Source organism: Streptomyces sp. NPDC028368, assembly GCF_055565615.1.
In genome coordinates, this window is sequence record NZ_JBVHTY010000006.1 from 341,058 (window position 1) to 452,839 (window position 111,782).

A 111,782-nucleotide genomic window follows, 5' to 3' on the forward strand; every position below is an offset into this window, starting at 1 on the left:
TCCGCTGGGAGCGCCGCCGCTATCAGGACGGCGACCTCGCCGACGCCTGGTACGCGCTGATCTCCACCGACGACCCGCAGGCCAACGCCGCCGCCTCCCAGGAGGCCGAGAACCGCCGGGTGTGGTGCGTACGCTCCGACGACGCCGCGGCCGCCACCGCCTGGACCCCGGCCACCGGCCGCAGCGAGGGCGTCACCGTCGCCGTCCTCACCGGCCAGGACCCGCGCCGCTCAGCCGCCGTACGCGACGCCATCGTCGAGGGCCTGCGCGACGGCAGCCTCGCCGCCCCGCACCACCGCCGCCCGCACACCCCGGGCGTGGCCCTGGTGGGCGGCGGACCCGGCGACCCCGACCTGATCACCGTCCGCGGCCGCCGCCTGCTCGCCGAGGCGGACGTCGTCATCGCCGACCGGCTCGGCCCCCGAGACCTGCTCGCCGAGCTCCCGCCGCATGTCGAGGTCATCGACGCTGCGAAGATCCCCTACGGCCGCTTCATGGCCCAGGAAGCGATCAACAACGCCCTGATCGAGCACGCCAAGGCCGGCAAGGCCGTGGTCCGCCTCAAGGGCGGCGACCCGTTCGTCTTCGGCCGCGGCATGGAAGAGGCCCAGGCGCTCGCCGAGGCCGGCATCCCCTGCACGGTCGTCCCCGGCATCTCCAGCACCATCTCCGTCCCCGGCGCCGCCGGCATCCCCGTCACCCACCGGGGCGTCGCCCATGAATTCACCGTCGTCAGCGGCCATGTCGCCCCCGACGACGAGCGTTCGCTGGTCGACTGGCCCGCGCTCGCCAAGCTGCGCGGCACCCTCGTCGTCCTGATGGGCGTGGAGAACAGCGGAGCCATCGCCGCCAAGCTCATCGAGCACGGCCGCGCCGCCGACACCCCCGCGGCCGTCATCCAGGAAGGCACCACCGCCACCCAGCGCCGCGTCGACGCCACCCTGGCGACCCTGGGCGAAACCGTACGGGCCGAGGGCGTCCGTCCCCCCGCGGTCATCGTCGTCGGCGACGTCGTCACCGTAGGACCGTCCGCCACCCCCGCTACCCCCAGGTAACCGAGCCCCTCCCCACCCTTGGCACCTCGACACCGACAAGGCACGATCTCCCCGTGGCAGAAATCATCACCGTCGATGACCCGGACGACCCGCGGCTGCGCGACTACACCGGCCTCACCGACGTAGAGCTGCGGCGCCGGCGCGAGCCCGCCGAAGGGCTCTTCATCGCCGAGGGCGAGAAGGTCATCCGGCGCGCCAAGCACGCCGGGTACGAGATGCGCTCCATGCTGCTCTCGGCCAAGTGGGTCGACGTCATGCGCGATGTCATCGACGAGGTCCCGGCCCCGGTCTACGCCGTCACCCCGGACCTCGCCGAGCGGGTGACGGGCTATCACGTGCACCGCGGCGCGCTCGCCTCCATGCAGCGCAAACCGCTGCCCGACGCCACCGAACTGCTCCGCACCACCCGCCGCATCGTGGTCATGGAAGCCGTCAACGACCACACCAACATCGGCGCGATCTTCCGCAGTGCCGCGGCACTGGGCATGGACGCGGTACTGCTCTCCCCGGACTGCGCGGACCCGCTCTACCGCCGATCGGTGAAGGTCTCCATGGGCGCGGTGTTCTCCGTCCCGTACGCCCGTCTGGAGAGCTGGCCCCGGGACCTGGCGGCCGTACGGGAAGCGGGCTTCAAACTGCTCGCGCTGACCCCGTCCGACAAGGCCACCGCCATCGACGAGGCCGCCCCGCACACCCTGGAACGGGCGGCCCTGATGCTCGGTGCGGAGGGCGACGGCCTGACGACGGGCGCCCTGCGGGCCGCCGACGAATGGGTCCGTATCCCGATGGCGCACGGTGTGGACTCGCTGAACGTCGGAGCGGCCGCCGCGGTCGCCTTCTACGCGGTCGCCACCGGCCGTCCCGCCTAGGCGACGCCTTCGCCTGCGCACCGCCTACGCGGCGCCTTGCCCGTGCGTCGCCGAGGTGGCGTCTCGTCCATGCGCCGTCTCGGCGGCGCCGTGCCGATCACGCGGTGCGCCATGGAAATCCGGTGAGCCCCGCGGGAATACCACCCGGCCCCCGCCCCGTTGAGGCCCCGAAGGGGGCGCTCGCATCCCCTACGGGATCTGTTCGCCCACCCCCTAGGGTGCGCAACCGCCCCGAAGGTGCCTAACCGGCCTTAAGGCGCGTAACCGCTCCCGTACGGGGCGACCGGCACCGTCCGCCCCACGCTCAGCCCGCGGGCCGGGCCCTGGCAGCCCTGCGCCGCCGCGATACCGAGCGCCACCAGCAGCGTCACCACCACGAACACGATGACCCGCTGCCGCAGCAGCCGGCGGTCGGGACCGGGGCGGCGGCCGCCCGATGCCGTACGGACCGGGGTACGCGAACCGTTTCGTCCCGCGGGCCGCGCCGCCGGGACCCGGCCCGTACCGCGCCCGCCGGTCCGCGGATTCGTGCCGGAAGCCGCGGCCGAGCCGGACGACCGGGAGGTCGCCTCGCGCGGGGCCGGAGGCCGGGAGGCGTGCGGACGCGGCGTGGGCGTACCCGCCGTCCCCCGCTCGGTGCGCTGCCGCGCGTACTCCTCGGCCCGCTGCCCCGTGGGCCGCCCCGACGGGCGGTGCTCCGGATGCCCCCAACCCGCCCCGCTCTCCGCGGGATCGCCCGACAGACCGTGCGCCTCACGGGCCGCGATCTCCTTGAGCCGCAGCGACAGCGACAGCGTGCTCGGGCGGTCCGCCGGGTCCTTGGCGAGACAGGTCGCCAGCAGCGGCGCCAGCGCGTCCGGCACCCCGGCCAGGTGGGCCTCCTCGTGCACCACGCGGTAGAGCATGACCTCCGAACTGCCCTGGCCGAAGGGCGAGTCCGCGGTGCAGGCGTACGCGAGGGTGGCGCCCAGCGCGAAGATGTCGGTCGCGGGGGTCACCGCGGCGCCGCGCACCTGCTCCGGCGCCAGGAAGCCCGGCGAGCCGACGGCCGTACCGACATGCGTCAGCGTGCTGGCACCGGTCGCCCAGGCGATACCGAAGTCGATGATCCGCGGGCCCTTGGGCGACAGCAGGATGTTGGACGGCTTCAGATCGCGGTGCACCACGCCCGCGTCATGGACGGCGAGCAGCCCCTCCGACAGCGCGGCGCCGACGGAGGCGACCTGTGCGGGAGACAGCGGCCCTTCTTCATTGACCTTGTCGTGCAGTGAGGGGCCGGGGACGTACTGCGTGGCGAACCAGGGGCGGTCCGCATCCAGATCGGCCGCCACCAGCCGGGCCGTACAGCCGCCGCGGATCCGCCGGGCCGCCGACACCTCGCGGGCGAACCGCGAACGGAACTCCTGATCCTCCGCCAGATCCGGCCGGATCACCTTCAGCGCCACCCGCTGCCCGCGCTTGTCCGAGCCGAGATAGACCACGCCCATCCCGCCCGCGCCGAGCCGGCGGTGCAGCCGGAACGTCCCGACGACACGCGGGTCCTCGCGTCGGAGCCGCATCATCGCCATGTCCGTCGTCCCCTACCTGCGGTGGGGGAGGCCCCACTCCGCTGCCAACCGTCTGACGTGGCACAGCTTACGGATTGACGGCTCGCTGTGCTGAGAGGCCGCGCATGCGTCGGCAACCGGATTGTCAGTGGCGGGTGGGATCCTTCAAGAGCGGGACGGAACCGGCCGCCGTGCGGCCCGACTTCCCGTGCGAGATCTCAATGATCCGTCACAGAAGGGGGTTTGACGCGATGAAAGGTGATCGGGTCGAGATAGTCGTGGATGCCGGAGACACGACCAGGGCGTATGACGTGGTGGCGAGCAGAGCGGGACGCAGGGTGGAGACGGCGGTGCGCAGAGGAGTGGTCGAAGTGAGCGAAGTCACCCGGGGAGGATCGGTGGTGCGTACGGCCCGGTTCATGGCCAACAGGGTGGTGGCGCTCGTCGAACATCCGGTGGCGCGGGCCGAGGAATCCGAGCGCCCCCTCGGGGATGTCCCCAGGTCCTAGACCCGGACTCTCCACCCAGGGGAGTACGTCGGGCACTGTGCCGTCATCCTCCTGGAGGCCACGGAATCGGTACGACGGCATGACGTCCGGCGCCCGCGGCTTGCCTACTGTTGTCTCCAAGCGGCGGGTGCCAGCACTCGTCCCCCGAGGTCAGACGCCCGCCGCTCCCACACGACAGGAGCGGTGCGATGGCGGACACCTCAGGGCGGACGGCCCTTCGGGCACAGGGGCGCCGCGTCGCCTCGGCGCTCGGCGGCCGGCAGTCCTCCGGAACCCGCCATCCGCTGGTGGCCGTGGCCATGGTGGTGCCGCTGGCGATACTCCTGTCCGTGGTCTTCGGCGGCTGGGAAGCCGTCGTCACACAGGCGTCGTCCGTGGCCGGAATGCTGGGGCGCTGAGCGGCGCCCCGGTCCCGGGAGAGCGGCCCGGGACGGGGGACCTCCGGCCAAAACCCCGTGGGGACGGGGGTGCGGCGGACGGCACGAATGGCCGGGCATCTGGGGAGATGCCCGGCCATCGAGCTTTTCCCGGCGGCCGCCGCCCGCAGAGCCCGCGCCGCGCGTACGATCCCAGGCCGGGCCGTCCACGGTCCGGCCGCACGACGCGTACCACCGGCCCGCCCGGCACCGCTCGCAGGACTCGGGGGCATCATGACCACCACCACACCGTTGCTGCGCCGCCTCGCCACCCTGTCCGCGACGCCCGGCCCGCCCTCCCGGACCGCCCCCGAAGTGCTGGCGGACCGCCCCGACGGCACCGTCGTCCGCAGCGGCTGCACCGTTGCCAAGGCCCACGCCCCCGACTGCGACCCGCACGACCTGGCCACCCGGCTCCGTATCGCCGCGCACCCCCTCCTGCACGGCACCCTGCTGCCCCCGCTCCCCGTCACCGCCCCCGACGGCTTCCTCACCCTCGCCGACGACGGCCGCGCCCTGACCCGCTGGCCCTACGGCAGCCCCGTCCCGCCCGACGACCCGGACGCCGCCCCCTGGGAGGACGCCGCGCGCCTGCTCGCGCGACTGCACGCCGTGGACGTACGCCAACTTCCCGGCCCCCTCCCGCCGATGCGCGGCCCCGCGAAGGCCGCCCGAGCCCTGACCCGCCTGCGCACCGCGCTCGCCCCCGGCACCCACGCCGCGCCGCTCGCCTCGGCCGCCGCCGCCGTCGAACGCGCCTGGACCCTGCTCCCGCCCTGGGCCCGCGCCGCCGCGCCGCCGCCCCGTACGGACCTCCTCTGCCACGGCGACCTGCACCTCGGCCAGCTCGTCCGCCATCCGGCCACCGACGGCCGCTGGCTCCTGATAGACATCGACGACCTGGGCCTGGGCGACGGCGCCTGGGACCTGGCCCGCCCCGCCGCCTGGTTCGCCACCGGCCTGCTCGCCCCGGACATCTGGTCCCGTTTCCTGGCCGCCTACCGTGCCGCCGGCGGCCGCGCGGTACGCCCCGACGGCGATCCCTGGCCCGCCCTGGAGGTTCCCGCCCGCGCCCTGGCCGTACAGACCGCCGCACTCGCCGTCGCCAAGGCCGCCACCGCCTCCCGCCCCCTGGACGAGATCGAGACCGCGGTCATAGATGCCTGTGCCCGGATGACTTCCCTGCCGGACCAGTTGGCGCCCGCCGCGCCCGTCGTAGGGTGAACACCGCATCGCCGGGAGGCCGTTCCGGCGGTGCCGCAGTGAGCCGCAGCCAATGACAGGAGCTGAGCCGACGATGCAGTGCCCCAAGTGCCATGCGCCGATGCATACGTACAACCGCAATGGCGTCCAGATCGAGCAGTGCGCCGGCTGCCGGGGGATCTTCCTGGACTACGGCGAGCTGGAGTCGCTGAGCCGCCTCGAGTCCCAGTGGATGCAGCAGGCCCCGCCGCCGCCCGCCCCGCAGGCCTACCCCGCGGCCCCCGCCTGGGGCGCCCCGCACCAAGGTCATCACGGCCATCACGGACACCACGGCCATCACCGCAGCTTCGGCCACATGCTGTTCTCTTCCTGAACAAGGCCCCCACAAGGACCGCCGGAACAACGCCGAAGGGCCGGAGCGATCGCTCCGGCCCTTCGGCTCATGTGGACGATACTGGGATTGAACCAGTGACCTCTTCCGTGTCAGGGAAGCGCTCTCCCGCTGAGCTAATCGTCCTCGGGACCACGGCCCAGGAGCCGCGGAGTGCTGCGTGCGCGATACTGGGATTGAACCAGTGACCTCTTCCGTGTCAGGGAAGCGCTCTCCCGCTGAGCTAATCGCGCGGGTGCCCGGTGAAGCCGGGCCAGTGGACGATACTGGGATTGAACCAGTGACCTCTTCCGTGTCAGGGAAGCGCTCTCCCGCTGAGCTAATCGTCCTTGGAGGTGGAGACGGGATTTGAACCCGTGTAGACGGCTTTGCAGGCCGTTGCCTCGCCTCTCGGCCACTCCACCAGGAGTGAGGGGGTTCGGGAAGATCCCCCACATCGAGCGGACGACGAGACTCGAACTCGCGACATCCACCTTGGCAAGGTGGTGCTCTACCAACTGAGCTACGTCCGCAGGTGTCTCTCCCAGACTACGTCCGGGAGCTACTTGGCCTCCGGGGCGCTTCCGCGTCCCGGCGACGTGTTGAACTCTAGCGGATTCCGGGGCCAGTACAAAAACGCGTTTGTGCAGCGTGCTGCGCTGCACGCTCGGCCGAGGCGGCCGTCGGGCCCCCGCCATAGACTCACTGACGTGCGCGACTTCCCTCCCATGGCCCGCTTCGGCGGCCTGATAGCCACCGACCTGCGCGATGTCACCACGGATCCCGCCGCCCTGGACTCCACGGGCTGGTGGGCCGTGGTCGCCGGCTTCGAAGGGGACATGGTCTGTGCCCGCTTCGGCGACGTACGCCCCGCCACCGCCGCCGACGAGCCCGCCCCGGGCGACTGGCGCGGCCCCGCGCACGGCCACTGGCGCAGCAGCATGGACCGCGACGCCTATACCGCCGGCGTGCGGCGAGTGCGTGAACACATCGCCGCGGGCACGGTCTACCAGGTGAACCTCTGCCGGGTGCTGTCCGCGCCGCTGCCCGACCCCGCCCACAGCGATGTCGACGCGCTGTCCGCGGTGCTGGCCCGTGGCAACCCCGCCCCGTACGCGGGCACGATCCGGCTGCCCGCCCATGGCGTCGAGGTCGCCACCGCCTCGCCGGAGCTGTTTCTGCGGCGCGACGGCCGTACGGTCGAGTCAGGGCCCATCAAGGGGACCGGCAGGACGGCGGAGGACCTCTCCGAGAAGGACCGGGCGGAGAACGTGATGATCGTGGACCTGGTGCGCAACGATCTCGGCCGGGTCTGTGCCACCGGCACGGTGAGCGTCCCGGCACTGTGCGCCGTCGAACCGCACCCCGGCCTCGTCCACCTCGTCTCCACGGTCCGCGGCGAACTGGCCGAGGCGCACGAGCGGACGGCCTGGGCGGATCTGCTGGACGCCACATTCCCGCCCGGCTCGATCACCGGCGCCCCCAAATCCAGCGCGCTGCGGATCATCGATGAGCTGGAGACCGCGCCCCGCGGCCCGTACTGCGGCGGCATCGGCTGGGTCGACGCGGACCGCCGCACCGGCGAGCTCAATGTCGGCATCCGTACGTTCTGGATCGACCGCGTCGCGCCCGGCGGACCGGTGCTGAGGTTCGGCGCCGGGGCGGGGATCATCTGGGACTCCGACCCGGAGCGGGAGTGGGCCGAGACCGAGCTGAAGGCGAGCCGGCTGCTCGCGGTAGCGTCGGGTGTGCACGAAGTGAGTGGAGGAAAGCGACGATGAAGATCTGGCTCGACGGGACGCTGACGGACGCCGACGGCGCCCGCGTCTCGGTCTTCGACCATGGGCTGACGGTCGGCGACGGGGTCTTCGAGACCGTCAAGGCCGACCGCGGACGCGCCTTCGCCCTCACCCGCCACCTGGAGCGCCTGGCCACCTCCGCCCGCGGGCTCGGCCTGCCCGAACCCGATCTCGACGAGGTGCGGCGCGGCTGCGTGGCCGTCCTGGACGCCAACCCGATGGCGCTCGGCCGGCTGCGGATCACCTACACCGGCGGCGTCTCCCCGCTCGGCTCGGAGCGCGGCGACAAGGGCACGACGCTGGTCATCGCGGCCTCCGAGGCCCACCGCCGCCCCGACGCCACCGCCGCCGTCACCGTCCCCTGGACGCGTAACGAGCGCGGTGCGCTCAGCGGGCTGAAGACCACCTCGTACGGCGAGAACGTCGTCGCGCTCGCCCGCGCCCGTGAACTGGGCGCCTCCGAGGCGCTGTTCGCCAACAGCGTGGGCGCGCTGTGCGAGGGCACCGGCTCCAATGTCTTCGTCGTCCTGAACGGCGAACTGCACACCCCGCCGCTGCACTCCGGCTGTCTGGCCGGCATCACCCGTGCCCTGACGGCCACCTGGGCGGGAGCCAAGGAGACCGATCTGCCGCTGGACGTCCTGGAGCGGGCCGAGGAGATCTTCCTGACCTCCACGCTGCGCGACGTCCAGGCCGTGACCCGTATCGACGGCCGCCAACTGGCCGACGGGCCGGGCCCGGTGACGGCGGCGGCCATGCGGATCTTCGACGAGCAGGCGGCCGCGGACTTCGATCCCCGGTGATGCGCCTGTGGTGACCGGCCCGCGCGGCAGGGTAGGAAGTCCCCGTGACCACTACGCTGCGCCCCGCGGGAGCGGAAGAACGCCATGACGACGGGCGCCGGGCCCGTTCGTACGACGTCTGTGTCAACAGCCGCCGCGTCGGCGGGATCCGGCTGACCACCGATGCCCGCTTCGGGCCGGTCGCCGGCCGGATCGAGGCGCTGGACATCGACCGGCCGGACCGGCACCGCGGCCGCGCCACCGTCGCCGCCCTCGCCGCCGAGGAAGTGCTGCGCGGCTGGGGCTGCAAACAGATCGAGGTGACCGTCCCCTCCGACGCCGAGCCCGCCGTACGCCTGGCCGCGGCCCTGGGCTACACCGAGCGCAGCCGCAAGATGGCCAAGGCCCTGGACACCCCGCCTGAGCTCCCCGAAGGCAGCCATGAACGCCGGATGAGCGCGGCGGAGTACCCGGCCTGGCGCGAGGCGGCGCTCGCCGAGCACACCCGGGTGCAGACGGGCCTGGGCGTGCCCCGGGAGCGGGCCGAGCGGGCGTCGTACGACGGGCATGCCGCGATGCTGCCGGACGGCGCGGCGACGCCTGGCCACGCCCTGCGGATTCTTTCCCACCACGGGGTGGACGTCGGCACGCTCTGGGTCGCGGTGGAGATCCCCGGACATCCCGGCGGCTATGTCGTCGATGTGGCGGTGCACCCCGAGCACCGCGGCCGGGGCCATGGCCGCACGCTGATGCTCGTCGCCGAGCGGGTGTGCCTGGCGGCGGGCCGGCCGGTGCTGCGGCTCAATGTGTACGCGGACAACGCACCGGCGCTCGGGCTCTACGGTTCGCTGGGCTACCGGCCCACCGCGTACGAGCTGGGGAAGCGCATCCTGTAGCCCGCGGCCGGGGGGCGGTGGCTCAGGCCTGTTCGGCCCCGGTAACTCAGGCCTGCTCGGCCAGCAGCCGGTCGGCGATCTCCTCGATCCGGGCGCGCAGCCCCTCCTGGCTCTTGCCGCCGTCCAGCCGCTCGCCGCCGATCACATACGTCGGGGTGCCGGTCACGCCGATCGCCTTGCCCTCCGCCTGGTCCGCGTCGACGATCAGCAGATGCCGCCCGTCGATCAGCGCGGTGTCCATCTCCTCGGCGTCCAGCCCCAGCTCCCCGGCCACCCTCAGCAGCAGCTTCTCGCCGCCCTTGGCCAGCTCGTCGGTGCGTCCCAGTACGGCCTCGATGTAGGGCCAGCCCCGGCCCTGTTCGGTGGCCTCCTCGGCGGCCTGGGCCGCGACGTACGCGTGCTTGTGCTTCTCCAGGGGGAAGTGACGCAGCTGGATGTCCAGGCGGTCGCCGTAGTGCTCGCGCAGCGCCCGCAGATCGTCCAGGGCGGCATGGCAGTCCGGACACTGCAGCTCGCACCACACGTCGAGGACGGGGCGCGGGGGACGGGCGGGGCCGGAGGCGGTGGCGTCGTTCATGGGGCCAGTCTCCCAGCCCGTACACCGGAGCCCGAACCGGCACCTTCGGAGGACGCTGACCCCGAGATGTCCCTGAGGCCGGACCGGAACATGTCCGTTCGCGGGCCGGACAGGGCAGGATGGAGGGGAGCACATCGAGCACTGCGCGGAACGCCCTGCGCGCTCGACCATCCACCGGCAGGAGGACCGGATGCTGACCTCGACCGTCTGTGCCGCGGTGTCGGCGGCGGGCCTGGGCATCGCCGCGCTGACGGCTTACCGCAAGCGGTTCCTGGCCGCGACCCGCATCGCGGCGTTTTCCCTGATCCCCATCGGCCTGGTGATGACGGGCGTCATCGACTGGGTCACCAACATCGTCTTCAAGCCCACGGTCTGGGCCGGGTTCGGCGTGCTCGCCATCTCGGCACTGCTGTTCATGATCAGCAGGATGGCGGAGCGCCGCAGGGGCGGCACAGGCGGCCGCAAGGAGCGCAAGGCCGCCGCGGCGGCCGGGCACGACGTGGTGGCGCCGGCGGCTTCGGCGCCCTCCCTCACCGCCGGCCGGAGCGCGGCTCAGCCGGCTGCGAAGACGAAGACCAAGGCCAAGGGCGGTGCACCGAAGGATGACTTCTCGGACATCGAAGCGATCCTGAAAAAGCACGGGATCTGATGAACTACCGCTGCTGAGGCGGATATTGGGAGCAGGAAGACGATCATCTGCGCCATGATGCGCGCGAGATGAACGATGAGTGCGCCCTGGCCCGGGAGGACGCCCCGGCCCCCGAAACGCGCGGCTGTCTTTTCGCGCTGTCCCAGCCACCGCTGATGCTCTTCCTCGGCATCATCGGCTTTCTGCTCCTTCTCGGCGCCGTACACGACCTCTACATCCTGTGAGCCGCCGGTGCCGGCCGACGCGCCGTCGGCCCGTCGCGCTGTCCCTCAGCTCGCCGCATCCCGCTGCCGGGCCCGGTACGCCGCGACATGCAGACGGTTGCCGCAGGTGCGGCTGTCGCAGTAGCGGCGGGAGCGGTTACGGGAGAGGTCGACGAAGGCATGCCGGCAGTCCGGTGCCTCGCAGTGCCGCAGCCGCTCGCGCTCCCCGGCGACGACGATGAAGGCCAGCGCCATCCCGCCGTCGGCGGCCAGGTGCTCGGCGACCGAGGCGCCCGGCGCGAAGTAGTGGACATGCCAGTTGTAGCCGTCGTGATCGGTCAGCTGCGGGGTGGTGCCGGCCGAGGCGACCAGCGCATTGAGCAGCTTGGCGGCGTCGCGGTCGTCTTCGGCCGCGAAGACCTGGGCGAGCCCTGCGCGGAGGTCTCGTACGGCCGCCAGATCGGCCTCCCCGAGGACGCCGACATCGCTGATGTTGTTGCGCAGCACGAACTCTTCGAGCGCCGCGAGACCGGTCAGGCTGTCCGGTGCTCCGGGCGCCTCGCCCTCCGGAGCGGTGTTGAGCAGATCGACGACCGCGTCGAGCGAGCACCGGGTGTCATGGGTGATCAGCACGGTTCCGCTCCCTGGCCGAGTGGGGAGCGGGCGGGCGCCGCCCCCGGTGTCGTTGCCGAATGGTCGCCGACTCTAGCGCCTGGAACAAGCCTCGGCGCCGTCTCCGCGGTGGGTCCGCGGCGACGGCGCCGAAGTGTGCCGTATGAACTTGTCGGTCCTGCGCCGTCTCCCCGAGTCGGACGGTCGCAAGTGTGAGCGGGTGGTTGCGGTGGGTGGCTGTAGTGCGTCTCAGCTCTCCGCCAGGATGTGGGAGAGCTCGGTGTCGAGATCGAAATGCCGGTGTTCCGTACCGGGTGGTACGGCGGCGTCGGTCCTCTTGAGGAAGGATTCGAGAGCCCGTGCCGGGGCTTCCAGCAGGGCTTCGCCTTCCGGGGAGCTCAGGGCGATGCAGACAACACCCTGACCGTGGCTCCGGGACGGCCATACACGGACGTCTCCGGTGCCTGTGGGCCGGTGCAGGCCCTCGGCGAGGAGGTCGCGGGCGAAAACCCACTCGACGGTCTCCTCGGCTCCGGTGTGGAAGGTGGCATGCACGGCATAGGGATCGGCCGTGTCATACCGCAGGCCCGCGGGTACAGGCAGTGAGGACTCGCTCGACACAACGAGGCGCAGGTGCAGCTCGCAGCTGACCGTGGTGTTCATAAGCGCCAGGGCCTTTCGCTCAGTGTGCGCTCGGGGATTCGCACGTCGGCGAAATCGACATGCCACCTACGGTGCCGTTGTAAACCCCTCTGACGGTTTTGGGTGGCTTCACGTACCTCTTACGGCGGATTGCGGGATCGTCCTCGGCGGTAATTCCGGCGGAGGGATCACGTCCGGTAAGTTGGGCCTTATGAATGCGGAGAGTGACGGGGGGCCGGAAAGCACCGAGGGGAGTGCCGGGCCGGCCGAGCAACCGCTCGGTTCGCGGGCGCCGCACTTCATCAAACGCTCCCGGCCGCTGCATCTGAGCTGGCAGGTCGGAGTCTTCCTGGTCGGCCTCGCGGTGGTGGTCGTCGGAGTGATCATGCTGCCGCTGCCGGGACCCGGCTGGCTGGTGATCTTTGCCGGAATGGCGATCTGGGCGACCGAATTCGTTTGGGCCCAGCTGGTGCTGCGGTGGACCAAGCGGAAGGTCACCGAGGCGGCCAAGAAGGCGCTGGACCCGAAGGTGCGGCGGCGCAACATCATTCTCACGAGCATCGGAGTGGTGATCATCGCCGCGCTGCTCGCGGTCTATGTGTGGAAGTTCGGGTTCGCGATGCCGTGGAACGTCGGGCAGTGACCGTGGCCGGCGAGCGACCGGGAAATGGTCAGGAGCCCCCGCCGACGTGCGGTAATGTTGGCGGTGCGCCGGGCGATTAGCTCAGTGGGAGAGCGCTTCGTTCACACCGAAGAGGTCACTGGTTCGAACCCAGTATCGCCCACCCCGGACGACGGCCCGGAGACACGAAGTCTCCGGGCCGTCGCGGTATTTGGGCACCCTGAGCCCCGTCGGGGCGCACACTGGGATCATGCCCGACTGGTCCAGCCGACTGCACCGCCACCGCTTTCACAGCGAATGGCTCCTCAACGCCCCGCCCGCCGTCGTCTATGCCGTGCTCGAACGCGGCGAGGCCTATCCGCGCTGGTGGCCCCAGGTGCGCGAGGTGACATCGATCGATGAACACAGCGGGCTGGCCCGGTTCCGGTCCTGGCTTCCGTACGAGCTGACGGTCGTGGCGACCGAGCGGATACGGGATCCCGGGACGGGCGTGCTGGAGATAACGCTGCGCGGGGACATGGGCGGCTGGGCGCGCTGGACGATCCGGCCGGGCCACGGCGGGACGCGGGTCGTCTTCGAGCAGGACGTCGAGGTCTGCAAGCCGCTGCTGCGGCGGCTCGCGCTGCTGGGGCGGCCGCTGTTCCGGCTCAATCACGCGCTGATGATGCGGTCCGGGCGGCGGGGGCTGGCCGCCTGGCTGGCCAGGGGGTGAGGCGGCCGGGAACAGGAATTTGATGGAAGGCCGTGGCGGGCTGTATTGTTCTGCTCGTTCGCGAGGGAAACCCGCAGACACCCGGGCGATTAGCTCAGTGGGAGAGCGCTTCGTTCACACCGAAGAGGTCACTGGTTCGAACCCAGTATCGCCCACCGGGATCAAGGACCGGGCCGCCAATTGGCGGCCCGGTCCTTTTTGTTGGAGTGCCTGTCGGGGCGCGTGGTGAGAACTCCCAGGAATGCCGTTCCGGCCGCCATTCCTGGAATGGCCGGGAATTGCTGATGCGCTATCAGGCCACGGCGGGGAGTTCCGGCCGCAGCGGCCAGTGGGGATCGACCGCCTCGGGGGTGCCGCTGCGGGCGAACCACGCCTGGAGCCCGCGGGCCTGGGCGGCGTACCAGACCGCCTGGCGGGTGTGCAGCTCGCCCGGCTGCAGTCCCTCCAGCCGCTCGGCGAAGCGGTTGCCCAGCGCCCGGACGACGTGCAGCGCGGCGAGCGCGTCGGCGGCCGCCTCGTGGGCGTCGGCCAGCTCGACCTCGTAATGGGCGCACAGATCGGTCAGGGTACGGCGGCCCTTGCGGTAGCGGTCGAGGTGCTTGTCCAGCACCCGGGGATCGAGGACGCACAGCGCATGGCCGCCCAGATAGGCCGCGAGGGAGCTGGCGCGATGGCGCTTCAACTCGCGGTCCAGGAGGGTCAGATCGAAGGGGGCGTTCATCACGACCAGCGGGCGGCCGGCCACCGACTGGGCGGCCAGGGCGCGCGCGACCTCCTCCAGCACCGGCGCCGGCCAGCGGCCGTGCAGGGCGAGATGGTCGGCGGTCAGGCCGTGCACCGCGGTCGCCGCCTCGGGTATGGCGACGCCGGGGTTGACCAGCCAGCGGGTGATACGGGGGGTGGAGCGCGGGGTCTCCTGGACCACCAGGGCCGCGGAGACGATGCGATCGTGCTCGACGTCGATCCCCGTCGTCTCGGTGTCGAAGGAAGCAAGTGGCCCGTCGTACCAGGGCGGCATCATCCCAACTCCTCGGGTTCGTGGGGCGGATGACGACGCGGGCCATCCGAGCTGGTGATACCCGAGCCGCGAGGTTCTCGAACCGGTCTTTGTTTGACAGGTACTTGACGCGGAGACAACCAGAGGGACGGGCCGCCTCGTCCTGTGTGCGGCCGCCCCGTCAGCCAGACGCATCGATCGGCACAGCCCGGAAGGCAACCCCGCGATGACGCTCGCGCAGCCCGAACCGGGCGGGCTCCTGCCTCAGCGGACCACCCCGGCGCGCGGCGGACTCGCCACGACTGCCTGCATGGAGACCCTCCAGGTGGGCTATCTGCACGCGATCGCCGCCGCCTCCGGGTGCTCCCTGGCGCAGCCCTTCCCGGACAACGGAATCGACTGGCACGTCAGCCACGCCGCGCCAGGCCACACCGTCGACGACGAGGTCACCATCAAGGTGCAGCTCAAGTGCACCTACCAGATCGCCCCCCACCCACCGGGTCCGACCTTCGCCTTCACGCTCGACAACGACCATCTGGTGAAGCTGGCCCGTACGCCCGTATCGGTGCACAAGATCCTGGTCGTGATGCTGGTGCCACGGACCCAGGACGACTGGCTGCGGGCGAGCCACGACCGTCTCGAACTGCGCCACTGCTGCTACTGGATCAATCTGGCCGGCCACCCGGTGACCGGCCGGCGCAGGACCACTGTGCGGATCCCGACCACGCGGATCTTCGACGACCGCGCGCTCTGCGAGATCATGACGCGGGTCGGGGCGGGAGGGAGACCCTGATGGACCGGCCAACCCATGGATACGCCGAATACGATGCCCGGCTGCTCGATCCCGCGCAGCTCGACCCCAGGGTGCTCAGCGCGCTGCTGGCCCGGCACGGCTGGCGGCGCAGGGGCGGGGCCGCCGGCCACTTCGTCCGGTGGACGCCGCCCGGCGGAGGCGGTGGCACCAGCCTGCTGGTGCCGCACGACCGCCGGTTCCCCGACAGCGGGGAGCTGATCGCCGAGGCGCTGGCGGCGCTGGCGCAGAGCGCCGTACCGTCCGCCCGCGAGGTGCTGGTGGGGCTCGCGGTGCCCAGCGACGAGGTGCGCTGGGAGCGCGAGATCCCGGACGACGGGTCGGGAGCCGTGCACTGGGTGGCGCAGGAGCAGCTGCGCGGCGCGGCCCGCTCGATGCTGCTGGCCGGGGCGCTGGGCACGTACGCCCGTGCCGGTTATTACGGCGCGCGGCACAAACGGCAGGCCGAGGCGTTCCTGGGCGAGGTGCTGGTCGGGCCGGTGTCGGCCGGGAGCCGGCTGACCGCGTTCGTCCCCGTGCACGGCGGGCGCGCCGCCGTCTCCGGGCTGCAGCGGGCGCTGCACGCGATCCGCGACGCCACCGACTACCAGCGCGCCACCGGCCGGATGGAGGCCTTCGACGCCGCCGTCGAGCTGGGCGTCTGCCACGAGCTGGCGCAGGCGCTGATCGCGCTGGTGCGGGACGCGGAGGGGGTCCGTATCGCGGTGGAGTGGTCGCCCGCCGCCGGTACCCCGGTCGGCTTCGCGGCACGCCCGGAGCCGGTGGAGTTCTCGCCCGGCGATCTGCCCGCGCTGCAGCAGGCCGCCCAGCGGTATGTGCGGGACGAGCCCTCGTTGCCGGTACGGGTGACCGGCACGGTCGTACGGCTGCGCAGGGAGCGGCCGGGCGGTCCCGGCACGGTGCGGCTGCGGGTGATCACCGGGGCGGATGTGGTGCAGGTGCGCGTCGCGCTGGGGGAGGAGGACTACCGGATCGCCGGGCACGCCCACCTGGTGGGGCTGCCGATCCGGGTGAGCGGGCGGCTGGAGAGCCGGGGCGGGTTCCGGCGGATCACCGGCGGCCGCGATGTCACCCCCGTACAGGTCGACGAGGCGGAGCGGGACCGGCTGCTCAAGTCGCTCCAGGAGAATCTCGACTTCTTCGAGGAGGCGTGCGGCGCGGAGGAATGACGGCCTTCGGGCCGCCGGCGATGAATCCGTTTCGCGGTCGGGTCCGGTGGCTCGGTACGATTCGGCTGCGCAGCAATTGCTGACGTGAAAGAGACATGAGTCAGGAGAGACCGGTGTCAGACGTCCGTGTGACCGTCCAACGCGATTCCGAGCGGGAAGAACGCGTGGTGACCACGGGCACTACGGCCGCCGACCTCTTCCAGGGCGAGCGCAGCGTCGTCGCCGCGCGGGTGGCCGGAGAGCTGAAGGACCTCGCGTACGAGATCGCCGACGGGGATGCGGTCGAGCCCGTCGAGATCACCTCCGAGGACGGTCTGAACATCCTGCGGCACTCCACCGCGCATGTGCTGGCGCAGGCCGTGCAGGAGCTGTTCCCGGAGGCGAAGCTCGGCATCGGCCCGCCCATCAAGGACGGCTTCTACTACGACTTCGACGTCGAGACCCCTTTCCACCCGGACGATCTCAAGCGCATCGAGAAGAAGATGCAGGAGATCCAGAAGCGCGGGCAGAAGTTCGCGCGCCGTGCGGTCAGCGATGACGATGCGCGCGAGGAGCTGGCGGACGAGCCGTACAAGATCGAGCTGATCGGGCTCAAGGGCTCCGCCGCGGACGCCGCCGAGGGTGCCTCCGCCGAGGTGGGCGCCGGCCAGCTGACCATCTACGACAACCTCGACGCCAAGACCGGCGAGCTGTGCTGGAAGGACCTGTGCCGCGGCCCGCACCTGCCCAGCACCCGCGCCATCCCGGCGTTCAAGCTGATGCGCTCGGCCGCCGCGTACTGGCGCGGCAGCGAGAAGAACAAGCAGCTGCAGCGGATCTACGGCACCGCCTGGCCGACCAAGGACGAGCTCAAGGCGTACCTGGAGTTCCTCGCCGAGGCCGAGAAGCGCGATCACCGCAAGCTCGGTGCGGAGCTCGATCTGTTCTCCATCCCCGAGGACATCGGCTCCGGCCTGGCGGTCTTCCACCCCAAGGGCGGGATCATCCGCCGGGTCATGGAGGACTACTCCCGGCGGCGGCACGAGGAGTCGGGCTACGAGTTCGTCTACACTCCGCACGCCACCAAGGGGAAGCTGTTCGAGAAGTCGGGCCACCTGGACTGGTACGCCGACGGTATGTACCCGCCCATGGAGCTCGACGAGGGCACGGACTACTACCTCAAGCCCATGAACTGCCCGATGCACAACCTGATCTTCGACGCGCGCGGCCGCTCGTACCGCGAACTGCCGCTGCGTCTCTTCGAGTTCGGGACCGTGTACCGCTACGAGAAGTCCGGCGTGGTGCACGGCCTGACCCGTGCCCGCGGCTTCACCCAGGACGACGCGCACATCTACTGCACCAAGGAGCAGATGGCGGACGAGCTCGACTCGACGCTCACCTTCGTCCTGGACCTGCTGCGCGACTACGGTCTGACCGACTTCTACCTGGAGCTGTCCACCAAGGACCCGGAGAAGTTCGTCGGCTCGGACGAGGTCTGGGAAGAGGCCACCGAGACGCTGCGCCAGGTGGCCGAGAAGCAGGGGCTGCCGCTGGTCCCGGACCCGGGCGGCGCCGCGTTCTACGGCCCGAAGATCTCGGTGCAGACCAAGGACGCCATCGGCCGTACCTGGCAGATGTCCACCGTCCAGCTGGACTTCAACCTGCCCGAGCGGTTCGACCTGGAGTACACCGCGCCGGACGGTTCCAAGCAGCGGCCCGTCATGATCCACCGGGCGCTCTTCGGTTCGATCGAGCGGTTCTTCGCGGTCCTGCTCGAGCACTACGCGGGGGCGTTCCCGGTCTGGCTGGCGCCGGTGCAGGCGACCTGCATCCCGATCGGTGACGCGCACGTTCCGTACCTGGAGGAGTTCGCCGCGCAGGCGAAGGCCAAGGGGCTGCGGGTCGAGGTGGACTCCTCGTCGGACCGGATGCAGAAGAAGATCCGGAACGCGCAGAAGGCCAAGGTCCCGTTCATGATCATCGCTGGTGACGAGGACATGGCGGCCGGTGCCGTCTCGTTCCGCTACCGCGACGGGTCGCAGAAGAACGGCATTCCGCGCGACGAGGCGATCGCCGAGATCCTGGACATCGTGGAGCGCCGCGTCCAGGTGTGACACCCGCTGTCTGAGCGCGAGGCCCCGGAGAGCGACCCGCTCTCCGGGGCCTCCTCATGTCCTTGTGCCGTGTCCTTATCTCTCCCCGTCCAGCCGGAACCGCCGCAGCAGCCAGGACGAGAACGAGCCCACCACCGCGCCCACCAGGGCCACCCCGACGAACATCAGGCCCACCCCCGTCACCCGGCCGCGTCCGGTGACGGGGGTGGCGTCGCCGTAGCCCGTCGTCGTCAGGGTCGAGGCCGCCCACCACACCGCGTCGCCGAAGCTGCGGATGGTGGCATGCGGGGCGGAGTGCTCGTCGTGGTAGACGGCCAGGCTGGCGGCGAAGCCCAGGAGGAGCGAGGTCAGACCGGCGTAGGCCATGACGCGGGCCTCCAGGGCGAGCCGCGGATGATCTCTGCGGCGCTGCATCCGCTCGTGCATTTCGACGATCCGCAGCGGCCGCAGCAGGGGCAGTACGGTCACCACCAGGTCCAGCCAGCGGGTGCGCAGGAAGCGCCGGCGGTCGTCGCTGAGCAGCAGCCGGGTCAGATATTCGACGACGAAGATCCCCCAGGTCACCACGGTGACGAGCGCCCAGAAGGTGTGCCAGCCGGGGGAGAGGCCGGGGACGAGGACCCGGACCGCGTAGGAGGTGAGGAAGAGCAGCGAGGCGACCAGGAGGCAGGGCTCGGCAGTGCGCCCCCACTCCCGCAGCCGCTGTTGCCCGTCCATCGGTTCAGCATCGCGGAGCGGCCGGTGAGGTCCGCCCCAACGACACGCTGCCAATGGGCGAAGCAATATGCTGGCCCGTATGACAAGCGAGCCGGAACAGCAGATCGGAGTCGGCACACAGGACGCCTTCCAGCGCCTGTGGACGCCCCACCGGATGGCTTACATCCAGGGCGAGAACAAGCCGAGCGGCCCGGGGGCCGACGACGGCTGTCCGTTCTGCACGATCCCCGCGAAGTCGGACGAGGACGGCCTCGTGATCGCGCGCGGCGAGCAGGTCTATGCGGTGCTGAATCTGTATCCGTACAACGGCGGGCACCTGATGGTGGTCCCGTTCCGGCATGTCGCGGACTACACCGAGCTGGACGACGCGGAGACCGCGGAGCTCGCGGAGTTCACGAAGCGGGCGATGACGGCGCTGCGTACGGCGTCCGGGGCGCACGGGTTCAACATCGGGATGAACCAGGGCACCGTCGCCGGCGCCGGGATCGCGGCCCATCTCCACCAGCACGTCGTACCGCGCTGGGGCGGCGACACCAACTTCATGCCGGTGGTCGGCCACACCAAGGTGCTGCCCCAACTCCTCGCCGACACCCGGACGATGCTCGCGGAGGCCTGGCCCGCCTAGGGCCTGTCCGGCGGTGCCTCGGGCGACACGCGACCGGGTAAATCGGATAGATCGCCACAAATTCGGATGATTGCCACTCTAATGATGTGGTGACCTTCCCAGACCGTCGCACCGTGCTGCGCGCGGCCACCTCGGCCGCGGCCGCCGGTGCGCTCGCCTCGGGCTGTGCCCCGGCCCGTACGGACGCCTCGGCCGTACGGGCCCCCACCTCCCCGCACTCCGGCGGGCCCAGCGCACCGAATCCGGTCCCGGCGCATGCCGCCCGGCCGCCGACCAGGGCGCCCGGCCGGCCCGTACAGATCGAGCACGGGCCGCGGGACGGCCATGCGGTCGCGCTGACCTTCCACGGCCGGGGCGACCCCAAGCTGGCGACCGCCCTGCTGAGCGAGGCCGAGCGGGCCGGTGCCCGGGTGACCGTGCTCGCCGTCGGCGACTGGCTGGACGAGCAGCCCGCGATGGCCCGCCGGATCCTCGACGGCGGCCACGAGCTGGGCAATCACACGCTGCACCACCGCAATATCTGCGCCCTGCCGGAGGCCGAGGCGTACGCGGAGATCAGCGGGTGCGCCGACCGGCTGCGGCGGCTGACCGGCAGCATCGGCAGCTGGTTCCGCCCCTCGCAGACCCGGCGGGCATCGGACCTGGTGACCCGGCTGGCACGCAAGGCCGGCTATCCGCACGTCCTGTCCTACGACCTGGACTCCCTCGACTCCAACGACCCCGGTGCCCCGGCCGTCCGGCGCACGGTCCTGGACGGGGTCGGGCCGGGCTCGGTCGTGAGCCTCCACCTCGGGCACGCCGGCACGGTGGCCGCGCTGCCCTCGATCCTCGACGGACTGAGCCGGCGCGGGCTGCGCGCGGTGACGACAACGGAGCTAGTGACCTGATGGCTGACCGGAACCGTACCCCCGTCCGCAGATCCCCCCGGCCCGGCCGCCGGGAGGCCGCGCTGCTCGCCGTGGCATGCGTCCTGGCGGCGGCTGGCTGCTCCAGCGGCCGCGCGACCAAGGCCGCCGAGAACAGCCCGCGCCCCGCCAGGCCCTCGGAGGCCAGGGCCGTCAAGCCGGGCCTGCCCGGAATGCCGCCGCTGGTGGACGAGAGCGACCTCTACGCCGCGGACCGGCCCAACAGGCTGGCGCGGCAGGTGCGGGACTTCCCCTCACGGGTGTACGTGCCCAACACCGGCTCCGATTCGGTCAGCGTCATCGACCCGAAGACGTACAAGGTGATCGAGACGATCCCGGTGGGCGTCCAGCCGCAGCACGTGGTGCCGTCGTGGGACATGAAAACGCTCTGGGTCAACAACAACCGGGGGCACGACCTCACCCCGATCGACGCCGCCACGGGCAAGGCCGGCAAGCCCGTCAAGGTCCATGACCCGTACAACCTCTACTTCACGCCCAACGGGAAGTACGCGGTCGTGATGGCCTCGATGGACCGGCAGCTGGTCTTCCGGGACCCGCACACCATGGCGGTCCGCAAGACCCTTCCGGTGAACTGCGCCGGCGTCAATCATGCCGACTTCTCACCGGACGGGCGGTACTTCATCGTCTCCTGTGAGTTCTCCGGCGAGCTGCTCAAGGTCGACACCGAGAAGATGAAGGTGATCGGCCAGGAGAAGCTGCCGTTCGAGGGCGCGATGCCGCAGGACGTGAAGATCTCGCCGGACGGCAAGACCTGGTACATCGCCGACATGATGGCCGACGGGGTGTGGGTCCTGGACGGCGACCGGTTCACCAAGCCGCGGCTGCTGCCCACGGGCAAGGGCACCCACGGCCTCTACGTCAGCCGCGACTCGAAGAAGATGTACATCTCCAACCGGGGCGAGGGCTCCATCTCGCTCCTCGACTTCAAGACCGGCGACCTCGTCGGCAAATGGCACATCCGCGGCGGCGGCAGCCCGGACATGGGCGGTGTCTCGGCGGACGGACGGGTGCTGTGGCTGTCCGGGCGCTACAACTCGGAGGTGTACGCACTGGACACCCGTAGCGGCAAGACGCTCGCGAAGATCCCCGTGGGCCAGGGGCCGCACGGACTGGCGGTGTATCCGCAGCCGGGACGGTACTCGCTGGGCCACACGGGGATCTTCCGCTAGGAGGACGTTCCACCACCGGACAGGCCCTGGAACAGCCCTAGGCCTGGTACTCGTCGGCCTTCCTCGGCTCCACGCTCTGGACCATCCCGCTCAGCACCAGCGAGCGGTTGTCGAAGCGCTCGGTGTCCACGCCGTTCTCCTTCAGGACGCTCATGGCGGCGGCGTGCACGACCCGCAGCACCGGGGTCGCGGCGCGCAGCGCGTCGTCGGCCATGAAGCGGTGCCGCCAGGGCTTGTCGGCCCAGACATGGCGCAGACCGAACGGCTCGGGGAGGGTGAGCTTGCCGCCGAGGAAGTCCAGGACCGGCGGGAACCACGTCAGCGGGGCGCGGGCGGCGAGCCGGACGACCTCGCCCGCGTCGATGAGCGGGAGCGTGATCTTCTTGGTCTCCCAGAACCGGACGGTCTTCGCGACGTCCTTGGTCTTGGGCTCCGGCTTGGTCGTGAAGAGGCCGTGGACCGGGCCGAGGGCGTGACCGGTCACCTCGATGCGCAGCGTCTCGTGCAGGACCGTGACGGTGATCATCAGCGTGAGCACCAGCTGGCCGTCCCACAGGACGAACTGGACGCCCAGATAGTGGCGGTTGCCGGCGCCGAACTGCTGCTCGTTGCAGATGCGCTCTATCTCGTGCCCGCGGATCTGGTACGCGTCGGTGTCCGTGCCGTCCGGGCGGGAGACCGAGCCGGCTTTCTCGCCGACCGGCGCGACGATCCAGTGGCGCACCGACGGGGCCGGGAAGCCACCGGTGTGCAGCGGCGAGCGCTCCAGCAGACGCAGCCGGTCGTGGATCACCCGGACGACGTCCCAGCTGCGGAAGGGGTGGATCTCGACGCCTTCCTGCGCGGGCCTGAGCTCCTCGGCGAGCTGCCAGCTGCCCCAGCGCGTCCCCATGCCGAGTATCCCTTTGGGGCCGGCGTAGAAGACGACGTTGCTGCTCTGCTCGGCGCTGACTTTGGCGAGATTCTGCCGGAGGGTCTCGGCGGCGACCTGGTTGGGATCCTGCGGTACCGCCTCCGGGATCTTCGCGGCCACGCCACCGCCCTCGAGCAGGCCTTTCCACGCCTCCCGCATGGCCACGGCGGACGTCTCGCAGATCTGCTTGGCCCACCACCACCCGACCACCGGGGCGATGACCATGGCGCGGACGTACAGCGGCCAGAAGCCGTTCAGCGGCAGCTTGACCATGAAGAACACGGCGACACCGGCCAGCACCACCAGCAGCGCCCCGCCGAGCAGGGAGACGCCGCTGCCCTCGCCGTCCTTGGAGAGCATCTTCTTGAGCTGGAAGGCGCCCAGCCACAGCAGCACACCGGGCAGGAACAGCAGCCCGAACAGCACCATGATCAGCGTGAGTTTGGCGTCCCGCTGCTTGCGGACCCGGGTGGCGGACAGGCAGTGCTCGACGATGGTCTGCGGTTCCGTCCCGAAGGACTGGATGAGGGCCTTGCGGCCGCCGCCGAGCATCCGTACCTGGACGGCGCGCGAGAACGCCTCGCCGAGGTTGGGGGCGAACAGCGACAGCTTCGGCTTCTTGATCTCGGACTTGTGGGCATCGGAGTCGGCCTTGGCGATGTCGGCGAGCGGGCTGTCGCGATAGGCGGCCGAGGCCAGCGCCTGGGTCGCGGCCGTCTGGCCGGCGCCCCCGGAGACCGGCACCTGCGCCCCCGGACTGAAGTCAAAGCCGTCTGCCACTACCGCCCCCATCACCGCACGCATCCGATGATGCGGCTCTTTCCCGACTACCGCTCACGGCACACCTGCTGAGCCTGTGACCTCCGCTCTCAGCGTACAGCCGCCGTCCAGCCCAAGGGAGTTGAGCCGGACAGCGGCTGATGCACCGTTCACTATGCGCCGTTCGACTAGGCGTCGTTCTCCGTCTCTTCGCGCACCTTGTCGGCGAGCTGCGGCGGCATCGGTTCATGCCGTGCGTAGCCGCGGGTGAAGCGGCCGGTGCCGTGCGAGAGGGAGCGCAGATCGACGGCGTAGCGGCCGAGCTCGGTCTCGGGGACCTCGGCGCGGATGAGGGTGCGGCCCGCCCCGGACTGCTCGGTGCCCACCACCCGGCCGCGGCGGCCCGACAGATCGCTCATCACCGGGCCGACGAAATCGTCCGGAACCAGCACGCTCACCTCGGCGACCGGCTCCAGCAGATCGATCCGGATGTCGGCGGCGGCCTCGCGCAGCGCCAGCGCACCGGACTTCTGGAACGCGGCGTCCGAGGAGTCGACAGAGTGCGCCTTGCCGTCCAGCAGCGTGACGCGGATGTCGACGAGGGGATGCCCGGCGGCGACCCCGCGCGCGGCCTGGGCGCGTACGCCCTTCTCCACGGACGGGATGAACTGCCGGGGCACCGCGCCGCCCACGACCTTGTCGACGAACTCGATGCCGGAGCCGCCCGGCAGCGGTTCGACCATGATCTCGCAGATCGCGAACTGGCCGTGGCCGCCGGACTGTTTGACATGGCGGCCGCGCCCGGACGCGGCGGAGCCGAAGGTCTCCCGCAGCGCCACCTTGTGCGGCACGGTGTCGACCTGGACGCCGTAGCGGGAACGCAGCCGCTCCAGCGCCACATCGACATGGGCCTCGCCCAGGCACCACAGCACCATCTGATGGGTGTCCGGATTGTGTTCCAGACGCAGCGTCGGATCCTCCGCCACCAGGCGGGCCAGGCCGATGGAGAGCTTGTCCTCGTCGGCCTTGCTGTGTGCCTCGATGGCGACCGGCAGCAGCGGGTCCGGCATCGTCCAGGGCTCCATCAGCAGCGGAGCGTCCTTGGCCGAGAGGGTGTCGCCGGTCTCGGCACGGGTCAGCTTCGCCACGCACGCCAGATCCCCCGCGATCGCCTGGGACAGCGGGCGCTGCTGTTTGCCGAACGGGGCGGACAGTGCGCCGATCCGCTCGTCGACGTCATGGTCCTCGTGCCCGCGGTCCTCCAGACCGTGCCCCGAGACATGCACCGTCTCGTCGGGGCGCAGGGTGCCGGAGAAGACCCGGACCAGCGAGATCCGGCCGACGTACGGGTCGGAGGAGGTCTTGACCACCTCGGCCGCGAGCGGGCCGTCGGGATCGCAGGCCAGCGCCGTGCACGGAGTGCCGTCGGTACCGGTCACGGCCGGTGCCTCACGCTCCGCGGGCGTCGGGAAACCGCCGGTGATCAGCTCCAGCAGCTCGACGGTGCCCAGCCCCTGCTTGGCGCCGTCGGAGGCCGGGGCGGCGGCCAGTACGGGGTGAAAGGTGCCCCGGGCGACCGCCGTCTCCAAGTCCCCGATGAGCGTCTTGATATCGATCTCCTCGCCGCCGAGATACCGGTCCATGAGCGACTCGTCCTCGCTCTCCGCGATGATCCCCTCGATGAGGCGGTTACGGGCCTGCTCGATCAGCGGCAGCTCGTCCGCCGTCGGCGCACGCTCCGCGCGCTCGCCGGAGGAGTGGTCGAAGACCCGCTGGGAGAGCAGACCGATCAGGCCGTGCACGGGGGCGTGGCCGTCGGCGCCCGGCGTGCCGTACAGCGGGAGATACAGGGGCAGTACGGCGTCAGGATCCTCGCCGCCGAAGGTGTCGCGGCACAGCTGGGTCATCTCGTCGAAGTCGGACCGGGCCGCCTCCAGGTGCGTGACGACCAGTGCGCGCGGCATGCCGACCGCCGCGCACTCGTCCCAGACCATCCGGGTCGAGCCGTCCACCCCGTCCGCCGCCGAAACGACGAAGAGGGCCGCGTCCGCTGCCCGCAGACCGGCCCTCAGCTCCCCGACGAAATCGGCGTATCCGGGGGTATCCAGGAGATTGATCTTGATGTCGCCCCAGTCGACCGGGACCAGGGAGAGCTGTACGGAACGCTGCTGGCGGTGCTCGATCTCGTCGTAGTCCGACAGACAGCCGCCGTCCTCTACCCGGCCCGCCCGATTGACCGCGCCGGATGCCAGCGCGAGCGCCTCGACCAGGGTGGTCTTGCCCGAGCCGCTGTGGCCGACCAGCACCACATTCCGCAGGGCGGTGGGCCGGTCGGCCGTCGATGCGCCTCCGGCGGCTCCCGGGCGTGTACTCGATTTCTCGCTCATGTGTCTCGCCTCCAGGTCGACACTTTGCGGTGATTCGAGCTTTCCACCGAGGTCACCATGCGTCCATACATGGCGCAACGGGGGGCGGGGGATCGGGCCGGTGATCCGGCCCGGGAATGCGCCGGGAGGCGTGCGGCAAGGGGCCTGCGCCGTGCGTTGCACCCGGCGCCGCGATGCGTTCGTGGTCGCCCGTGGCCGCCTGGCTACGATGGGCCAGCCGGTGGCCCCTTGACCGCGCGGCCCGTATCGACCTCCGGGAAGGCCATGCTGAACAAGTACGCGCGTGCTTTCTTCACGCGTGTTCTCACGCCGTTCGCCGCCCTGCTCATTCGCCTCGGGGTCAGCCCGGACGCGGTCACCCTCGTCGGGACCGGCGGCGTGGTGGCCGGCGCGCTGATCTTCTATCCGGAGGGCGAGTTCTTCTGGGGCACGGTCGTCATCACCCTCTTCGTCTTCTCCGACCTGGTCGACGGCAACATGGCGCGCCAGCTGGGCCGCTCCAGCCGCTGGGGGGCCTTTCTGGACTCCACCCTCGACCGGGTCGCCGACTCGGCGATCTTCGGCGGGCTGGCCCTGTGGTACGCCGGGGGCGGCAACGACCTGGTGCTCTGTGCGATGGCGATCTTCTGCCTCGCCAGCGGCCAGGTGGTCTCGTACACCAAGGCGCGCGGCGAGGCCATCGGACTGCCGGTGAACGTCAACGGCCTGGTGGAGCGCGCCGAGCGGCTGGTCATCACGCTGGTGGCCTGCGGCCTGGCGGGTCTGCGCACGTTCGGGGTGCCCGGCGTCGAAATCCTGCTGCCGATCGCGCTGTGGATCGTCGGCGTCGGCAGCGCCGTCACCCTGGGCCAGCGCGTGGTGACGGTACGCCGGGAGTCGGCCGAGGCCGACGCCATCGCACAAGGGGGGAACGGCGTATGAGCCGCAAGCCGGTCATCGACACCGGGAAGCTGGCCGACAGGCTCTACGGCCTGGGCTGGAGCACCGTCAAGAAGCTGCCCGAAGGGGTCGCCGTACGGCTCGGGCAGCGGATCGCCGACACCGTCTGGAAGCGCCGCGGCAAGGGCATCCGCCGCCTGGAGTCGAACCTCGCCAGGGTCGTCCCGGACGCCTCGCCGCAGCGCCTGGCCGAGCTCTCCCGGGCCGGGATGCGCTCGTACATGCGCTACTGGATGGAATCCTTCCGCCTGCCGGCCTGGAGCAAGGACCGCATAAGGAACGGCTTCGTGGCCGAGGACGTCCACCACCTGACCGACGGCCTGGCAAGCGACCGCGGCGTCATCCTCGCCCTGCCCCACATGGGCAACTACGACCTCGCCGGCGTCTGGGTCACCACCAAGCTGAACACCCCCTTCACCACCGTCGCCGAACGCCTCAAGCCCGAATCCCTCTACGACCGTTTCGTCGGCTACCGCGAGGGCCTGGGCATGGAGGTCCTGCCGCACACCGGCGGCGCCGCCTTCGGCACCCTCGCGCGCCGGCTCCGGGCCGGCGGGCTGGTCTGCCTCGTCGCCGACCGCGACCTCTCCAGTTCCGGCATACCGGTCAAGTTCTTCGGCGAGGAGGCCAAGATGCCGGCCGGCCCCGCGATGCTCGCCGTACAGACCGGCGCGATGCTGCTGCCCGTCACTCTCTGGTACGACGAGACTCCCGTCATGCGCGGCCGGGTCCATTCGGAGATCGAGGTCCCGCAGACCGGCACCCGCACCGAAAAGGCCGCTCAGATGACCCAGGCGCTCGCCGACGCCTTCGCCTCCGGCATCGCCGACCACCCCGAGGACTGGCACATGCTGCAGCGCCTGTGGCTCGCCGACCTGGAACCGCGCGACGAGCCCGGCGCCCCGTCCTCCCGAACGGAGACGCCGTGAAGATCGGCATCGTCTGCCCGTACGCCTGGGACGTCCCCGGCGGCGTCCAGTTCCACATCCGCGACCTGGCCGAACATCTCATCCGGCTCGGCCATGAGGTCTCCGTCCTCGCCCCCGCCGACGACGAGACCCCGCTGCCCCCGTACGTCGTCTCCGCGGGCCGCGCCGTACCCGTCCCCTACAACGGCTCGGTGGCCCGCCTCAACTTCGGCTTCCTCTCCGCCGCCCGGGTCCGCCGCTGGCTGCAGAACGGCGCCTTCGACGTCATCCACATCCACGAACCGGCCTCCCCCTCGCTCGGCCTGCTCTCCTGCTGGGCGGCCCAGGGCCCGATCGTGGCGACCTTCCACACCTCCAACCCGCGCTCCCGGGCCATGATCGCGGCCTATCCGATCCTCCAGCCCGCCCTGGAGAAGATCAGCGCCCGCATCGCGGTCAGCGAATACGCCCGCCGCACCCTCGTGGAGCACCTCGGCGGCGACGCGGTGGTCATCCCCAACGGCGTGGACGTCGACTTCTTCGCCCGCGCCGAGCCCAAGCGCGAGTGGCAGGGACGGACCATCGGCTTCATCGGCCGCATCGACGAGCCGCGCAAGGGCCTGCCCGTGCTGATGAAGGCGCTCCCCGACATTCTCGCCGAGGTCCCCGACGCCCGGCTCCTGGTGGCGGGCCGCGGCGACGAGGAAGAGGCGGTCGCGACCCTGCCCCCCGCCCTGCGTTCCCGCGTCGAATTCCTCGGCATGGTCACGGACGAGGACAAGGCCCGCCTGCTGCGCAGCGTGGACGTCTACGTCGCCCCCAACACCGGCGGCGAATCCTTCGGCATCATCCTGGTGGAGGCCCTGTCGGCCGGCGCCCCCGTCCTGGCCAGCGACCTGGATGCCTTCGCACAGGTCCTCGACCAGGGCGAGGCCGGTGAACTCTTCACCAACGAGGACGCACAAGCCCTGGCCACCGCCGCCGTACGCCTCCTGGGCGACCCGGCCCGCCTCGCCGAACTCCGCGACCGCGGCATCAAGCACGTACGCCGCTTCGACTGGTCGACGGTAGGCGCCGACATCCTCGCCGTCTACGAAACGGTGACCGCAGGCGCCGCCTCGGTGGCCACCGACGAACGGGTAGGCCTGAGGGCACGCTGGGGCCTGGCCCGCGACTAGCCCAAACCCGCACCACACCACCCAGGCGAGCCCCCCGCACCCGCTTTTTCACCCACCCCCCACGGAAGGCGCCGGGCCGCAGCGGCGAAGCCGCGGAGGCCCGGCACCGCAGCCGAAAAGCCCCGCGCAGCGGACACAGCCCGCCGCAGGCGAACGGCGGCGCAGCCGAACAGCCCCGCGCAGCGAAATCGGCGCCGCAGGCGAAACGGCGCCGCGCTGAACCACGTACGGCCAAGGCACAGCGCAGCGACCCGGCAGGCGAAACGGCGCCGCACCCGACCACGTACGGCCAAGGCACAGCGCAGCGCATCGGCGCCCCCGCCGGATACCGGTAACGTCGCCCTGCGTGACCACCCTCATCTGGATCGCCGTCGCGATCGTCCTCATCGGTATCTACCTGAGCTGGACGGCCGGCCGTCTGGACCGTTTGCACGCGCGGATCGACGCGGCCAAGGCGGCCCTGGACGCCCAGCTCCTGCGCCGCGCCTCGGTTGCCCAGGAGGTGGGCACGTCGGGGGTTCTCGACCCCGCCGCTTCCATCGTTCTCTACCAGGCCGCCCACGAGGCCCGGCAGGCCCAGGACGATCACCGCGAGGTCGCGGAGAGCGAACTGAGCCAGGCGCTGCGCGCGATCTTCGCCGAAGACGCCCAGCTGGAAGCCGTACGGCAGGCCCCCGGCGGCGAGCAGACGGTTACCGAACTCACTGCGGCCGTACGCCGTGTCCCGATGGCCCGCCGCTTCCACAACGACGCCGTACGGGCCGCACGAGCGGTCCGCCGGCACCGGGTCGTGCGCTACCTCCGCCTCGCGGGCCACGCCCCGTTCCCCCTGGCCTTCGAGATGGATGATGAGCCGCCGGCGGTGCTGGACGACCGCTCGGCGGGTGGCTGACAATGGAGACCGAAGGTAAAAGAGGGTAAAACGGGCAGAGATCGTCGGACGGGAGGTCCGACGCGCGACTCCCGGCCATGTGACGCGATGTCGTAACGAGCCACCCGCCTTGAATTGGCCCTTTCCTCTGCCCCCACGCAAACGGTTGTGTGGGCGACACGCACAACCACCCGCAAAGAGTGAGGTCAACCGTGTCCAGCACGCCCACCACGCCCCAGCACCCCGAGACCGGAACCGCGCGCGTCAAGCGCGGTATGGCCGAGCAGCTCAAGGGCGGCGTGATCATGGACGTCGTCACGCCGGAAGAGGCGAAGATCGCCGAGGACGCGGGCGCCGTCGCCGTCATGGCCCTGGAGCGGGTCCCCGCCGACATCCGCAAGGACGGCGGCGTGGCCCGGATGTCCGACCCTGACATGATCGACGGGATCATCAACGCCGTCTCCATCCCGGTCATGGCCAAGTCCCGCATCGGCCACTTCGTCGAGGCCCAGGTCCTGCAGTCGCTCGGTGTCGACTACATCGACGAGTCCGAGGTCCTCACCCCGGCCGACGAGGTCAACCACTCCGACAAGTGGGCCTTCACCACCCCCTTCGTCTGTGGTGCCACCAACCTGGGCGAGGCGCTGCGCCGGATCGCCGAGGGTGCCGCCATGATCCGCTCGAAGGGCGAGGCCGGCACCGGCAACGTCGTCGAGGCGGTCCGCCACCTGCGTCAGATCAAGGCCGAGATCGCCAAGCTGCGCGGCTGTGACAACAACGAGCTGTTCGCCGCCGCCAAGGAGCTGCGCGCCCCGTACGAGATCGTCAAGGAGGTCGCCGAGCTCGGCAAGCTGCCGGTCGTGCTGTTCTCCGCCGGTGGTGTGGCCACCCCGGCCGACGCCGCACTGATGCGTCAGCTCGGCGCCGAGGGCGTGTTCGTCGGCTCCGGCATCTTCAAGTCCGGCGACCCCGCCAAGCGCGCCGCCGCGATCGTGAAGGCCACCACCTTCTACGACGACCCCAAGGTCATCGCGGATGTCTCCCGCAACCTGGGCGAGGCCATGGTCGGCATCAACTGCGACACCCTCCCCGAGGCCGAGCGCTACGCCAACCGCGGCTGGTAAGGACAGGGACGTACAGGCAGATGAGCACCCCCATCATCGGTGTGCTGGCGCTCCAGGGTGACGTCCGCGAGCACGTCAAGGCGCTCGCGGACGCCGACGCCCAGGCGCGGCCGATCCGCCGCCCCGAGGAGCTGGACGAGGTCGACGGCCTGGTCATACCGGGCGGCGAGTCCACCACCATGTCCAAGCTGGCCGTTTCCTTCGGCATGCTCGAGCCGCTGCGCGCGTTCGTCCGGGCGGGCAAGCCGGTCTACGGCACCTGCGCCGGCATGATCATGGTCGCGGACAAGCTGCTGGACGCCCGGGAGGACCAGGAGACGCTCGGCGGCGTCGACATGATCGTGCGCCGTAACGCCTTCGGACGGCAGAACGAGTCCTTCGAGGCGGCCATCGACGTGGCCGGCATCCCCGGCGGACCGGTTGAGGGCGTCTTCATCCGGGCGCCCTGGGTCGAGTCGGTCGGTGCCGCGGTCGAGGTGCTGGCGACGTACAACGGGCACACCGTGGCCGTGCGACAAGGTAACGTCCTCGCCACGTCGTTCCACCCGGAGCTCACCGGCGACCACCGGGTCCACGCCCTGTTCGTGGACATGGTGCGTCACACCGTGTGACGTGACCCCGGTAGGATCCAAGGCGTTCGTTTCAGAAGTGGGTTACGCGAAGGAGACAGGCGGATGTCCGGCCACTCTAAATGGGCTACGACGAAGCACAAGAAGGCCGTGATCGATGCCAAGCGCGGCAAGCTCTTCGCGAAGCTGATCAAGAACATCGAGGTTGCGGCGCGCACCGGTGGCGCCGACATCGACGGCAACCCGACCCTCTTCGACGCCATCCAGAAGGCGAAGAAGAGCTCGGTGCCCAACAAGAACATCGACTCCGCGGTCAAGCGCGGTGCCGGTCTCGAGGCGGGCGGCGCCGACTACGAAACCATCATGTACGAGGGTTACGGCCCCAACGGTGTCGCAGTCCTCATCGAGTGCCTCACCGACAACCGCAACCGCGCCGCCTCCGACGTCCGCGTCGCGATGACCCGTAACGGCGGTTCGATGGCCGACCCGGGCTCGGTGTCCTACCTGTTCAACCGCAAGGGCGTGGTGATCGTCCCCAAGGGCGAGCTGGCCGAGGACGACGTGCTCGGCGCCGTCCTGGACGCGGGTGCCGAGGAGGTCAACGACCTCGGTGAGTCCTTCGAGGTGCTCAGCGAGGCCACCGACCTGGTCGCGGTCCGTTCCGCGCTCCAGGGGGCCGGCATCGACTACGACTCGGCCGACGCCAACTTCGTCCCGACCATGCAGGTCGAGCTCGAGGAAGAGGGCGCGCGCAAGATCTTCAAGCTGATCGACGCGCTGGAGGACAGCGACGACGTGCAGAACGTCTTCGCCAACTTCGACGTCTCGGACGACGTCATGGCCAAGGTCGACGCCTGAGGCGGCCACACCACGGCTGACGCGGACGGGCCGACGGGGAACACACCCCGTCGGCCCGTCGCGTTGTCAGTGCCACCCGATACTGTGCTGAGCAGGGGATCTCCGTCCCCCCATGGGGGAGCGGCGGGCCGAAACGGTACGGCAGGTGCGGCAGGCAGGTGCGGCATCAGGTACGGCATGAGGGGAGGGGCACCGTGAAGGTGCTCGGGGTGGACCCGGGGCTGACGCGCTGCGGCGTCGGCGTGGTCGAAGGGATGGCCGGCCGGCCGCTGACGATGGCCGGGGTCGGCGTCGTGCGGACGCCCGCGGACGCCGATATCGCGCACCGCCTCGTGCTCATCGAGCGCGGCATCGAGGAGTGGCTGGACACGCACCGCCCCGAATACGTCGCCGTGGAGCGGGTGTTCAGCCAGCACAACGTCCGCACGGTCATGGGCACCGCCCAGGCCAGCGCGGTCGCCATGCTCTGCGCCGCCCGCCGCGGACTGCCGGTGGCGCTGCACACCCCCAGCGAGGTCAAGGCCGCCGTGACCGGATCGGGCCGCGCCGACAAGGCGCAGGTCGGCGCGATGGTCACCCGGCTGCTGCGGCTCGACGCGCCGCCCAAACCTGCCGACGCCGCGGACGCCCTGGCGCTGGCCATCTGTCACATCTGGCGCGCTCCCGCGGTCAACCGCCTCCAGCAGGCGCATGCCGCGGCCCGCCGCGCCGCTCCCGTACGCACGCTGAAGGGCACCCGATGATCGCTTTTGTCTCCGGCCCGGTCGCGGCCCTGGCCCCCGACTCCGCCGTGGTCGAGGTCGGCGGTATCGGCATGGCCGTCCAGTGCACGCCCAACACCCTGTCCGGGCTGCGCATCGGTCAGCAGGCCAAGATCGCCACGTCCCTCGTCGTCCGCGAGGATTCCCTGACGCTGTACGGGTTCGCCGACGACGACGAGCGCCAGACCTTCGAGCTGCTGCAGACCGCCAGCGGCGTCGGCCCCCGGCTCGCGCAGGCCATGCTGGCCGTGCACGCCCCGGACACCCTGCGGCTGGCGGTCGCCAACGGCGATGAGAAGACCCTCACCGCCGTGCCCGGCATCGGCAAGAAGGGCGCGCAGAAGCTGCTCCTGGAGCTCAAGGACCGGCTCGGCGCGCCCATGGGCACGAGCCGCGCGGCCATCGGCAGCCCCGTCACGGCCGGCTGGCGCGACCAGCTGCACGCCGCGCTGATCGGACTCGGCTATGCCACCCGCGAGGCGGACGAAGCGCTGGACGCGGTCGCCCCGCAGGCGGAGGCGGCCGTCGCCGACGGCGCGCAGCCGAAGGTGCCGCAGCTACTCAAGGCGGCCCTGCAGACGCTGAACCGCGCGCGATGACCGGCGCCGGACGGGCCGCGCGCCCCCGACCGTACGACTCCACCGGCGGCCCGGCCGCCCCGACCCCGCGAGGCAACCCGCAGTGAACTGGGACGACACCGCACCCTCCACCGCCGACGACCTGCCCGCCGACGCGCCCGACCGGTTGGTGGCGGCCGATGCCGACGGCGAGGACACCGCCGTCGAGGCCGCGCTGCGCCCCAAGGACCTGGAGGAGTTCGTCGGCCAGGAGCGGGTGCGTGAACAGCTCGACCTGGTGCTGCGGGCCGCCCGCGCCCGTGGCGCCACCGCCGATCACGTCCTGCTCTCCGGAGCCCCGGGGCTGGGCAAGACGACCCTCTCGATGATCATCGCGGCCGAGATGGGCGCCCCGATCCGGATCACCTCCGGCCCCGCCATCCAGCACGCCGGCGATCTCGCCGCGATCCTCTCCTCCCTCCAGGAGGGCGAGGTCCTCTTCCTCGACGAGATCCACCGGATGTCCCGGCCCGCCGAGGAAATGCTCTACATGGCGATGGAGGATTTCCGCGTCGATGTGATCGTGGGGAAGGGGCCGGGGGCCACCGCCATTCCGCTGGAGCTTCCCCCGTTCACGCTGGTCGGGGCGACGACCCGGGCCGGTCTGCTGCCGCCCCCGCTGCGCGATCGCTTCGGGTTCACCGGCCATATGGAGTTCTACGCCCCGGCCGAGCTGGAGCGGGTCATCCACCGCTCGGCCGGCCTGCTGGATGTCGACATAGCGGCAGCGGGCGCCGCCGAGATCGCCGGCCGGTCGCGCGGCACGCCCCGTATCGCCAACCGCCTGCTGCGCCGCGTCCGCGACTACGCCCAGGTCAAGGCGGACGGCGTGATCACCCGCGAGATCGCCTCTCAGGCCCTGGCCGTCTACGAGGTCGACGGCCGCGGCCTGGACCGCCTGGACCGCGCCGTGCTCACGGCCCTGCTCAAGCTGTTCGGCGGCGGCCCGGTGGGTCTGTCGACGCTGGCGGTCGCGGTGGGGGAGGAGCGCGAGACGGTCGAGGAGGTGGCCGAGCCGTTCCTCGTACGGGAAGGACTGCTGGCCAGGACGCCGCGGGGCCGGATCGCGACGCCGGCGGCGTGGGCCCACATGGGGCTGGTCCCGCCGCAGCAGCAAGCGGGTGCCGGCGGGCAGCAGGGCCTGTTCGGGCCGTGACGGCGCGGAGACTCGCCCGGTCAGGAACTGCGGTGCGATGCTGGGCGTTGTTCCACTGGTGGGGACTCGCTTAGACTCCGCCGATGCCGTCCGCATGGACGGTATACCCACCCCCGTATATGAGACCGCGCAGCTGCGGTCGTGCGAAGGATTCCCGTCCCGTGAGTATCGTGACTCTCCTCCCCTTCATCGTCCTCATCGGGGCCATGTTCCTGATGACCCGGTCTGCCAAGAAGAAGCAGCAGGCGGCGCAGCAGATGCGCAACGAAATGCAGCCCGGCACCGGCATCCGGACGATCGGGGGCATGTACGCCACCGTCAAGGAAATCCACGAGGAATCGGTCCTCCTGGAGGTCGCACCGGGCGTGCACGCCATCTACGCCAAGAACGCCATCGGCGCCGTGCTGGCCGATGACGAGTACAACCGCATCCTGGACGGCGCGGACCCGATCAAGTCCGGCGAGCCGGTCGTTCCGGACGACGCCTCGTCGCTGACCGGCGACGCCGCCGATGAGGACACCGACAAGGGTGACCAGGCCGAGAAGATCGACCTCGGCAAGGACGCCCCCAAGGCCGACGCCGACAAGCCGGCCGCCGAGGACGCCAAGACCGACGAGGACGCCGCCGAGGCCGTTGACGCGAAGGACGCCGACAAGGCCGACGCGGATTCCGCCGAGGAGGACAAGAAGTCCGGCGGCGCCGACGCGAAGTAGTCCGCCCCCGACGGAGCCGTGGTGCGCCGCGCGTTCGGCGCGCCGCGGCTCCTCGACGGTCTAGGCTCCGGCGGGGGGCACGTCCCCACAACACTTCGTGGCCGCTCGGCGACACCCGAAGCCGAGGGGTTGGACAGGGAGATACGAGAAGGTGGCAGCACCGAATAAGGGCCGCAGGGCGCCCGCGGGCCAGGGTCATCCGGGCCGCACCCTGGTCCTGATCCTGATCGCGATGATCGGGCTGGTCGGCGGGATGTTCTACTACGGGCATCTGACGCCCCGGCTGGGCATCGACCTGGCGGGCGGCACCAGCTTCACGCTGGCGGCCCAGAACCAGCCGGGCAAGCCCAACGCGATCAACGAGACCAACATGAACACCGCCGCCGGGATCATGGAGCGACGGGTCAACGGTCTCGGTGTGTCCGAGACCGAGGTCCAGACGCAGGGCAGCGACCACATCATCGTGAACATCCCCAAGGGGACAGACGCGAAGCAGGCCCGCCAGCAGGTCGGCACCACCGCCCAGCTCGGATTCCGGCCGGTGCTGATCACCACCGCGGGCGCCAAGACCCCCGCGCCCAAGCCCACGCCCTCCAAGAACACCGGCAAGGGCGGCCAGGGCAAGAACGCCCAGGGCGACGGCGAGAAGGTCACCGGCAAGCCGGGCACCCAGCAGAACGCCTCGGCGACGCCCAGCACCAAGCCCACCACGCAGGGCCGCGCCGTCACGGACTCGCTGAAGAAGGCACCGTCCGCCAAGCCCAGCCCCTCCGGCTCGGCCAAGCCGTCCACGCCGCCGGTGCCGCCCACGGGTGGCGCCGACCAGATCTCGCCGGCCCTGCAGAAGCAGCTCGCCGCGCTGGACTGCGCCACTCCGCAGGGCCGCGCGGTGGCAGGCCAGAAGGCCGCCGGCGCCAAGCCGTCCGAGTCGGTCGTCGCCTGTAAGGACGACGGCTCGCAGAAGTACGTGCTGGGCCCGGTCGCCGTCGAGGGCATGGACGTCAAGGACGCCAAGGCGGTCTTCGACAGCCAGCAGGGCCAGGGCTGGATCGTCCAGATGGACTTCACCTCCGATGGTGGCAAGAAGTTCGCGGACATCACCGGCAAGCTCGCCACCAAGACGGAGCCGCAGAACCAGTTCGCGATCGTCCTGGACGGCGCGGTGGTCTCCGACCCGCGGGTCAGGGAGCAGCTCAACGGCGGCAGCGCCACCATCTCCGGCGGTTTCACCCAGCAGTCCGCCGAGGACCTGGGCAACATGCTGTCGTACGGCGCCCTGCCGCTCTCCTTCAAGATCGACGACGAGACCACGGTCACCGCGGCGCTCGGCGGTGAGCAGCTGCACGCCGGTCTGATCGCCGGCGCGATCGGCCTCGCACTGGTCGTCCTCTACCTCGTCGCCTACTACCGGGGGCTGGCGCTGGTCGCGCTGGCGAGCCTGTTGGTCTCGGCGATACTGACGTACGCGATCATGACGTTGCTCGGGCCGGCCATCGGGTTCGCGCTGAACCTCCCGGCCGTCTGCGGCGCCATCGTCGCCATCGGTATCACCGCCGACTCGTTCATCGTCTACTTCGAACGCATCCGGGACGAGATCCGCGAGGGCCGCACCCTGCGTCCGGCCGTCGAGCGCGGCTGGCCGCGGGCCCGCCGCACGATTCTGGTCTCCGACTTCGTGTCGTTCCTGGCCGCCGCGGTGCTGTTCATCGTCACCGTCGGCAAGGTGAAGGGCTTCGCGTTCACGCTCGGCCTGACCACCGTCCTCGACGTCGTCGTGGTCTTCTTGTTCACCAAGCCGCTGATGACGCTCCTGGCCCGGCGGAAGTTCTTCGCCAACGGCCATCCCTGGTCGGGCCTCGATCCCAAGCGCCTGGGAGCCAAGCCGCCGCTGCGCCGCCGTCGCGGCAGCGCCCCCACCCAGACGAAGGAGGCGTGAGATGTCCAAGCTCGGAAGCATCGGCGCCCGGCTCTACCGCGGCGAGGTCGGCTACGACTTCATCGGCAAGCGGAAGATCTGGTACGGCGTCTCGATCCTCATCACCATCACGGCCCTCGTCGGCCTGGCGGTGCGCGGTCTGAACTTCGGTATCGAGTTCTCCGGCGGCGCGGTCTTCGCCACCCCCAACACCTCGGTGTCCGCCACCCAGGCGCAGCACCAGGCCGAGTCCGCGGCCAGTGGCCACCAGGCCGTGGTGCAAAAGCTCGGCGACGGCTCGCTGCGCATCCAGATCAGCGGCCTGGACACCAAGCAGGCGCTGCCGGTCCAGGAAGAGCTCGCCAAGGACCTGAAGGTCCCGGTCAAGGACATCAACACCCAGCTGGTCGGCCCGAGTTGGGGCGAGCAGATCGCCGACAAGGCGTGGCTGGGTCTGGGCATCTTCATGGCCCTGGTGGTGCTCTATCTGGCCATCGCCTTCGAGTGGCGGATGGCGCTGGCGGCCCTGGTCGCGCTGATCCACGACCTCACGATCACCGTCGGCATCTACGCCCTGGTCGGCTTCGAGGTCACCCCGGGCACGGTCATCGGTCTGCTGACGATCCTCGGTTACTCCTTGTACGACACGGTCGTCGTCTTCGACAGCCTCAAGGAAGCGTCCAAGGACATCACCAAGCAGACCCGCTTCACCTACAGCGACATCGCCAACCGCAGCATCAACAGCACCCTGGTGCGGTCCATCAACACCACGGTGGTGGCGCTGCTCCCGGTCGCCGGTCTGCTGTTCGTCGGCGGCGGTGTGCTGGGCGCGGGCATGCTCAACGACATCTCGCTGGCGCTGTTCGTCGGTCTGGCCGCCGGTGCGTACTCCTCGATCTTCATCGCCACTCCGCTGGTCGCCGACCTCAAGGAGCGCGAGCCGCAGATGAAGGCGCTGGCCAAGCGGGTGAAGGCGAAGCGCGCCTCGGCCGCGGCCAAGGAGGGGAGCGAGGACGACCCGCAGGATGCGGCCCCCGGCACGCAGGATTCCGAGGACGACCCCGCGGTCGTCGGACCGCGCAACCAGCCCGCCTCCCGTAACCGCGGACGCGGCCGCCCGTCGGGCAAGCGCCGATGAAGGCCGCCGCGGAGCTGCGTGAGCTGCTGCTGAGCCGGATCGCGGACGTCCCGGACCACCCCCAGCCGGGCGTGATGTTCAAGGACATCACCCCGCTGCTGGCCGACCCGGCCGCCTTCGGCGCGCTGACCGAGGCGTTCGCGGACCTGTGCCGGCTGCATCGCACGGACAAGGTCGTCGGGCTGGAGGCGCGCGGTTTCATCCTCGCCGCCCCCGTCGCCGTACAGGCGGGCATCGGTTTCGTCCCCGTACGCAAGGCGGGCAAGCTGCCCGGTGCGACGCTCGGGCAGGCCTACGAGCTGGAGTACGGCACCGCCGAGATCGAGATCCACGCCGATGCGCTGGCCCCGGGGGACCGGGTCCTGGTGATCGACGACGTACTGGCCACCGGCGGCACCGCCGATGCGTCGCTGCAGCTCATCCGCCGTGCCGGCGCCGAGGTCGCGGGCGTCGCGGTGCTGCTGGAGCTCGGTTTCCTCGCCGGCCGGCAGCGGCTGGAGCCGGGCCTGAAGGGCGCCCCGCTGGAGGCGCTGATCACGGTCTGAGCGACCGCACCCGCCAGATGAGGCAGCAGGGGCACCCGGAATCTTCCGGGTGCCCCTGCTGCTGTGTCATGTACGGAGCCATGGCCGCGCGAGAGCGGCGGCCGTGGGGTCGATACCATGGCACCCCGGCCTGTTTGTGGTCTCGGGGTCCGGAACCGCTTGAGGAGTGCTCTTGCCAGACGAGGCCCAGCCGCTCTCCCCCGGACTGCGTCCGAAGGGATCCCCCGACGCGCGCCCGGACGAGACGAAGCCCAAGGACGCGGCTTCCGCGGCCACGCCCCGGCCCGAGAAGAGCGGCGCCGAGGGCAGTGACCGGCCCCGTCCCGAGTCCCGGCCGAAGCCGGGCGCCGCCGCATCCGAGCCCAAGCCCGGCGCGGGTGCCGCCCCCAAGCCGCCCGCCAAGGCCGACCCGCCCGGCGCGCATGCCTCCTCGGCACCCAAGCCCGCCCCGTCCGGCTCCGCGGGCCGCTCCGGCACCCCCAACCGTGTACGGGCCCGCCTCGCCCGACTGGGCGTACAGCGCTCCAGCCCGTACAACCCGGTTCTCGAACCGCTGCTGCGCGCCGTCCGCGGCAATGATCCCAAGATCGAGACCGCGACGCTGCGCCAGGTCGAGCGCGCCTATCAGGTCGCCGAGCGCTGGCACCGCGGCCAGAAGCGCAAGAGCGGCGACCCGTACATCACCCACCCGCTCGCGGTCACCACCATCCTCGCCGAGCTGGGCATGGACCCGGCCACCCTGATGGCGGGCCTGCTGCACGACACCGTCGAGGACACCGAGTACGGCCTGGACACCCTGCGCCGCGACTTCGGCGACCAGGTGGCGCTGCTGGTCGACGGCGTCACCAAGCTCGACCGGGTCAAGTTCGGTGAGGCCGCACAGGCCGAAACCGTACGCAAGATGGTCGTCGCGATGGCCAAGGACCCCCGCGTCCTGGTGATCAAGCTCGCCGACCGGCTGCACAACATGCGCACGATGCGCTATCTCAAGCGGGAAAAGCAGGAGAAGAAGGCCCGCGAGACCCTCGAGATCTACGCGCCCCTGGCCCACCGCCTGGGCATGAACACCATCAAGTGGGAGCTGGAGGACCTCGCCTTCGCGATCCTCTACCCCAAGATGTACGACGAGATCGTGCGGCTGGTCGCCGAGCGGGCCCCCAAGCGCGACGAGTATCTGGCGATAGTGACCGACGAGGTCCAGGCCGATCTGCGCGCCGCCCGTATCAAGGCCACGGTCACCGGGCGCCCGAAGCACTACTACAGCGTCTACCAGAAGATGATCGTGCGCGGCCGCGACTTCGCCGAGATCTACGACCTGGTGGGCATCCGCGTCCTGGTCGACACGGTCCGCGACTGCTACGCCGCCCTCGGCACCATCCACGCGCGATGGAATCCGGTCCCCGGCCGGTTCAAGGACTACATCGCGATGCCCAAGTTCAACATGTACCAGTCGCTGCACACGACGGTGATCGGCCCCAGCGGCAAGCCCGTTGAGCTCCAGATCCGTACCTTCGACATGCACCGCCGCGCCGAGTACGGCATCGCCGCCCACTGGAAGTACAAGCAGGAGGCGGTGGCCGGCGCCTCCAAGATCCGTACGGACATCCCCAAGGGCGTCGGCAAGGGCTCGGGCCAGGACACCGTCAACGACATGGCCTGGCTGCGGCAGCTGCTCGACTGGCAGAAGGAGACCGAGGACCCCGGCGAGTTCCTCGAATCGCTGCGCTTCGACCTCTCCCGCAACGAAGTCTTCGTCTTCACGCCGAAGGGCGATGTCATAGCGCTGCCGGCCGGCGCCACGCCTGTCGACTTCGCGTACGCGGTGCACACCGAGGTCGGCCACCGCACGATAGGAGCGCGGGTCAACGGACGGCTCGTACCGCTCGAATCGACCCTGGACAACGGCGACTTGGTGGAGGTCTTCACCTCCAAGGCGCCCGGCGCCGGACCGTCCCGCGACTGGCTCGGCTTCGTCAAGTCCCCGCGCGCCCGCAACAAGATCCGCGGCTGGTTCTCCAAGGAGCGCCGCGACGAGGCGATCGAGCAGGGCAAGGACGCCATCGCGCGCGCGATGCGCAAGCAGAATCTGCCCATCCAGCGGATCCTGACCGGCGACTCCCTGGTGACCCTCGCGCACGAGATGCGCTACCCCGACATCTCCTCCCTCTACGCCGCCATCGGCGAGGGCCATGTCGCGGCGCAGGGCGTCGTCCAGAAGCTGGTACAGGCGCTCGGCGGCCAGGACGAGGCCACCGAGGACATCGCCGAGTCCACCCCGATCCGGCCGCGCTCCAAGCGCCGCTCCAGCGCCGACCCGGGCGTGGTCGTCAAGGGCGTCGACGATGTGTGGGTCAAGCTCGCCCGCTGCTGTACGCCGGTGCCGGGCGACCCCATCATCGGCTTCGTCACCCGCGGCAACGGCGTCTCGGTGCACCGCGCCGACTGCGTCAACGTCGACTCGCTGTCCAAGCAGCCGGAGCGGATCCTCGACGTCGAGTGGGCGCCCACCCAGTCCTCGGTCTTCCTGGTCGCCATCCAGGTCGAGGCGCTGGACCGCTCCCGCCTCCTGTCGGACGTCACCCGCATCCTGTCCGACCAGCATGTCAACATCCTCTCCGCCGCCGTCCAGACCTCCCGCGACCGGGTCGCCACCTCCCGCTTCACCTTCGAGATGGGCGACCCCAAGCATCTGGGGCATGTGCTCAAGGCCGTACGGGGTGTGGAGGGCGTGTACGACGTGTACCGCGTGACGTCGGCCCGCCGGCCGTAACGGCGCAACGAGAAGGCGGCCCCGGTACGAGATCCGTACCGGGGCCGCCTTCTCGGCTTGTTCGGCTTGTTCAGCCGCCGAACTCCTCAAGGCCCTTCAGCGCCTGGTCCAGCAGCGCCTTGCGGCCTTCCAGCTCGCGGCCGAGCTTGTCGGCCTTGGCGTTGTTGCCGGCCGCCCGCGCCGTCTCGATCTGCTTCTCCAGCTTGTCGACGGCGTCCTGGAGCTGACCGGTCAGCCCCGCGGCACGGGCCCGCGCCTCGGGGTTCGTCCGCCGCCACTCGGCTTCCTCGGCCTCCTGGATCGCGCGCTCGACGGCATGCATCCGGCCCTCGATCTTGGGGCGGGCGTCCCGCGGGACGTGGCCGATGGCCTCCCACCGCTCGTTGATCGACCGGAACGCGGCCCGCGCGCTCTTCAGGTCCGAGACCGGGAGCAGCTTCTCGGCCTCGACGGCCAGCTCCTCCTTGCGGGTCAGGTTCTCGTGCTGCTCGGCGTCGCGTTCCGCGAAGATCTCGCCGCGCGCCTGGAAGAAGACGTCCTGGGCGCCGCGGAAGCGGTTCCACAGGTCGTCCTCGTGCTCGCGCTGGGCGCGGCCGGCGGCCTTCCAGTCGGCCATCAGCTCGCGGTAGCGGGCGGCCGTGGCACCCCAGTCCGTCGAGTTCGACAGCGACTCGGCCTCGGCGACCAGCTTCTCCTTCGCCTTACGGGACTCCTCGCGCTGCGCGTCCAGTGAGGCGAAGTGCGCCTTGCGCCGCTTGGAGAATGCCGAGCGGGCATGCGAGAAGCGGTGCCACAGCTCGTCGTCCGCCTTGCGGTCCAGCCGCGGCAGGCCCTTCCAGGTGTCGACCAGCGCCCGCAGCCGCTCACCCGCCGCCCGCCACTGCTCACTGGCCGCCAGCTCCTCGGCCTCGGCGACCAGCTTCTCCTTGGCGTGGCGGGCCTCGTCGCTCTGCTTGGCCTTTTGCGCCTTGCGCTCCTCGCGCCGCGACTCGACGGCCTCGACGAGCTTGTCCAGCCGCTTCCTCAGCGCCGCCAGATCGCCCACCGCATGGTGCTCGTCGACCTGCTTGCGCAGATGATCGATGGCGGTCGTGGCGTCCTTCGTCGACAGGTCGGTGGTCTTGACCCGGCGCTCGAGGAGGCCGATCTCGACGACCAGGCCCTCATACTTGCGCTCGAAGTAGGCGAGGGCCTCCTCGGGAGTTCCCGCCTGCCACGATCCGACGACCTGCTCGCCGTCGGCGGTACGCACGTACACGGTCCCCGTCTCATCGACGCGGCCCCATGGGTCGCTGCTCACAGCGCCTCCTCCACATGATGCCGACGGGGGCGTGCGGCCCCCCGGCATCGTCCACAGTTTCTGTCCGGCAGAGCCGCGCCCTGGCCGGTCCGACGTGCTGTCTTGCGGGTGAGGGTGGCAGCCGTCGGAGCGGGCACCCTACCCAACGCCAATCTAGGCGACCGGCGGTCGGCTGTCCGCATCCAGCACCACCGAAATTGCGCGGTTCGTTGGCGCGGAGGACGGCGGAAAGCCGCATGCCGGTCAGGGCGGTCAGGATGCGGAGACGGTCGCCTTGTCGATGACGACGGTGGCGTTCGGCGCCGTGCTGCCGATCTTGGGGTCGGGCCGGGAACCGGCCGCGGCGATCTTCTTCAGGACGTCCATACCGCCGGTGACGGTCCCGAACGGGGTGTAGTTCGGCGGCAGCCGGCTGTCCTGATAGACGAGGAAGAACTGGCTGCCGCCGGAGTTACGGGTGTTCTGGTGCTTGCCGTCGTAGCTGTTGGCCATCGCGACCGTGCCCGCCGGATAGACATCGCCCTTGAGCCGGGGGTCCTTGAGGTTCTCGTCCGGGATGGTGTAGCCGGGCGTGCCCTGGCCGGTGCCGGTCGGGTCGCCGCACTGCAGGACGAAGATGCCCTGGTCAACCAGGCGGTGGCACGTGCTGTGGTCGAAGTAGTGCCGGTCGGCGAGGAACGCGAAGGAGTTGACCGTGTGCGGCGCCTTGGCCGCGTCCAGCTTCAGTTCGATCTGCCCGCAGGTCGTCCCCAGCTTCACGGCGTAGGAGGCGGCGGCGTCGATCGACATCGCCGGTTCCTTCTTCCACGTCTGCCGGGACGGTGAACCCTTGGCGGGCTTGCCGCACGGGTCCGGCGCCCGGGTGGGCGACGGGTTCGACGCGGCCCGGTCCGTCTCCCGGTCGCCCCCGCCCGCCAGACCGGCCGAGGCGTACGCGGCGGCGCCCGCGGCGACCACTACCGCCAGGCCGGACGCGATGATCACGTTGCGGCGCTTGGCCTTGTGCCGGTCCGCGGACCGCCGCTGCTGCTGGCGCACGAACTTCTCCCGGGCGAGCTGCCGCCGCCGCTGATCCTTGCTGACCACCGGTCGTCTCCTTGGTCTGAGCTTCGAGGTGTGCGCATCGAGCGCCGTCGTCTGCCGTGGCCGTACGGTATACGGGTTCGCCCCGGCGGGAGTCGCGCCGGTAGGCTCTGGAGCTGCCGAGATGTTCCGGGAGCGGTCCCGCGGACCGACCTCCACCGACCTTTAAGGACGAACGTGCTGATTGCCGGGTTCCCCGCCGGGGCCTGGGGGACCAACTGCTACCTGGTCGCCCCCGCCGCCGGCGAGGAGTGCGTGATCATCGACCCGGGCCACCAGGCGGCCCAGGGAGTCGAGGACGCGCTCAGAAAGCATCGGCTCAAGCCCGTCGCCGTCATCCTCACCCACGGCCATATCGACCACGTCGCCTCGGTCGTCCCGGTGTGCGGCGCGCACGACGTCCCGGCCTGGATCCACCCCGAGGACCGCTTCATGATGAGCGACCCGGAGAAGGCCCTCGGCCGCTCCATCGGTCAGCAGCTCATGGGCGAACTGACCGTGGGGGAGCCGGACGACGTCAAGGAGCTGACCGACGGCAGTGCTCTGGAACTGGCCGGAATGGAATTCTCCGTCGCGCACGCCCCGGGCCATACCAAGGGGTCGGTGACGTTCAGGATGCCCGAGCAGGCGGACATTCCGCCGGTGTTCTTCTCGGGCGACCTGCTGTTCGCCGGCTCCATCGGACGCACCGATCTGCCGGGCGGCGACCACGCCGAGATCCTTCAGTCGCTGGCGCGCGTATGCCTGCCGCTGGAGGACTCGACGGTCGTGCTGTCCGGCCACGGCCCCCAGACCACCATCGGCCGCGAACGCGCCGCCAACCCGTATCTGCGGGAAGTGGCCGCCGGCCTTGGAGACGGCCTCCGCGCCGCTCCGCGACGAGGAATGTGACGAGACTTTTCCGTGAGCACCTTTCAGGCACCCAAGGGCACCTACGACCTGCTGCCGCCGAATTCCGCGACCTATCTCGCGGTCCGCGAGGCGATCTCCGGCCCCCTGAAGAATTCCGGGTACGGCTATATCGAGACGCCCGGGTTCGAGAACGTCGAGCTGTTCGCCCGCGGTGTCGGTGAGTCCACCGACATCGTGACCAAGGAGATGTACGCCTTCGAGACCAAGGGCGGCGACAAGCTGGCGCTGCGCCCCGAAGGCACCGCGTCCGTGCTGCGCGCGGCGCTGGAGGCCAACCTCCACAAGGGCGGCAACCTCCCCGTCAAGCTCTGGTACTCCGGCTCGTACTACCGCTACGAGCGCCCGCAGAAGGGCCGCTACCGCCACTTCTCGCAGGTCGGCGCCGAGGCGATCGGCGCCGAGGACCCGGCGCTGGACGCCGAGTTGATCATCCTGGCCGACCAGGCCTACCGCTCCCTGGGGCTGCGCGACTTCCGGATCCTGCTGAACTCCCTGGGCGACAAGGAGTGCCGCCCCGTCTACCGCGCCGCGCTGCAGGACTTCCTGCGCGGCCTGGAGCTGGACGAGGACACCCGGCGCCGGGTCGACATCAACCCGCTGCGCGTCCTGGACGACAAGCGCGACGCCGTACAGAAGCAGCTGACCGGTGCGCCCCTGCTCCGCGACTATCTCTGCGAGGCCTGCAAGGCGTACCACGAGCAGGTCCGGGAGCTGCTGACCGCGGCGGGCGTGGCCTTCGAGGACGACGAGAAGCTGGTCCGCGGCCTGGACTACTACACCCGCACCACCTTCGAGTTCGTCCACGACGGCCTCGGCTCGCAGTCCGCGGTGGGCGGCGGCGGCCGCTACGACGGCCTCTCCGAGATGATCGGCGGCCCCGCGCTGCCGTCCGTCGGCTGGGCGCTGGGCGTCGACCGTACGGTGCTGGCGCTGGAGGCGGAGGGCATCACGCTCGACATCCCCTCCGCGACGGCCGTGTACGCGGTGCCGCTCGGCGAGGAGGCCCGCCGGGTGCTCTTCGGCGCGGTCACCGAGCTGCGCCGGGCAGGTGTCGCCACCGACTTCGCGTTCGGCGGCAAGGGCCTGAAGAACGCCATGAAGTCCGCCAACCGCTCCGGCGCGCGGCTGGCGCTGGTGGCCGGCGAGCGGGACCTGGCCGAGGGCGTCGTCCAGCTCAAGGACCTCCAGAGCGGCGAGCAGACGCCGGTGGCGCTGGACGCCGTCGTGGACGAGATCAAGCGCAAGCTGGGCTGAGCCGCATCCGGCGCCGGCAGCGGCCGGCGTCAACGGGCTGCGCGCGGATTCATCCGGTTCGGACGCAGCCCGTTTATGCGCAGCGAACGGTGGTCCGTCGTGGAGTTGGGGCAGAATGAGGGGCGCGCCTGCGCTCTCGCGGGCCCGCCCGGCATCATCTCCCCAGCGACCGACGGAACGGCGATATGACGACGACAGCGGTTGATGACGACGTGTCCACCGACGACGAGCACATGAGCGACTCGGGCACCATCGGCTCGGGTCGCGGCTATGCACTGCTCCTGGTGATCACCGGTGCGCTGGGAGTCCTGGCGGCCTGGATCATCACCCTGGACAAGTTCGAGCTGCTCAAGGACCCGAAGTTCACGCCGGCCTGCAGCCTCAACCCGATCATCTCCTGCACGAACATCATGCAGAGCAAGCAGGCGGAGGTCTTCGGGTTCCCGAACCCGATGGCCGGGCTGGTCGGCTTCGGCGTGGTCATCGCGGTCGGCATGGCCCTGCTGGCGGGTGCCCGCTTCCGCCGCTGGTACTGGATCGGGCTGAACGTCGGCACCCTGCTCAGCGCGGTCTTCTGCATGTGGCTGATGACCCAGTCGCTGTACAGCATCAACTCGCTGTGCCTGTGGTGCACGCTGACCTGGTGCGTCACGATCCTGATGTTCTGGTACACCACCGTGCACAACCTCAAGCACGGCATCATCCCGGCCCCCGAGGGGCTGCGCCGGACCGTGGTGGAGTTCCACTGGGTCGTGCCGGTGCTCTGGTACGGCGTGATCGCGCTGCTGATCCTCACCAAGTGGTGGTCGTACTGGAGCACCCTGATCTAGGAGCTCCCCGAAGCCGCTGCACGCCCCGGCCCGTCGATGACGGCGGCCGGGGCGTTGTCAGTGGGGTGACATAGGCTCGTCGACGTGGAGCCCGACCTGTTCACCGCCGCTGCCGAAGACCGTCAGGAGAAGGACCCCGCGGGGTCTCCTCTCGCCGTACGGATGCGTCCGCGCATCCTCGACGAGGTCGTGGGGCAGCAGCATCTCCTCAAGCCCGGCTCGCCGCTGCGCCGGCTCGTCGGCGAGGGCGACGGCGGTCCCGCGGGCCCGTCCTCCGTGTTCCTGTGGGGTCCGCCCGGCATCGGCAAGACGACCATCGCCCATGTCGTCAGCCACGCGACCAACAAGCGCTTTGTCGAGCTCTCCGCGATCACGGCGGGCGTCAAGGAGGTCCGGGCGGTCATCGACGGCGCCCGGCGCGCCTCGGGCGGCTACGGCAAGGAGACCGTCCTCTTTCTCGACGAGATCCATCGCTTCAGCAAGGCCCAGCAGGACTCCCTGCTGCCGGCCGTCGAGAACCGCTGGGTCACCCTGATCGCCGCGACGACCGAGAACCCGTACTTCTCGGTGATCTCCCCGCTGCTGTCCCGTTCGCTGCTGCTGACCCTCGAACCCCTCACCGACGACGATCTGCGCGGGCTGCTGCGGCGTGCGCTGACCGATGCGCGCGGCCTGGCGGGCGCGGTCACCCTCCCCGAGGACACCGAGGGGCATCTGCTGCGCATCGCGGGCGGCGACGCCCGGCGCGCGCTGACGGCCCTGGAGGCCGGGGCGGGCTCCGCGCTGGCCAAGGGCGAGAAGGAGATCACCCTCCAGACGATGGAGGAGTCCGTCGACCGTGCCGCGGTGAAGTACGACCGGGACGGCGACCAGCACTACGACGTCGCCAGCGCGCTGATCAAGTCGATCCGGGGCTCGGACGTCGATGCCGCGCTGCACTATCTGGCGCGCATGATCGAGGCGGGCGAGGACCCGCGGTTCATCGCCCGCCGGCTGATGATCTCGGCGAGCGAGGACATCGGCCTCGCCGATCCGACGGCCCTGCAGACCGCGGTCGCCGCCGCGCAGGCCGTGGCCATGATCGGCTTCCCGGAGGCCCGGATCACCCTCAGCCAGGCCACCATCGCGCTCGCCCTGGCGCCCAAGTCGAATGCCGCCTATACGGCGATCGACGCGGCGCTGGCGGACGTCCGCGCCGGGCACGCCGGCGCGGTGCCGCAGCATCTGCGCGACAGTCACTACAAGGGCGCCCAGAAGCTCGGCCACGGCCAGGGCTACCAGTACCCGCACGACCTGCCGGGCGGTATCGCGGCCCAGCAGTACGCACCGGACGAGGTGCACGGCAAGCGGTATTACGCGCCGACGCGGCATGGCGCGGAGGCGCGCTATGCGGATGTCGCGGAGCGGGTCCGGGCCAGGCTTCGGGGCGCCGCCGGCGAGGGGACGGCCGAATAGGGCCGCGGCCGGCCTTGCCCCGCCGCGTCGGCGCTGCTATTCGGCCGCCGCCTCGAAGAGCACATGCATCGCCCGCCGGAGCTCGGCCACATCCCGTACCGGCTCCGGGAAGTCGAAGCGGGCATCGAAGGAGCGCTGCTCGGTGTCGGTGAAGCGGACGCGGAGGCCGAAGCGGTCCAGGCCCACGGGTACGGCCCGGTCGCGCGCCCCGCACACCGCCGAGCGGTCGCCGAGGAGCGCGCACAGGCCGCGTACCTGTTCGCCGTGGGCCGAGTGCAGATGCTGGAGCAGCTCCGCCTCGTGGGCGATCAGCGGGTCCGGGGCCGCGGCGGCGAAGTCGTCCGGTTCGACGGACTCGGCGCCCCACAGGTCGTCCACCGAGCCCTCGCCGACCTCCAGGCGCAACATCATCCAGGCGGACCGCCCGTACGGGTCCGGCTGCAGGGCCTCGCCGATGCCGAGCAGTTCGCCGACGGGGTGCCGCTCGGCGAGCAGCATCGCGGCCCCGGCGCGCTGATCGTTGCGTACGGGGGTCAGCCAGCCGGCCACCCAGGCCCGGCCGCGGATGCGATGGGGCACGGATACCGGTGCGACATCCGTGATCTCCATCACGGCGGTGAGATCGTCGTCCTGGGCGTGGGCGGCGGCCCGCGCCGCCGCACAGTCGCCAGGAACCAGCAACAGCACGTCGCCATCGGGTGTCACGGTCCGGCAGACGGGCGCCGAGAGGCCGGTCTCGTCGAGTTCCTCGACTCCGGGAATGCTCAGTGACCCCATACCATTGGACTCGACGAGGGTCCGTACGCGCTCGGCGGCAGTGGGCCGCTGGGCGTCTTCCACGGGACGCGGCTGACCCGCCTCGGTGCTGTGTGTGCCGGGCAGGGGGATCCCAGGTCGAAACATGCGTTCTCCTCGCGCTAAGGTAAGCCTCACCTAACTTACACGGAGGTCCGTTCCACGTGAACCAGTCGCGTCCCAAGGTCAAGAAGTCCCGCGCGCTCGGCATCGCGCTGACGCCCAAGGCCGTCAAGTACTTCGAGGCCCGTCCCTACCCGCCCGGCGAGCACGGCCGTGGCCGCAAGCAGAGCAGTGACTACAAGGTCCGCCTGCTCGAGAAGCAGCGTCTGCGTGCGCAGTACGACATCAGCGAGCGCCAGATGGCGCGTGCCTACGACCGCGCTCGGAAGGTCGAAGGCAAGACCGGCGAAGCGCTGATCATCGAGCTTGAGCGCCGTCTGGACGCGCTCGTCCTGCGGTCGGGCATCGCCCGCACCATCTACCAGGCTCGTCAGATGGTCGTCCACGGTCACATGTCGGTGAACGACCGCAAGGTCGACAAGCCGTCCTTCCGCGTCCGCCCCGGCGACGTCGTGATGGTCCGCGAGCGCAGCCGCGAGAAGCACCCCTTCCAGGTCGCCCGTGAGGGTGGCTACGACACCGACGGTGAGACCCCGCGCTACCTCGAGGTCAACCTGCCGGCTCTGGCGTTCCGCCTCGACCGGGACCCGAACCGCAAGGAGATCCCGGTGATCTGCGACGAGCAGCTCGTCGTCGAGTACTACGCCCGCTAAGCACCACCGCAGGCGCAGCACACTTCAGCCCGCCGTCTCCCCGCCGCTCGCGGAGGGGGAGGCGGCGGGTTCGTTCCTGGCGGGCGGCGCGATCCGGACCGTACGGCGCGGCTCCGGCACCTCACCGGCGCTCCCCAGGATCCGGGCCACCGTCCGGTCCAGATCCAGCCGGCCGCCGTCCCGCAGGCAGGCCTCGTAGCGCTCCGCGCCCAGCAGCTTCCGCGCCTGCTCCTCGCACAGCGCATGCGGCTGGTTGAAGTAGCGCGAGCCGAACAGCGGCAGCCCCACCGACGGCCAGATCCGGCCCGCCGCGCCCTGCAGCACCGCCGCCTCCTGGGCGTCCCCCTCGCCGAGCGTCACCAGCGCCAGCAGTTCGATCGCCAGCACCGCCCCCAGCAGATCGTGGAAGGTGTGATCGATGGCCAGGCATTCCTCCAGCAGCTCGCGGGCCCGCCCGCCCTCGCCGCCGGTCCACGCCGCGAAGGCCAGTACGAACAGCGCGTACGCCAGCGTCCAGCGCTCGCCGTGGTCCCCGCACACCTGCTGTACGTCCTCGCACAGCTGCACCGCGTACTCCAGCTCCCCCTGGAAGGCCACCGCCATGGCCAGCTCGACCTGTCCCATCAGCACATTGCTGTTGAGCTCGCCGATCTCCCGGTAGCGGCCCAGCGCCCCGCGCAGCAGCTTCTCGGCGCGCGGCATGTCGTCGCAGACCAGCGCCAGACAGCCGGTGCGGTGCAGCGCATAGGCGGCTGCGGTGGCGTTGTCCGTACGGTCCGCCTCCTCGCGGCACTCCTGCAGCGCCGCCATCGCGCCGAGCGTGTCCCCCTGGAGCACCGCGACATAGCCGACCACCCACAGCGCCTTCAGCCGCGCTTCGTCGTGGTCGCTCTCCAGTTCCAGCGCCCGGTCGAGCCACTGCCTGCCCTCCGAGAGCCGGCCGCAGCCCACCCAGTAGAACCACAGCGTGCCCGCCAGATACTGGCCCAGATACGCATCGCCCTCGCTGTCCAGGCTCTGCTCCAGCGCGACCCGCAGATTGGGCAGCTCGGCCTCGATCCGGGCCGCGACCTCGGCCTGCCGCGGGCTGAACCAGTCCAGCTCGCACCAGGTGGCCAGTCCCAGATACCAGTCGCGGTGCCGCCGCCGCAGCCGGTCGCCGTCGTGCGTCGCCTCCAGCCACCCCGCACCGTAGGCCCGTACGGTGTCCAGCATCCGGTAGCGCACCCCGGCCGCGCCCTCCTCCCGTACGAGCACCGACTGGGCGACCAACTCCGCGGTGACATCGAGGAGTTCATCGGCGGGCAGGTCCGGGCCCGAGCAGACGTACTCGGCCGCCTCCAGGTCGAACTGCCCGGCGAAGACGGACAGCCGGGCCCACAGCAGCCGCTCCTGGGGCGTGCACAGCTCATGGCTCCAGCCGATCGCCGTGCGCAGCGTCTGATGGCGGGGCAGGGCGCCGCGGGTCGTCCCGGTGAGCAGCCGGAAGCGGTCGTCGAGGCGGTGCAGCACCTGGTCGACGGAGAGCGCGCGCAGCCGTCCGGCGGCCAGTTCCAGGGCGAGCGGGATGCCGTCGAGGCGGCGGCAGAGTTCGGTGACGGCGGCTTCGTTGGACGGGCCGACGGCGAAGTCCGCGACGACGGCGGCGGCGCGGTCCGCGAAGAGGTCGGCCGCGTCGGCGGCGTTCATCGGAGCCAGCGGCAGGGTGTGCTCGCCGGGCAGTCCGAGCGGGCGCCGGCCCGCGGCCAGCACCCGCAGCCCCGGGGCGCGGCGCAGGAGTTCCCCGGTCAGGTCGGCGCACTCGGCCACCAGATGCTCGTATCCGTCCAGGACGAGCAGCAGTTCGCGGCCGGCGAGGTGGTCGCACAGCGCGGCCCGCGGCGGCCGCCCGGTGTGGTCGGCCGGTCCCAGCGCCTCGACGAAGGCGTGCTCCAGGACCTGGGGATCGCGCAGCGACGCCACCTCGACCACCCAGGCGCCGTCGCAGAAGCGATCCTGCAAGATCGCTGCCGCATGGCCGGCGAGCCGGGATTTGCCGACGCCGCCGAGGCCGGTCAGCGTCACCAGGCGGGCGGATTCCAGCCGCCGGGCCAGCGCGGTCAGTTCGTCGTCGCGGCCGATGAAGCGGTTGAGCTCCGCGGGCAGATTCCCCGGGCCTCCCGGTGACGGCGGAGGCAGGGAAGAGGCGCCGGACGAGCCGTCGGCGCGCGGGATGCGTGGCATGGCACACGGAGCGTACTCGGCCCCGTGCGGACCGTACAATCGCAGCTTTCGAAAGCCTCCGTGGCGGGGGGAACGGGGTACGGACGGACAGTCACGGCGCGATAAGGTCAAGGTTGCCGTTCGAGCAGGACGAGCCGAGCAGGACGAGACCAGCCCCAACCAGTCGGAGAGTGGTGCCAACGTGTCCGGTGGAGAGGTGGCCGGGATCCTCGTGGCCGTCTTCTGGGCGATCCTTGTGTCGTTCCTCGCCCTCGTACTGGTGAGGCTGGCGGGGACCCTCAAGGCGACCACCAAGATGGTGGCCGAGGTGTCCGACCAGGCCGTCCCGCTCCTGGCCGACGCGTCCGCGACCGTCCGCTCCGCGCACACCCAGCTGGCCCGCGTCGACGCCATCGCCGCCGACGTCCAAGAGGTCACCGCCAACGCCTCCGCGCTCTCCTCGACCGTCTCCTCCGCCTTCGGCGGACCGCTGGTCAAGGTCGCCGCGTTCGGCTACGGCGTGCGCCGCGCGATCGGCAAGAAGGGCGCAAGCGAGCCGAAGCGCACCGTCGTCGTCGGCCGAACCCTGCCCGGCGCCCGCCGCGGCGGGCGCCGCAACCGTCGCTCCAAGGACTGATCACAGCGATGTTCCGCCGCGCATTCTGGTTCACCACCGGCGCCGCCGCCGGGGTGTGGGCCACCAACAAGGTCCACCGAAAGCTGCGCAAGCTGCAGCCCGACAGCCTCGCGGCGCAGGCCGCGGACAAGGCCGTCGAGACCGGACACCGGCTGCGCCAATTTGCATTGGACGTACGCGCGGGAATGGCGGACCGTGAAGAGCAGCTGAACGACGCGCTCGGTCTCGGCGAGACGAGCGAGGCCGCCGAGCTGCCTGCGCCGCGCTCCCACGCGGCGCTCGAAACGCACTACCGCACCACGAGAACCCCGGGCCGTCCGGGGCTGAACGGACCGACTGGAAATGAGGACCACTGATGGAGTCGGCTGAAATCCGCCGCCGCTGGCTGCGCTTCTTCGAAGAGCGTGGGCACACCGTCGTGCCGTCGGCGTCGCTCATCGCGGACGACCCGACGCTGCTGCTCGTCAACGCGGGCATGGTCCCCTTCAAGCCGTACTTCCTCGGCGAGGTCAAGCCGCCCGCGCCGCGCGCCACCAGCGTCCAGAAGTGCGTGCGGACGCCGGACATCGAAGAGGTCGGCAAGACCACCCGGCACGGCACGTTCTTCCAGATGTGCGGCAACTTCTCCTTCGGCGACTACTTCAAGGAAGGCGCCATCAAGTACGCCTGGGAGCTGCTGACCGGCTCGCAGGCCGACGGCGGCTACGCCCTGGACCCGGAGAAGCTCTGGATCACCGTCTACCTCGACGACGACGAGGCCGAGCGGATCTGGCACGAGGTCGTGGGCGTGCCCAAGGAGCGCATCCAGCGCCTGGGCAAGAAGGAGAACTACTGGTCCATGGGGGTCCCCGGCCCCTGCGGCCCGTGCTCCGAGATCAACTACGACCGTGGCCCGGAGTTCGGCGTCGAGGGCGGCCCGGCCGTCAACGACGAGCGGTACGTGGAGATCTGGAACCTGGTCTTCATGCAGTACGAGCGCGGCGCGGGCACCGGCAAGGAGGACTTCGAGATCCTCGGCGACCTGCCCAGCAAGAACATCGACACCGGCCTCGGCCTCGAGCGCCTGGCGATGATCCTGCAGGACGTGCCGAACATGTACGAGACGGACACCCTGCGTGTCGTCATCGACAAGGCCACCGAGCTGACCGGCGTCCGCTACGGCAGCGCCCACGGCAGCGATGTCTCGCTGCGCGTGGTCGCCGACCACATCCGTACGTCCACGATGCTCATCGGCGACGGCGTCACCCCCGGCAACGAGGGCCGCGGCTATGTCCTGCGCCGCATCATGCGCCGCGCCATCCGCAACATGCGCCTGCTGGGCGCCACGGACCTGGTCGTCGGCGAGCTGCTGGACGTCGTCATCAAGACGATGGGCCAGCAGTACCCGGAGCTGCTGGAGGACCGCCGCCGCATCGAGACGGTCGCCCTCGCCGAGGAAGCCGCCTTCGTCAAGACGCTGAAGGCCGGCACCAACATCCTCGACACCGCCGTCACGGACACCAAGACCGCCGGCGGCACGGTCCTCTCCGGCGACAAGGCCTTCCTGCTCCACGACACCTGGGGCTTCCCGATCGACCTCACCCTCGAAATGGCCGCCGAGCAGGGCCTGGCCGTGGACGAGGACGGCTTCCGCCGCCTGATGAAGGAGCAGCGGGAGCGCGCCAAGGCCGACGCCCAGTCCAAGAAGAGCGGCCACGCCGACCTGTCCGCCTACCGCGAGGTCGCCGACAAGTCCGGCGCCACCGAGTTCACCGGCTACAGCGCCACCGAGGGCGAGTCCGCCATCGTGGGCCTGCTGGTCAACGGCGTCCCGGCCCCCGCCGCCCACGAAGGCGACGAGGTCGAGGTCGTCCTGGACCGCACCCCCTTCTACGCCGAGGGCGGTGGCCAGCTCGCCGACACCGGCCGGATCAAGCTGGAGTCCGGCGCCGTCGTCGAGATCCGCGACGTCCAGCAGCCGGTCCCCGGCGTCACGGTGCACAAGGGCGTCGTCCAGGTCGGTGAGGTGGTGCTCGGCTCCGCCGCGTACGCCGCCATCGACATCACCCGGCGCCGGGCCATCGCCCGCGCCCACAGCGCCACTCACCTCACCCACCAGGCGCTGCGCGACGCCCTGGGCCCGACGGCCGCCCAGGCGGGTTCGGAGAACTCCCCGGGCCGCTTCCGCTTCGACTTCGGCTCGCCGACCGCCGTGCCCGGTACCGTCCTCACGGACGTCGAGCAGAAGATCAACGACGTCCTCGCCCGTGAGCTCGACGTCCATGCCGAGGTCATGAGCATGGAGGACGCCAAGAAGCAGGGCGCCATCGCCGAGTTCGGTGAGAAGTACGGCGACAGGGTGCGCGTGGTCACCATCGGCGACTTCTCCAAGGAGCTGTGCGGCGGCACGCACGTCCACAACACCGCCCAGCTGGGCCTGGTGAAGCTGCTCGGCGAGTCCTCCATCGGTTCCGGTGTCCGCCGCGTCGAGGCGCTGGTGGGCGTGGACGCCTACCGTTTCCTGGCCCGTGAGCACACCGTCGTCTCCCAGCTCACCGAGCTGGTCAAGGGGCGCCCGGAGGAGCTGCCGGAGAAGATCTCCGGTGTCCTGGCCAAGCTGAAGGACGCCGAGAAGGAGATCGAGAAGTTCCGCGCCGAGAAGGTGCTGCAGGCCGCCGCCGGGCTGGCCGCGGGCGCCAAGGACGTGCGCGGGGTGGCCCTCGCCTCCGGCCAGGTCCCGGACGGCACTTCCGCCGACGACCTGCGCAAGCTCGTCCTCGACGTGCGCGGCCGGATCCAGGGCGACCGCCCCGCCGTGGTGGCCCTGTTCTCCGTCGCCAACGGCCGCCCGGTGACGGTCATCGCGACCAACGAGGCCGCCCGTGAGCGCGGCATCAAGGCCGGTGACCTGGTCCGTACGGCCGCCAAGACGCTCGGCGGAGGCGGCGGCGGCAAGCCGGACGTCGCCCAGGGCGGCGGCCAGAACGCCGCCGCCGTGCCCGAGGCCATCGAAGCCGTCGAGCGGCTCGTGGCCGAGGCGGCCTGACGCGCGTGAGTGAGATGCGACGCGGCCGGCGCATCGCCGTGGATGTCGGGGACGCCCGGATCGGGGTTGCCTCGTGCGACCCCGACGGGGTCCTCGCCACCCCCGTCGAGACCGTGCCGGGACGTGACGTACCGTCAGCACACCGCCGCCTCAAGGCGATTGTCGACGAGTACGAGCCGCTCGAGGTCGTGGTCGGCCTGCCCCGCTCCCTCAGTGGGGGAGAGGGGCCGGCCGCGGCCAAGGTCCGGGCCTTCGCCCAGGAGCTGGCCAAGAACATCGCGCCCGTAGGCGTCCGGCTGGTCGACGAGCGGATGTCGACGGTGACCGCGACCCAGGGGCTGCGGGCCTCCGGGGTCCGCAGCAAGAAGGGCCGTTCGGTCGTCGACCAGGCGGCCGCGGTGGTCATCCTGCAGAGCGCGCTGGAAACCGAACGGACCTCCGGGGAGCCCCCGGGGGAGAGCGTCGAAGTGGGCATCTGATCGCGATACGGTAACGTGCCGCGCGATGTGGCGGCGGTTCGAACAGCCGCGCGTGCAAGTAGAGGCGGATCCGTACACCGCAATCGTGCTGCCAGGCCGGAGCGCGCCGCCTCTCGGCTCTAGGGGATCGATGACCGAGTATGGCCGGGGCTACGGCTCCGAACCGTGGCATCCCGAGGACCCGCTCTACGGAGACCAGGGTCCCTACGGAGGCCAGGCACAGCAGCCCCAGTGGGACGGCCAGCAGTCCGTCCCCTATCCCCAGCAGCAGTACCAGGGGGGCCACGGCGGCTGGGACGGCTCGCAGGGCGGGCAGCTGCCGTACGACCCGTACGACCCCTATGCGCAGCAGCCGCCGGCCGATCCGTACGCCGGGGCGGGGCAGGACTACTACGGTCATCAGGACCCCTACCAGCAGCAACATCAGCAGCCACAGCAGCAGGTGCCGCACCAGCAGCAGTACCCGCCACAGCAGTACGAGCAGCACGCCGGGCCGTCGTACGAGCAGCACCTCGATCCGCATGCCGGTGCACATGCCGATCCGCACGCCGCGCCGCCGTACGAGGACACCACGGGCGACGACTGGCGGGCCGATCCGGAGCGGCCGCGGGAACCGGAGCCGGAGCACTCGTTCTTCGCAGACCAGGGCGATGACGAGGACGACTACCCCGACGAGGATGCGCGCGGGCGCCGCGGCGCCCGCGACCGCCGAGGCAAGAAGAACGGCAAGAAGAACAAGCGGCGCAGCGGTACGGCCTGTCTGGTCGTGACGCTGGTCTTCGCCGGTGCGGTCGGCGCCGTCGGCTATTTCGGCTACGACTTCTTCATGGCCCACTTCGGTTCGGCGCCCGACTACGAGGGCGAGGGATCCGGCACCGTACAGGTCGAGATTCCGAATGGTTCGCTGATTTCGGACATGGGCGAGATCCTCGCGAAAAAGGGCGTGATCAAGAGCGCCGGTGCGTTCAACGATGCGGCGTCCGGCGACGACAAGAAGTCGAGGTCCCTGCAGCCGGGCACGTATTCGCTGCGCAAGCACATGTCGGCGGCCGCGGCCATGGAGCTGATGCTGGACCCCAAGAGCCGTAACGGCCTCACGATCCGTGAGGGTCTGCGTGCCAAAGACATCTACGCGCTCATCGACAAAAAGCTCAAGCTCAAGACGGGCACGACCAAGGACGTCGCCGAGCGCGAGGTCAAGAACCTCGGCCTGCCTTCCTGGGCCGACGACAACGAGAAGATAAAGGACCCGCTGGAGGGATTCCTCTACCCGTCCACGTACAGCGTGGGCGACCACGCGAAGCCGGCCGCGGTCCTCAAGCAGATGGTCGCGCGCGCCAATCAGGTCTACGAGAAGTACGACCTGGAAGGAAATGCCCGCAAGCTCAACCTCAGGTCGCCGCTCCAGCTGCTCACCGTCGCCAGCCTCACGCAGGCCGAGGGCAAGTACAAGCACGACTTCGTCAAGGTCGCGCGGGTCGTCTACAACCGCCTCAAGCCGAGCAACACCGAGACCTACGGGCTGCTCGACTTCGACTCGACGGTGAACTACGCCAGGTCGCGGAGCACCCTGGACACCGGGACCGTCGACAATCTGCGGAAATTCAACGACGCCTACAACACCTACAAATTCAAGGGACTGCCGCCGGGGCCGATCGGCAACCCGGGTGAGGTGGCGCTCAATTCGGCCATCCACCCTGCCGAGGGCAACTGGTACTACTTCGTCTCGATCAGCCCGGAAAAGACGCTGTTCGCCGCGACGAACGAAGAGCAGGAGCGGAACCGCCGTATCTACCTGAAGGAACACGGAAAGCCCGAGCAATGAGTCCCACACGTCGTGCCGCGGTCCTCGGTTCCCCGATCGCCCATTCACTCTCCCCGGTCCTCCACCGTGCCGCCTACGCGGAACTGGGCCTGACGGGCTGGACGTATGACCGCTTCGAGGTGGACGAGGCCGCGCTGCCCGGATTCATCGAGAAGCTCGGTCCCGAATGGGCGGGCCTTTCCCTGACCATGCCGCTCAAGCGTGCGGTGATTCCGTTGCTGGACGAGATCACCGACACCGCCGCCTCCGTAGAGGCGGTCAACACCGTCGTCTTTGCGGCCGACGGGCGCCGTGTCGGCGACAACACCGACATCCCCGGCATGCTCGCCGCGCTGCGTGAGCGCGGGGTGGAGCGGGTCGAGCGGGCGGCGATCCTGGGCGCCGGCGCCACCGCCTCCTCCGCCCTCGCCGCGCTCTCCCGGATCTGCACCGGCGAGGTCACCGCGTACGTCCGCAGCGCGGCGCGCGCCGAGGAGATGCGCGGCTGGGGCGAGCGGCTGGGTGTCGCGGTCCGCACCGCAGCCTGGGAGGACGCGGCCGAGGCCTTCGGCGAGCCGCTGATCATCGCCACCACCCCGGCGGGCACCACCGACGCGCTCGCCGCCGCCGTGCCCGACCGGCCCGGCACCCTCTTCGACGTCCTCTACGAGCCGTGGCCCACGGTGCTGGCCACCGCCTGGGCCGACCGCGGCGGCGCGGTGGTAGGCGGGCTCGATCTGCTGGTCCACCAGGCGGTTCTCCAGGTGGAGCAGATGACCGGACGCATGCCGGCCCCGCCGGCCGCGATGCGCGCCGCGGGCGAGGCGGCGCTCGCCGCCCGCTGATCCGCCGGCCGGACCACCCGGTCCGTTCCCTGGACTGGGCGCCGCCTCCCCGGCGCGACGTGGGAGGATCGGGGGGAGACCGTACGCGGATGAGCAGTACATGAGGAGCACCGTTGAGCAGGTTGCGCTGGCTGACGGCGGGGGAGTCGCACGGCCCCGCACTCGTGGCGACGCTGGAGGGCCTTCCGGCCGGAGTCCCGATCACCACCGATCTGGTGGCGGACGCACTGGCCAGGCGCCGGCTCGGCTATGGCCGCGGTGCCCGGATGAAGTTCGAGCGGGACGAGGTCACGTTCCTGGGCGGCGTGCGGCACGGCCTGTCGCTGGGTTCGCCGGTGGCCGTGATGGTCGGCAACACCGAGTGGCCCAAGTGGGAACAGGTCATGGCGGCCGACCCGGTCGACCCCGCGGTGCTGGCCGAGCTGGCCCGTAACGCGCCGTTGACCCGCCCCCGCCCCGGTCACGCCGACCTGGCCGGTATGCAGAAGTACGGCTTCGACGAGGCCCGCCCGATCCTGGAGCGCGCCTCCGCCCGCGAGACCGCCGCCCGGGTCGCCCTGGGCGCGGTGGCCCGCTCCTTCCTCAAGGAGACGGCCGGCATCGAGATCGTCTCGCATGTCGTGGAGCTGGCCGCGGCGAAGGCTCCGTATGGCGTCTACCCCAAGCCCTCCGACGTCGAGAAGCTGGACGCGGACCCGGTCCGCTGCCTGGATGCGGACGCGAGCAAGGCGATGATCGCCGAGATCGACCAGGCCCACAAGGACGGCGACACCCTCGGCGGTGTGGTCGAGGTCCTGGCCTACGGCGTGCCGGTGGGTCTGGGCTCGCACGTCCACTGGGACCGCCGGCTGGACGCCCGGCTGGCCGGCGCCCTCATGGGCATCCAGGCCATCAAGGGCGTCGAGGTCGGCGACGGCTTCGACCTGGCCCGGGTGCCGGGGTCGAAGGCGCACGACGAGATCGTCGCCACCGAGGACGGGATCAAGCGCACCTCCGGCCGCTCCGGCGGCACCGAGGGCGGGCTGACCACCGGCGAACTTCTGCGGGTGCGGGCCGCGATGAAGCCGATCGCGACCGTGCCGCGGGCGCTGGCGACCATCGATGTGAGCACCGGCGAGGCGGCCCAGGCGCACCACCAGCGCTCGGACGTCTGCGCCGTCCCGGCCGCCGGCATCGTCGCCGAGGCGATGGTCGCGCTGGTCCTGGCCGACGCCGTGGTGGAGAAGTTCGGCGGCGACAGCGTGCCGGAGACCCGCCGCAACGTCCGCAGCTTCCTCGACAGCCTGGCGATCAAGTGACGTCGCCGCTCGTCGTACTCATCGGCCCGCCCGGCGCGGGCAAGTCCACGGTGGGCGCGCTGCTGGCTGAGCGGCTGGGCGTGCACTACCGGGACACCGACGCGGACATCGTCGTCACGGCCGGCCGGCCGATCGCGGAGATCTTCATCGACCAGGGCGAGCCGCACTTCCGCGAGCTGGAGCGGGAGGCGGTCCGGAGCGCACTGGAGAGCCACCCGGGCGTGCTCTCGCTCGGCGGCGGCGCGATCCTGGACGACGGCACCCGCAAGCTGCTGACGGGGCTGCCGGTCGTGTTCCTGGACGTCCAACTCGCCGACGCCGTCAAGCGGGTGGGCCTGGACGCGCCTCGCCCGCTGCTGGCCGTCAACCCGCGCAAGCAGTGGCGCGAGCTGATGGAGCGCCGCCGTCCGCTGTACACCGAGGTCGCGCGTGCCGTGATCGACACCGGGGAGCGCACCCCCGAGGACGTCGTCGAGGCGATCCTGGACGCATTGGAGCTACGGCAGACCGCGGCGGATGCCCCGCGGCCCGCCCACAGGGAGGAACAGGCATGACGGAGCAGGCCACTCGTATCCAGGTCGGCGGTACGGCGGGCACCGACCCGTACGAGGTGCTCGTCGGGCGGCAGCTGCTCGGCGAGCTCCCCGGCCTGATCGGGGACGCCGCGAAGCGGGTCGCGGTGCTGCACCCGGAGGCGCTGGCCGCCACCGGTGAGGCGCTGCGCGAGGACCTCGCGTCCCAGGGCTACGAGGCGATCGCCATCCAGCTGCCCAACGCCGAGGAGTCCAAGACCGTCGAGGTCGCCGCGTACTGCTGGAAGGCCCTGGGCCAGACCGGCTTCACCCGCACCGATGTGATCGTCGGCGTCGGCGGCGGCGCCACCACGGACCTGGCCGGGTTCGTGGCCGCCACTTGGCTGCGCGGGGTGCGCTGGATCGCCGTACCGACCACGGTCCTGGGCATGGTGGACGCGGCGGTGGGCGGCAAGACCGGCATCAACACCGCCGAGGGCAAGAACCTCGTCGGTGCCTTCCACCCCCCGGCCGGGGTGCTGTGCGACCTCGCCGCCCTGGACTCCCTCCCGGTGCACGACTACGTCTCCGGCCTGGCCGAGGTCATCAAGGCCGGCTTCATCGCCGACCCGGCGATCCTCGAGCTGATCGAGGCCGACCCGGAGGGCGCCAAGCGCCCCGACGGCGCGCACACCGCCGAGCTGATCGAGCGGGCGATCCGGGTCAAGGCCGAGGTCGTCTCCGCGGACCTCAAGGAGTCCGGTCTGCGCGAGATCCTCAACTACGGGCACACCCTGGCGCACGCCATCGAGAAGAACGAGCGCTACAACTGGCGCCACGGCGCGGCCGTTTCGGTCGGCATGGTCTTCGCCGCCGAGCTGGGCCGGATCGCCGGACGGCTGGACGACGCCACCGCGGACCGGCACCGCGCGGTCCTGGAGTCCGTCGGACTGCCGCTGACCTACCGCGGCGACCAGTGGCCCAAGCTGCTGGAGACCATGAAGGTCGACAAGAAGTCGCGCGGTGACCGGCTGCGCTTCATCGTCCTGGACGGCCTGGCCAAGCCGACCGTCCTGGAGGGCCCCGACCCGGCCATGCTGCTGGCCGCGCACGCCGAGATCGCAGAGTGAGCCGAATGACACGTCGTGTCCTCGTCCTCAACGGCCCCAACCTCGGCCGCCTGGGCTCCCGCGAGCCCGACGTCTACGGCGCCACCTCCTACACCGGCCTGGTCGAGCAGTGCACCACGCTCGGCAAGGAGCTGGGGTTCGAGGTCGAGGTCCGGGAGACCAACGACGAGGGGGAGATGATCCGCTGGCTGCACGAGGCCGCGGACGGATCCCTTCCGGTCGTCATCAACCCCGGTGCCTTCACGCACTATTCGTACGGCATGCGGGACGCGGCCGCCCAGCGCACCGCCCCGCTCATCGAGGTGCACATCTCGAACCCGTACGCACGCGAGGAATTCCGCCACAATTCGGTTATCGCGGCGGTGGCCAGCGGTACGGTCGCCGGTTTCGGTATCGGCTCGTACCGTCTGGCGCTGCGGGCGCTGGCCGAGGAACTGAGCGGCTGACGCGCCTTTTCGGGCACTCCCCGCCACCCCCGCCCGTTCTTCCACCGAGCGCCGGGGGCGGGGAGGGTACCGTTCGCTGCAGCACCACCCACGCCGACGGCTGTGGGGCACAACGGCCCGTCCGGGCCGCTGGGTTACCGCACGACGCACCGGGCAGCCCGGCCCGGCGCCGCGCCACCGCACACGTCGACCGCACGAGACGGAGAGCCACCGGATGCAGTACGCAGTGGGGGCTCCGCTGCCACCGCCCCGCCGGCCGGGACCAGTCCCCGGGGCCACCATGAACTGGACCCCCAACCAGGGACAGCCCATACCGCCCGGCTCGCCGCCGTCCCCCTCGGCGCCGCCTCCCCCCGCCGCCCCGCCCGCCCAGGGACCGGGCTGGAACGGCCCCGCGCCGTACCAGGAGGCGCCGACGCCGCACAGCACGGACATCACCGGTCACCTCCGGCTGCCCCCGGGGGCCCCGGTGGCGCTGCCCGACCCGCCTGCCGGCACCGCGGCCCAGGACTCCGCGCACGCCACCGTCGCGGTCCTGCTCATCGGCCCGGCCGGCGCCGGCAAGACCAGCGTCGCCCGCCACTGGGCCGACAGCCGGCGGGTGCCGACCGCGCACATCAGCCTCGACGATGTGCGCGAATGGGTCCGCTCGGGCTTCGCCGACCCGCAGAAGGGCTGGAACGACAACTCCGAGGCGCAGTACCGCCTCGCCCGCCGCACCTGCGGCTTCGCGGCCCGTAACTTCCTCGCCAACGGCATCTCCTGCATCCTCGACGACGCCGTCTTCCCGGACCGCCCGGTCGTCGGCCTCGGCGGCTGGAAGCGGCATGTGGGCCCCGGCCTGCTGCCGATCGTGCTGCTCCCGGGGCTGGAGATCGTCCTGGAGCGCAATGCCCGCCGCAGCGGTAACCGCCGCCTCTCGGACGAAGAGGTGGCACGGATCCACGGCCGGATGGCCGGCTGGTACGGCTCCGGGCTGCCGATCATCGACAACTCCCAGCACGACGTCACGACGACCGTGCGGGTGCTGGACGATGTCGTCGCCCGCTCCATCGCCAGCCCGCCCAGCTGGTAACGGGCGTCCTTCGGGCCCGCGTCCCCCGGGCGGCGGCGCTCGACCGGCCGCCCGCGCGGCGCCGCCTTACTCTCGGGATATGTCCGAGTTGTACGCGGTTCGACGCACGCGGCTGCGTGACCGCTGCGCCGCAACCGGAAGCACCGCCGCCCTGATCTCGCGCCCCGCGAACGTCCGCTACCTCACCGGCTGCGCGCCGCCCGGCGCCGCGCTGCTGCTGGGCCCGGCCGACGACGTCCTGGTCTGCGGTATGCCGCTGAGCGGGGACCCGTCCGAGGGACGGCCGTCGGAGGATGTACGGGTGTCCGTCCTGCCCGCCCGCGGCGGCGACCCCGTCGTGGCGGGCGCCGATCTCGCCGCGAAGTCCGGCGCCGACACCCTCGCCGTCGAGGAGCATCACCTCACCGTCGCCCGTCACCGGGCGCTCGCCCAGGTCGCGCCGAGGATGCGGCTCGCGGATCTGGGCTGCGCGGCCGAGGCGCTGCGGCTGGTCAAGGACGACGACGAGATCGCCTGTCTGCGGATCGCCGCGGAGATCACCGACCAGGCGCTGGGCGAACTCCTCGAATCGATCCTCGTCGGGCGCACCGAGCGGCATCTCGCCCTGGAGCTGGAGCGCCGCCTCGTCGACCACGGCGCCGACGGCCCGGCGTTCCCCACCTCCGTCGCAACCGGCCAGAATTCCGGCCGCCCCGGGCATCTGCCCACCGACCGGCGGGTCGAGGAGGGCGACTTCCTGACCGTGAGCCTGGGCGCCAACTACCGTGGCTACCGCTGTGAGATCGGCCGGACCTTCGTCATCGGGACCACGCCCGCCGACTGGCAGATCGACCTCTACGACCTGGTTTTCGCCGCCCAGCGGGCCGGCCGGGAGGCGCTGGCACCTGGGGTGGAGTGCCGCGAGGTGGACCGGGTGACCCGCCATGTCCTGGTCGCGGCGGGCCATGGCGAGCGGCTCGGGCCATGGACCGGGCACGGTGTGGGACTCGAAATCGACGAGGACCCTCAGCTGTCGCCTGCCGCCATGGGTAAACTGGACGCTTGCGTGCCGGTCACCGTCGAACCGGGGGTTCACCTCCCCGGCCGCGGAGGTGTCCGCATCGACGACACACTCGTCGTCCGCCCCGAGGCGGACGGCGGGCCCGAGCTACTCACGATCACGACCAAGGAGCTGCTCGCACTCTGAGCCGTAGCGGCTCGGTGTACGGCTCCGGGGTCCCACCACCTGCAGTCCAGGAGATTCCGCAACCGTGGCTTCCACGAACGACCTCAAGAACGGCCTGGTGCTCAAGCTCGAAGGCGGCCAGCTCTGGTCCGTCGTCGAGTTCCAGCACGTCAAGCCCGGCAAGGGCCCCGCCTTCGTGCGCACCAAGCTCAAGAACGTGCTGTCCGGCAAGGTGGTGGACAAGACCTTCAACGCCGGCGTGAAGGTCGAGACGGCCACCGTCGACAAGCGCACGATGCAGTTCTCGTACATGGACGGCGAGTACTTCGTCTTCATGGACATGGGCACCTACGACCAGCTGATGGTCGACCGCAAGGCCGTCGGTGACGCCGCGAACTTCCTCCTCGAGGGCTTCGAGGCCACCGTCGCGCAGCACGAGGGCGAGGTGCTCTACGTCGAGCTGCCGGCCGCCGTCGAGCTCGTCGTCCAGGAGACCGAGCCGGGCGTCCAGGGCGACCGCTCCACCGGTGGCACCAAGCCGGCCACCCTGGAGACCGGCCACCAGATCCAGGTGCCGCTCTTCATCACCACTGGTGAGAAGATCAAGGTCGACACCCGCACGAGCGACTACCTCGGCCGGGTGAACAGCTAACCGTGGCTGCCCGCAACAAGGCCCGTAAGCGCGCCTTCCAGATCCTCTTCGAGGCCGATCAGCGCGGCGCCGACGTGCAGTCCGTGCTCGCGGACTGGATGCGGCACGCCCGGACCGACCCCCGGCAGCCGCCGCTGAACGAGTACACCCTCGAGCTGGTCGAGGGGTACGCGGAGCACACCGACCGGATCGACGAGCTGATCTCCACCTACTCCGTCGAGTGGGAGCTGGACCGGATGCCGGTCGTCGACCGCAACATCCTGCGGCTCGGCGCCTATGAGCTGATCTGGGTGGACGGCACGCCGGACGCGGTGGCGATCGACGAAGCGGTACAGCTCGCCAAGGAGTTCTCCACGGACGACTCCCCGGCCTTCGTCAATGGCCTCCTCGGCCGCTTCAAGGAGCTGAAGGCGAGCCTGCGGCGCCAGACGGACGGCTGAGCACGCGAAAGGGCCCGGAGCGATGCAGATTGCTCCGGGCCTTTCGTATGCCCGCAGAACGCCGCCTGGACCCGTGCAACCGCCTCAGCGGCCGCATGTGCAGGTGTCACGCGGGGCATAAAACCCGCTTCGGCCGGACATAACGCAACCGCCGCCCCGGGGATCCCGAGGCGGCGGTACGTTTCTGCAGATGACTGCGGCGTCAGATGTCGTCGTGGGCCACCGCGCGGCGCGCGTCCGCGTCCAGCACGCCCCAGCTGATCAGCTGCTCGGTGAGCACCGAGGGCGACTGGTCGTAGATCACCGCGAGGGTGCGCAGGTCGTCCTGGCGGATCGAGAGCACCTTGCCGTTGTAGTCACCGCGCTGACTCTGGATCGTGGCGGCGTAGCGCTGCAGTGGGCCGGCCTTCTCCTGCGGGACATGGGCGAGGCGCTCCAGGTCAAGCACGAGCTTCGGCGGCGGCTCGGCCGCGCCGCCCGGTGTCGTGCCCGGCAGGAGCTCCTGCACCGGCACTCCGTAGAAGTCCGCGAGCTCGGCGAGGCGCTGGACGGTCACGGCACGGTCGCCGCGCTCGTACGAGCCCACCACCACGGCCTTCCAGCGGCCCTGGGACTTCTCCTCGACACCGTGGAGAGAGAGGCCCTGCTGGGTACGGATGGCGCGGAGCTTGGCCCCGAGCTGTTTAGCGTATTCGCTGGACATAAAGCTCCCCAGACGGCTGTATCGACATGCGGCTCCGCCGCGTGGCTGGTAACTCACTGTGAGGTTACGCAGCGTAATCTGACTTCGTCAAGCCGAATGGGCCGGACCATCGCCCGTCAGGGGTGCGCGCGGACCCTGAGAGGCCCCCTGGTAGCCTGAGGAACGTAATTCCGACGTCCTTTAAAGTCCGTCCCGTGAGGCGGAGAAGGGGGTCCGTTTCTTATGGACGCAAGCAGTTCCGACGTACGCGCATCGGACGTACGTGATCAGCTTCCCGCGCGCCCGGTTCTCGAAGGCCCGGACATCACGCGGATGCTCACCCGCATCGCCCACGAAATCGTCGAGCGCGCCAAGGGCGCGGACGACGTGGTGCTGCTGGGGATTCCCACCCGCGGCGTCTTCCTCGCCCGGCGGCTGGCCGCCAAGCTCGAGGAGATCACCGGCCGCACGGTTCCGGTCGGCTCGCTCGACATCACCATGTACCGCGATGACCTGCGCCTGGGCCCCGCCCGGACGCTCGCCCGTACGGAGATCCCCGCCGACGGCATCGAGGGCCGGGTCGTCCTGCTCGTCGACGACGTCCTCTTCTCCGGACGCACGATCCGCGCCGCGCTGGACGCCCTGGGCGACATCGGGCGGCCGCGCGCCGTGCAGCTGGCGGTCCTGGTCGACCGCGGCCACCGCGAACTGCCGATCCGCGCCGATTACGTCGGCAAGAACCTCCCCACGTCGCTGCGCGAGACGGTAAAGGTCCAGCTCACCGAGGAGGACGGCCGCGACGCCGTGCTGCTCGGCGTCAAGCGGACCGCCCCGGCCGGCGAGCGCTAGGCACCGCGCAGGGCCCCGGTGATCCCGGGCCCGTACGCATGCCTGCTCAACGGACATTCCCGTACATCCTCCTTTACCCACGGAGAAAACCGGATGAAGCGTCACCTCATCTCGGCCGCCGATCTCACGCGCGACGACGCCGTCCTGATCCTCGACACCGCCGAGGAGATGGCCCGGGTCGCCGACCGGCCGATCAAGAAGCTGCCCACCCTGCGTGGCCGCACGATCTGCAACCTCTTCTTCGAGGACTCGACCCGGACCCGGATCTCGTTCGAGGCCGCCGAGAAGCGCCTGTCCGCGGACGTCATCAACTTCGCCGCCAAGGGCTCCAGCGTCTCCAAGGGCGAGTCCCTCAAGGACACCGCCCAGACCCTGGAGGCGATGGGCGTCGACGCCGTCGTCATACGGCACGGCGCCTCCGGCGCCCCGTACCGGCTCGCCACCTCCGGCTGGATCGACGCTCCCGTCATCAACGCCGGCGACGGCACCCACCAGCACCCCACCCAGGCCCTGCTCGACGCCTTCACCATGCGGCGCCGGCTCATCGGTCCCGACGCCGGGCTCGGCCAGGACCTCGGCGGTAAGCGCATCACCGTCGTCGGGGACGTGCTGCACAGCCGGGTCGCGCGCTCGAACGTCGACCTTCTGCACACCCTCGGCGCCGAGGTCACGCTCGTCGCGCCGCCCACCCTGGTGCCGGTCGGCGTCGAGACCTGGCCGTGCGCGGTGTCGTACGACCTCGACAGCGTGCTGCCGAAGTCCGACGCCGTGATGATGCTGCGGGTCCAGCGCGAGCGCATGAACGCCGCCTTTTTCCCGACCGAGCGTGAGTACGCGCGTCGCTACGGCCTGGACGGCGACCGGATGGCGAGGATGCCCGAGCACGCCATCGTGATGCACCCCGGCCCGATGGTCCGCGGCATGGAGATCACCGCCGAGGTCGCCGACTCCGACCGCTGCACGGTCATCGAGCAGGTGACCAACGGCGTGTCCGTCCGGATGGCCGTCCTGTACCTGCTCCTGGGCGGCAACGAGCCCGCCGTCACCAACCCCCGCCCCGCCACCGGCACCGAGGAGAAGTAAGAACCATGAGCAAGATTCTGATCCGCGGTGCGAAGGTGCTCGGTGGGGAACCGCAGGACGTCCTGATCGACGGGGAGCTCATCGAGGCCGTCGGTACGGGCCTTTCGGACGAGGGCGCCGCGGTCGTCGAGGCCGGCGGGAAGGTGCTGCTGCCGGGGCTCGTCGACCTGCACACCCATCTGCGCGAGCCCGGCCGCGAGGACTCCGAGACCGTCCTCACCGGCACGCGGGCCGCCGCCTCCGGTGGCTACACCGCGGTGTTCGCCATGGCCAACACCTTCCCCGTCGCCGACACCGCCGGCGTCGTCGAGCAGGTCTACCGGCTCGGCCAGGAGCACGGCTACTGCGACGTACAGCCCATCGGCGCGGTCACCGTCGGCCTCGAGGGCAAGAAGCTCGCCGAGCTGGGCGCCATGCACGAGTCCGCCGCCGGCGTCACCGTCTTCTCCGACGACGGCAAGTGCGTCGACGACGCCGTGATCATGCGCCGCGCCCTGGAGTACGTGAAGGCCTTCGGCGGCGTCGTCGCCCAGCACGCCCAGGAGCCGCGGCTCACCGAAGGCGCCCAGATGAACGAGGGCATCGTCTCGGCGGAGCTGGGACTCGGCGGCTGGCCGGCCGTCGCCGAAGAATCGATCATTGCCCGGGATGTCCTGCTCGCCGAGCACGTGGACTCCCGCGTCCACATCTGCCACCTGTCGACCGCCGGCTCCGTCGAGATCGTCCGCTGGGCCAAGTCCCGCGGCATCGACGTGACGGCCGAGGTCACCCCGCACCACCTGCTCCTCACCGACGAGCTGGTGCGCACCTACAACCCCGTCTACAAGGTCAACCCGCCGCTGCGCACCGAGCGCGACGTCATGGCCCTGCGCGAGGCCCTCGCCGACGGCACCATCGACATCGTCGCCACCGACCACGCCCCGCACCCGCACGAGGACAAGGACTGCGAGTGGGCCGCGGCCGCCATGGGCATGGTGGGCCTGGAGACCGCGCTGTCGGTCGTGCAGCGGACGATGGTCGAGACCGGCCTGCTGACCTGGGCGGACGTCGCGGACCGGATGTCCTTCAAGCCCGCGCGGATCGGCGGGGCCAAGGGCCACGGCCGCCCCATCTCGGCTGGTGAGCCCGCCAACCTCACCCTGCTCGATTCCGCTTACCGTGGAGAGGTGGACCCCGCGGGCTTCGCCTCCCGCAGCCGCAACACCCCCTACGAGGGCCGTGAGCTGCCGGGTCGCGTGACCCACACCTTCCTGCGGGGCCGCGCAACGCTCATCGACGGGAAGCTGGCGTGACTCCTTCACTGATCCCCCTGGCCGAGGCGCAGCAGTCCGCGCCGGTCACCGACTGGGCCGAACGGATCGGCTGGGTCGTCGGCCTGCTGGTCTTCGTGATCTTCCTCTACTGGCTGATGCGCCAGGGCTGGAAGTGGCGCGGCACGCTCCAGGGCGATCTGCCCGAGCTGCCCGCCACCCCCGACGGTCTCGGAGAGCCGCGGCTGACGCTCAGCGGCCGCTACCACGGCTCCACCACCGCGGGGCAGTGGCTCGACCGGATCGTCGCCCGCGGCCTGGGCACCCGTAGCCGGGCCGAACTGACCCTGACCGACCAGGGCCTGGACGTCGTACGGCCGGGCGCGCAGGACTTCTTCGTACCCGCCGCCGCCCTGCGCGGCGCCCGCCTCGACAAGGGCATCGCGGGCAAGGTCCTCACCGAGGGCGGCCTGCTCATCGTCACCTGGGCGCACGGGGACAAGGAGATCGACTCCGGCTTCCGCTCCGACCGGGCGGGCGAGCACGCGGCCTGGGTCGAGGCCGTCAACACCCTCAGTTCCACCACCAGCACCACCGAGCACACCGAAACGGAAGGCGCACGATGACGACCTCCACCAGGGGTACCGCCCACGGCACAAGGGGGCTCCCCGCCGTACTCGTCCTGGAGGACGGCCGCAGCTTCCGTGGCCGTGCCTACGGGGCCGTGGGGGAGACCTTCGGCGAAGCGGTGTTCTCCACCGGCATGACCGGCTACCAGGAGACGCTGACCGACCCCTCGTACCACCGTCAGGTCGTCGTCATGACCGCCCCGCACATCGGCAACACCGGTGTGAACGACGAGGACCCCGAGTCGCAGCGGATCTGGGTCTCCGGCTATGTCGTCCGCGACCCCGCCCGTATCCCGTCCAACTGGCGCTCGGTGCGCTCCCTGGACGACGAGCTGGTGGCCCAGGGCGTCGTCGGCATCAGCGGCATCGACACCCGGGCGCTGACCCGGCACCTGCGCGAGCGCGGTGCGATGCGGGTCGGCATCTTCTCCGGCGAGGCGCTGCCCGACGCCGGCACCATGCTGGCCAAGGTGCGCCAGGCCCCCGAGATGAAGGGCGCGGACCTCTCCACCGAGGTCGCCACCAAGGAGGCCTACGTCGTCCCGGCCATCGGTACGAAGAAGTTCACCGTCGCCGCCATCGACCTGGGCATCAAGGGCATGACCCCGCACCGCATGGCCGAGCGCGGCATCGAGGTGCACGTCCTGCCCGCCACCGCCACCGTCGAGGACATCTACGCGGTCAACCCGGACGGCGTGTTCTTCTCCAACGGCCCCGGCGACCCGGCCACCGCCGACCACCCGGTCTCCGTCATGCAGGGCGTCCTGGAGCGGAAGACGCCGCTGTTCGGCATCTGCTTCGGCAACCAGATCCTGGGCCGTGCGCTGGGCTTCGGCACATACAAGCTCAAGTACGGCCACCGGGGCATCAACCAGCCGGTGCAGGACCGGACGACCGGCAAGGTCGAGGTCACCGCGCACAACCACGGATTCGCCGTCGACGCCCCGCTCGACAAGGTCTCCGACACCCCCTTCGGCCGCGCCGAGGTCTCCCACGTCTGCCTCAACGACGACGTGGTGGAGGGCCTGCACCTCCTCGACCAGCCGGCCTTCAGCGTCCAGTACCACCCCGAAGCCGCCGCGGGTCCGCACGACGCCGCGTACCTCTTCGACCGCTTCGTTTCCCTGATGGAGGGCCAGCGTGCCTAAGCGCACCGATATCCAGTCCGTCCTGGTCATCGGCTCCGGCCCGATCGTCATCGGCCAGGCCGCCGAGTTCGACTACTCCGGCACCCAGGCCTGCCGGGTCCTCAAGTCCGAGGGCCTGCGCGTCATCCTGGTGAACTCCAACCCGGCGACGATCATGACCGACCCGGAGATCGCCGACGCCACCTACGTCGAGCCGATCACCCCGGACTTCGTCGAGAAGATCATCGCCAAGGAGCGCCCCGACGCGCTCCTGCCCACCCTGGGCGGCCAGACGGCCCTGAACACCGCGATCTCCCTCCACGCGTCCGGCACCCTCGACAAGTACGGCGTCGAGCTGATCGGCGCCAACGTCGAGGCGATCAACAAGGGCGAGGACCGCGACCTGTTCAAGGGCGTCGTCGAGGCCGTGCACGCCAAGATCGGCCACGGCGAGTCCGCCCGCTCGGTCATCTGCCACTCCATGGACGACGTCCTCGCGGGCGTCGACGAGCTGGGCGGCTACCCCGTCGTCGTCCGCCCCTCCTTCACCATGGGCGGCGCCGGCTCCGGCTTCGCGCACGACGAGGAGGAGCTGCGCCGCATCGCCGGCCAGGGCCTGACGCTCTCGCCGACCACCGAGGTGCTCCTGGAGGAGTCCATCCTCGGCTGGAAGGAGTACGAGCTGGAGCTGATGCGCGACAAGAACGACAACGTCGTGGTCGTCTGCTCCATCGAGAACTTCGACCCGATGGGCGTGCACACCGGCGACTCGATCACCGTCGCGCCGGCCATGACGCTCACCGACCGTGAGTACCAGATCCTGCGGGACGTCGGCATCGCGATCATCCGCGAGGTCGGCGTCGACACCGGCGGCTGCAACATCCAGTTCGCGGTCAACCCCGAGGACGGCCGGGTCATCGTCATCGAGATGAACCCGCGCGTCTCGCGTTCCTCGGCCCTGGCCTCCAAGGCCACCGGCTTCCCGATCGCGAAGATCGCCGCCCGGCTCGCCGTCGGCTACACCCTCGACGAGATCCCCAACGACATCACCGAGAAGACCCCGGCGTCCTTCGAGCCGACCCTCGACTACGTCGTCGTCAAGGTCCCGCGCTTCGCCTTCGAGAAGTTCCCGGCCGCCGACGCCACGCTGACCACGACCATGAAGTCGGTCGGCGAGGCGATGGCGATCGGCCGCAACTTCCCCGAGGCGCTGAACAAGGCGCTGCGCTCGCTGGAGAAGAAGGGCAGCCAGTTCGACTTCGTCGGCGAGCCGGGCGACAAGGCGGCGCTGCTGGTCAAGGCCCAGGTCCCCACGGACGGCCGGATCAACACCGTCATGCAGGCGATCCGCGCGGGCGCCACCCCGCAGGAGGTCTTCGACGCCACGAAGATCGACCCGTGGTTCGTCGACCAGCTCTTCCTGGTCAAGGAGATCGCCGACGAGATCGCGGCGGCCGAAAAGCTCCACCCGGAGATCCTTGCGGACGCAAAGCGCTATGGCTTCTCCGACGCCCAGATCGCGGCGATCCGCGGTCTGCGCGAGGACGTCGTCCGCGAGGTCCGGCACGCCCTCGGCGTCCGCCCCGTCTACAAGACGGTCGACACCTGCGCCGCCGAGTTCGCCGCGAACACGCCGTACTTCTACTCCTCCTACGACGAGGAGACCGAAGTCGCGCCGCGCGAGAAGCCGGCCGTGATCATCCTCGGCTCCGGGCCCAACCGCATCGGCCAGGGCATCGAGTTCGACTACTCCTGCGTCCACGCCTCCTTCGCCCTGAGCGACGCGGGCTACGAGACGGTGATGGTCAACTGCAACCCGGAGACCGTCTCCACCGACTACGACACCTCCGACCGCCTGTACTTCGAGCCGCTGACCCTCGAGGACGTGCTGGAGATCGTGCACGCCGAGACCCAGGCAGGACCGGTCGCCGGCGTCATCGTCCAGCTCGGCGGGCAGACCCCGCTGGGCCTGGCGCAGGCGCTCAAGGACAACGGCGTACCGATCGTGGGCACCTCGCCCGAGGCGATCGACCTCGCCGAGGAGCGCGGCGCCTTCGGCCGCGTCCTGACCGAGGCCGGGCTGCCCGCACCCAAGTACGGCACGGCCTTCTCGTTCGCCGAGGCCAAGCAGATCGCCGCCGAGATCGGCTACCCGGTCATGGTCCGTCCGTCCTACGTCCTGGGCGGCCGCGGCATGGAGATCGTCTACGACGAGCCGTCGCTGGGCGAGTACCTCACCCGCCACGCCGGCCTGATCGACCGGCACCCGGTCCTCATCGACCGCTTCCTCGACGACGCCATCGAGATCGACGTCGACGCCCTCTACGACGGCCGCGAGCTCTACCTCGGCGGCGTCATGGAGCACATCGAGGAGGCCGGTATCCACTCCGGCGACTCCGCCTGCGCACTGCCTCCGATCACCCTCGGCGGCTTCGACATCAAGCGGCTGCGGGCCTCGACCGAGGCCATCGCCAAGGGAGTTGGCGTCCGCGGCCTGATCAACATCCAGTTCGCGATGGCCGGGGACATCCTCTACGTCCTCGAGGCCAACCCGCGTGCCTCCCGTACGGTCCCCTTCACCTCGAAGGCCACCGCGGTGCCGCTGGCCAAGGCCGCCGCCCGGATCTCGCTCGGCTCCACCATCGCCGAACTGCGCGCCGAGGGCATGCTCCCCAAGACCGGCGACGGCGGCACCCTGCCGCTGGACGCGCCGATCTCCGTCAAGGAAGCCGTTATGCCCTGGTCCCGGTTCCGGGACGCCTCGGGCCGCGGCGTGGACACCATCCTCGGCCCGGAGATGCGCTCCACCGGCGAGGTCATGGGCATCGACTCGGTCTTCGGCACCGCCTACGCCAAGTCCCAGACCGGCGCCTACGGGGCGCTGCCCACCAAGGGCCGCGCTTTCGTCTCGGTCGCCAACCGCGACAAGCGCTCGATGATCTTCCCGGCCCGTGAGCTGGTCGCGCACGGCTTCGAACTGCTCGCCACCTCCGGCACCGCCGAGGTGCTGCGCCGTAACGGCATCAACGCCACCGTGGTGCGCAAGCACTCCGAGGGCGAGGGGCCGAACGGCGAGAAGACCATCGTCCAGCTGATCCACGACGGTTATGTCGACCTGATCGTCAACACGCCGTACGGCACCGGCGGCCGCCTCGACGGCTACGACATCCGTACCGCTTCCGTCGCCCGTGGCATCCCCTGCCTGACCACGGTGCAGGCGCTGGCCGCGGCCGTGCAGGGCATCGAGGCGATGTCCCGCGGCGACGTCGGCGTCCGTTCCCTCCAGGAACACGCGCAGCAGCTCATCGCGGCCCGCGAGGAGTAGGGCCAAGGAGGGGGACACCGAGACGGTGTCCCCCTCTTCGTGAGCCCCGCACCCCTGACCGTGGAAGGCCCCCGTACCGCCATGTACCGCCTCTTCTTCAACCTGATCTTCAAGCGTATGGACCCCGAGAAGGCCCACCACCTGGCCTTCCGCTGGATCCAGCTGGCCGCCCGCACCCCCGTGCTGCGCACCTTCATCGCCGCCGCCCTCGCGCCCCGCTACAAGGAACTGCGCACCGAGGCGCTCGGCCGGCGGATGCACGGCCCGTTCGGCCTGGCCGCCGGCTTCGACAAGAACGCCGTCGCCATCGACGGCATGACGATGCTCGGCTTCGACCATGTCGAGATCGGCACCGTCACCGCCCAGGCGCAGCCCGGCAACCCCAAGAAGCGCCTCTTCCGGCTCGTCCCGGACCGCGCGCTGATCAACCGCATGGGCTTCAACAACGACGGCTCGGCGTCCGTGGCGGCCCGCCTCGCGGCCCGTAACCCCGTCTTCCCGACCACCGTCGGTGTCAACATCGGCAAGACCAAGGTCGTCCCGGAGGCCGAGGCGACCGCCGACTACGTCACCTCCACCGAGCGGCTCGCGCTGCACGCCGACTACCTGGTCGTCAATGTCTCCTCCCCGAACACCCCGGGTCTGCGCAACCTCCAGGCCGTCGACCACCTGCGCCCGCTGCTGACCGCGGTGCGCGAGGCCGCCGACCGTACGGTCACCGACCGCCGGGTCCCGCTGCTCGTCAAGATCGCCCCGGACCTGGCCGACGCGGACATCGACGCGGTCGCCGACCTCGCCGTCGAGCTGGGCCTGGACGGCATCATCGCCACCAACACCACCATCGCCCGCGACGGCCTCGGCCTGATCTCCGACCCGGCTCTGACCGCCGAGACCGGCGGCCTCTCCGGCGCACCCGTCAAGGACCGCTCCCTCGCGGTCCTGCGCCGCCTCTACGCCCGCGTGGGCGGGCGGATCACCCTCATCGGGGTCGGCGGCATCACCACCGCCGAGGACGCCTGGCAGCGCATCCTCGCGGGCGCCACCCTCGTCCAGGGCTACAGCGCCTTCATCTACGAGGGCCCGTTCTGGTGCCGCGCGATCCACAAGGGCCTGGCCGCGCGCCTGCGCAACAGCCCGTACGCCACCCTCGCCGACGCCGTCGGCGCCGAGCACAAGAAGGTCACGGCATGACCCTGGAGTCATTCGGTGCGCGCCTGCGCCGCGCCATGGACGAGCGCGGCCCGCTCTGCGTCGGCATCGACCCGCACGCCTCGCTGCTGGCCGACTGGGGCCTGAACGACGATGTCGCGGGCCTGGCCCGCTTCACCCGCACCGTCGTGGAGGCGCTCGGCGAGACGGTCGCGGTCTTCAAGCCGCAGTCCGCGTTCTTCGAGCGCTTCGGCTCGCGCGGCCTCGCCGTCCTGGAGACCGCCGTCGCCGAGGCCCGCGAGCGCGGCGCTCTGGTCCTGATGGACGCCAAGCGCGGCGACATCGGCTCGACCATGGGCGCGTACGCGGACACCTACCTCAACCCGCGCAGCCCGCTCTTCTCCGACGCGGTCACCCTCAGCCCGTACCTGGGCTTCGGGTCGTTGCGTCCGGCGCTCGATGCCGCCGTCCTGAACGGCTGCGGCGTCTTCGTCCTCGCCCTCACCTCCAACCCGGAGGGCGCCGAGGTCCAGCGCGCGGTACGCGAGGACGGCCGGACGCTCGCCGCGACCATGCTCGGCCACCTCGCCGCCGAGAATGCCGGTACCGAGCCGCTGGGCTCCTTCGGCGCGGTCGTCGGCGCCACCCTCGGCGATCTCTCGTCGTTCGATCTCGCGATCAACGGCCCGCTGCTCGCCCCCGGCATCGGCGCGCAGGGTGCCACCCCCGCCGACCTCCCGACGGTCTTCGGGGACGCCGTACGCAATGTGGTGCCGAGCGTCAGCCGCGGCGTGCTCCGGCACGGTCCGGACGCCGCAGCTCTGCGCGCCGCGGCGGCCCGATTCGCCGAAGAGGTGCGGACCGCGGTCGGTTGAGAGCGCCGAAGAGCTCTTCGGCAGGTGTTTTGATCCCGAATTGTCCTGGTCAGCAGAGTCTGACCAGGACTTTTCGTCTGTTCTCGCTGACTCCGGCGCCCTCTGCCGCTAGTCTCCGTCGAGAGCACTGCACGTAAGCGCGTTGCTCGTTGCTCCGCAGGTGCGGGGCGACTAGGTTCCACACCGGTCCGTATCCGACAGTTCGACATCCGAGGTGACGTAGGCGTGGCTCTTCCGCCCCTTACCCCTGAACAGCGCGCAGCCGCGCTCGAGAAGGCCGCCGCGGCTCGCCGGGAGCGCGCCGAGGTCAAGAATCGGCTCAAGCACTCCGGCGCTTCCCTCCATGAGGTCATCAAGCAGGGCCAGGAGAACGACGTCATCGGCAAGATGAAGGTCTCCGCCCTCCTTGAGTCCCTGCCCGGCGTCGGCAAGGTCCGCGCCAAGCAGCTCATGGAGCGGCTCGGGATCTCCGAGAGCCGCCGCGTCCGGGGTCTTGGCTCCAACCAGATCGCGGCCCTGGAGCGCGAGTTTGGCGGCAGCGCTGCCGGCTGAGTTTTCCGGCATAGCCGGGAAGCTGGAATAATCGCTGTATGAGTTCTGCAGTCTCCCGGGGGGAGACCCCCGTACCCCCGGTCAGACAACCGCGGCTGACCGTGCTCTCCGGCCCCTCGGGGGTCGGCAAGAGCACGGTCGTCGCGCATCTGCGCAAGGTCCATCCCGAGGTCTGGCTCTCGGTTTCGGCCACCACCCGCAAGCCGCGCCCCGGGGAGCGGCACGGTGTCCAGTACTTCTTCGTCGACGACGAGGAATTCGACAAGCTCATCGCCAACGGCGAACTGCTCGAGTGGGCCGAATTCGCCGGCAACCGCTACGGCACCCCCCGCAAGGCGGTCCTGGACCGCCTCGAGGCCGGGGAGCCGGTGCTGCTGGAGATCGATCTGCAGGGCGCCCGTCAGGTCCGCGAGTCCATGAAGGAAGCCCTGCTGGTCTTCCTGGCCCCGCCGAGCTGGGAGGAGCTGGTCCGCCGGCTCACCGGCCGGGGCACCGAGGCACCCGAGGTCATCGAGCGCCGGCTGGCGGCCGCCAGGGTCGAACTGGCCGCGGAGAAGGAATTCGATGTGACCCTTGTCAACACCTCCGTCGAGGCCGTCAGCCGTGAGCTGCTAGCCTTGATGCTGGATCGATCTGGGGACCGGAACATCAGCGGCTGACCCCGCGGCGAGAAAACGGCTTCCCCGGACCGTCAAAGTTTTTTGCGTTTCATGCACCACCCCCGCTTCATCCCCTTCGGAAGGCAGAGAGTGTCCTCTTCCATCACCGCACCCGAGGGCATCATCAATCCGCCAATTGATGAGCTTCTCGAGGCCACCGACTCGAAGTACAGCCTTGTGATCTACGCCGCAAAGCGCGCGCGCCAGATCAACGCGTACTACTCGCAGCTCGGTGAGGGCCTGCTTGAGTACGTCGGTCCGCTCGTCGACACGCACGTCCACGAGAAGCCCCTGTCGATCGCGCTGCGCGAGATCAACGCGGGTCTGCTGACCTCCGAGGCCATCGAGGGCCCGGCGCAGTAAGCGGCACAGCAGCTCAGCAAGGGCCCGGCGGGACGACCGCCGGGCCTTTGGTGTGTCATAGGGGCAGATACGTACGGACCGCGTACGGAACCGGTGTCTCGGGGAGCGGCGGAGCGATGGACAAACAGGAGCGGGAACGGCCCAGGGTCGTCCTGGGGGTCAGCGGCGGGATCGCCGCGTACAAGGCGTGTGAGCTGCTGCGGCGGCTCACCGAGTCCGGGCACGACGTACGGGTGGTGCCGACCGCCGCGTCGCTGCACTTCATCGGCGAGGCCACCTGGTCCGCGCTGTCCGGCAATCCGGCCGGTCACGAGGTCTGGGAATCCGTTCACGAGGTCCCGCACGTGCGCATCGGCCAGGCCGCCGACCTCGTCGTGGTGGCCCCCGCCACCGCCGACATGCTGGCCAAGGCCGCCCACGGCCTCGCCGACGACCTGCTGACCAACACGCTGCTCACCGCCCGCTGTCCGGTGATCTTCGCGCCGGCGATGCACACCGAGATGTGGGAGAACCCCGCCACCCAGGAGAACGTCGCCACCCTCCGCCGCCGTGGCGCCCTCGTCATCGAGCCCGCGGTCGGCCGCCTGACCGGCGTCGACACCGGCAAGGGCCGCTTCCCGGACCCCGTGGAGATCTTCGAACTGTGCCGCCGGGTGCTGGCCCGCGGTGACCGCGCCCTGACCCAGGACCTCGCGGGCCGCCATGTCGTGATCTCCGCCGGCGGCACCCGCGAGCCCCTGGACCCCGTGCGCTATCTGGGCAACCGCTCCTCCGGCAAGCAGGGCTACGCCCTCGCCCGCACCGCGGCGGCCCGGGGCGCCCGGGTCACCCTCGTCGCGGGCAACACCGAGCTGCCCGACCCGGCCGGGGTCGACGTGCTCCGCATCGGTACGGCCCGGCAGCTGCGCGAGGCCGTGCTCAAGGCCTCCGCGGACGCCGACGCGGTCGTCATGGCCGCCGCCGTGGCCGATTTCCGCCCGGCCGTTTACGCCAGCGGAAAAATCAAGAAGAAGGACGGCCAGGAGCCGGAACCCGTCACCCTGGTCCGAAATCCGGACATTCTCGCGGAGCTCTCCGCCGACCGGGCGCGCCCCGGTCAGCTGGTGGTCGGCTTCGCCGCCGAGACCGACGACGTCCTCGCCAACGGCCGTGCCAAGCTCGCCCGCAAGGGCTGTGACCTGCTGGTCGTCAACGAGGTCGGCGAGCACAAGGCCTTCGGCTCGGCCGAGAACGAGGCGGTGATCCTCGCCGCGGACGGGAGTGAGACCCCGGTGCCGTACGGTCCGAAGGAGGACCTGGCCGAAATTCTCTGGGATCTCGTCGCTCCGCGTCTGAGCGAGCCCCGCTCCTGAGCGCCGCGGAGCCCTCCCGTCCGGCCCCCCACCTGGCCTCATCGACCCCGCACACACCGGCGTGCCCCCTTGACCCGACCGCCTCCCTGAGGTGATTGTCCTACGGTGGGCCGTGGTGTCCCAGGTCACGGGGGGTCCATAAATCGAGACTGCGTGCCCGAACGCCACATCCGACCGATAAACTGGCGAGTGGATCGGGCCGAGCGCAGCTCTCGGCCCTTCCGCCAATGATCAGCCAGCAGCCGCTGCAACCCCAGGGAGCGATGTGTCCCGCCGCCTGTTCACCTCGGAGTCCGTCACCGAGGGCCACCCCGACAAGATCGCTGACCAGATCAGCGACACCATCCTCGACGCGCTCCTCAAGGAGGACCCGACCTCCCGGGTCGCCGTCGAGACGCTGATCACCACCGGCCTGGTCCATGTGGCCGGCGAGGTGACGACCAAGGCGTACGCCGACATCCCCAACCTTGTCCGCAACAAGATCCTGGACATCGGCTACGACTCGTCCAAGAAGGGGTTCGACGGCGCTTCCTGTGGCGTCTCGGTCTCCATCGGCGCGCAGTCCCCGGACATCGCCCAGGGTGTCGACACCGCGTACGAGAACCGCGTCGAGGGCGATGACGACGAGCTGGACAAGCAGGGCGCCGGCGACCAGGGCCTGATGTTCGGCTACGCCTGCGACGAGACCCCGGAGCTGATGCCGCTCCCGATCAACCTCGCGCACCGCCTCTCCAAGCGCCTGTCCGAGGTCCGCAAGAACGGCACCATCCCCTACCTGCGCCCCGACGGCAAGACCCAGGTCACCATCGAGTACGACGGCCACAAGGCCGTCCGCCTGGACACCGTCGTCGTCTCGTCCCAGCACGCCTCGGACATCGACCTCGACTCGCTCCTCGCACCCGACATCCGCGAGTTCGTCGTCGAGCACGTCCTCAACCAGCTCGTCGAGGACGGCATCAAGCTGGACACCGACGGCTACCGCCTGCTGGTCAACCCGACCGGCCGCTTCGAGATCGGCGGCCCGATGGGCGACGCCGGCCTGACCGGCCGCAAGATCATCATCGACACCTACGGCGGCATGGCCCGCCACGGCGGCGGCGCCTTCTCCGGCAAGGACCCGTCCAAGGTCGACCGCTCGGCCGCCTACGCCATGCGCTGGGTCGCCAAGAACGTCGTCGCGGCCGGCCTCGCGTCCCGCTGCGAGGTCCAGGTCGCCTACGCCATCGGCAAGGCCGAGCCCGTCGGCCTCTTCGTCGAGACCTTCGGCACCGCAGCCGTCGACGTCGAAAAGATCGAGACCGCCATCAGCGAGGTCTTCGACCTCCGCCCGGCAGCGATCATCCGCGACCTCGACCTGCTCCGCCCGATCTATGCCCAGACCGCCGCCTACGGCCACTTCGGCCGTGAGCTGGAGGACTTCACCTGGGAGCGCACGGACCGCGTGGAGGCGCTGAAGAAGGCTGCGGGCGTGTAATTCGCCCCAGCTCGCTGTGACGTACGGCCCCGGACCGCTTGGCGGTCCGGGGCCGTACGTCTGAGCATCGCCGCCCGCCGCTGTCCGACCCATCTGCTAAACCTGGAGCTGTGAGCAGGGAGAACGGGCGACCGGGGGCGGAAGCGGGTGCGGGCGAGCAGTTGGCTCTCATCCGGGAGACGGTGCGGGGGAGCAAGGCGGAGCGGGCGAAGCCCCGGACGTGGCGGGGGGCCGAGCTGGCGGCCGGGCTGCCGGTGGCGCGGGTGCTGGTCGACAAGGGGCTGGTGCACCTGGACCGGTATTTCGATTACGCGGTGCCGGCGGCCATGGATGCCGAGGCGCAGCCCGGTGTGCGGGTGCGGGTGCGGTTCGGGGCGGGGGAGAAGGGGGGCCGCCGCGAGGGCGGCAAGCTGGTCAGCGGGTTCATCGTGGAGCGGGTGGCGGAGAGCGAGTACCGGGGGGTGCTCGCGCCCCTCGCGCAGGTGCTGTCGTCCGAGAGGGTGCTGACGCCGGAGCTGCTGGGGCTGTGCCGGGCGGTCGCGGACCGGTATGCGGGGACGCTGGCGGATGTGGTGCAGCTGGCGGTGCCGCCGCGGCGGGCGCGGGCGGAGGCCAAGGCGTCGCCGGCGCCGTTGCCACCCAACGCGCCGCCGGAGGCGGGGAGTTGGGGACGCTACGGCGCGGGGGCCGGGTTCTTGGCGGCGTTGGCGCGGGGGGATGCGCCGCGGGCGGTGTGGACGGCGCTGCCGGGGGAGACCTGGCCGCAGGAGCTGGCGCGGGCGGTGGCCGCGGCGCTGGCGTCGGGGCGGGGTGCGCTGGTGGTGGTGCCGGACGGGCGGGCCGCGGCGCGGGTGGATGCCGCACTGGGTGAGCTGATCGGGGCGGGGCGGCATGTGCTGCTGACCGCGGATTCCGGGCCCGAGGAGCGGTATCGGCGCTGGCTGGCGGTCAGCCGTGGCTCGGTGCGGGCCGTGGTCGGCACGCGCGCGGCGATGTTTGCGCCGGTCAGGGAGCTGGGGCTGGTCGCGCTGTGGGATGACGGGGATGCCAGTCACAGCGATCCGCATGCCCCGCAGCCGCATGCCAGGGAAGTGCTCATCCAGCGGTCGGTGAGCGAGCGGGCCGGGTTTCTGCTGGGCGGGCTGAGCTGCACGGTCGAGGCGGCGCAGCTGGTCGAGACGGGCTGGGCGCGGCCGCTGGCGGCCGAGCGGGAGCAGGTGCGGGCCGCGGCGCCCATGGTGCGTACGGTCGGTGACGGGGACGAGGCGCGGGATGCCGCGGCGCGCGCCGCCCGGCTGCCGACGATGGCGTGGCAGGTGGTGCGGGAGGGGCTCAAGCGCGGCCCGGTGCTGGTCCAGGTGCCCCGGCGCGGGTATGCGCCCCGGCTGGCGTGCGAGCGCTGCCGGGCCCCGGCCCGGTGCCGGACCTGCGCGGGCCCGCTGGAGTCGCAGGAGGCGGGGCGTGAGCCGGCGTGTGCGTGGTGTGGCCGCGGGGAGCCGGACTGGCATTGCGCGGAGTGCGGAGGCGGCCGGCTGCGTGCCCGGATAGTGGGGGCGCGGCGGACGGCGGAGGAGCTGGGGCGGGCGTTCCCGGCGGTGCCGGTGCGTACCTCGGGGCGTGACCACATCCTGACGACGGTGCCCGGTGCGCCCGCGCTCGTGGTGAGTACGCCGGGTGCGGAGCCGGTGGCCGAAGGGGGCGGTTACGCGGCCGCGCTGCTGCTGGACGGCTGGGCGCTGCTCGGGCGGCCGGATCTGCGGGCGGGGGAGGAGGCGCTGCGGCGCTGGCTGGCCGCCGCCGCCCTGGTGCGCGGACATGCGGAGGGCGGCACGGTCGCGGTGATCGCGGAGCCGACGCTGCGGCCGGTGCAGGCGCTGGTGCGCTGGGATCCGGTCGGTCACGCCGTACGGGAACTGGCCGAGCGGGCCGAGCTCGGCTTCCCCCCGGTGTCGCGGATGGCGTCGGTGGCCGGCCGGGCGGAGGATGTGGCCGAGCTGCTGGGGGCCGCCGAACTCCCTTCCGGCGCCGAGGTGTTGGGGCCCGTACCCCTGCCGGTGCCGGATGCGGGGCGGCCCCGTCGGCCGGGCGATCCCCCGCCGGGGGAGGCGTGGGAGCGGGCGCTCGTACGGGTCCGGCCGGGGCAGGGCGCGGCGCTCGCGGCCGCGCTCAAGGCGGCGCGCGCGGCGCGGCTGGTCAAGCGGGAGGGCGAGGCGGTACGGGTGCGGATCGATCCGCCCGATCTGGGGTGACGGTTCCCGCGTACGGCGCCGCCCCGGGACCGTGGCCGGCGGGCGGTCCCGGGGCGTTGGCGAGCGTCGGCGGGCGCACCGGCGGAGCGCTGCGCGCGGCGGTCGTGGGCGGCGTCAGCCGTTGCGGGGGCCGGGGAAGGCGCCCGGCCGGGCCTCGTCCCGGCCGACCGTGGCCGGCTGCGCGGGCATCGAACGGGCGGCGGGGACGGACGGCGTCCCGGGCAGGCCCGTGGCCACGCCGACCGCGCGGGACGAGGACGCCTCCGGCGTGCGCTCGCCGCCGTCGGCCGCGGGCTGGGCGGCGGCCCGGCGGGCACCGTAACGGCGGTGCACCGCCTGCTTGGTGACGCCGAGCGCCGAGCCCACCGCGTCCCAGGAGAAGCCCAGCGAACGGTCGAAGTCGACCGCCGCGGTGACGAGCGTTTCGACGCTGTCCCGCAGCTCCTGGGCGAGGCGCACGGTCGGGGCCGGCGCGCGTCCGTACACGACGAAACCCGCGGAGGGGCCGCTGCGGCGCGGCCGGTAGACATTGCCGAGCTGGGCGGTCAGGGTACGCAGCGCGTCCACCTGTCGGCGGACCCGCTCGATATCGCGTACCAGGAGATGCAGGCTGGCGCGTGCCTGGGCGTCGTGGGTTGCGTGGTCGGCCATGAGCGAGCCTCTCGAACCGGCGTCAGATGGGGAAGGGTGAAAACGATCGGGCCGCCAAAGCGGCCCGTTGTAGGTCAATGCTGTTTGACCAACGCGACAGGAGCGGCTCTGGTCACGGTATGGGGGCGTGCGAGCTTCCGTGAGAGGCGCGGACATGTTCGTACGCCCCCCGCCGCCCGAGCCCCGGAGTCCCTCCCCAGGATGCGGGCCAAGCCCCATAGACTGGTGCGTCGTTCCGCAGCGCGAGAGAGGTAGTGCGTCACCCATGAGGCTCGTCTTCGCCGGCACCCCCGAGGTTGCCGTGCCCGCCCTCGATGCCCTGATCGCCTCGGACCGGCATGAGGTCGTCGCCGTCGTGACCCGGCCCGACGCCCCGTCCGGCCGCGGCCGCAGGCTGGTCGCGAGCCCCGTCGCGGAGCGCGCGGAGGAGGCGGGCATCGAGGTGCTCAAGCCCGTCAAGCCGCGCGACGAGGACTTCCTGGCCCGGCTGCGGGAGATCGCGCCGGACTGCTGCCCGGTGGTCGCCTACGGCGCGCTGCTGCCGAAGGTCGCGCTCGACATTCCCGCCAGGGGGTGGGTGAATCTGCACTTCTCGCTGCTGCCCGCCTGGCGCGGCGCGGCGCCCGTTCAGCACGCCGTACTCGCGGGCGACGAGTTGACCGGCGCCTCGACCTTCCAGATCGAGCAGGGCCTGGACTCCGGCCCGGTGTTCGGGGTGCTGACCGAGGAGGTGCGGCCCACCGACACCAGCGGCGATCTGCTCACCCGGCTGGCGTTCGCGGGCGCGGGTCTGCTCACCGCCACCATGGACGGCATCGAGGACGGCACCCTGCACGCCGTCCCGCAGCCGGCCGAGGGCGTCTCCCTCGCCCCGAAGATCGAGGTCGAGGACGCCAAGGTGGACTGGACGGCGCCGGCGCTGCGCGTCGACCGCGTCATCCGCGGCTGCGCACCCGCCCCCGGCGCATGGACGGTCTTCCGCGGCGAACGCCTCAAGCTGATGGCGGCCGTCCCGGCGCCGGACCACGCGGACCTGGACCTGGCGCCCGGCGCACTCGCCGTCACCAAGAAGGCGGTCCACGTCGGCACCGGCAGCCACCCCGTCGAACTTGTGTGGGTCCAGCCCCAGGGCAAGAAGCCGATGAAGGGCGCCGACTGGGCCCGCGGCGTGCGGATCGAGGCCGGGGAGCGGCTGGGGGACGGCTCCTGAGCCGGGCGTAGGCTGGGGCCGAACCCCTCCTCTCGTATCCGGAGCACCTTTCTGTGAGCCAGCAGCCGCCTCGCCGTCATGGCACCCGTAAGCCCTATCGCCGCCCGCAGAAGGACCCGGTGCGGATCCTCGCGTTCGAGGCGTTGCGGGCCGTGGACGAGCGGGACGCCTACGCGAATCTCGTGCTGCCGCCGCTGCTGCGCAAGGCGCGTGAGGGCGGCGACTTCGACAGCCGGGACGCGGCGCTGGCGACCGAGCTGGTGTACGGGACGCTGCGGCGGCAGGGCACCTACGACGCGATCATCGCGCAGTGTGTGGACCGGCCGCTGCGGGAGGTCGACCCCCCGGTGCTGGACGTGCTGACGCTCGGCGCGCATCAGTTGCTCGGCACCCGGATTCCGACGCATGCCGCCGTCAGCGCGAGTGTCGAGCTGGCCCGCGTGGTGCTGGGTGACGGCCGGGCGAAGTTCGTCAACGCGGTGCTGCGCAAGGTCGCGGCCCACGATCTGGACGGCTGGCTGGAGCGGGTCGCGCCGGATTACGACGAGGATCCCGAGGATCACCTCGGCATCGTGCACGCCCACCCGCGCTGGATCGTCTCCGCCCTGTGGGACGCCCTCGGCGGCGGCCGGGCCGGCATCGAGGACCTGCTGGACGCGGACAACGAGCGGCCCGAGGTGACGCTGGTGGCGCGGCCGGGCCGGTCCACCGCCGAGGAGCTGCTGGCCGTCGTCGGCGAGGAGAGCGCGCTGCCGGGCCGCTGGTCCCCGTACGCCGTCCGGCTCGCGGAGGGCGGCGAGCCGGGCGCGCTGGACCCCGTACGGGAGGGCCGCGCCGGCGTCCAGGACGAGGGCAGCCAGCTCGTCGCGATCGCGCTGGCCAACGCGCCGCTCGAGGGCCGCGACCGGGCCTGGCTGGACGGCTGCGCGGGCCCCGGCGGCAAGGCGGCGCTGCTGGGCGCGCTGGCGGCGCAGCGTGGTGCCGCCCTGCTGGCGTCCGAGAAGCAGCCGCACCGTGCGCGCCTGGTGGCACGGGCGCTCGAGGGAAACCCCGGCCCGTACGCGGTCATCGCCGCCGACGGCACCCGTCCGGCCTGGCGGCCCGGCGCCTTCGACCGCGTCCTGGTGGATGTGCCCTGCACGGGCCTGGGCGCGCTGCGCCGCCGCCCCGAGGCACGCTGGCGCCGCCGCCCCGAGGACCTGGACGGCTTCGCCCCGCTCCAGCGCGAGCTGCTCCGGCAGGCCCTGGCGGCCGTCCGGGTCGGCGGCGTCGTCGGCTACGCGACCTGCTCGCCCCACCCCGCCGAGACCCGGGCCGTGGTGGACGACGTGATCAAGGGACGCGGCGGCTCCGCGGTGGAGGTGGAGTTCATCGATGCCCGGCCGCTGATGCCGGGTGTCCCGGCGCTCGGCGACGGCCCGGACGTCCAGCTGTGGCCGCATCTGCACGGGACGGATGCGATGTATCTGGCGCTGTTGCGGCGCACGGGCTGAGCGGCAGCGGTCCTGTGGCGTCTCGGAATGAGTGACCTTGTCTCATCTTCCGTGGCCCCTGTCCGGCCCAGGGGCTGGGACGTGGCCACGTCGGTGCCGATGAGGCTCCGTGGCATGGATGGAGCGATCATCGAACACCGTGCTTGGCCACGTCCCAGCCCCGACTTGCTGTGGTCTTCCACCGGACACCCAGCCGCGGGAACGACGCGGCCCTGCGCTTCGGCCTGCCGCCCGGAAGGCCGCAGTGCGGCCACCCCGGGCCGGTGGCCCGCCGAAGTCCCGCACTGTCCAGGTCGTTGGTATCAGTGGACGATTCGCTCCATGATCCAGTCGACCAGTGGCTTGGTCACCTGGCTGTGCTCGGTGTTCTCGCTGTCGCACCTGAACTCGTCGAGCGCGCTCTTCTCGTCGGCCGCCTCGACCTTCTCGTACAGGTTGACGTCCCACGTGGCCGGGTCGTAGTCCAGCGCGACCGCACTCACGGAGGGGACGAAGCAGCTGAACTTGTACGTCTCCGGGATGTCGGCCCCGAGTCCCGCGGCGATCTTGCCGAAGGAGCCGAGGGTGCCACCGGGCGCGCCGTCAAGGCCGGCAACGTACGAGGTGAAGCCCCGTCGGACCTGGCCTGCGGCCCGCATCTCACCGATCGGCTTGCGCGTTCCGCCGTCGGGCTGGAAGTTCGCCTGGGCGTAGACGATCAGTGGCACCTGCCGCTTGAACACCTCCGCGCCGGCCGGCAGGTCGCGGCCGGTGCCGTTGCCGGTGCCGTTGGCCACGCCCAGCTTGCGCGGCCGTTGCGGGAAGTGGCCGAGGTCGCGCAGTTCGGCCAGGAACTGCGTGCGCAGTGCGCTGGAGGTGGCGACGGGGCCTTCGTACTTCGCGTCCGGGATCCATGCGTACAGCAGCTGCTGCGCGGCGGGGCTCCTGATCAGCTCGGCCTCCTTGACCTTGCCGGGCTTGGCCGGCAGCGCCTCGAAGAAGTAGGCCATCTGCTGGAGGATCAGCGGGATCCAGGCGCCGTTGTGCGGGGAGTCCCAGGAGAGGTAGGTCGCGGTCTGGTGGTCCTGGTGGTGGTTCTCCATCTCGGCGAGGGCGTAGCGGGTGATGATGCCGCCCATGCTGACCCCGCCGACGATCAGCGGCTCACCGCCCTGCCTCTCTTGGATGACCTTGTTGATGGCGCTGATCACCACCCCGGCGTTGGCCTGGATGTAGGTGTGGCGCTCCTCGAAGCCGACCAGGACCACGTCGATGCCCGCGGTGAGCAGCTGCTCGAGGAAACCCACCTTGCTGCCCGGGTAGGGCGCGTTGAAGTGGGCGAACAGCCCCGGCAGGTCACTGCGGCCGTAGTTGAAGCCGTCCGCGAAGATGAACGGCCGCTCCAGCTCGTCGTGGCCGTCGGCGAGGTAGACCGCAGCCTCGCCGATGGCCACCTCCCCCTGGTACGGGCGGGCGGACCGAAGCGGCCAGGTGTGCTTCGGCTTCCGGTCGCTGTCGCGCGCCACGCCCGTCGGGGTGCCGAACCAAGGGCCCTGCGGCAGGTTCTTGGCGAACTCCGCCACCTTGTCCGCCGAGGACTTCTCCTCGGCCTGCTTCCACGTCAGTTCGACGTCGATCCTGGCTTCTTGTGCCATGGGACAGCTACCGCCTCTGCGTAGGTGTTGTTCACGGGCCCGCCACAGCCCATCGCCTGATCACGTGCGAGCGGGGCGGGCGGTGCACGGGATGTGTCACAACTCCCGGCAGGGAATGGGATCCGCCACCCGCTCTCACGGTGACCAAATGTAACATTACGGTCACTCGGTGTATCGGATGGAAGTGGCCCGCCTCGCCGCCCAGGCAGTGCTTCGGCAGCCGGCCGGCGACCGATCCCATCGGGGAGCTACCGCAACGGCTCGCCGGCCCCTCACGGAACGCAGAGATCGTTGGCGAACGGGGGCATCCAACTCACTTCTCACCCCGGCGAGTCCGCGCACATGATTACGGCGTACGCCCTGATGCGGCGCGGCAGCGCCTGCGGGAGTCCAGCGGCGACTTCGCCGTGCTCCCCCCGGCGGAGGCGGGGCCCTGTCGAGAGGGGGGCGATCACGAGATATCTTGATGTCGAGCAATGTTGGAGACGTGGAGAACTGGAGCGGAGCACCCGGTGACTGACTCGACCATCATCTATACGCACACTGACGAGGCTCCGGCCCTGGCGACGCATTCGTTCCTGCCTGTGATCCAGGCATACGCATCGACGGCCGGTGTCACGGTGGAGACCCGTGACATCTCCCTCGCGGGGCGGATCATCGCCAGCTTCCCCGAGCGTCTCGAGGAGGGCCAGCGCATCGACGACGCGCTCACCGAGCTCGGTGAGCTGGCCAAGACGCCCGGCGCGAACATCATCAAGCTGCCGAACATCTCGGCGTCGATTCCGCAGCTGAAGGCGGCGGTCGCCGAGCTGCAGCAGCAGGGCTACGCGCTGCCGGACTACCCGGACGACCCGAAGACCGACGAGGAAAAGGACGTCCGCGCGCGGTACGACAAGGTCAAGGGCAGCGCCGTCAACCCGGTGCTGCGCGAGGGCAACTCGGACCGTCGCGCCGCCGCTGCGGTGAAGAACTACGCCAAGGCGCACCCGCACCGGATGGGTGCCTGGACGCCCGAGTCGAAGACGAACGTCGCGACCATGACCGCCGACGACTTCCGTTCCACCGAGAAGTCCGCGGTGATCGGTGAGGCCGGCTCGCTGCGCATCGAACTGCACGGGGACGACGGCAGCACCACCGTGCTGCGCGAGTCGGTACCGGTGCTCGCGGGCGAGGTCGTGGACGCCTCCGTCATGCGCGTCGCGGCGCTGCGCGAGTTCCTCACGGAGCAGGTCGCCCGCGCCAAGGCCGAGGGCGTGCTGTTCTCGGTGCACCTGAAGGCCACGATGATGAAGGTCTCGGACCCGATCATCTTCGGTCACGTCGTACGGGCCTTCTTCCCGAACACCTTCGCCGAGCACGGCGCGGCGCTCGCCGCGGCCGGCCTGACCCCGAACGACGGACTCGGCGGCATCCTCAAGGGCCTGGAGTCGCTGCCCGAGGGCCCGGCGATCAAGGCGTCCTTCGAGGGAGAGCTCGCCGACGGTCCCGCGCTGGCGATGGTCGACTCCGACCGCGGCATCACCAACCTGCACGTGCCGAGCGATGTCATCGTCGACGCCTCCATGCCGGCCATGATCCGCACCTCCGGCCACATGTGGGGTCCCGACGGCGACGAGGCCGACACTCTCGCGGTCATCCCCGACAGCTGCTACGCGGGCATCTACCAGGTCGTCATCGACGACTGCCGGGCGAACGGCGCGTACGACCCGTCGACGATGGGCTCGGTGCCGAACGTCGGTCTGATGGCGCAGAAGGCCGAGGAGTACGGCAGCCACGACAAGACCTTCGAGATCCCCACCACGGGTACGGTGCGGGTCGTCGACGGCGCCGGCAACGCCGTGCTGGAGCAGGTCGTCAGCGCCGGTGACGTGTTCCGGATGTGCCAGACCAAGGACCTGCCGATCCAGGACTGGGTCAAGCTCGCCGTCACCCGCGCCCGCGCGACCGGCGACCCGGCCGTGTTCTGGCTGGACGAGGGCCGCGCGCACGACGCCGGCCTGATCGCCAAGGTCAAGCAGTACCTCCCGGAGCACGACACCGAGGGCCTGCAGATCGAGATCATGGCGCCGGTCGACGCGATCAAGTTCTCGCTCGACCGCATCCGCCGCGGTGAGAACACGATCTCGGTCACCGGCAATGTCCTGCGTGACTACCTGACCGACCTGTTCCCGATCCTGGAGCTGGGCACCAGCGCCAAGATGCTGTCGGTCGTGCCGCTGATGAACGGCGGCGGGCTGTTCGAGACCGGTGCCGGCGGCTCCGCGCCCAAGCACGTCCAGCAGCTGGTCAAGGAGAACTACCTGCGCTGGGACAGCCTGGGCGAGTTCCTCGCGCTGGGGGTCAGCTTCGAGCACCTGGCGCAGACGACGGGCAACGCGCGCGCCCAGGTGCTCGCCGACACCCTCGACCGTGCGACGGCCACGTTCCTGGAGAACGACAAGTCGCCCAGCCGCCGCCTCGGTGGCATCGACAACCGCGGCAGCCACTTCTACCTGGCGCTGTACTGGGCGCAGGAGCTGGCCAAGCAGACCGACGACGCACAGCTCGCGGAGGCGTTCGCGGCCCTGGCCAAGACGCTGACCGAGCAGGAGCGGACCATCGTCGACGAGCTGATCGCGGTGCAGGGTTCGCCGGCCGAGATCGGTGGCTACTACCAGCCCGACGCCGCCAAGGCCTCGGCCGTCATGCGTCCGTCGCAGACCCTGAACCAGGCTCTCGCGATCCTCGCCTGACACGGCAGCCCGACGGCACGTTCCGCCCCGGCCGGTACCCCCGGCCGGGGCGGTTGCGTGGGTGCGCGGGGCGGCCCATCCGGGGTGATCGCCGCCCGCCTCCGTCGGTCCGCGGGCCTCAGGCCATACTGGTGACATGGCCTTGATCAACCCCAGCATTCTGTCCGCAGACTTCGCCCGCCTCGCCGAGGAGGCGAAGGCCGTCGAGGGCGCCGACTGGCTGCACGTCGACGTCATGGACAACCACTTCGTCCCGAACCTCACGCTCGGCGTGCCGGTCGTCGAGTCGCTGCGCAAGGCGACGGACACCCCCCTCGACCTGCATCTGATGATCGAGGACCCGGACCGCTGGGCACCGCAGTACATCGAGGCGGGCGCCGGGTCGGTGACCTTCCACGTGGAGGCCGCGGCGGCGCCCGTACGGCTGGCGCGGGAGATCCGGGCCCAGGGTGCGCGGGCCTCGATGGCGCTCAAGCCCGCGACGCCGATCGAGCCGTACGAGGATCTGCTCCCCGAGCTCGACATGCTGCTGATCATGACCGTGGAGCCCGGCTTCGGCGGCCAGGCGTTCCTGGACATCATGCTGCCGAAGATCCGCCGGACCCGTGAGCTGATCTCCCGGCACGGGCTGGAACTGTGGCTCCAGGTGGACGGCGGCGTCTCCGAAGCCACCATCGAGCGGTGTGCGGAGGCGGGCGCCGATGTGTTCGTCGCGGGCTCCGCGGTCTACGGCGCGGACGACCCGGCCAAGGCGGTCCGGGACCTGCGCGAGAAGGCCGAGGCGGCGACGGCGGCCGGCTGGGGCTGCGCGCACTGAGGCCGGCGGGGCGCGTGGTGCGGGCCGTCTCCAGTGAGGCCGGCCGTGTCGTGGGTTGTCCGAGTCGCAACCGAGCGTTCACGGCCGTCGAGGCGGTCATGGTCCCCGTACACCTCGGGTTTCTGAAAGGATGAGCAAAGACTCGATCAGATGCGCAAAAGGGGAGAATTTCGTGGTAGCCAGCCGCCCACAGTCCGGAATGGGCCCCGCCGAGCTGGTGCAGGCGGCGGCGATGGCCCGCCGCTTCTATCTTGAGGGCAAGTCCAAGATCCAGATCGCGGACGAGTTCGGTGTCAGCCGGTTCAAGGTCGCTCGCGTGCTGGAGACGGCGCTGGAGCGGGATCTCGTACGGATCGAGATCCGGGTGCCCTCCGAGCTCGACGCCGAACGCTCCGACGCACTGCGGGCCCGCTACGGCCTGCGGCACGCGGTCGTCGTCGAGTCGCCCGCGGACGCTTCCGAGGACGCCGCGGACCCGGAGAACCTCGGCGAGGTCGCGGCCGACCTGCTGGGCGAGCTGGTTGCCGAGGGTGACGTACTGGGCCTGGCCTGGGGCCGGTCGACCATTCACATGGCGGCGGCGCTGCACCGCCTCCCGCCGTGCACCGTCGTCCAGCTGACCGGCGTGTACGACGCGGGCACCGCCGACCGCGGCTCGGTCGAGGCGGTCCGCCGCGCGGCCGATGTCTCCGGCGGCGAGGCGCACCCGATCTATGCGCCGATGCTGCTGCCGGACTCGGCGACCGCCGCCGCGCTGCGCGGCCAGACCGGCATCGCCCGCGCCTTCGAGTACTTCGACAAGGTCACCGTCGCCTGTGTCTCCATCGGCTCCTGGGAGCCGGGCGTCTCCACCGTCTACGACATGCTGAGCGAGGAGGAGCGCGAGCACTACGCCTCGCTGGGCGCGGCCGCCGAGATGTCCGCGCACCTCTTCGACGCCGAGGGCCGCCGTATCGGCCGGGACCTGGGCGAGCGCTGCATCACGGTCGAGGCCGACCGGCTGCGCCGGATCCCCGAGGTCGTCGCGATCGCGGGCGGCCGGCGCAAGGCCGCGGCGATCGGCGCGGTGCTGCGCTCCGGGCTGGTGACCAGCCTGGTGACGGACACCGCCGCCGCCGACCACCTGCTGCTGGAGACCGGCCCCGGCCCGCGCCCCGCCCTCGACCGGGCGGACCCGGACGGGGTCTGACGGCGCCACCGGCTGCCCGCGCCGCCGGTCATCGGCGGGCAGCGCGGGCGCGGCTGTGACAGCATCGGCGCCATGGTGATCCGCTCCACCTCGCGCCGGGCCGCCGCCCTCCTCGGCGCGCTGCTCGCCGGGCTGCTGCTCACACTCACCGGATGTTCCACGGGCGGGAGCGGCAACGGGAGTTCGGCGGGGGCGCCGTCGTTCTCGCCCGGTGTCTCCGGTGCGCCCCGCACACCCGGCTGGGCCAACGGCATGCCCGTCGTCGCGGTGGGCAAGCTGCCCCCGCAGGCGCGCGACACCCTCCGGCTCATCGACGCCGGCGGCCCCTTCCCCTATCGCCAGGACGGAACCGTCTTCGGCAACCGCGAGCGGCTGCTGCCCGCCCACCCGCGCGGCTACTACCACGAGTACACGGTCCCCACCCCGGGCTCCCCGGACCGCGGCGCCCGCCGCCTCATCACCGGCGAGAGCCACGAGACGTACTACACCGACGACCACTACCGGACCTTTGAGGCGGTGCTGCGATGACGTTCCCGGTACTGACCCACCCACAGGCGGTGCTCCGATGACGGGTTCCGTGCCCCGGCCGCTGGCGGCGGTGCTCGACGGCAGTACGCCTCCGGGGGTGCTGCCGTGGCCCGCCGACCGCCCGGTGACCGATGCGCTGGCCGCCGCCCGGGACGCGGGGTGGAGCGGTGCGGTCCTCGGTCTCGAAGGGGTCGTGGACAAGGCGGAGTTCATGGAGCGGTGCGCCCGCTCGCTGCGGCTGCCGCACTGGTTCGGCCGGAACTGGGACGCGCTCGCCGACTGCCTCACCGATCTGTCCTGGTGCCCCGCCGACGGCGGCCGGCTGCTGGCCCTCACGGGCTGGCAGGGGTACGCGACGGCCGCACCGGACGACTGGAGCATCGTCGAGGGGGTGCTCGCGGACGCGGTCGGATACTGGCGCGAAACGGACACCGGGCTGGCCGTGATCATGGCCCGCGGGGCGGCGCGGCGGGGTTCGTAGAAAAGTCCAGGGGCAGGTGTGCTATCACACGAAGGGAACACCGGTTCGCTTCATCCGGCAGGTATGAGGGATGATGTCCTAGGAGCCGCAGCCTGATCCGGTGAACGGTTCGACGCTGACTCCCCACCGGCCCAGACGTAAAACCGCAGGTGAGAGAGCCAGTATGCGTTTCCTGAACGATGCGAAGCCGCCGTACGACCTGACGTACGACGATGTGTTCATGGTGCCCAGCCGTTCCGCGGTGGGCTCCCGGCAGGGCGTGGATCTGTCCGCGCCCGACGGGACCGGCACCACCATTCCTCTTGTCGTCGCCAACATGACGGCGATCGCCGGCCGCCGGATGGCCGAGACCGTTGCCCGGCGCGGTGGCCTCGTGGTCATCCCGCAGGACATCCCGCTCGACGTCATCACCGAGGTCGTCGGCTGGGTCAAGCGCCGGCATCTCGTCCTGGACACCCCGATCGTGCTGTCCCCGATCGCGACCGTCGCGGACGCCCTGTCGCTGCTGCCCAAGCGGGCGCACGGCGCGGGCATCGTGGTCGAGAGCGGCCGCCCGGTCGGCGTCGTCACCGAGCACGACCTGGCCGGGGTGGACCGCTTCACCCAGGTTTCCGAGGTCATGTCCAAGGACCTGCTCGTCCTGGACGCCGACATCGACCCGCGGGAGGCCTTCAACCGCCTCGACGGGGCCAACCGCAAGCTCGCCCCCGCGGTCGACGCGGACGGCAAGCTGGTCGGCATCCTGACCCGCAAGGGCGCGCTGCGCGCCACCCTCTACAGCCCCGCCACGGACGCCGACGGCAAGCTGCGGATCGCCGCCGCCGTCGGTATCAACGGCGATGTGGCGGGTAAGGCCAAGGCGCTCCTGGAAGCCGGCGTGGACACCCTGGTGGTGGACACGGCGCACGGCCACCAGGAGGGCATGCTCAACGCCGTCCGGGCGGTCCGGGCGCTGGACCCGCAGGTTCCGATCGTGGCGGGCAACATCGTCGCCGCCGAGGGCGTACGCGACCTGATCGAGGCCGGCGCGGACATCATCAAGGTCGGTGTCGGACCGGGCGCCATGTGCACGACCCGGATGATGACCGGTGTCGGCCGTCCGCAGTTCTCCGCGGTACTGGAGTGCGCCGCCGAGGCCAAGAAGTACGGCAAGCACGTCTGGGCCGACGGCGGCGTGCGGCACCCGCGCGATGTCGCCATGGCGCTGGCCGCGGGCGCGTCCAACGTCATGATCGGCTCGTGGTTCGCGGGCACGCTCGAGTCGCCCGGCGACCTCCAGCACACCGCCGAAGGACGGCCGTACAAGGAGAGCTTCGGCATGGCCTCCGCCCGTGCGGTGCAGCGGCGTACGAGCGACGAGTCGGCCTACGACCGGGCCCGTAAGGGGCTCTTCGAGGAGGGCATCTCCACCTCGCGGATGTTCGTCGACCCGGCGCGGCCCGGCGTCGAGGACCTGATCGACTCGATCATCGCGGGCGTCCGCAGCTCCTGCACCTACGCGGGCGCGGGCTCCCTGGAGGAGTTCGCCGAGAAGGCCGTGGTGGGCGTGCAGAGCGCGGCGGGTTACGCCGAGGGCAAGCCGCTGCACGACAGCTGGAGCTGACGGAGCAGGGGAGCCGATGGGCTCTGTGACCGGCCTCGCACCGATGCGGTGCGGGGCCGCTCGCGTTTCCTGGCCGGCCGCCTGCCGCGGCATAACGGCGTTTGCGGGCTCCATCGCGCAACGAACCACCGCCTGCCGCGCCGGTGCGCAACGATCCTTCGCGATTGCGCAAGGAACCCGCATTACGGCAGGTCAACGCAGGGCCGTAAGGTCATGCGCTGTACGTGGAGTGGCGGAGACCGCCTGCTCGGCGGTCTCCCTTTTCTGCGGGTTGCCTCGGCATGCCCGCAGCCGGACCGCTGCCGGTCGCCGCCGTCCGCCTCCGTAAGGGGAATCCGTATCCGGGCCCCCTTCCGGAGCCCGCCATCGGGATCCGGCAACGGAATCCCGAACCGGATACCGCCGTCCGACGGCAGCGGTATCCCGCAGCGATTCACCGGCAGCGATAAAGGAGCCACCCCAGTGTTGGAGCACGGCGCAGCCCCGCCCGCAGGGGTCAGCGACCCCCGGCCGCCCACCCCGGGCGGTTTCGGCACCCGGCTGATGCGGCGCAAGCCCGTCGAGCGCCTGGTCGCCGAGGGCGGCCAGGGCGAGGGCGGCACGCTCCGCCGCTCGATGGGCATGTGGCAGCTGACGATGATCAGCATTGGGGCCACCCTGGGCACCGGCATCTTCGTCGTCCTCGGCCAGGCCGTCCCCGACGCCGGACCCGCGGTCATCATCTCGTTCGTCATCGCGGGCATCACCGCCCTGTTCTCGGCTCTCTCCTACGCGGAGCTGGCCGGCACCATCCCGGTATCGGGGTCGTCGTACTCCTACGCCTACGCCACCCTCGGCGAGCTGGTCGCCTGGATCTGCGGCTGGTGTCTGATCCTGGAGTACGGCGTCTCGGTCGCGGCCGTCGCCGTCGGCTGGGGGCAGTATCTGAACGAGCTGCTCAACGGCCTCTTCGGGTTCACCATCCCCGACGCGCTGTCCCAGCCGCCCGGTGACGGAGGCGTCTTCAACCTCCCGGCCCTGCTGGTCGTGATGCTGGCGATGGTCTTCCTGCTGGGCGGAGCCAAGGAGAGCGCGCGCGCCAACACCATCATGGTGGCGGTCAAGATCGTCGCGCTGCTGCTGTTCTGCGGCGTCGCCCTGCAGGGCGTGCGCTCCGGGAACTACGCCGACTTCATGCCGCTGGGCATGACGGGCGTCAGCGCCGCGGGCGCCACCCTCTTCTTCTCCTACATCGGCTTCGACGCCGCCTCCACCGCAGGTGAAGAGGCCAAGAACCCGCAGCGTGACCTGCCGCGCGCGATCATGCTCTCGCTGATCATCGTCACCGCGCTGTACTGCCTGGTCGCCGCCATCGCGGTCGGCGCGATGCCGTGGAAGAAGTTCCAGGGCTCGGAGGCCGCCCTCGCCGGGATCATGAAGGACGTCTCCGGACAGGACTTCTGGGCCGTGCTGCTCGCCTTCGGCGCGGTCATCGCCATCGCCAGCGTCGTCCTGACCGTCCTCTACGGCCAGACCCGCATCCTCTTCGCGATGTCGCGGGACGGCCTGGTGCCCAAGGTGTTCTCCAAGGTGCACGCCAAGAGCGGTGCGCCCCGGATCAACACCGTGATCGTCTCGCTGTTCTGCGGGGTGCTCGCCGCGGCCATTCCGCTGGGCCAGCTGGCCGACGCCACCAGCATCGGCACCCTCTTCGCGTTCGCGCTGGTCAATGTGGCCGTCGTCGTTCTGCGCTACACGCGTCCCGACATGCCGCGCAGCTTCCGTACGCCGCTCTCGCCGCTCTTTCCCGTGATCGGCTTCGCGCTGTGCGTCTACATGATGTTCAGCCTCGGTGCCGTGACCTGGCTGGTCTTCGGGGTCTGGATGGTCGTCGGCCTTGTGGTCTACTTCGGATACGGCATGCGCCGCTCCCGATTGGCCACAGCAGAAAAGTGATCCACCCGCAGTGCGACTGAACGATCTCGACGAACGCATCGTCCACGCCCTCGCCGAGGACGCCCGCCGCAGCTATGCCGACATCGGCCAGGAGGTCGGGCTCTCCGCCCCGGCCGTCAAACGGCGGGTGGACCGGCTGCGGGCCGAGGGCGCGATCACGGGATTCACCGTACGGGTCGACCCGGCCGCGCTCGGCTGGGAGACCGAGGGGTTCATCGAGCTCTACTGCAGCCGCAACACCTCGCCCGAGGCGATTCACCGCGGCCTGTCGCGCTACCCGGAAGTGGCGTCCGCCTCCACCGTCACCGGTGAGGCGGACGCCATCGTCCAGGTCTTCGCCGCCGATATGCGGCACTTCGAGCGGGTACTGGAACGGATCGCGGGCGAGCCGTTCGTGGAACGGACCAAGTCGGTACTGGTGCTCTCGCCGCTGCTGCGGCGGTTCGGGTCGGGGGCTCCGAGCTAGGGGGTGGCAGCCCCGGGTCCGAGGCCCGCCGGCAGCCGTGGCGGAGTGCCCTGCGTCCACACGATGCGCAGCGACGAGGCCGCGATCCGCCAGCCGTCCGGGGTCCGTACCAGCTCGCTGTCGGCGTGCCCCGCGGAGAGGAAGACCTCCCCGGCCCCCTCCGGGCCGTCCGCCAGGACGTGCGTACTCAGCTGGGTGCCGCGGGCGGTGGCCCGGTCGCCGTCGATCTCGATGACGGCATTGCCGCCCAGGTGCATCGTCCGGTCGAACAGGGCCATACCGCGCCGGACGTGTGCCAGGAGGTCATCGTGGCCGCGGACCGTGCCGATCGGCATCTCGGCGGTCACGTCCTCGGTGTGAAAGGCGCGGGCCCACGCCTCGTCGAACTTTCCCTCGTCCAGGGACCGCAGGTAGCGGTCCAGGAGATCGGTGATCTCGGCGCGGTCGGTGAGGTGCTGGAGCTGGTGGTGCATCGCTTCGTTGTCCATGGCCACGACCTTGCTACCTCAAGCGGACTTCAGGTCAAGGGCCGGTTCCTTGCCGCGTCCGAGGCGACGGTGGGCCAGGTCTCCGTGACCTCGTCGATCAGCGGACGGGTGGTGTCAGACGGGCCGCGGCTTCGACGATCCGCGGGCTGGGGCTGCACGCCCTGCCGATCCCGCTCGACCTGCCGCCGATCGCCATGGCGATGGCCTGGCACCCGCGTCAGGAGGCCGACGCGGGGCACCTCTGGCTGCGCGGGCTGGTGCGGGAGGTGGTGCGGGAGGCCCTGGGGGAACCGGTGGACGACGGCGCCTGAGCGCAGCGGGCCGCCCTGAGCCGCCGCCGGGTCAGTCCGCCGAGGGCCCGGTCGTGTCCGCCGAGGACCTGGTGACATCCGCCGCGGGCCCGGCCATGCCCTCCGCAGGTCCGGTCGCCGAGCCGAAATCGTCCATGAAGCGCGTGAACAGCCGGGCGAACGCGGCGCGTTCGGCATCCGGCCAGTCCCGGGTCACCCGCGCCACCACGGAACGCCGGAACGCATGCACCGTCTCCAGCACCTCTCGCCCGCTCGGGGTGACGGCCAGCAGAGTGCGCCGGCCGTCCGCCTGGTCGGCCTCCCGGCGGAGGTGACCGGCCTGCACCGCCGCCGCCACCAGCTTGCTCGCCCGCGGCTGGTCCACCCGCAGGGCGTCCGCCACTTCGCGCACCCCGACCGGTACGCCGCGCTCCTCGGCGGCCTCGACGACGTCCAGCACGTCGAACGCGGCACCCTCCGGTACCGGCCCCTTGGCCTGCCGTTCCGCCCGCCGCGCCAGCGTCCGCCGCGCGGCGCTGCGGCGCAGGGCCACCATGGCGCGCTCGATCGCCGCGACATCCCGGTCCGTACCGCTGGGTGCCCTGTGCCGCTTCGGCTCGTGCATCCGTATCCGCCGCCTCGTTCGTCGCCGCGCCTTGCTCCGTGGTTCGTGGTAAAGCATACTCAGCGACAGATACTTGTCTTGATGCAGGTAAATGCTCTTGCGCATGCAGTCCCATGACCCGAGAGGTCCGTGCGCTCGGAGAGGTCCGCGACCTCGGACGAGCTCGGAAAAGAACGGAAGGCGGGAATGTCATGACCACCCCCCTGAAACCCATCGGCTTCTACCTCAAGGCGCTCGATGCCCTGATCAACGAGGACTTCGCCCGGACACTGTCCGCACAGCGGCTGACCCGGCGCGACTGGCAGGTGCTGAACAGCCTCGCGCGTCAGGGTCCGCTCACCGAGGCGGAGATCGGTCGCCTCCTCGGCCCCTTCTGGGAGCCGGGAGCACGCACCCTCGACGAGGTCACCGGTGCACTGGCCGCCCGCGGCTGGCTCACCGGCGCCGGTGAGGGCCTCGCGCTCACCGGCACCGGCCGGCGGGCCCACACCGAGGTCGCGGCGCTGATCGAGACGGCCCGCGCCCGCCTCATGCGCGGGCTCACCGACGACGACTACCGCCGCACCGTGACCGTCCTCGACCGAATGACGGCAAATATGACCCCGCCGGACTGACGGCCGACGCAGGACCGGACCGGCCTGCGACGGGGCGCAACGAATCGCCGGGAAGCCCCTTGAACGCGCAACGAATGCTCCGCCGACGCGCAACGGTGGCGCCTTGTCCCAGGTCGGCGGCGGCCCGTACCGTCAATGCGTCCCGCCCGTACCGTCCCGCCGAGGGGTCCCATGCCGTCCCTGCACACCGCCCTGCTCCAGAGTTCGGGACGGCCCGGCGATGTCGCGCACAATCTGCGGGTGCTTGAGGACGCGGCCCGTGCGGCCGCCGCGACCGGTGCCGAACTGCTCGCCTGCCCCGAACTGTTCCTCACCGGCTACGCCATCGGCGCGGACATCCACCGCCTCGCCGAGCCCGCCGACGGCGAGAGCGCCCGGACCATCGGCCGGATCGCCGCCGAGCAGGGGATCGCGGTGCTGTACGGCTACCCGGAGCACGCCCCCCAGGACGGGGACGGCACCGTCTACAACTCCGCCCAGCTGATCGGCCCGGACGGCAACCGGCTCGCGAATTACCGCAAAACGCACCTCTTCGGCTGCTTCGAGCGGGAGTGGTTCACCCCGGGCGAGCAGGCCGTCGTCCAGGCCGAGCTGGCCGGCGTCCGGATCGGCGTCATGATCTGCTACGACGTCGAGTTCCCGGAGAACGTCCGGGCGCACGGGCTCGCGGGCACGGATCTGCTGCTGGTGCCCACCGCGCAGATGCACCCCTTCCAGTTCGTCCCCGAGTCCGTCATCCCGGTGCGCGCCTTCGAGAACCAGATGTATGTCGCGTACGTCAACAGGGTCGGCGAGGAGGGCGAGTTCGAGTTCGTCGGGCTCAGCTGCCTGGCCGGCCCGGACGGTGTCGTACGGACCCGCGCCGGCCGCGGCGAACAGCTGGTCCGCGCGGATGTCGACACCGACTTCCTCAAGGAATCCCGGGCGAACAACCCGTATCTGCACGACCGGCGGCCGGAGCTGTACGGCCCGCTGACGTGACCTGACCTCTCCCGCCTCTCCGCCTCTGCCTCTGTGCCCCTCTGACCCACCCGTTCTGCGCCCGCCTGCCCGGCGCGCTGCCGCCCCGCCCTGCCCTGCCTGCAAGGAGTCCGCCCCCGATGACGTCCACGGTGCCCACCGCCGCCCACCACGCGGATGCCCAGCCGCCGATCACCATGTTCGGCCCGGACTTCCCGTACGCCTACGACGACTTCCTCGCGCACCCGGCGGGCCTGGGCCAGGTGCCCGCCACCGAGCACGGCAAGGAGGTCGCGGTCATCGGCGGCGGCCTCTCCGGCATCATCACGGCGTACGAGCTGATGAAGATGGGCCTCAAGCCCGTCGTCTACGAGGCGGACAAGATAGGCGGCCGGCTGCGGACCGTCGGTTTCGAGGGCACCCCCTCCGAGGCCGCGGACCTGACCGCCGAAATGGGCGCGATGCGCTTCCCGCCGTCCTCGACGGCGCTCCAGCACTACATCGACCTGGTGGGCCTGGAGACCACGCCGTTCCCCAACCCGCTGGCGCCGGACACCCCCTCGACCGTCGTCGACCTCAAGGGCGAGTCGCACTACGCCCTCACCGTCGACGACCTCCCGCAGGTCTACCGCGACGTCATGAACGCGTGGAACGCCTGCCTGGAGGAGGGCGCCGACTTCTCCGACATGAACCAGGCGATGCGCGAGCGCGATGTCCCGCGCATCCGTGAGATCTGGGCCAAGCTCGTCGAGAAGCTCGACAACCAGACCTTCTACGGGTTCCTGTGCGAGTCGGAGGCGTTCAAGTCCTTCCGGCACCGCGAGATCTTCGGCCAGGTCGGCTTCGGCACCGGCGGCTGGGACACCGACTTCCCCAACTCCATCCTGGAGATCCTGCGGGTCGTCTACACCGAGGCCGACGACCACCACCGGGGCATCGTCGGCGGCAGCCAGCAGCTCCCGCTGCGCCTGTGGGAGCGCGAGCCGGCCAAGGTCGTGCACTGGGCGCCCGGCACGTCGCTGTCGTCGCTGCACGACGGCACCCCGCGCCCCGCCGTGACCCGGCTCCACCGCACCGCCGGCAACCGCATCACGGTCACCGACGCCGACGGCGACATCCGCACCTATGAGGCGGCCGTCTTCACCGCGCAGTCCTGGATGCTGCTGAGCAAGATCGCGTGCGACGACTCGCTGTTCCCCATCGACCACTGGACGGCGATGGAGCGCACCCACTACATGGAGTCCAGCAAGCTCTTCGTCCCCGTGGACCGGCCGTTCTGGCTGGACAAGGACGAGGAGACCGGGCGGGACGTCATGTCGATGACGCTGACCGACCGTATGACGCGCGGTACGTATCTGCTCGATGACGGGCCCGACCGGCCCGCCGTCATCTGCCTCTCCTACACCTGGTGCGACGACAGCCTGAAGTGGCTGCCGCTGAACGCCAACGAGCGGATGGAGGTGATGCTGAAGTCCCTGTCGGAGATCTATCCGAAGGTCGACATCCGCAAGCACATCATCGGCAACCCGGTCACCGTCTCCTGGGAGAACGAGCCCTACTTCATGGGCGCGTTCAAGGCCAACCTGCCCGGCCACTACCGCTACCAGCGCCGCCTGTTCACCCACTTCATGCAGGACCGGCTGGCCGAGGACAAGCGCGGCATCTTCCTGGCCGGCGACGACATCTCCTGGACGGCGGGCTGGGCCGAGGGCGCCGTGCAGACCGCGCTCAACGCGGTGTGGGGCGTGATGCACCACTTCGGCGGCGGCACCGATGCGGCCAACCCGGGCCCCGGGGACGTGTACGACGAGATCGCGCCGGTCGAGCTGCCCGAGGACTGAGCCGCCGGCCACTCACCCTTCGGGGGCTCGGCCGTCGGGGACCGAGTCCCCGACGCGCGGGCCGGAGCGAGGCCGTACGGGTCGGAGTCCGGCCTCGCAGACCGGAGTCCGGCCGCACGGGTCACAGTCCGGCCGCGCGGACCCGGGCGTACAGCTCGGCGGCGCGGTCGGTCAGCTCCTTGCCGTCCCGGCAGAACACCTGGAGATCCAGCAGGACCTCGTGGGCACCCGCCTCGGCGGCCGCGGCCAGATCCTCGACGACCTGGCCGTGGCTGCCGGTGTACGGGCGGCGGTCCGCCTCCGGGAGCGGTGCGCCGGTCAGCTCGACGCCCACCCGCATCGAGACATCGATCGCCCCCGCTCTCCGCCCGTGCCGCTCCGCCGCCTCGGTCAACCTGCGGATCAGCGGCGCCAGTTGGGCCCCGGTGAGATGAGCGGGCAGCCAGCCGTCGGCACGCCGCGCCACCCGTTCCAGCGCCCGGCCGCCGGTCGCGGCCAGATAGACCGGGATCGGACGGGCCGGCTTGGGCCCCACCGAAGCCGCTGCGATCTCGGTGTACGCCCCTTGGTACGCGACCGGATCCGGGCCCCAGACCGCCGCACAGACGTCCAGCAGCTCGTCCAGCTGCGTGCCGCGGTCGGCGAAGTCGGTGACCCCGGCGGCGCGGTACTCGTCCTGCGACCAGCCGGTGCCGAGCCCGGCCAGCACCCGGCCGCCGGATGCCGCATCCAGCGTCGCCAGCGTCCGCGCGAACGGGAAGGGGGCGTGCAGCCCGGAGACCAGCACGCTGCTGCCCAGCCGTACATGGCCGGTGACGGCGGCGGCCAGCGAGAGGGTGACCAGCGGGTCGGCGCACTTGCGGTAGTAGTCGGGCCAGGCCAGACCGGGCACCTGGTACAGGTCGTCCAGCGGCTCCTGGGGGAACAGGGTCCGTTCGAAGACCCACACACTGTCGTAACCGGTCTCTTCCGCCGCGCGGGCCACTTCCAGCACATCGCGCCGCGGGTCGTACCGGGCCATCTGCGGGAGCCCGAGCCCCAGCCGTAGCGTCATACGCGGCACTTTACGACGGCGGCCGCCGGATCGGAACGACGCCCGGAGAGGCCGGCGGCAGGGGTCGCAGGGGCACGCCGCTCTAGTTCAGCGGCGTCAGCAGGCACCGGCCCACCAGCCCGACGCTCGCGTCCAGACGCTCGGCGAATTCCTCCGCGACCTCGGGCAGCCGGCGTGCGCCCCACAGCATCCGGGCCGCGGCCCAGGCGGCGTCCCGGGCCATCTCCAGGCTCCAGGAACCGGCGAGATGGGTGAGCGGATCGGCGATGTCCAGCAGGTCGGGGCCGGGCATCAGGCTCTCCCGGATCCGCTCCTCGAGCCCGGTCAGGACGACGCCGATACGGTCGAAATCCCCCTCCAGGGCGGACGGTTCGCAGTCCAGCACCTGGCAGGTGTCCAGCACCGCCAGCGCCAGATCGTGGCCGATGTGCGCATTGATCCCGGCCAGGGCGAACTGCAGCGGATGGACGCCGGGGTGGCGGCGCAGCTGGAACAGCGGGCGCCAGCAGGCGGGCGGCCGCAGCCCCGCGGTCGCGGCGTCCACCGCGGCGAAGTAGCGCCGTGCGAACCGGATGTCCAGTTCGCCCGCGGCCACCGGGTCCGCGAACGCACCGTCCCCGATGCGCCCCGCCACCGCCTCGGTGACGGTCAGATAGACGCGGTTGAAGACGGCCACCCCGTCCCGGGCGGGCAGCGCCGCCTCCAGGGCCCGCATCCGCGCCAGCACCTCGCCCACTCCTGCCGCCGCCGCGGAGGGCGGCCGGGCGTCCCGCTGCTGAGTTGTCGTCATCCGTTCAGCGTGACAGCAGCCCCCGGATATGCGGCCTTTGCCGGGTACCGATGACCTGATCGGGGTAATAACTGGTGCGCCCTCTTGTGCTTTTCAGCTGAGCCTCAAAGCGCGCCAACGGCCTTTGAAAACCACATATCGCGGCGTCATCCCCAGGAATCGCCGCAGCACCGTGCCCGACGCGGTGCCGAATTCCGGAGGTTGTGCATGCCCCGAAGACTTGCCGCAGCCCTGTCCGCCCCGCTCCTGGCCATATCCGCGCTGCTGGTCGCGGCCGCCCCGGCACCGGCCGTACCCGCCGACAAGCCCTACCTGCTGTCCGGTTGGACGCAGACCGACGCCGGCAGCTACAGCAACTGGGTGGCCGCCCGGGGTAATCGGGCGAAATGGTCCGCCTACGCCTTCGACTGGTCCACCGACTATTGCTCCAAGTCGCCCGACAATCCCTTCGGCTTTCCCTTCGAGATCTCGTGCGCGCGGCATGACTTCGGCTACCGCAACTACAAGAAAGCGGGCACTTTTCCCGCGAACAAACCCCGGCTGGACAGCGCGCTGTACGCCGATCTGAAGCGGGTCTGTGCGCGCTACTCCGGCGCCAGGAAGAACTCCTGCACCGCACTGGCCTGGACGTACTACGAGGCCGTGAAGCACCTCGGCTGACCGGGCGCGGGCCGGGCCGTGGGCCGGGCCGGGGCGCGAAGCGCCGTCAGCGGGACCCCGGCCCCGTCTCCCCGCCCGTCTCCCCGCCCGGCTCGTCGCCGCCTGCCCCGTCGCCGCCCGTTGCCGCGTCGTACGACGAGGTGCCTTCGTCCAGCAGCGGCGGCTCGGCCTTGAGATGCGCGGGAGCCAGGGCGCGCAGCACGTGATATCCGGCGAGCACCACGATCGTGCCGAGCGCGATGCCGCCGAGCTCGAAGTTGTCGCTGATGCGCAGGCTGACGCCGCCGACGCCGATGATGATGCCCGCGGCGACCGGCACGAGGTGGAGCGGATTGCGCAGATCCACCTTGTTGTGCACCCAGATCTGGGCGCCGAGCAGGCCGATCATGCCGTACAGGATGACCGTGATGCCGCCCAGCACCCCGCCGGGGATCGCGGCCACGACCGCCCCGAACTTCGGGCACAGACCGAAGAGCAGGGCGAAGCCGGCCGCCGCCCAGTAGGCCGCGGTGGAGTAGACCCGGGTGGCCGCCATGACGCCGATGTTCTCGGAGTACGTGGTGTTGGGCGGGCCGCCGACCGCGGTGGAGAGCACCGAGGCGGCGCCGTCCGCGGAGATCGCGGTGCCCAGCTTGTCGTCCAGCGAGTCGCCGGTCATCTCACCGACCGCCTTGACGTGTCCGGCGTTCTCCGCGACCAGGGCGATCACCACGGGCAGCGCCACCAGGATCGCCGACCACTGGAAGGTGGGTCCGTGGAAGGACGGCAGGCCGATCCAGTCCGCCTTGCCGACGGCGGAGAAGTCGAGCCGCCAGTGGTCGGTGACCTTCCCCGCGCCGTTGATCGAATGGATCTGCCCGAAGATCCGGTCGAAGACCCACGAGACGGTATAGCCGAAGACCAGCCCGAGGAAGATCGCGATCCGCGACCAGAAGCCGCGCAGACAGACCACGAACAGCCCGGTGACCAGCATGGTCAGCAGCGCCACCCACTGGTCCTGCGGCCAGTACGTACTCGCCGTCACCGGCGCCAGGTTGAAGCCGATCAGCATCACCACCGCGCCGGTGACCACCGGCGGCATCGCGGCATGGATGATCCGCGCCCCGAACCGCTGGACCGCGACGCCCACCAGGAACAGCGCGACGCCGACGACGAGGACCGCCCCGGTGACGGTCGCGCTGGTACCGCCCTGGGCGCGGATGATCGCGGCGACCCCGACAAAGGAGAGCGAGCAGCCCAGGTACGAGGGCACCCTGCCGCGGGTGGCCAGCAGGAAGATGACCGTCGCGACACCGGACATCATGATGGCGAGATTCGGGTCAAGGCCCATCAGAACGGGCGAAACAAAACTCGCGCCGAACATGGCGACGACATGCTGTGCGCCCAGGCCCGCGGTCCGCGGCCAGGACAGCCGCTCGTCCGGCCTGACCACGGCCCCCGGGGCCGGATTGCGCCCGTCGCCATGCACGGTCCAGCGCACGCCGAGGCCCATGACTGCTCCACTTCTCCGAACGGTGATGACGGAGCAGTTTCCCATCCCGGCGGGCAAAGCATTCTAAGCGGCCGCTTACGATGGCTTTGGAATACGTCACGCGAAGCGCCGCAAGAGCCTCGCAAGAACATCAGGAGCACCACCCGTGAGCGTCGAAGCCCTCCAGGCCGCCCACTCCGTCCCGTACGGACAACTGGTCCCCGTCACCGTCCACTTCGACGACCTCGACGCGCTCGGCATGCTCCACAACTCCCGCTACCCGCTGCTGGTCGAGCGCGCCTGGGGCGAGTACTGGCACGGTCACGGATTCGGCTTCGACGGCGACTGGGCCGCCGCGGGTGATATGTGCAACGTCATCAAGGAGATGCGGCTGTCCTACGAGCGCCCGATCACCCGCGCCGGCCGCTACGCCGCCCACCTGTGGGTCGAGCGCCTGGGCCGCACCGGCCTCACCTACGGCTTCCGGGTGTGCTCGGCCGACGGGACCGAGACCTACGCCCAGGGCCACCGGGTACTCGTCCGCGTCGACTCCGCAACGATGCGCCCCACCCCGTGGTCGGACCGGGCGCGGGCGATAGCGGACAAACTGCGGCGACCGGAGGCGGCGGCGGACGCGGCCTGAGCCGCCCTCCTCCGCCGCCCGCGTCACATGCCGCAGTGACGCACGGCTCGCGCCACGGCGATCCCACCCGCCTGGTGGAAGGCCTCCTCGCGGGTGTCCAGGCCGCACCCGCCGTTACGTACGTGGCGGATATGGACGTCGGGTATCCGGTACGGGGGAAAGCGGCGGACTTCCTGCGCGGGGCTGGCGGTCATGGGGGCTCCGGGAGGGCGGCCGGTGCGGCGTCGGTCGGCGCACCGTTTCACGAGCGTTTCCGGATCGCTCGCCGTTACGAGCGTTCCAGGTCGCTCGCCGGCGCGGCCACCGTTTTACGGGCCTCGCGCCCCGGCACCCGCAGCACCCGCGCCCCCACCACCAGCCCCATCGTCAACGTCGTGACCAGCGCGAACGACACGGTCAGCGAGGTTGCCTGGGCGATCCCGCCGATCGCGGAGGGAGCGATCAGGCCGGAGGTATAGGTGATCGTGGCGACGCCCGCGATGGCGTGGCTGGGGGCCGGTCCGCTGCGGGCGGCGGCCGCGAAGGCGAGCGGGACCACGACCGCGATGCCCAGGCCCATCAGGGCGAAGCCGGTCATCGCCATCGCGGGATGCCGGGCCGTCATGATCAGCAGGCCGCCGGCCGTTGCCAGCACCCCACCGCTGCGTACCGTGCGCACCGCCCCGAACCGGGCCACCACCTTGTCGCCGGCCAGCCGGGCAACGGCCATCGTGCAGGCGAATGCGGTGGTCGACGCGGCCGCCAGGCCGGCGTCGGTGCCCAGTACGTTCCGGAGATAGACCGCAGACCAGTCCAGGCTCGCGCCCTCCGCGAAGACCGCGCAGAAGCCCATGGCCCCGATGATCAGCGCGGACTTCGGCGGCAGGGCGAAGCGCGGCGGCGGATGTTCCTCCGGCGCGCTGCGCAGGTCCAGTACGCCCTGGCAGGCGAGGGTGCCGAGAAGTGTCAACACCAGGGCGGCGCCGCCCAGATGGAGCCGGGCGTCGGTCCCGGCGTGCGCGGCGACGGTGCCGGCCGCCGAGCCCAGCAGGGCGCCCGCGCTCCACATGCCGTGCAGCCCCGACATGATCGGTCTGCCGAGCCGGTCCTCGGTCTCCACGCCCAGCGCGTTCATCGCGACATCCGACATGCCCGAGGCCGCGCCGTAGACCAGCAGCGCGGGGCACAGCACGTACAGGCCGGGGGAGAGGGCGGGCAGGGCCAGGGCGAGGGTCCACAGGGCGAGCAGGACGCGTAGCGCGGTGCGGGCGCCGAGGCGGTGGCTGATCCGGCCGGCCAGCGGCATGGCCAGGGACGCGCCGATCGCGGGGAAAGCGAGGGCGAGCCCGAGCCGGCCCGGTGTGATGGCGGTGTGGTCCTGGATCCAGGGGATGCGGGTGGCGAACGTTCCGGTGACCGAGCCATGAAGGAGGAAGACGAGGGCGATGGACCGGCGTGCGCGGCGCAGCCCGTGGGCGGGGAGTGGGGTGGCGTCGGGGACGCCGGTGCCGACCATGGGCGATAAATTATCAGGAACCTTACCTGTTAATAAGAGTCCCGACCGGAAGAGTGAAAGGATCCGGCCATGCATGCATCGCGCGCAGGCGCCGCCGGCCGCACCGCCTCCCCGGCCACCGCACGGTGGATCAACGACCGGCTGGCCCTCCAACTCCTGCAATCCGAGGGGGCTTTGACGGCAGGTCAGCTGAAATCGCTGACCGGCCTGTCCCGGCCGACCGTGGCGGATCTGGTCGAGCGCCTTCAGGAGGCCGGGCTGATCGCCGTGGTCGGCGAGAGCGGCGCGCAGCGGCGCGGCCCCAATGCCCGCCTCTACGGGATCGTCGCCGACCGGGCCCATCTCGTCGGCCTCGATCTGCGCACCCACAGCGCCACCGTCGCGGTCGCCGACCTCCTGGGCCACCTCCGCGCCGAACACACCGTCCCCGTCGGCCCGGACGACACCCCCGACACCGCCGTCGGGGCCGTCCTCGCCGCTGTGGACAAGGCCCTCGGCGCGGCGGGCGCCCGCCACCCGCACACCATCGCCGTCGGCGCCCCCGGGCTGGTCGACCCCGCCACCGGGCGGCTCGGCGGCACCGACTGGATCCCGTCGTGGCACGCCACCCTCGTCGGCGAACTGCGCGACCGGATGGCCGTACCGGTCCTCCTGGAGAACGAGGTCAACCTCGCCGCCATCGCCGAACAGCGCGGTGGCGCGGCCCGCGACCGCGACACCTTCGTCCTCCTCTGGCTCGGCCACGGCACCGGCGCCGCCGTCGTCCTGGACGGGGCGCTGCGCCGCGGTGCCTCCGGCGGCACCGGCGAGATCGGCTTTCTGCCCGTCCCCGGCACCGCCGCGCTGCCCTCCGCCGGCGGCTGCGACGGCGGCTTCCACTCGCTGGCCGGTTCCGCCGCGATCTGCGCGCTGGCGGCGGAATCCGGCCTGGTGGCGGACGCCGGCCCGGCCGGCCCGCCCGATACGGATTCCCCGCCGGCCGAAGCCCTGGTGCGGGCCGCGGTGACCGGCGGCCACACCGCGTTCCTCGACGCGCTGGCCGCGCGGATCGTCCTCGGCGTGGCGGCGGTCTGTGCCGTGCTCGACCCCGGCTGCGTCGTCCTCGGCGGCGAGATCGGCCGGGCCGGCGGCGCCGCGCTCGCCGAACGGGTCGCCGAGCACCTCGCCCGGCTGTCGCCGCTGCGCACCGAGGTGCGGGCGGGGACGGTCGGCGGGCGGGCGGTGCTGCTCGGCGCGGTGCTCGCCGCCCGGGAGGCCGCGCAGAACGAGCTGTTCGCGCCGGCCGGCTGAGCCGGGGCCGCCTCGTCAAACGCCCGCCTCGTCACCGTCGGCCCCGTCACCGTCGGCCCCCGTCACCGCCCCCGGCCCGCTCCGCAAGGAACTCCGCGTACGTCCGCCTCCCGTCCGCATGCTCCGGTGTGAGAATCCCGCCCCGCCGCAGCGCCGCGAACACCCGGCCCGGCAGCCACAGCGGTACCAGCGGGCGCCGCCGCCCGCCCGCCTCCAGCGTGGCCCGTACGAGGTCCCGGGCCGCCAGGACCTCGGGCCCGCCGAGGTCGGTGACCCGCCCGGCAGGCGGGCCGGCCGCCAACTCGGCCAGCCGGGCGGCCACCTCGTGAACCTCGACCGGCTGCACCCGTACCCCCACCGGCACCGGCACCACCGGCGCCCGCGCGCCCGTCTTCACCGCCGACAGCACCAGATCGTGGAACTGCGTGGTCCGCAGCACGCTCCAGCCGAGGCCGGAGTCCTCGGTCAGCCGCTCCACCGCGAGCTTGGTGCGGTAGTAGCGCAGCGGAACCAGGTCCACGCCGACGATGGAGATGTAGACCAGATGGGGTACGGCGGCCGCCCTCGCCGCGTCGATCAGCCGCCCCGCCGCCTCCGTGTCGCCGCCCGTCGGCGTCGAGGCGCAGTGCACGATCGCGTCCACCCCGGCCACCGCGTCGTCCAGCCCGGTGCCGTCGCGCAGATCGACCGCGTACGCCCGCAGCCCGCGCCGCTCCCGGCCGGTATGCGGCCGGCGGCTCAGCGAGCGGACGTCGTGCCCGTCGCCGAGCAGCCGGTCGACCAGGACCCGCCCGAGCGTGCCCGTGCCGCCGGTCACCAGAATTGTCGCCATCGCGGATCAGTCCTCGGGGGTGAGAGGTATCGGTGGTGTCCCCACTGTGACGAGAGGGAGCCGCCGTCCGTGACACCCGACGCGCCCGCCTCCTGTGAGCCACCCCACAGGCCCTCGCCCGCATGGGCGACGATCAGCCGTGGCAGACTGAAGCTGTACTGACATA

At 71.1% G+C, this 111,782-nt stretch carries 106 protein-coding genes and 7 tRNA genes (1 of these 113 only partly in view); 85 read left to right on the forward strand and 28 right to left on the reverse strand.

Annotated features, from left to right (window positions below; translation table 11 throughout):
- Nucleotides 1-1,055: the 3' portion of a uroporphyrinogen-III C-methyltransferase gene (gene cobA, locus ACZ4S3_RS16755; protein WP_467933714.1), read on the forward strand. The gene continues 193 nt to the left of window position 1, outside the view; the window shows 1,055 of its 1,248 coding nt (coding positions 194-1,248); its start codon lies off the left edge, out of view; the stop codon is at nucleotides 1,053-1,055.
- Nucleotides 1,056-1,108: 53 nt separating this feature from the next.
- On the forward strand, nucleotides 1,109-1,924 hold the full coding sequence (locus ACZ4S3_RS16760; protein WP_467933716.1) for a TrmH family RNA methyltransferase: 816 nt from the start codon (nucleotides 1,109-1,111) through the stop codon (nucleotides 1,922-1,924).
- Between the two features lie 251 nt (nucleotides 1,925-2,175).
- Here ACZ4S3_RS16760 and ACZ4S3_RS16765 read toward each other — a convergent pair whose 3' ends face one another.
- Nucleotides 2,176-3,492, reverse strand: coding sequence for a serine/threonine-protein kinase (locus tag ACZ4S3_RS16765; RefSeq protein WP_467933721.1), 1,317 nt, complete (start codon nucleotides 3,490-3,492; stop codon nucleotides 2,176-2,178).
- Nucleotides 3,493-3,722: 230 nt separating this feature from the next.
- Here ACZ4S3_RS16765 and ACZ4S3_RS16770 point away from each other — a divergent pair, with 230 nt between their 5' ends.
- The 4 genes from ACZ4S3_RS16770 to ACZ4S3_RS16785 all read left to right on the forward strand — a co-directional run bounded on the left by ACZ4S3_RS16770 (nucleotide 3,723) and on the right by ACZ4S3_RS16785 (nucleotide 5,972).
- Complete coding sequence (locus ACZ4S3_RS16770) at nucleotides 3,723-3,980, forward strand: hypothetical protein (protein WP_467933725.1); 258 nt, start codon at nucleotides 3,723-3,725, stop codon at nucleotides 3,978-3,980.
- Between the two features lie 188 nt (nucleotides 3,981-4,168).
- Entirely contained in the window at nucleotides 4,169-4,378 is a 210-nt protein-coding gene (locus ACZ4S3_RS16775; RefSeq protein ID WP_467933729.1) for a hypothetical protein, read from the forward strand.
- A gap of 252 nt (nucleotides 4,379-4,630) precedes the next feature.
- Nucleotides 4,631-5,620 (forward strand): phosphotransferase, encoded by a 990-nt coding sequence (locus ACZ4S3_RS16780; protein WP_467933733.1) that lies wholly within the window; start codon nucleotides 4,631-4,633, stop codon nucleotides 5,618-5,620.
- Between the two features lie 73 nt (nucleotides 5,621-5,693).
- Nucleotides 5,694-5,972: a TFIIB-type zinc ribbon-containing protein gene (locus ACZ4S3_RS16785; RefSeq protein WP_467933736.1), complete on the forward strand. Its 279-nt coding sequence runs from the start codon at nucleotides 5,694-5,696 to the stop codon at nucleotides 5,970-5,972.
- Nucleotides 5,973-6,044: 72 nt separating this feature from the next.
- On the opposite strand, the gene ACZ4S3_RS16790 is transcribed toward ACZ4S3_RS16785, so the two are convergent.
- The 5 genes from ACZ4S3_RS16790 to ACZ4S3_RS16810 all read right to left on the reverse strand — a co-directional run bounded on the left by ACZ4S3_RS16790 (nucleotide 6,045) and on the right by ACZ4S3_RS16810 (nucleotide 6,502).
- Nucleotides 6,045-6,116: transfer RNA gene (locus tag ACZ4S3_RS16790), tRNA-Val, on the reverse strand.
- A gap of 35 nt (nucleotides 6,117-6,151) precedes the next feature.
- Nucleotides 6,152-6,223: transfer RNA gene (locus tag ACZ4S3_RS16795), tRNA-Val, on the reverse strand.
- A 24-nt stretch (nucleotides 6,224-6,247) separates the two neighbouring features.
- Nucleotides 6,248-6,319 (reverse strand) — tRNA-Val (locus ACZ4S3_RS16800).
- A 1-nt stretch (nucleotide 6,320) separates the two neighbouring features.
- A tRNA-Cys gene (locus ACZ4S3_RS16805) sits at nucleotides 6,321-6,394 on the reverse strand.
- A 35-nt stretch (nucleotides 6,395-6,429) separates the two neighbouring features.
- Nucleotides 6,430-6,502, reverse strand: a tRNA-Gly gene (locus ACZ4S3_RS16810).
- Nucleotides 6,503-6,679: 177 nt separating this feature from the next.
- Here ACZ4S3_RS16810 and ACZ4S3_RS16815 point away from each other — a divergent pair.
- From ACZ4S3_RS16815 to ACZ4S3_RS16825, 3 genes are read left to right on the forward strand one after another with little or no spacing between them, the layout of a single operon-like run.
- The gene (locus tag ACZ4S3_RS16815) at nucleotides 6,680-7,750 is read left to right on the forward strand and encodes a chorismate-binding protein (protein ID WP_467933739.1); all 1,071 of its coding nucleotides are present in this window, start codon (nucleotides 6,680-6,682) and stop codon (nucleotides 7,748-7,750) included.
- Entirely contained in the window at nucleotides 7,747-8,571 is an 825-nt protein-coding gene (locus ACZ4S3_RS16820) for an aminotransferase class IV (protein ID WP_467933743.1), read from the forward strand. The genes ACZ4S3_RS16815 and ACZ4S3_RS16820 overlap by 4 nt, the downstream gene beginning before the upstream one ends.
- A 44-nt stretch (nucleotides 8,572-8,615) precedes the next feature.
- Complete coding sequence (locus ACZ4S3_RS16825) at nucleotides 8,616-9,446, forward strand: GNAT family N-acetyltransferase (RefSeq protein ID WP_467933747.1); 831 nt, start codon at nucleotides 8,616-8,618, stop codon at nucleotides 9,444-9,446.
- 46 nt (nucleotides 9,447-9,492) lie between these two features.
- Here the strand turns inward: ACZ4S3_RS16825 and ACZ4S3_RS16830 are convergent, their stop codons facing one another.
- Nucleotides 9,493-10,023, reverse strand: coding sequence for a DsbA family protein (locus ACZ4S3_RS16830; RefSeq protein WP_467933752.1), 531 nt, complete (start codon nucleotides 10,021-10,023; stop codon nucleotides 9,493-9,495).
- A 190-nt stretch (nucleotides 10,024-10,213) separates the two neighbouring features.
- On the opposite strand from ACZ4S3_RS16830, the gene ACZ4S3_RS16835 reads away from it, so the two are divergent.
- Both ACZ4S3_RS16835 and ACZ4S3_RS16840 read left to right on the forward strand, forming a co-directional pair.
- A complete protein-coding gene (locus tag ACZ4S3_RS16835; protein ID WP_467933757.1) occupies nucleotides 10,214-10,672 on the forward strand; it encodes a hypothetical protein in 459 nt (152 codons plus the stop codon).
- 68 nt (nucleotides 10,673-10,740) lie between these two features.
- Nucleotides 10,741-10,896: a hypothetical protein gene (locus ACZ4S3_RS16840; protein ID WP_362712668.1), complete on the forward strand. Its 156-nt coding sequence runs from the start codon at nucleotides 10,741-10,743 to the stop codon at nucleotides 10,894-10,896.
- Nucleotides 10,897-10,941: 45 nt separating this feature from the next.
- Here ACZ4S3_RS16840 and ACZ4S3_RS16845 read toward each other — a convergent pair whose 3' ends face one another.
- Together ACZ4S3_RS16845 and ACZ4S3_RS16850 are read right to left on the reverse strand one after the other, a co-directional pair.
- Nucleotides 10,942-11,508, reverse strand: a complete 567-nt coding sequence (locus ACZ4S3_RS16845; RefSeq protein WP_467933763.1) for a CGNR zinc finger domain-containing protein — start codon at nucleotides 11,506-11,508, stop codon at nucleotides 10,942-10,944.
- 228 nt (nucleotides 11,509-11,736) lie between these two features.
- Nucleotides 11,737-12,150: an SsgA family sporulation/cell division regulator gene (locus ACZ4S3_RS16850; RefSeq protein WP_003959770.1), complete on the reverse strand. Its 414-nt coding sequence runs from the start codon at nucleotides 12,148-12,150 to the stop codon at nucleotides 11,737-11,739.
- 190 nt (nucleotides 12,151-12,340) lie between these two features.
- Here ACZ4S3_RS16850 and ACZ4S3_RS16855 point away from each other — a divergent pair, with 190 nt between their 5' ends.
- The 4 genes from ACZ4S3_RS16855 (at nucleotide 12,341) to ACZ4S3_RS16870 (ending at nucleotide 13,618) form a co-directional block, all read left to right on the forward strand.
- A complete protein-coding gene (locus ACZ4S3_RS16855; protein ID WP_467933768.1) occupies nucleotides 12,341-12,772 on the forward strand; it encodes a TIGR02611 family protein in 432 nt (143 codons plus the stop codon).
- A gap of 70 nt (nucleotides 12,773-12,842) precedes the next feature.
- Nucleotides 12,843-12,914: transfer RNA gene (locus ACZ4S3_RS16860), tRNA-Val, on the forward strand.
- A gap of 87 nt (nucleotides 12,915-13,001) precedes the next feature.
- The gene (locus ACZ4S3_RS16865; protein ID WP_467933772.1) at nucleotides 13,002-13,463 is read left to right on the forward strand and encodes an SRPBCC family protein; all 462 of its coding nucleotides are present in this window, start codon (nucleotides 13,002-13,004) and stop codon (nucleotides 13,461-13,463) included.
- A gap of 83 nt (nucleotides 13,464-13,546) precedes the next feature.
- Nucleotides 13,547-13,618, forward strand: a tRNA-Val gene (locus ACZ4S3_RS16870).
- A gap of 137 nt (nucleotides 13,619-13,755) precedes the next feature.
- Here ACZ4S3_RS16870 and ACZ4S3_RS16875 read toward each other — a convergent pair.
- Nucleotides 13,756-14,481, reverse strand: coding sequence for an exonuclease domain-containing protein (locus ACZ4S3_RS16875; RefSeq protein ID WP_467934233.1), 726 nt, complete (start codon nucleotides 14,479-14,481; stop codon nucleotides 13,756-13,758).
- Nucleotides 14,482-14,686: 205 nt separating this feature from the next.
- On the opposite strand from ACZ4S3_RS16875, the gene ACZ4S3_RS16880 reads away from it, so the two are divergent.
- The 3 genes from ACZ4S3_RS16880 (at nucleotide 14,687) to thrS (ending at nucleotide 18,533) form a co-directional block, all read left to right on the forward strand.
- A complete protein-coding gene (locus ACZ4S3_RS16880) occupies nucleotides 14,687-15,253 on the forward strand; it encodes a DUF4365 domain-containing protein (RefSeq protein WP_467933777.1) in 567 nt (188 codons plus the stop codon).
- On the forward strand, nucleotides 15,253-16,440 hold the full coding sequence (locus ACZ4S3_RS16885) for a hypothetical protein (protein ID WP_467933781.1): 1,188 nt from the start codon (nucleotides 15,253-15,255) through the stop codon (nucleotides 16,438-16,440). Before ACZ4S3_RS16880 ends, ACZ4S3_RS16885 begins: the two co-directional genes overlap by 1 nt.
- Nucleotides 16,441-16,553: 113 nt before the next feature.
- Nucleotides 16,554-18,533, forward strand: coding sequence for a threonine--tRNA ligase (gene thrS / locus ACZ4S3_RS16890; RefSeq protein WP_467933785.1), 1,980 nt, complete (start codon nucleotides 16,554-16,556; stop codon nucleotides 18,531-18,533).
- 75 nt (nucleotides 18,534-18,608) lie between these two features.
- On the opposite strand, the gene ACZ4S3_RS16895 is transcribed toward thrS, so the two are convergent.
- Nucleotides 18,609-19,250: a potassium channel family protein gene (locus ACZ4S3_RS16895; protein WP_467933788.1), complete on the reverse strand. Its 642-nt coding sequence runs from the start codon at nucleotides 19,248-19,250 to the stop codon at nucleotides 18,609-18,611.
- 67 nt (nucleotides 19,251-19,317) lie between these two features.
- Here ACZ4S3_RS16895 and ACZ4S3_RS16900 point away from each other — a divergent pair, with 67 nt between their 5' ends.
- The 3 genes from ACZ4S3_RS16900 to ACZ4S3_RS16910 all read left to right on the forward strand — a co-directional run bounded on the left by ACZ4S3_RS16900 (nucleotide 19,318) and on the right by ACZ4S3_RS16910 (nucleotide 21,970).
- Nucleotides 19,318-19,875, forward strand: a complete 558-nt coding sequence (locus ACZ4S3_RS16900) for an HIT family protein (RefSeq protein WP_467933792.1) — start codon at nucleotides 19,318-19,320, stop codon at nucleotides 19,873-19,875.
- Between the two features lie 89 nt (nucleotides 19,876-19,964).
- Complete coding sequence (locus tag ACZ4S3_RS16905) at nucleotides 19,965-20,762, forward strand: polysaccharide deacetylase family protein (protein WP_467933796.1); 798 nt, start codon at nucleotides 19,965-19,967, stop codon at nucleotides 20,760-20,762.
- Entirely contained in the window at nucleotides 20,762-21,970 is a 1,209-nt protein-coding gene (locus ACZ4S3_RS16910) for a YncE family protein (protein WP_467933799.1), read from the forward strand. Before ACZ4S3_RS16905 ends, ACZ4S3_RS16910 begins: the two co-directional genes overlap by 1 nt.
- A gap of 37 nt (nucleotides 21,971-22,007) precedes the next feature.
- Here ACZ4S3_RS16910 and ACZ4S3_RS16915 read toward each other — a convergent pair whose 3' ends face one another.
- Together ACZ4S3_RS16915 and ACZ4S3_RS16920 are read right to left on the reverse strand one after the other, a co-directional pair.
- Entirely contained in the window at nucleotides 22,008-23,687 is a 1,680-nt protein-coding gene (locus ACZ4S3_RS16915; RefSeq protein WP_467933805.1) for a hypothetical protein, read from the reverse strand.
- Between the two features lie 143 nt (nucleotides 23,688-23,830).
- Nucleotides 23,831-26,029, reverse strand: a complete 2,199-nt coding sequence (locus ACZ4S3_RS16920) for an elongation factor G-like protein EF-G2 (RefSeq protein WP_467933809.1) — start codon at nucleotides 26,027-26,029, stop codon at nucleotides 23,831-23,833.
- Nucleotides 26,030-26,293: 264 nt separating this feature from the next.
- Between ACZ4S3_RS16920 and pgsA the strand changes: the two genes are divergently transcribed.
- The 15 genes from pgsA to ACZ4S3_RS16995 all read left to right on the forward strand — a co-directional run bounded on the left by pgsA (nucleotide 26,294) and on the right by ACZ4S3_RS16995 (nucleotide 42,091).
- Complete coding sequence (gene pgsA / locus ACZ4S3_RS16925) at nucleotides 26,294-26,950, forward strand: phosphatidylinositol phosphate synthase (RefSeq protein WP_467933813.1); 657 nt, start codon at nucleotides 26,294-26,296, stop codon at nucleotides 26,948-26,950.
- Entirely contained in the window at nucleotides 26,947-27,897 is a 951-nt protein-coding gene (locus ACZ4S3_RS16930; RefSeq protein WP_467933817.1) for a phosphatidylinositol mannoside acyltransferase, read from the forward strand. The genes pgsA and ACZ4S3_RS16930 overlap by 4 nt, the downstream gene beginning before the upstream one ends.
- Entirely contained in the window at nucleotides 27,894-29,054 is a 1,161-nt protein-coding gene (locus tag ACZ4S3_RS16935) for a glycosyltransferase family 4 protein (RefSeq protein WP_467933821.1), read from the forward strand. Before ACZ4S3_RS16930 ends, ACZ4S3_RS16935 begins: the two co-directional genes overlap by 4 nt.
- Before the next feature lie 346 nt (nucleotides 29,055-29,400).
- Nucleotides 29,401-29,946, forward strand: a complete 546-nt coding sequence (locus ACZ4S3_RS16940) for a LemA family protein (RefSeq protein ID WP_467933823.1) — start codon at nucleotides 29,401-29,403, stop codon at nucleotides 29,944-29,946.
- 191 nt (nucleotides 29,947-30,137) lie between these two features.
- The gene (gene pdxS, locus ACZ4S3_RS16945; RefSeq protein ID WP_467933826.1) at nucleotides 30,138-31,049 is read left to right on the forward strand and encodes a pyridoxal 5'-phosphate synthase lyase subunit PdxS; all 912 of its coding nucleotides are present in this window, start codon (nucleotides 30,138-30,140) and stop codon (nucleotides 31,047-31,049) included.
- A gap of 20 nt (nucleotides 31,050-31,069) precedes the next feature.
- Nucleotides 31,070-31,660: a pyridoxal 5'-phosphate synthase glutaminase subunit PdxT gene (gene pdxT / locus ACZ4S3_RS16950; RefSeq protein ID WP_467933830.1), complete on the forward strand. Its 591-nt coding sequence runs from the start codon at nucleotides 31,070-31,072 to the stop codon at nucleotides 31,658-31,660.
- Between the two features lie 63 nt (nucleotides 31,661-31,723).
- On the forward strand, nucleotides 31,724-32,476 hold the full coding sequence (locus ACZ4S3_RS16955; RefSeq protein ID WP_467933834.1) for a YebC/PmpR family DNA-binding transcriptional regulator: 753 nt from the start codon (nucleotides 31,724-31,726) through the stop codon (nucleotides 32,474-32,476).
- A 194-nt stretch (nucleotides 32,477-32,670) separates the two neighbouring features.
- Complete coding sequence (ruvC, locus tag ACZ4S3_RS16960) at nucleotides 32,671-33,219, forward strand: crossover junction endodeoxyribonuclease RuvC (protein WP_467933837.1); 549 nt, start codon at nucleotides 32,671-32,673, stop codon at nucleotides 33,217-33,219.
- Nucleotides 33,216-33,836 (forward strand): Holliday junction branch migration protein RuvA, encoded by a 621-nt coding sequence (gene ruvA, locus ACZ4S3_RS16965; protein ID WP_467933841.1) that lies wholly within the window; start codon nucleotides 33,216-33,218, stop codon nucleotides 33,834-33,836. The genes ruvC and ruvA overlap by 4 nt, the downstream gene beginning before the upstream one ends.
- 82 nt (nucleotides 33,837-33,918) lie before the next feature.
- On the forward strand, nucleotides 33,919-35,010 hold the full coding sequence (gene ruvB / locus ACZ4S3_RS16970; RefSeq protein ID WP_467933845.1) for a Holliday junction branch migration DNA helicase RuvB: 1,092 nt from the start codon (nucleotides 33,919-33,921) through the stop codon (nucleotides 35,008-35,010).
- A 161-nt stretch (nucleotides 35,011-35,171) separates the two neighbouring features.
- Nucleotides 35,172-35,723 (forward strand): preprotein translocase subunit YajC, encoded by a 552-nt coding sequence (gene yajC, locus ACZ4S3_RS16975; protein WP_467933849.1) that lies wholly within the window; start codon nucleotides 35,172-35,174, stop codon nucleotides 35,721-35,723.
- Nucleotides 35,724-35,874: 151 nt separating this feature from the next.
- On the forward strand, nucleotides 35,875-37,659 hold the full coding sequence (secD, locus tag ACZ4S3_RS16980; protein WP_467933853.1) for a protein translocase subunit SecD: 1,785 nt from the start codon (nucleotides 35,875-35,877) through the stop codon (nucleotides 37,657-37,659).
- Nucleotide 37,660: 1 nt separating this feature from the next.
- Nucleotides 37,661-38,776 (forward strand): protein translocase subunit SecF, encoded by a 1,116-nt coding sequence (secF, locus tag ACZ4S3_RS16985; protein WP_467933857.1) that lies wholly within the window; start codon nucleotides 37,661-37,663, stop codon nucleotides 38,774-38,776.
- Nucleotides 38,773-39,321, forward strand: a complete 549-nt coding sequence (locus tag ACZ4S3_RS16990; RefSeq protein WP_467933861.1) for an adenine phosphoribosyltransferase — start codon at nucleotides 38,773-38,775, stop codon at nucleotides 39,319-39,321. The genes secF and ACZ4S3_RS16990 overlap by 4 nt, the downstream gene beginning before the upstream one ends.
- A 172-nt stretch (nucleotides 39,322-39,493) precedes the next feature.
- Entirely contained in the window at nucleotides 39,494-42,091 is a 2,598-nt protein-coding gene (locus ACZ4S3_RS16995; protein WP_467933866.1) for a RelA/SpoT family protein, read from the forward strand.
- Between the two features lie 70 nt (nucleotides 42,092-42,161).
- Here the strand turns inward: ACZ4S3_RS16995 and ACZ4S3_RS17000 are convergent, their stop codons facing one another.
- Nucleotides 42,162-43,391 (reverse strand): DUF349 domain-containing protein, encoded by a 1,230-nt coding sequence (locus ACZ4S3_RS17000; RefSeq protein ID WP_467933870.1) that lies wholly within the window; start codon nucleotides 43,389-43,391, stop codon nucleotides 42,162-42,164.
- A gap of 252 nt (nucleotides 43,392-43,643) precedes the next feature.
- The gene (locus ACZ4S3_RS17005; protein ID WP_467933874.1) at nucleotides 43,644-44,477 is read right to left on the reverse strand and encodes a peptidylprolyl isomerase; all 834 of its coding nucleotides are present in this window, start codon (nucleotides 44,475-44,477) and stop codon (nucleotides 43,644-43,646) included.
- Between the two features lie 174 nt (nucleotides 44,478-44,651).
- Here ACZ4S3_RS17005 and ACZ4S3_RS17010 point away from each other — a divergent pair, with 174 nt between their 5' ends.
- The 4 genes from ACZ4S3_RS17010 (at nucleotide 44,652) to ACZ4S3_RS17025 (ending at nucleotide 48,925) form a co-directional block, all read left to right on the forward strand.
- Nucleotides 44,652-45,365 carry an MBL fold metallo-hydrolase gene (locus ACZ4S3_RS17010; RefSeq protein WP_467933878.1) on the forward strand — a complete coding sequence of 238 codons (714 nt, stop codon included), beginning with the start codon at nucleotides 44,652-44,654 and terminating at the stop codon, nucleotides 45,363-45,365.
- Nucleotides 45,366-45,377: 12 nt separating this feature from the next.
- The gene (gene hisS, locus ACZ4S3_RS17015) at nucleotides 45,378-46,640 is read left to right on the forward strand and encodes a histidine--tRNA ligase (RefSeq protein ID WP_467933883.1); all 1,263 of its coding nucleotides are present in this window, start codon (nucleotides 45,378-45,380) and stop codon (nucleotides 46,638-46,640) included.
- Nucleotides 46,641-46,825: 185 nt separating this feature from the next.
- The gene (locus tag ACZ4S3_RS17020; RefSeq protein ID WP_467933886.1) at nucleotides 46,826-47,470 is read left to right on the forward strand and encodes a vitamin K epoxide reductase family protein; all 645 of its coding nucleotides are present in this window, start codon (nucleotides 46,826-46,828) and stop codon (nucleotides 47,468-47,470) included.
- Between the two features lie 84 nt (nucleotides 47,471-47,554).
- Nucleotides 47,555-48,925: a replication-associated recombination protein A gene (locus ACZ4S3_RS17025; protein WP_467933889.1), complete on the forward strand. Its 1,371-nt coding sequence runs from the start codon at nucleotides 47,555-47,557 to the stop codon at nucleotides 48,923-48,925.
- Between the two features lie 36 nt (nucleotides 48,926-48,961).
- On the opposite strand, the gene ACZ4S3_RS17030 is transcribed toward ACZ4S3_RS17025, so the two are convergent.
- Nucleotides 48,962-49,702, reverse strand: a complete 741-nt coding sequence (locus ACZ4S3_RS17030; RefSeq protein WP_467934237.1) for a DUF2470 domain-containing protein — start codon at nucleotides 49,700-49,702, stop codon at nucleotides 48,962-48,964.
- 182 nt (nucleotides 49,703-49,884) lie between these two features.
- Here ACZ4S3_RS17030 and rpsD point away from each other — a divergent pair, with 182 nt between their 5' ends.
- Nucleotides 49,885-50,496 carry a 30S ribosomal protein S4 gene (rpsD, locus tag ACZ4S3_RS17035; RefSeq protein WP_467933891.1) on the forward strand — a complete coding sequence of 204 codons (612 nt, stop codon included), beginning with the start codon at nucleotides 49,885-49,887 and terminating at the stop codon, nucleotides 50,494-50,496.
- 24 nt (nucleotides 50,497-50,520) lie between these two features.
- On the opposite strand, the gene ACZ4S3_RS17040 is transcribed toward rpsD, so the two are convergent.
- Nucleotides 50,521-52,719, reverse strand: a complete 2,199-nt coding sequence (locus ACZ4S3_RS17040; RefSeq protein WP_467933893.1) for an ATP-binding protein — start codon at nucleotides 52,717-52,719, stop codon at nucleotides 50,521-50,523.
- Nucleotides 52,720-52,900: 181 nt separating this feature from the next.
- Between ACZ4S3_RS17040 and ACZ4S3_RS17045 the strand changes: the two genes are divergently transcribed.
- The 14 genes from ACZ4S3_RS17045 (at nucleotide 52,901) to nusB (ending at nucleotide 66,206) form a co-directional block, all read left to right on the forward strand.
- Nucleotides 52,901-53,335, forward strand: coding sequence for a DUF948 domain-containing protein (locus ACZ4S3_RS17045; protein ID WP_467933897.1), 435 nt, complete (start codon nucleotides 52,901-52,903; stop codon nucleotides 53,333-53,335).
- A gap of 8 nt (nucleotides 53,336-53,343) precedes the next feature.
- A complete protein-coding gene (locus ACZ4S3_RS17050) occupies nucleotides 53,344-53,691 on the forward strand; it encodes a DUF6167 family protein (protein ID WP_467933900.1) in 348 nt (115 codons plus the stop codon).
- Entirely contained in the window at nucleotides 53,691-56,360 is a 2,670-nt protein-coding gene (alaS, locus tag ACZ4S3_RS17055; protein ID WP_467933904.1) for an alanine--tRNA ligase, read from the forward strand. Before ACZ4S3_RS17050 ends, alaS begins: the two co-directional genes overlap by 1 nt.
- A 14-nt stretch (nucleotides 56,361-56,374) precedes the next feature.
- A complete protein-coding gene (ruvX, locus tag ACZ4S3_RS17060) occupies nucleotides 56,375-56,839 on the forward strand; it encodes a Holliday junction resolvase RuvX (RefSeq protein WP_467934241.1) in 465 nt (154 codons plus the stop codon).
- A 130-nt stretch (nucleotides 56,840-56,969) separates the two neighbouring features.
- Entirely contained in the window at nucleotides 56,970-58,664 is a 1,695-nt protein-coding gene (gene mltG / locus ACZ4S3_RS17065) for an endolytic transglycosylase MltG (protein ID WP_467933907.1), read from the forward strand.
- Entirely contained in the window at nucleotides 58,661-59,488 is an 828-nt protein-coding gene (locus ACZ4S3_RS17070; protein ID WP_467933910.1) for a shikimate dehydrogenase, read from the forward strand. The genes mltG and ACZ4S3_RS17070 overlap by 4 nt, the downstream gene beginning before the upstream one ends.
- 113 nt (nucleotides 59,489-59,601) lie before the next feature.
- A complete protein-coding gene (gene aroC / locus ACZ4S3_RS17075) occupies nucleotides 59,602-60,786 on the forward strand; it encodes a chorismate synthase (RefSeq protein ID WP_467933914.1) in 1,185 nt (394 codons plus the stop codon).
- On the forward strand, nucleotides 60,783-61,340 hold the full coding sequence (locus ACZ4S3_RS17080; protein ID WP_467933917.1) for a shikimate kinase: 558 nt from the start codon (nucleotides 60,783-60,785) through the stop codon (nucleotides 61,338-61,340). Before aroC ends, ACZ4S3_RS17080 begins: the two co-directional genes overlap by 4 nt.
- On the forward strand, nucleotides 61,337-62,428 hold the full coding sequence (gene aroB, locus ACZ4S3_RS17085; protein WP_467933921.1) for a 3-dehydroquinate synthase: 1,092 nt from the start codon (nucleotides 61,337-61,339) through the stop codon (nucleotides 62,426-62,428). The genes ACZ4S3_RS17080 and aroB overlap by 4 nt, the downstream gene beginning before the upstream one ends.
- 5 nt (nucleotides 62,429-62,433) lie before the next feature.
- Nucleotides 62,434-62,874, forward strand: coding sequence for a type II 3-dehydroquinate dehydratase (gene aroQ / locus ACZ4S3_RS17090; protein ID WP_467933924.1), 441 nt, complete (start codon nucleotides 62,434-62,436; stop codon nucleotides 62,872-62,874).
- 214 nt (nucleotides 62,875-63,088) lie between these two features.
- A complete protein-coding gene (locus tag ACZ4S3_RS17095; protein WP_467933928.1) occupies nucleotides 63,089-63,949 on the forward strand; it encodes a Pro-rich N-terminal domain-containing protein in 861 nt (286 codons plus the stop codon).
- 79 nt (nucleotides 63,950-64,028) lie between these two features.
- Entirely contained in the window at nucleotides 64,029-65,135 is a 1,107-nt protein-coding gene (locus ACZ4S3_RS17100) for an aminopeptidase P family protein (RefSeq protein WP_467933932.1), read from the forward strand.
- 64 nt (nucleotides 65,136-65,199) lie between these two features.
- The gene (gene efp / locus ACZ4S3_RS17105) at nucleotides 65,200-65,766 is read left to right on the forward strand and encodes an elongation factor P (RefSeq protein WP_467933936.1); all 567 of its coding nucleotides are present in this window, start codon (nucleotides 65,200-65,202) and stop codon (nucleotides 65,764-65,766) included.
- A 2-nt stretch (nucleotides 65,767-65,768) separates the two neighbouring features.
- Nucleotides 65,769-66,206 (forward strand): transcription antitermination factor NusB, encoded by a 438-nt coding sequence (gene nusB / locus ACZ4S3_RS17110; protein WP_467933940.1) that lies wholly within the window; start codon nucleotides 65,769-65,771, stop codon nucleotides 66,204-66,206.
- Nucleotides 66,207-66,408: 202 nt separating this feature from the next.
- On the opposite strand, the gene bldD is transcribed toward nusB, so the two are convergent.
- Nucleotides 66,409-66,909 (reverse strand): transcriptional regulator BldD, encoded by a 501-nt coding sequence (bldD, locus tag ACZ4S3_RS17115; RefSeq protein ID WP_136743645.1) that lies wholly within the window; start codon nucleotides 66,907-66,909, stop codon nucleotides 66,409-66,411.
- Nucleotides 66,910-67,131: 222 nt separating this feature from the next.
- Between bldD and pyrR the strand changes: the two genes are divergently transcribed.
- The 14 genes from pyrR to ACZ4S3_RS17185 all read left to right on the forward strand — a co-directional run bounded on the left by pyrR (nucleotide 67,132) and on the right by ACZ4S3_RS17185 (nucleotide 83,824).
- Nucleotides 67,132-67,737, forward strand: coding sequence for a bifunctional pyr operon transcriptional regulator/uracil phosphoribosyltransferase PyrR (pyrR, locus tag ACZ4S3_RS17120; RefSeq protein WP_467933946.1), 606 nt, complete (start codon nucleotides 67,132-67,134; stop codon nucleotides 67,735-67,737).
- A 93-nt stretch (nucleotides 67,738-67,830) separates the two neighbouring features.
- On the forward strand, nucleotides 67,831-68,820 hold the full coding sequence (locus tag ACZ4S3_RS17125; RefSeq protein WP_467933950.1) for an aspartate carbamoyltransferase catalytic subunit: 990 nt from the start codon (nucleotides 67,831-67,833) through the stop codon (nucleotides 68,818-68,820).
- Between the two features lie 5 nt (nucleotides 68,821-68,825).
- Nucleotides 68,826-70,112 carry a dihydroorotase gene (locus tag ACZ4S3_RS17130; protein ID WP_467933954.1) on the forward strand — a complete coding sequence of 429 codons (1,287 nt, stop codon included), beginning with the start codon at nucleotides 68,826-68,828 and terminating at the stop codon, nucleotides 70,110-70,112.
- Nucleotides 70,109-70,696: a PH-like domain-containing protein gene (locus ACZ4S3_RS17135; protein WP_467933956.1), complete on the forward strand. Its 588-nt coding sequence runs from the start codon at nucleotides 70,109-70,111 to the stop codon at nucleotides 70,694-70,696. The genes ACZ4S3_RS17130 and ACZ4S3_RS17135 overlap by 4 nt, the downstream gene beginning before the upstream one ends.
- Complete coding sequence (carA, locus tag ACZ4S3_RS17140) at nucleotides 70,693-71,847, forward strand: glutamine-hydrolyzing carbamoyl-phosphate synthase small subunit (RefSeq protein ID WP_467933959.1); 1,155 nt, start codon at nucleotides 70,693-70,695, stop codon at nucleotides 71,845-71,847. The genes ACZ4S3_RS17135 and carA overlap by 4 nt, the downstream gene beginning before the upstream one ends.
- Entirely contained in the window at nucleotides 71,840-75,151 is a 3,312-nt protein-coding gene (carB, locus tag ACZ4S3_RS17145; protein ID WP_467933962.1) for a carbamoyl-phosphate synthase large subunit, read from the forward strand. The genes carA and carB overlap by 8 nt, the downstream gene beginning before the upstream one ends.
- Nucleotides 75,152-75,232: 81 nt before the next feature.
- The gene (locus ACZ4S3_RS17150; protein ID WP_467934244.1) at nucleotides 75,233-76,342 is read left to right on the forward strand and encodes a quinone-dependent dihydroorotate dehydrogenase; all 1,110 of its coding nucleotides are present in this window, start codon (nucleotides 75,233-75,235) and stop codon (nucleotides 76,340-76,342) included.
- On the forward strand, nucleotides 76,339-77,175 hold the full coding sequence (gene pyrF, locus ACZ4S3_RS17155; RefSeq protein WP_467933964.1) for an orotidine-5'-phosphate decarboxylase: 837 nt from the start codon (nucleotides 76,339-76,341) through the stop codon (nucleotides 77,173-77,175). The genes ACZ4S3_RS17150 and pyrF overlap by 4 nt, the downstream gene beginning before the upstream one ends.
- A gap of 225 nt (nucleotides 77,176-77,400) precedes the next feature.
- Nucleotides 77,401-77,727 (forward strand): integration host factor, encoded by a 327-nt coding sequence (locus ACZ4S3_RS17160; RefSeq protein ID WP_467933968.1) that lies wholly within the window; start codon nucleotides 77,401-77,403, stop codon nucleotides 77,725-77,727.
- A 38-nt stretch (nucleotides 77,728-77,765) separates the two neighbouring features.
- On the forward strand, nucleotides 77,766-78,386 hold the full coding sequence (gene gmk / locus ACZ4S3_RS17165) for a guanylate kinase (protein WP_467933972.1): 621 nt from the start codon (nucleotides 77,766-77,768) through the stop codon (nucleotides 78,384-78,386).
- A 90-nt stretch (nucleotides 78,387-78,476) separates the two neighbouring features.
- Nucleotides 78,477-78,749, forward strand: a complete 273-nt coding sequence (gene rpoZ, locus ACZ4S3_RS17170) for a DNA-directed RNA polymerase subunit omega (RefSeq protein WP_005319902.1) — start codon at nucleotides 78,477-78,479, stop codon at nucleotides 78,747-78,749.
- A 116-nt stretch (nucleotides 78,750-78,865) separates the two neighbouring features.
- A complete protein-coding gene (gene coaBC / locus ACZ4S3_RS17175; RefSeq protein WP_467933976.1) occupies nucleotides 78,866-80,101 on the forward strand; it encodes a bifunctional phosphopantothenoylcysteine decarboxylase/phosphopantothenate--cysteine ligase CoaBC in 1,236 nt (411 codons plus the stop codon).
- A gap of 265 nt (nucleotides 80,102-80,366) precedes the next feature.
- The gene (gene metK, locus ACZ4S3_RS17180; protein ID WP_467933979.1) at nucleotides 80,367-81,575 is read left to right on the forward strand and encodes a methionine adenosyltransferase; all 1,209 of its coding nucleotides are present in this window, start codon (nucleotides 80,367-80,369) and stop codon (nucleotides 81,573-81,575) included.
- A 110-nt stretch (nucleotides 81,576-81,685) separates the two neighbouring features.
- Nucleotides 81,686-83,824, forward strand: a complete 2,139-nt coding sequence (locus tag ACZ4S3_RS17185; RefSeq protein WP_467933983.1) for a primosomal protein N' — start codon at nucleotides 81,686-81,688, stop codon at nucleotides 83,822-83,824.
- A 114-nt stretch (nucleotides 83,825-83,938) separates the two neighbouring features.
- Here the strand turns inward: ACZ4S3_RS17185 and ACZ4S3_RS17190 are convergent, their stop codons facing one another.
- Nucleotides 83,939-84,475, reverse strand: coding sequence for a hypothetical protein (locus ACZ4S3_RS17190; protein WP_467933987.1), 537 nt, complete (start codon nucleotides 84,473-84,475; stop codon nucleotides 83,939-83,941).
- 265 nt (nucleotides 84,476-84,740) lie between these two features.
- On the opposite strand from ACZ4S3_RS17190, the gene fmt reads away from it, so the two are divergent.
- Both fmt and ACZ4S3_RS17200 read left to right on the forward strand, forming a co-directional pair.
- Nucleotides 84,741-85,685, forward strand: a complete 945-nt coding sequence (fmt, locus tag ACZ4S3_RS17195; RefSeq protein ID WP_467933991.1) for a methionyl-tRNA formyltransferase — start codon at nucleotides 84,741-84,743, stop codon at nucleotides 85,683-85,685.
- A 53-nt stretch (nucleotides 85,686-85,738) separates the two neighbouring features.
- Nucleotides 85,739-87,178, forward strand: a complete 1,440-nt coding sequence (locus ACZ4S3_RS17200; protein WP_467933995.1) for an RsmB/NOP family class I SAM-dependent RNA methyltransferase — start codon at nucleotides 85,739-85,741, stop codon at nucleotides 87,176-87,178.
- A gap of 302 nt (nucleotides 87,179-87,480) precedes the next feature.
- On the opposite strand, the gene ACZ4S3_RS17205 is transcribed toward ACZ4S3_RS17200, so the two are convergent.
- A complete protein-coding gene (locus ACZ4S3_RS17205; RefSeq protein WP_467933998.1) occupies nucleotides 87,481-88,812 on the reverse strand; it encodes a lipase family protein in 1,332 nt (443 codons plus the stop codon).
- Nucleotides 88,813-89,324: 512 nt separating this feature from the next.
- Here ACZ4S3_RS17205 and ACZ4S3_RS17210 point away from each other — a divergent pair.
- The 8 genes from ACZ4S3_RS17210 (at nucleotide 89,325) to ACZ4S3_RS17245 (ending at nucleotide 98,563) form a co-directional block, all read left to right on the forward strand.
- A complete protein-coding gene (locus ACZ4S3_RS17210) occupies nucleotides 89,325-91,544 on the forward strand; it encodes an NADP-dependent isocitrate dehydrogenase (RefSeq protein WP_467934002.1) in 2,220 nt (739 codons plus the stop codon).
- Nucleotides 91,545-91,680: 136 nt separating this feature from the next.
- A complete protein-coding gene (rpe, locus tag ACZ4S3_RS17215; protein ID WP_467934007.1) occupies nucleotides 91,681-92,361 on the forward strand; it encodes a ribulose-phosphate 3-epimerase in 681 nt (226 codons plus the stop codon).
- A 199-nt stretch (nucleotides 92,362-92,560) separates the two neighbouring features.
- Complete coding sequence (locus tag ACZ4S3_RS17220) at nucleotides 92,561-93,550, forward strand: sugar-binding transcriptional regulator (protein ID WP_467934248.1); 990 nt, start codon at nucleotides 92,561-92,563, stop codon at nucleotides 93,548-93,550.
- 72 nt (nucleotides 93,551-93,622) lie between these two features.
- The gene (locus tag ACZ4S3_RS17225; RefSeq protein ID WP_467934011.1) at nucleotides 93,623-94,078 is read left to right on the forward strand and encodes a guanyl-specific ribonuclease; all 456 of its coding nucleotides are present in this window, start codon (nucleotides 93,623-93,625) and stop codon (nucleotides 94,076-94,078) included.
- 37 nt (nucleotides 94,079-94,115) lie between these two features.
- Entirely contained in the window at nucleotides 94,116-94,559 is a 444-nt protein-coding gene (locus ACZ4S3_RS17230; protein ID WP_467934016.1) for a barstar family protein, read from the forward strand.
- Between the two features lie 163 nt (nucleotides 94,560-94,722).
- The gene (locus ACZ4S3_RS17235; RefSeq protein ID WP_467934019.1) at nucleotides 94,723-96,162 is read left to right on the forward strand and encodes a GuaB1 family IMP dehydrogenase-related protein; all 1,440 of its coding nucleotides are present in this window, start codon (nucleotides 94,723-94,725) and stop codon (nucleotides 96,160-96,162) included.
- 462 nt (nucleotides 96,163-96,624) lie between these two features.
- A complete protein-coding gene (locus ACZ4S3_RS17240; RefSeq protein WP_467934023.1) occupies nucleotides 96,625-98,097 on the forward strand; it encodes an amino acid permease in 1,473 nt (490 codons plus the stop codon).
- Nucleotides 98,098-98,107: 10 nt separating this feature from the next.
- Nucleotides 98,108-98,563: an Lrp/AsnC family transcriptional regulator gene (locus tag ACZ4S3_RS17245; protein WP_403504857.1), complete on the forward strand. Its 456-nt coding sequence runs from the start codon at nucleotides 98,108-98,110 to the stop codon at nucleotides 98,561-98,563.
- Here ACZ4S3_RS17245 and ACZ4S3_RS17250 read toward each other — a convergent pair.
- Nucleotides 98,560-99,051 carry a nuclear transport factor 2 family protein gene (locus ACZ4S3_RS17250; protein WP_467934028.1) on the reverse strand — a complete coding sequence of 164 codons (492 nt, stop codon included), beginning with the start codon at nucleotides 99,049-99,051 and terminating at the stop codon, nucleotides 98,560-98,562. The genes ACZ4S3_RS17245 and ACZ4S3_RS17250 overlap by 4 nt on opposite strands.
- A gap of 342 nt (nucleotides 99,052-99,393) precedes the next feature.
- On the reverse strand, nucleotides 99,394-99,966 hold the full coding sequence (locus ACZ4S3_RS17255; RefSeq protein WP_467934032.1) for a MarR family winged helix-turn-helix transcriptional regulator: 573 nt from the start codon (nucleotides 99,964-99,966) through the stop codon (nucleotides 99,394-99,396).
- A 191-nt stretch (nucleotides 99,967-100,157) separates the two neighbouring features.
- Between ACZ4S3_RS17255 and ACZ4S3_RS17260 the strand changes: the two genes are divergently transcribed.
- The 3 genes from ACZ4S3_RS17260 (at nucleotide 100,158) to ACZ4S3_RS17270 (ending at nucleotide 103,381) form a co-directional block, all read left to right on the forward strand.
- Nucleotides 100,158-100,580, forward strand: a complete 423-nt coding sequence (locus ACZ4S3_RS17260; protein WP_467934035.1) for a MarR family winged helix-turn-helix transcriptional regulator — start codon at nucleotides 100,158-100,160, stop codon at nucleotides 100,578-100,580.
- Between the two features lie 171 nt (nucleotides 100,581-100,751).
- Nucleotides 100,752-101,561 (forward strand): carbon-nitrogen hydrolase family protein, encoded by an 810-nt coding sequence (locus ACZ4S3_RS17265; RefSeq protein WP_467934038.1) that lies wholly within the window; start codon nucleotides 100,752-100,754, stop codon nucleotides 101,559-101,561.
- A 119-nt stretch (nucleotides 101,562-101,680) separates the two neighbouring features.
- On the forward strand, nucleotides 101,681-103,381 hold the full coding sequence (locus ACZ4S3_RS17270) for a flavin monoamine oxidase family protein (protein ID WP_467934041.1): 1,701 nt from the start codon (nucleotides 101,681-101,683) through the stop codon (nucleotides 103,379-103,381).
- 121 nt (nucleotides 103,382-103,502) lie between these two features.
- Here the strand turns inward: ACZ4S3_RS17270 and ACZ4S3_RS17275 are convergent, their stop codons facing one another.
- Together ACZ4S3_RS17275 and ACZ4S3_RS17280 are read right to left on the reverse strand one after the other, a co-directional pair.
- Nucleotides 103,503-104,435 (reverse strand): TIGR03619 family F420-dependent LLM class oxidoreductase, encoded by a 933-nt coding sequence (locus ACZ4S3_RS17275; protein WP_467934043.1) that lies wholly within the window; start codon nucleotides 104,433-104,435, stop codon nucleotides 103,503-103,505.
- Between the two features lie 82 nt (nucleotides 104,436-104,517).
- Nucleotides 104,518-105,225, reverse strand: coding sequence for a DUF5995 family protein (locus tag ACZ4S3_RS17280; protein ID WP_467934047.1), 708 nt, complete (start codon nucleotides 105,223-105,225; stop codon nucleotides 104,518-104,520).
- Nucleotides 105,226-105,432: 207 nt separating this feature from the next.
- On the opposite strand from ACZ4S3_RS17280, the gene ACZ4S3_RS17285 reads away from it, so the two are divergent.
- Nucleotides 105,433-105,885, forward strand: a complete 453-nt coding sequence (locus tag ACZ4S3_RS17285; protein WP_467934051.1) for a phospholipase — start codon at nucleotides 105,433-105,435, stop codon at nucleotides 105,883-105,885.
- Between the two features lie 46 nt (nucleotides 105,886-105,931).
- Here the strand turns inward: ACZ4S3_RS17285 and ACZ4S3_RS17290 are convergent, their stop codons facing one another.
- Nucleotides 105,932-107,377: a uracil-xanthine permease family protein gene (locus ACZ4S3_RS17290; RefSeq protein ID WP_467934055.1), complete on the reverse strand. Its 1,446-nt coding sequence runs from the start codon at nucleotides 107,375-107,377 to the stop codon at nucleotides 105,932-105,934.
- Between the two features lie 145 nt (nucleotides 107,378-107,522).
- Between ACZ4S3_RS17290 and ACZ4S3_RS17295 the strand changes: the two genes are divergently transcribed.
- Nucleotides 107,523-107,999, forward strand: a complete 477-nt coding sequence (locus tag ACZ4S3_RS17295; RefSeq protein ID WP_467934059.1) for an acyl-CoA thioesterase — start codon at nucleotides 107,523-107,525, stop codon at nucleotides 107,997-107,999.
- Nucleotides 108,000-108,022: 23 nt separating this feature from the next.
- Here ACZ4S3_RS17295 and ACZ4S3_RS17300 read toward each other — a convergent pair whose 3' ends face one another.
- Entirely contained in the window at nucleotides 108,023-108,193 is a 171-nt protein-coding gene (locus ACZ4S3_RS17300) for a hypothetical protein (RefSeq protein ID WP_467934063.1), read from the reverse strand.
- Between the two features lie 74 nt (nucleotides 108,194-108,267).
- Nucleotides 108,268-109,494, reverse strand: a complete 1,227-nt coding sequence (locus ACZ4S3_RS17305; RefSeq protein ID WP_467934067.1) for an MFS transporter — start codon at nucleotides 109,492-109,494, stop codon at nucleotides 108,268-108,270.
- Between the two features lie 69 nt (nucleotides 109,495-109,563).
- On the opposite strand from ACZ4S3_RS17305, the gene ACZ4S3_RS17310 reads away from it, so the two are divergent.
- Complete coding sequence (locus ACZ4S3_RS17310) at nucleotides 109,564-110,784, forward strand: ROK family transcriptional regulator (RefSeq protein WP_467934071.1); 1,221 nt, start codon at nucleotides 109,564-109,566, stop codon at nucleotides 110,782-110,784.
- Between the two features lie 46 nt (nucleotides 110,785-110,830).
- Here ACZ4S3_RS17310 and ACZ4S3_RS17315 read toward each other — a convergent pair whose 3' ends face one another.
- Nucleotides 110,831-111,616, reverse strand: a complete 786-nt coding sequence (locus ACZ4S3_RS17315) for an SDR family oxidoreductase (RefSeq protein WP_467934075.1) — start codon at nucleotides 111,614-111,616, stop codon at nucleotides 110,831-110,833.
- Nucleotides 111,617-111,782 lie beyond the last annotated feature (166 nt).

What these genes read in the sequence shown, in the direction of transcription:
- ACZ4S3_RS17040 (WP_467933893.1), bottom strand. Translation starts at nt 52,719, where the DNA reads ATGCCACGCATCCCGCGCGCCGACGGCTCGTCCGGCGCCTCTTCCCTG.
- ACZ4S3_RS16900 (WP_467933792.1), top strand. Translation starts at nt 19,318, where the DNA reads ATGCTGGCCCGTATGACAAGCGAGCCGGAACAGCAGATCGGAGTCGGC.
- ACZ4S3_RS16930 (WP_467933817.1), top strand. Translation starts at nt 26,947, where the DNA reads ATGAGCCGCAAGCCGGTCATCGACACCGGGAAGCTGGCCGACAGGCTC.
- ACZ4S3_RS17020 (WP_467933886.1), top strand. Translation starts at nt 46,826, where the DNA reads ATGACGACGACAGCGGTTGATGACGACGTGTCCACCGACGACGAGCAC.
- pyrF (WP_467933964.1), top strand. Translation starts at nt 76,339, where the DNA reads ATGACCCTGGAGTCATTCGGTGCGCGCCTGCGCCGCGCCATGGACGAG.
- ACZ4S3_RS17070 (WP_467933910.1), top strand. Translation starts at nt 58,661, where the DNA reads ATGAGTCCCACACGTCGTGCCGCGGTCCTCGGTTCCCCGATCGCCCAT.
- ACZ4S3_RS17250 (WP_467934028.1), bottom strand. Translation starts at nt 99,051, where the DNA reads ATGGACAACGAAGCGATGCACCACCAGCTCCAGCACCTCACCGACCGC.
- ruvA (WP_467933841.1), top strand. Translation starts at nt 33,216, where the DNA reads ATGATCGCTTTTGTCTCCGGCCCGGTCGCGGCCCTGGCCCCCGACTCC.
- ACZ4S3_RS16990 (WP_467933861.1), top strand. Translation starts at nt 38,773, where the DNA reads ATGAAGGCCGCCGCGGAGCTGCGTGAGCTGCTGCTGAGCCGGATCGCG.
- ACZ4S3_RS17270 (WP_467934041.1), top strand. Translation starts at nt 101,681, where the DNA reads ATGACGTCCACGGTGCCCACCGCCGCCCACCACGCGGATGCCCAGCCG.
- ACZ4S3_RS17235 (WP_467934019.1), top strand. Translation starts at nt 94,723, where the DNA reads ATGCGTTTCCTGAACGATGCGAAGCCGCCGTACGACCTGACGTACGAC.
- bldD (WP_136743645.1), bottom strand. Translation starts at nt 66,909, where the DNA reads ATGTCCAGCGAATACGCTAAACAGCTCGGGGCCAAGCTCCGCGCCATC.
- ACZ4S3_RS16895 (WP_467933788.1), bottom strand. Translation starts at nt 19,250, where the DNA reads ATGGACGGGCAACAGCGGCTGCGGGAGTGGGGGCGCACTGCCGAGCCC.
- ACZ4S3_RS17030 (WP_467934237.1), bottom strand. Translation starts at nt 49,702, where the DNA reads ATGGGGTCACTGAGCATTCCCGGAGTCGAGGAACTCGACGAGACCGGC.
- pgsA (WP_467933813.1), top strand. Translation starts at nt 26,294, where the DNA reads ATGCTGAACAAGTACGCGCGTGCTTTCTTCACGCGTGTTCTCACGCCG.
- ACZ4S3_RS16865 (WP_467933772.1), top strand. Translation starts at nt 13,002, where the DNA reads ATGCCCGACTGGTCCAGCCGACTGCACCGCCACCGCTTTCACAGCGAA.
- ACZ4S3_RS16835 (WP_467933757.1), top strand. Translation starts at nt 10,214, where the DNA reads ATGCTGACCTCGACCGTCTGTGCCGCGGTGTCGGCGGCGGGCCTGGGC.
- ACZ4S3_RS16775 (WP_467933729.1), top strand. Translation starts at nt 4,169, where the DNA reads ATGGCGGACACCTCAGGGCGGACGGCCCTTCGGGCACAGGGGCGCCGC.
- ACZ4S3_RS16785 (WP_467933736.1), top strand. Translation starts at nt 5,694, where the DNA reads ATGCAGTGCCCCAAGTGCCATGCGCCGATGCATACGTACAACCGCAAT.
- ACZ4S3_RS17100 (WP_467933932.1), top strand. Translation starts at nt 64,029, where the DNA reads ATGTCCGAGTTGTACGCGGTTCGACGCACGCGGCTGCGTGACCGCTGC.
- ACZ4S3_RS17125 (WP_467933950.1), top strand. Translation starts at nt 67,831, where the DNA reads ATGAAGCGTCACCTCATCTCGGCCGCCGATCTCACGCGCGACGACGCC.
- ACZ4S3_RS17315 (WP_467934075.1), bottom strand. Translation starts at nt 111,616, where the DNA reads ATGGCGACAATTCTGGTGACCGGCGGCACGGGCACGCTCGGGCGGGTC.
- ACZ4S3_RS16910 (WP_467933799.1), top strand. Translation starts at nt 20,762, where the DNA reads ATGGCTGACCGGAACCGTACCCCCGTCCGCAGATCCCCCCGGCCCGGC.
- ACZ4S3_RS16820 (WP_467933743.1), top strand. Translation starts at nt 7,747, where the DNA reads ATGAAGATCTGGCTCGACGGGACGCTGACGGACGCCGACGGCGCCCGC.
- aroQ (WP_467933924.1), top strand. Translation starts at nt 62,434, where the DNA reads ATGACACGTCGTGTCCTCGTCCTCAACGGCCCCAACCTCGGCCGCCTG.
- ACZ4S3_RS17260 (WP_467934035.1), top strand. Translation starts at nt 100,158, where the DNA reads ATGACCACCCCCCTGAAACCCATCGGCTTCTACCTCAAGGCGCTCGAT.
- ACZ4S3_RS16855 (WP_467933768.1), top strand. Translation starts at nt 12,341, where the DNA reads ATGAATGCGGAGAGTGACGGGGGGCCGGAAAGCACCGAGGGGAGTGCC.
- ACZ4S3_RS17290 (WP_467934055.1), bottom strand. Translation starts at nt 107,377, where the DNA reads ATGGGCCTCGGCGTGCGCTGGACCGTGCATGGCGACGGGCGCAATCCG.
- ACZ4S3_RS17265 (WP_467934038.1), top strand. Translation starts at nt 100,752, where the DNA reads ATGCCGTCCCTGCACACCGCCCTGCTCCAGAGTTCGGGACGGCCCGGC.
- rpe (WP_467934007.1), top strand. Translation starts at nt 91,681, where the DNA reads ATGGCCTTGATCAACCCCAGCATTCTGTCCGCAGACTTCGCCCGCCTC.
- ACZ4S3_RS17275 (WP_467934043.1), bottom strand. Translation starts at nt 104,435, where the DNA reads ATGACGCTACGGCTGGGGCTCGGGCTCCCGCAGATGGCCCGGTACGAC.
- gmk (WP_467933972.1), top strand. Translation starts at nt 77,766, where the DNA reads ATGAGTTCTGCAGTCTCCCGGGGGGAGACCCCCGTACCCCCGGTCAGA.
- ACZ4S3_RS16875 (WP_467934233.1), bottom strand. Translation starts at nt 14,481, where the DNA reads ATGCCGCCCTGGTACGACGGGCCACTTGCTTCCTTCGACACCGAGACG.
- ACZ4S3_RS17300 (WP_467934063.1), bottom strand. Translation starts at nt 108,193, where the DNA reads ATGACCGCCAGCCCCGCGCAGGAAGTCCGCCGCTTTCCCCCGTACCGG.
- alaS (WP_467933904.1), top strand. Translation starts at nt 53,691, where the DNA reads ATGGAGTCGGCTGAAATCCGCCGCCGCTGGCTGCGCTTCTTCGAAGAG.
- ACZ4S3_RS17310 (WP_467934071.1), top strand. Translation starts at nt 109,564, where the DNA reads ATGCATGCATCGCGCGCAGGCGCCGCCGGCCGCACCGCCTCCCCGGCC.
- ACZ4S3_RS17095 (WP_467933928.1), top strand. Translation starts at nt 63,089, where the DNA reads ATGCAGTACGCAGTGGGGGCTCCGCTGCCACCGCCCCGCCGGCCGGGA.
- ACZ4S3_RS17190 (WP_467933987.1), bottom strand. Translation starts at nt 84,475, where the DNA reads ATGGCCGACCACGCAACCCACGACGCCCAGGCACGCGCCAGCCTGCAT.
- aroB (WP_467933921.1), top strand. Translation starts at nt 61,337, where the DNA reads ATGACGGAGCAGGCCACTCGTATCCAGGTCGGCGGTACGGCGGGCACC.
- ACZ4S3_RS16920 (WP_467933809.1), bottom strand. Translation starts at nt 26,029, where the DNA reads ATGAGCGAGAAATCGAGTACACGCCCGGGAGCCGCCGGAGGCGCATCG.
- secF (WP_467933857.1), top strand. Translation starts at nt 37,661, where the DNA reads ATGTCCAAGCTCGGAAGCATCGGCGCCCGGCTCTACCGCGGCGAGGTC.
- ACZ4S3_RS16885 (WP_467933781.1), top strand. Translation starts at nt 15,253, where the DNA reads ATGGACCGGCCAACCCATGGATACGCCGAATACGATGCCCGGCTGCTC.
- ACZ4S3_RS17280 (WP_467934047.1), bottom strand. Translation starts at nt 105,225, where the DNA reads ATGACGACAACTCAGCAGCGGGACGCCCGGCCGCCCTCCGCGGCGGCG.
- ACZ4S3_RS17230 (WP_467934016.1), top strand. Translation starts at nt 94,116, where the DNA reads ATGACGGGTTCCGTGCCCCGGCCGCTGGCGGCGGTGCTCGACGGCAGT.
- ACZ4S3_RS16830 (WP_467933752.1), bottom strand. Translation starts at nt 10,023, where the DNA reads ATGAACGACGCCACCGCCTCCGGCCCCGCCCGTCCCCCGCGCCCCGTC.
- ACZ4S3_RS17130 (WP_467933954.1), top strand. Translation starts at nt 68,826, where the DNA reads ATGAGCAAGATTCTGATCCGCGGTGCGAAGGTGCTCGGTGGGGAACCG.
- ACZ4S3_RS17050 (WP_467933900.1), top strand. Translation starts at nt 53,344, where the DNA reads ATGTTCCGCCGCGCATTCTGGTTCACCACCGGCGCCGCCGCCGGGGTG.
- ACZ4S3_RS17150 (WP_467934244.1), top strand. Translation starts at nt 75,233, where the DNA reads ATGTACCGCCTCTTCTTCAACCTGATCTTCAAGCGTATGGACCCCGAG.
- ACZ4S3_RS16765 (WP_467933721.1), bottom strand. Translation starts at nt 3,492, where the DNA reads ATGGCGATGATGCGGCTCCGACGCGAGGACCCGCGTGTCGTCGGGACG.
- ACZ4S3_RS16780 (WP_467933733.1), top strand. Translation starts at nt 4,631, where the DNA reads ATGACCACCACCACACCGTTGCTGCGCCGCCTCGCCACCCTGTCCGCG.
- ACZ4S3_RS16955 (WP_467933834.1), top strand. Translation starts at nt 31,724, where the DNA reads ATGTCCGGCCACTCTAAATGGGCTACGACGAAGCACAAGAAGGCCGTG.
- ACZ4S3_RS17305 (WP_467934067.1), bottom strand. Translation starts at nt 109,494, where the DNA reads ATGGTCGGCACCGGCGTCCCCGACGCCACCCCACTCCCCGCCCACGGG.
- carA (WP_467933959.1), top strand. Translation starts at nt 70,693, where the DNA reads ATGACGACCTCCACCAGGGGTACCGCCCACGGCACAAGGGGGCTCCCC.
- ACZ4S3_RS16840 (WP_362712668.1), top strand. Translation starts at nt 10,741, where the DNA reads ATGAACGATGAGTGCGCCCTGGCCCGGGAGGACGCCCCGGCCCCCGAA.
- fmt (WP_467933991.1), top strand. Translation starts at nt 84,741, where the DNA reads ATGAGGCTCGTCTTCGCCGGCACCCCCGAGGTTGCCGTGCCCGCCCTC.
- pyrR (WP_467933946.1), top strand. Translation starts at nt 67,132, where the DNA reads ATGGACGCAAGCAGTTCCGACGTACGCGCATCGGACGTACGTGATCAG.
- ACZ4S3_RS17205 (WP_467933998.1), bottom strand. Translation starts at nt 88,812, where the DNA reads ATGGCACAAGAAGCCAGGATCGACGTCGAACTGACGTGGAAGCAGGCC.
- mltG (WP_467933907.1), top strand. Translation starts at nt 56,970, where the DNA reads ATGACCGAGTATGGCCGGGGCTACGGCTCCGAACCGTGGCATCCCGAG.
- coaBC (WP_467933976.1), top strand. Translation starts at nt 78,866, where the DNA reads ATGGACAAACAGGAGCGGGAACGGCCCAGGGTCGTCCTGGGGGTCAGC.
- ACZ4S3_RS16850 (WP_003959770.1), bottom strand. Translation starts at nt 12,150, where the DNA reads ATGAACACCACGGTCAGCTGCGAGCTGCACCTGCGCCTCGTTGTGTCG.
- ACZ4S3_RS16915 (WP_467933805.1), bottom strand. Translation starts at nt 23,687, where the DNA reads ATGCGTGCGGTGATGGGGGCGGTAGTGGCAGACGGCTTTGACTTCAGT.
- ACZ4S3_RS17220 (WP_467934248.1), top strand. Translation starts at nt 92,561, where the DNA reads ATGGGCCCCGCCGAGCTGGTGCAGGCGGCGGCGATGGCCCGCCGCTTC.
- ACZ4S3_RS17285 (WP_467934051.1), top strand. Translation starts at nt 105,433, where the DNA reads ATGCCCCGAAGACTTGCCGCAGCCCTGTCCGCCCCGCTCCTGGCCATA.
- ACZ4S3_RS17255 (WP_467934032.1), bottom strand. Translation starts at nt 99,966, where the DNA reads ATGCACGAGCCGAAGCGGCACAGGGCACCCAGCGGTACGGACCGGGAT.
- ACZ4S3_RS17225 (WP_467934011.1), top strand. Translation starts at nt 93,623, where the DNA reads ATGGTGATCCGCTCCACCTCGCGCCGGGCCGCCGCCCTCCTCGGCGCG.
- ruvX (WP_467934241.1), top strand. Translation starts at nt 56,375, where the DNA reads ATGCGACGCGGCCGGCGCATCGCCGTGGATGTCGGGGACGCCCGGATC.
- ACZ4S3_RS16770 (WP_467933725.1), top strand. Translation starts at nt 3,723, where the DNA reads ATGAAAGGTGATCGGGTCGAGATAGTCGTGGATGCCGGAGACACGACC.
- pdxT (WP_467933830.1), top strand. Translation starts at nt 31,070, where the DNA reads ATGAGCACCCCCATCATCGGTGTGCTGGCGCTCCAGGGTGACGTCCGC.
- ACZ4S3_RS16880 (WP_467933777.1), top strand. Translation starts at nt 14,687, where the DNA reads ATGACGCTCGCGCAGCCCGAACCGGGCGGGCTCCTGCCTCAGCGGACC.